108 protein-coding genes and 1 tRNA gene (2 of these 109 cut by a window edge) are annotated in these 111,097 nt (G+C 64.6%); 58 read left to right on the top strand and 51 right to left on the bottom strand.

Features of this window, described 5'->3' with window-relative positions; genetic code table 11:
* The 6 genes from ACK4FK_RS02420 to ACK4FK_RS02395 all read left to right on the top strand — a co-directional run.
* A protein-coding gene (locus ACK4FK_RS02420; RefSeq protein WP_409740571.1) for a helix-turn-helix domain-containing protein crosses the window boundary here: on the top strand, positions 1-432 show its 3' end. 732 nt of this gene lie to the left of the window's left edge; only the last 432 of its 1,164 coding nucleotides appear in the window; its start codon lies beyond the left edge, outside the window; the stop codon is at positions 430-432.
* A gap of 116 nt (positions 433-548) precedes the next feature.
* Complete coding sequence (gene ispG / locus ACK4FK_RS02415) at positions 549-1,688, top strand: flavodoxin-dependent (E)-4-hydroxy-3-methylbut-2-enyl-diphosphate synthase (RefSeq protein WP_409740568.1); 1,140 nt, start codon at positions 549-551, stop codon at positions 1,686-1,688.
* Between the two features lie 29 nt (positions 1,689-1,717).
* Positions 1,718-2,956: a histidine--tRNA ligase gene (gene hisS, locus ACK4FK_RS02410; RefSeq protein ID WP_409740565.1), complete on the top strand. Its 1,239-nt coding sequence runs from the start codon at positions 1,718-1,720 to the stop codon at positions 2,954-2,956.
* Positions 2,957-2,959: 3 nt separating this feature from the next.
* Entirely contained in the window at positions 2,960-4,048 is a 1,089-nt protein-coding gene (gene prfA / locus ACK4FK_RS02405; RefSeq protein ID WP_409740563.1) for a peptide chain release factor 1, read from the top strand.
* The gene (prmC, locus tag ACK4FK_RS02400; RefSeq protein WP_409740561.1) at positions 4,041-4,889 is read left to right on the top strand and encodes a peptide chain release factor N(5)-glutamine methyltransferase; all 849 of its coding nucleotides are present in this window, start codon (positions 4,041-4,043) and stop codon (positions 4,887-4,889) included. Before prfA ends, prmC begins: the two co-directional genes overlap by 8 nt.
* 286 nt (positions 4,890-5,175) lie before the next feature.
* Positions 5,176-5,637, top strand: a complete 462-nt coding sequence (locus ACK4FK_RS02395; RefSeq protein ID WP_409740558.1) for a DUF4167 domain-containing protein — start codon at positions 5,176-5,178, stop codon at positions 5,635-5,637.
* A gap of 118 nt (positions 5,638-5,755) precedes the next feature.
* Here ACK4FK_RS02395 and ACK4FK_RS02390 read toward each other — a convergent pair whose 3' ends face one another.
* The gene (locus ACK4FK_RS02390; protein ID WP_409740556.1) at positions 5,756-6,820 is read right to left on the bottom strand and encodes an alpha/beta hydrolase family protein; all 1,065 of its coding nucleotides are present in this window, start codon (positions 6,818-6,820) and stop codon (positions 5,756-5,758) included.
* Positions 6,821-7,091: 271 nt separating this feature from the next.
* Here ACK4FK_RS02390 and trxA point away from each other — a divergent pair, with 271 nt between their 5' ends.
* Positions 7,092-7,415, top strand: coding sequence for a thioredoxin TrxA (gene trxA / locus ACK4FK_RS02385; RefSeq protein ID WP_409740554.1), 324 nt, complete (start codon positions 7,092-7,094; stop codon positions 7,413-7,415).
* Here trxA and ACK4FK_RS02380 read toward each other — a convergent pair.
* Genes ACK4FK_RS02380 through pyrF form a run of 6 tightly spaced genes read right to left on the bottom strand, consistent with a single transcriptional unit; the run spans position 7,412 to position 13,093 of the window.
* Positions 7,412-8,731 carry a bifunctional folylpolyglutamate synthase/dihydrofolate synthase gene (locus ACK4FK_RS02380; protein ID WP_409740552.1) on the bottom strand — a complete coding sequence of 440 codons (1,320 nt, stop codon included), beginning with the start codon at positions 8,729-8,731 and terminating at the stop codon, positions 7,412-7,414. The two genes, trxA and ACK4FK_RS02380, sit on opposite strands and share 4 nt — an antisense overlap.
* Positions 8,703-9,647 (bottom strand): acetyl-CoA carboxylase, carboxyltransferase subunit beta, encoded by a 945-nt coding sequence (accD, locus tag ACK4FK_RS02375; RefSeq protein ID WP_409740550.1) that lies wholly within the window; start codon positions 9,645-9,647, stop codon positions 8,703-8,705. The genes ACK4FK_RS02380 and accD overlap by 29 nt, the downstream gene beginning before the upstream one ends.
* 19 nt (positions 9,648-9,666) lie before the next feature.
* On the bottom strand, positions 9,667-10,488 hold the full coding sequence (gene trpA, locus ACK4FK_RS02370; RefSeq protein WP_409740548.1) for a tryptophan synthase subunit alpha: 822 nt from the start codon (positions 10,486-10,488) through the stop codon (positions 9,667-9,669).
* A complete protein-coding gene (gene trpB, locus ACK4FK_RS02365; RefSeq protein WP_409740546.1) occupies positions 10,485-11,696 on the bottom strand; it encodes a tryptophan synthase subunit beta in 1,212 nt (403 codons plus the stop codon). Before trpB ends, trpA begins: the two co-directional genes overlap by 4 nt.
* Before the next feature lie 21 nt (positions 11,697-11,717).
* A complete protein-coding gene (locus ACK4FK_RS02360; RefSeq protein ID WP_409740544.1) occupies positions 11,718-12,359 on the bottom strand; it encodes a phosphoribosylanthranilate isomerase in 642 nt (213 codons plus the stop codon).
* Positions 12,360-12,361: 2 nt separating this feature from the next.
* A complete protein-coding gene (pyrF, locus tag ACK4FK_RS02355; RefSeq protein WP_409740542.1) occupies positions 12,362-13,093 on the bottom strand; it encodes an orotidine-5'-phosphate decarboxylase in 732 nt (243 codons plus the stop codon).
* A 71-nt stretch (positions 13,094-13,164) separates the two neighbouring features.
* Between pyrF and ACK4FK_RS02350 the strand changes: the two genes are divergently transcribed.
* The 4 genes from ACK4FK_RS02350 to ybaL all read left to right on the top strand — a co-directional run bounded on the left by ACK4FK_RS02350 (position 13,165) and on the right by ybaL (position 18,695).
* Positions 13,165-14,205, top strand: coding sequence for a polysaccharide deacetylase family protein (locus ACK4FK_RS02350; protein WP_409740540.1), 1,041 nt, complete (start codon positions 13,165-13,167; stop codon positions 14,203-14,205).
* Between the two features lie 297 nt (positions 14,206-14,502).
* Complete coding sequence (locus tag ACK4FK_RS02345) at positions 14,503-15,375, top strand: GyrI-like domain-containing protein (RefSeq protein ID WP_409740538.1); 873 nt, start codon at positions 14,503-14,505, stop codon at positions 15,373-15,375.
* 246 nt (positions 15,376-15,621) lie between these two features.
* A complete protein-coding gene (thrS, locus tag ACK4FK_RS02340) occupies positions 15,622-16,821 on the top strand; it encodes a threonine--tRNA ligase (protein ID WP_409740536.1) in 1,200 nt (399 codons plus the stop codon).
* Positions 16,822-16,934: 113 nt separating this feature from the next.
* A complete protein-coding gene (ybaL, locus tag ACK4FK_RS02335; RefSeq protein ID WP_409740534.1) occupies positions 16,935-18,695 on the top strand; it encodes a YbaL family putative K(+) efflux transporter in 1,761 nt (586 codons plus the stop codon).
* On the opposite strand, the gene ACK4FK_RS02330 is transcribed toward ybaL, so the two are convergent.
* A complete protein-coding gene (locus tag ACK4FK_RS02330; protein ID WP_409740532.1) occupies positions 18,692-20,155 on the bottom strand; it encodes an alginate export family protein in 1,464 nt (487 codons plus the stop codon). The genes ybaL and ACK4FK_RS02330 overlap by 4 nt on opposite strands.
* A gap of 195 nt (positions 20,156-20,350) precedes the next feature.
* Here ACK4FK_RS02330 and rph point away from each other — a divergent pair, with 195 nt between their 5' ends.
* The 3 genes from rph to hemW are packed head-to-tail and all read left to right on the top strand — an operon-like array spanning position 20,351 to position 22,875.
* Entirely contained in the window at positions 20,351-21,067 is a 717-nt protein-coding gene (rph, locus tag ACK4FK_RS02325; RefSeq protein ID WP_409740531.1) for a ribonuclease PH, read from the top strand.
* A gap of 4 nt (positions 21,068-21,071) precedes the next feature.
* Entirely contained in the window at positions 21,072-21,695 is a 624-nt protein-coding gene (gene rdgB / locus ACK4FK_RS02320; protein WP_409740529.1) for an RdgB/HAM1 family non-canonical purine NTP pyrophosphatase, read from the top strand.
* Complete coding sequence (gene hemW, locus ACK4FK_RS02315; protein ID WP_409740527.1) at positions 21,676-22,875, top strand: radical SAM family heme chaperone HemW; 1,200 nt, start codon at positions 21,676-21,678, stop codon at positions 22,873-22,875. The genes rdgB and hemW overlap by 20 nt, the downstream gene beginning before the upstream one ends.
* Positions 22,876-22,883: 8 nt before the next feature.
* Here the strand turns inward: hemW and ACK4FK_RS02310 are convergent, their stop codons facing one another.
* The 5 genes from ACK4FK_RS02310 to ACK4FK_RS02290 all read right to left on the bottom strand — a co-directional run bounded on the left by ACK4FK_RS02310 (position 22,884) and on the right by ACK4FK_RS02290 (position 30,068).
* Positions 22,884-23,513, bottom strand: a complete 630-nt coding sequence (locus tag ACK4FK_RS02310) for a DUF6064 family protein (RefSeq protein ID WP_409740526.1) — start codon at positions 23,511-23,513, stop codon at positions 22,884-22,886.
* The gene (locus tag ACK4FK_RS02305; RefSeq protein ID WP_409740524.1) at positions 23,513-24,445 is read right to left on the bottom strand and encodes an aldo/keto reductase; all 933 of its coding nucleotides are present in this window, start codon (positions 24,443-24,445) and stop codon (positions 23,513-23,515) included. The genes ACK4FK_RS02310 and ACK4FK_RS02305 overlap by 1 nt, the downstream gene beginning before the upstream one ends.
* A gap of 73 nt (positions 24,446-24,518) precedes the next feature.
* Entirely contained in the window at positions 24,519-25,637 is a 1,119-nt protein-coding gene (locus ACK4FK_RS02300; RefSeq protein ID WP_409740522.1) for a DUF2855 family protein, read from the bottom strand.
* 108 nt (positions 25,638-25,745) lie between these two features.
* Entirely contained in the window at positions 25,746-28,907 is a 3,162-nt protein-coding gene (locus ACK4FK_RS02295; RefSeq protein ID WP_409740520.1) for an efflux RND transporter permease subunit, read from the bottom strand.
* 36 nt (positions 28,908-28,943) lie between these two features.
* Entirely contained in the window at positions 28,944-30,068 is a 1,125-nt protein-coding gene (locus ACK4FK_RS02290; RefSeq protein ID WP_409740518.1) for an efflux RND transporter periplasmic adaptor subunit, read from the bottom strand.
* A 148-nt stretch (positions 30,069-30,216) separates the two neighbouring features.
* On the opposite strand from ACK4FK_RS02290, the gene ACK4FK_RS02285 reads away from it, so the two are divergent.
* The 3 genes from ACK4FK_RS02285 (at position 30,217) to ACK4FK_RS02275 (ending at position 33,672) form a co-directional block, all read left to right on the top strand.
* On the top strand, positions 30,217-30,672 hold the full coding sequence (locus ACK4FK_RS02285; protein WP_409740516.1) for a DUF488 family protein: 456 nt from the start codon (positions 30,217-30,219) through the stop codon (positions 30,670-30,672).
* Positions 30,673-30,744: 72 nt separating this feature from the next.
* Complete coding sequence (locus ACK4FK_RS02280; RefSeq protein WP_409740514.1) at positions 30,745-31,710, top strand: TAXI family TRAP transporter solute-binding subunit; 966 nt, start codon at positions 30,745-30,747, stop codon at positions 31,708-31,710.
* Positions 31,711-31,815: 105 nt separating this feature from the next.
* Entirely contained in the window at positions 31,816-33,672 is a 1,857-nt protein-coding gene (locus ACK4FK_RS02275; protein WP_409740512.1) for a TRAP transporter permease, read from the top strand.
* Here the strand turns inward: ACK4FK_RS02275 and ACK4FK_RS02270 are convergent.
* From ACK4FK_RS02270 to ACK4FK_RS02260, 3 genes are read right to left on the bottom strand one after another with little or no spacing between them, the layout of a single operon-like run.
* Positions 33,667-34,194, bottom strand: a complete 528-nt coding sequence (locus tag ACK4FK_RS02270) for a dihydrofolate reductase family protein (RefSeq protein WP_409740510.1) — start codon at positions 34,192-34,194, stop codon at positions 33,667-33,669. The genes ACK4FK_RS02275 and ACK4FK_RS02270 overlap by 6 nt on opposite strands.
* A gap of 1 nt (position 34,195) precedes the next feature.
* Entirely contained in the window at positions 34,196-35,620 is a 1,425-nt protein-coding gene (locus ACK4FK_RS02265) for an FAD-binding oxidoreductase (RefSeq protein WP_409740508.1), read from the bottom strand.
* Between the two features lie 27 nt (positions 35,621-35,647).
* On the bottom strand, positions 35,648-36,583 hold the full coding sequence (locus ACK4FK_RS02260) for an L-threonylcarbamoyladenylate synthase (protein ID WP_409740506.1): 936 nt from the start codon (positions 36,581-36,583) through the stop codon (positions 35,648-35,650).
* A gap of 99 nt (positions 36,584-36,682) precedes the next feature.
* Between ACK4FK_RS02260 and ACK4FK_RS02255 the strand changes: the two genes are divergently transcribed.
* From ACK4FK_RS02255 to ACK4FK_RS02240, 4 genes are all read left to right on the top strand, one after another.
* On the top strand, positions 36,683-38,476 hold the full coding sequence (locus ACK4FK_RS02255) for an acyl-CoA dehydrogenase (protein ID WP_409740504.1): 1,794 nt from the start codon (positions 36,683-36,685) through the stop codon (positions 38,474-38,476).
* 160 nt (positions 38,477-38,636) lie between these two features.
* Positions 38,637-39,761: an MBL fold metallo-hydrolase gene (locus tag ACK4FK_RS02250; RefSeq protein WP_409740502.1), complete on the top strand. Its 1,125-nt coding sequence runs from the start codon at positions 38,637-38,639 to the stop codon at positions 39,759-39,761.
* 20 nt (positions 39,762-39,781) lie between these two features.
* Complete coding sequence (locus ACK4FK_RS02245) at positions 39,782-40,624, top strand: SDR family oxidoreductase (protein ID WP_409740500.1); 843 nt, start codon at positions 39,782-39,784, stop codon at positions 40,622-40,624.
* A gap of 91 nt (positions 40,625-40,715) precedes the next feature.
* Positions 40,716-41,033, top strand: coding sequence for a BON domain-containing protein (locus ACK4FK_RS02240; RefSeq protein ID WP_409740498.1), 318 nt, complete (start codon positions 40,716-40,718; stop codon positions 41,031-41,033).
* A gap of 17 nt (positions 41,034-41,050) precedes the next feature.
* Here the strand turns inward: ACK4FK_RS02240 and ACK4FK_RS02235 are convergent, their stop codons facing one another.
* From ACK4FK_RS02235 to ACK4FK_RS02215, 5 genes are all read right to left on the bottom strand, one after another.
* Positions 41,051-41,359 (bottom strand): chorismate mutase, encoded by a 309-nt coding sequence (locus ACK4FK_RS02235; RefSeq protein WP_409740496.1) that lies wholly within the window; start codon positions 41,357-41,359, stop codon positions 41,051-41,053.
* A 199-nt stretch (positions 41,360-41,558) separates the two neighbouring features.
* The gene (locus tag ACK4FK_RS02230) at positions 41,559-42,215 is read right to left on the bottom strand and encodes an OmpW/AlkL family protein (RefSeq protein WP_409740494.1); all 657 of its coding nucleotides are present in this window, start codon (positions 42,213-42,215) and stop codon (positions 41,559-41,561) included.
* A gap of 182 nt (positions 42,216-42,397) precedes the next feature.
* The gene (locus ACK4FK_RS02225; RefSeq protein WP_409740492.1) at positions 42,398-42,889 is read right to left on the bottom strand and encodes a hypothetical protein; all 492 of its coding nucleotides are present in this window, start codon (positions 42,887-42,889) and stop codon (positions 42,398-42,400) included.
* Between the two features lie 165 nt (positions 42,890-43,054).
* Positions 43,055-44,269, bottom strand: coding sequence for a 5-aminolevulinate synthase (hemA, locus tag ACK4FK_RS02220; protein WP_409740490.1), 1,215 nt, complete (start codon positions 44,267-44,269; stop codon positions 43,055-43,057).
* 213 nt (positions 44,270-44,482) lie between these two features.
* Positions 44,483-45,118 (bottom strand): flavin reductase family protein, encoded by a 636-nt coding sequence (locus tag ACK4FK_RS02215; protein WP_409740488.1) that lies wholly within the window; start codon positions 45,116-45,118, stop codon positions 44,483-44,485.
* A 79-nt stretch (positions 45,119-45,197) separates the two neighbouring features.
* On the opposite strand from ACK4FK_RS02215, the gene ACK4FK_RS02210 reads away from it, so the two are divergent.
* Entirely contained in the window at positions 45,198-45,740 is a 543-nt protein-coding gene (locus ACK4FK_RS02210) for a response regulator (protein WP_409740486.1), read from the top strand.
* A 3-nt stretch (positions 45,741-45,743) separates the two neighbouring features.
* Here ACK4FK_RS02210 and ACK4FK_RS02205 read toward each other — a convergent pair whose 3' ends face one another.
* From ACK4FK_RS02205 to ACK4FK_RS02195, 3 genes are all read right to left on the bottom strand, one after another.
* The gene (locus ACK4FK_RS02205) at positions 45,744-46,184 is read right to left on the bottom strand and encodes an Hpt domain-containing protein (RefSeq protein WP_409740484.1); all 441 of its coding nucleotides are present in this window, start codon (positions 46,182-46,184) and stop codon (positions 45,744-45,746) included.
* A 110-nt stretch (positions 46,185-46,294) separates the two neighbouring features.
* Positions 46,295-49,426, bottom strand: a complete 3,132-nt coding sequence (locus ACK4FK_RS02200; RefSeq protein WP_409740482.1) for an efflux RND transporter permease subunit — start codon at positions 49,424-49,426, stop codon at positions 46,295-46,297.
* Positions 49,427-49,450: 24 nt separating this feature from the next.
* Entirely contained in the window at positions 49,451-50,533 is a 1,083-nt protein-coding gene (locus tag ACK4FK_RS02195) for an efflux RND transporter periplasmic adaptor subunit (protein WP_409740479.1), read from the bottom strand.
* A gap of 298 nt (positions 50,534-50,831) precedes the next feature.
* Here ACK4FK_RS02195 and ACK4FK_RS02190 point away from each other — a divergent pair, with 298 nt between their 5' ends.
* The 3 genes from ACK4FK_RS02190 (at position 50,832) to ACK4FK_RS02180 (ending at position 55,174) form a co-directional block, all read left to right on the top strand.
* The gene (locus tag ACK4FK_RS02190) at positions 50,832-51,761 is read left to right on the top strand and encodes a histone deacetylase family protein (RefSeq protein ID WP_409740477.1); all 930 of its coding nucleotides are present in this window, start codon (positions 50,832-50,834) and stop codon (positions 51,759-51,761) included.
* A gap of 148 nt (positions 51,762-51,909) precedes the next feature.
* On the top strand, positions 51,910-53,592 hold the full coding sequence (gene ettA, locus ACK4FK_RS02185) for an energy-dependent translational throttle protein EttA (RefSeq protein ID WP_409740474.1): 1,683 nt from the start codon (positions 51,910-51,912) through the stop codon (positions 53,590-53,592).
* Between the two features lie 55 nt (positions 53,593-53,647).
* Complete coding sequence (locus tag ACK4FK_RS02180; RefSeq protein WP_409740472.1) at positions 53,648-55,174, top strand: methyltransferase domain-containing protein; 1,527 nt, start codon at positions 53,648-53,650, stop codon at positions 55,172-55,174.
* On the opposite strand, the gene ACK4FK_RS02175 is transcribed toward ACK4FK_RS02180, so the two are convergent.
* The 3 genes from ACK4FK_RS02175 to ACK4FK_RS02165 all read right to left on the bottom strand — a co-directional run bounded on the left by ACK4FK_RS02175 (position 55,175) and on the right by ACK4FK_RS02165 (position 58,395).
* The gene (locus ACK4FK_RS02175; protein WP_409740469.1) at positions 55,175-56,059 is read right to left on the bottom strand and encodes a DMT family transporter; all 885 of its coding nucleotides are present in this window, start codon (positions 56,057-56,059) and stop codon (positions 55,175-55,177) included.
* Complete coding sequence (locus tag ACK4FK_RS02170; RefSeq protein WP_409740466.1) at positions 56,056-57,279, bottom strand: CynX/NimT family MFS transporter; 1,224 nt, start codon at positions 57,277-57,279, stop codon at positions 56,056-56,058. The genes ACK4FK_RS02175 and ACK4FK_RS02170 overlap by 4 nt, the downstream gene beginning before the upstream one ends.
* An 87-nt stretch (positions 57,280-57,366) precedes the next feature.
* A complete protein-coding gene (locus ACK4FK_RS02165; RefSeq protein ID WP_409740463.1) occupies positions 57,367-58,395 on the bottom strand; it encodes an ABC transporter substrate-binding protein in 1,029 nt (342 codons plus the stop codon).
* Between the two features lie 348 nt (positions 58,396-58,743).
* On the opposite strand from ACK4FK_RS02165, the gene ACK4FK_RS02160 reads away from it, so the two are divergent.
* The 4 genes from ACK4FK_RS02160 (at position 58,744) to ACK4FK_RS02145 (ending at position 64,594) form a co-directional block, all read left to right on the top strand.
* A complete protein-coding gene (locus ACK4FK_RS02160; protein ID WP_409740460.1) occupies positions 58,744-59,946 on the top strand; it encodes a pyridoxal phosphate-dependent aminotransferase in 1,203 nt (400 codons plus the stop codon).
* Between the two features lie 107 nt (positions 59,947-60,053).
* A complete protein-coding gene (locus ACK4FK_RS02155; protein WP_409740457.1) occupies positions 60,054-60,326 on the top strand; it encodes a ribbon-helix-helix domain-containing protein in 273 nt (90 codons plus the stop codon).
* A gap of 78 nt (positions 60,327-60,404) precedes the next feature.
* Positions 60,405-61,514: an efflux RND transporter periplasmic adaptor subunit gene (locus ACK4FK_RS02150; RefSeq protein ID WP_409740455.1), complete on the top strand. Its 1,110-nt coding sequence runs from the start codon at positions 60,405-60,407 to the stop codon at positions 61,512-61,514.
* Positions 61,511-64,594, top strand: a complete 3,084-nt coding sequence (locus ACK4FK_RS02145; protein ID WP_409740452.1) for an efflux RND transporter permease subunit — start codon at positions 61,511-61,513, stop codon at positions 64,592-64,594. The genes ACK4FK_RS02150 and ACK4FK_RS02145 overlap by 4 nt, the downstream gene beginning before the upstream one ends.
* On the opposite strand, the gene ACK4FK_RS02140 is transcribed toward ACK4FK_RS02145, so the two are convergent.
* The 6 genes from ACK4FK_RS02140 to ACK4FK_RS02115 all read right to left on the bottom strand — a co-directional run bounded on the left by ACK4FK_RS02140 (position 64,595) and on the right by ACK4FK_RS02115 (position 70,555).
* On the bottom strand, positions 64,595-65,590 hold the full coding sequence (locus tag ACK4FK_RS02140; protein WP_409740449.1) for an ABC transporter ATP-binding protein: 996 nt from the start codon (positions 65,588-65,590) through the stop codon (positions 64,595-64,597). It lies immediately after the preceding gene.
* Positions 65,587-66,582 (bottom strand): ABC transporter ATP-binding protein, encoded by a 996-nt coding sequence (locus ACK4FK_RS02135; protein ID WP_409740447.1) that lies wholly within the window; start codon positions 66,580-66,582, stop codon positions 65,587-65,589. Before ACK4FK_RS02135 ends, ACK4FK_RS02140 begins: the two co-directional genes overlap by 4 nt.
* 7 nt (positions 66,583-66,589) lie before the next feature.
* Positions 66,590-67,501 (bottom strand): ABC transporter permease, encoded by a 912-nt coding sequence (locus tag ACK4FK_RS02130; RefSeq protein WP_409740445.1) that lies wholly within the window; start codon positions 67,499-67,501, stop codon positions 66,590-66,592.
* 14 nt (positions 67,502-67,515) lie between these two features.
* A complete protein-coding gene (locus ACK4FK_RS02125) occupies positions 67,516-68,490 on the bottom strand; it encodes an ABC transporter permease (protein ID WP_409740443.1) in 975 nt (324 codons plus the stop codon).
* A gap of 283 nt (positions 68,491-68,773) precedes the next feature.
* Positions 68,774-69,427, bottom strand: coding sequence for a DUF1013 domain-containing protein (locus ACK4FK_RS02120; RefSeq protein ID WP_409740441.1), 654 nt, complete (start codon positions 69,425-69,427; stop codon positions 68,774-68,776).
* A 132-nt stretch (positions 69,428-69,559) separates the two neighbouring features.
* On the bottom strand, positions 69,560-70,555 hold the full coding sequence (locus ACK4FK_RS02115) for an NAD(P)H-quinone oxidoreductase (RefSeq protein WP_409740438.1): 996 nt from the start codon (positions 70,553-70,555) through the stop codon (positions 69,560-69,562).
* A 132-nt stretch (positions 70,556-70,687) separates the two neighbouring features.
* Between ACK4FK_RS02115 and ACK4FK_RS02110 the strand changes: the two genes are divergently transcribed.
* Entirely contained in the window at positions 70,688-70,864 is a 177-nt protein-coding gene (locus tag ACK4FK_RS02110; RefSeq protein WP_409740435.1) for a DUF1192 family protein, read from the top strand.
* A 3-nt stretch (positions 70,865-70,867) separates the two neighbouring features.
* On the opposite strand, the gene ACK4FK_RS02105 is transcribed toward ACK4FK_RS02110, so the two are convergent.
* Both ACK4FK_RS02105 and ACK4FK_RS02100 read right to left on the bottom strand, forming a co-directional pair.
* Positions 70,868-71,347, bottom strand: a complete 480-nt coding sequence (locus ACK4FK_RS02105) for a hypothetical protein (protein WP_409740432.1) — start codon at positions 71,345-71,347, stop codon at positions 70,868-70,870.
* A 36-nt stretch (positions 71,348-71,383) separates the two neighbouring features.
* Positions 71,384-72,001 carry a TetR/AcrR family transcriptional regulator gene (locus ACK4FK_RS02100; protein ID WP_409740429.1) on the bottom strand — a complete coding sequence of 206 codons (618 nt, stop codon included), beginning with the start codon at positions 71,999-72,001 and terminating at the stop codon, positions 71,384-71,386.
* A 333-nt stretch (positions 72,002-72,334) separates the two neighbouring features.
* On the opposite strand from ACK4FK_RS02100, the gene ACK4FK_RS02095 reads away from it, so the two are divergent.
* The 8 genes from ACK4FK_RS02095 to ACK4FK_RS02060 all read left to right on the top strand — a co-directional run bounded on the left by ACK4FK_RS02095 (position 72,335) and on the right by ACK4FK_RS02060 (position 79,982).
* Entirely contained in the window at positions 72,335-73,651 is a 1,317-nt protein-coding gene (locus ACK4FK_RS02095; RefSeq protein WP_409740426.1) for an O-acetylhomoserine aminocarboxypropyltransferase, read from the top strand.
* A 19-nt stretch (positions 73,652-73,670) separates the two neighbouring features.
* Entirely contained in the window at positions 73,671-74,465 is a 795-nt protein-coding gene (locus ACK4FK_RS02090) for an alpha/beta fold hydrolase (RefSeq protein WP_409740424.1), read from the top strand.
* Positions 74,466-74,468: 3 nt separating this feature from the next.
* On the top strand, positions 74,469-75,125 hold the full coding sequence (gene thiE / locus ACK4FK_RS02085) for a thiamine phosphate synthase (protein ID WP_409740421.1): 657 nt from the start codon (positions 74,469-74,471) through the stop codon (positions 75,123-75,125).
* Between the two features lie 36 nt (positions 75,126-75,161).
* Complete coding sequence (locus ACK4FK_RS02080) at positions 75,162-75,950, top strand: inositol monophosphatase family protein (protein ID WP_409740418.1); 789 nt, start codon at positions 75,162-75,164, stop codon at positions 75,948-75,950.
* A gap of 122 nt (positions 75,951-76,072) precedes the next feature.
* Positions 76,073-77,122 carry an OmpA family protein gene (locus tag ACK4FK_RS02075; protein WP_409740416.1) on the top strand — a complete coding sequence of 350 codons (1,050 nt, stop codon included), beginning with the start codon at positions 76,073-76,075 and terminating at the stop codon, positions 77,120-77,122.
* A gap of 163 nt (positions 77,123-77,285) precedes the next feature.
* The gene (locus ACK4FK_RS02070) at positions 77,286-78,437 is read left to right on the top strand and encodes a flagellar motor protein MotA (RefSeq protein ID WP_409740413.1); all 1,152 of its coding nucleotides are present in this window, start codon (positions 77,286-77,288) and stop codon (positions 78,435-78,437) included.
* Positions 78,438-78,443: 6 nt separating this feature from the next.
* Positions 78,444-79,514 carry a peptidoglycan -binding protein gene (locus ACK4FK_RS02065; RefSeq protein WP_409740410.1) on the top strand — a complete coding sequence of 357 codons (1,071 nt, stop codon included), beginning with the start codon at positions 78,444-78,446 and terminating at the stop codon, positions 79,512-79,514.
* The gene (locus ACK4FK_RS02060) at positions 79,515-79,982 is read left to right on the top strand and encodes a DUF3574 domain-containing protein (protein WP_409740407.1); all 468 of its coding nucleotides are present in this window, start codon (positions 79,515-79,517) and stop codon (positions 79,980-79,982) included.
* A 6-nt stretch (positions 79,983-79,988) separates the two neighbouring features.
* Here the strand turns inward: ACK4FK_RS02060 and ACK4FK_RS02055 are convergent, their stop codons facing one another.
* On the bottom strand, positions 79,989-81,107 hold the full coding sequence (locus tag ACK4FK_RS02055) for an SMP-30/gluconolactonase/LRE family protein (RefSeq protein ID WP_409740406.1): 1,119 nt from the start codon (positions 81,105-81,107) through the stop codon (positions 79,989-79,991).
* Entirely contained in the window at positions 81,094-82,881 is a 1,788-nt protein-coding gene (locus ACK4FK_RS02050; RefSeq protein WP_409740403.1) for an ABC transporter transmembrane domain-containing protein, read from the bottom strand. Before ACK4FK_RS02050 ends, ACK4FK_RS02055 begins: the two co-directional genes overlap by 14 nt.
* Positions 82,882-83,074: 193 nt before the next feature.
* Between ACK4FK_RS02050 and ACK4FK_RS02045 the strand changes: the two genes are divergently transcribed.
* The 4 genes from ACK4FK_RS02045 (at position 83,075) to ACK4FK_RS02030 (ending at position 85,908) form a co-directional block, all read left to right on the top strand.
* The gene (locus tag ACK4FK_RS02045; protein WP_409740401.1) at positions 83,075-84,469 is read left to right on the top strand and encodes a S1C family serine protease; all 1,395 of its coding nucleotides are present in this window, start codon (positions 83,075-83,077) and stop codon (positions 84,467-84,469) included.
* A gap of 150 nt (positions 84,470-84,619) precedes the next feature.
* Entirely contained in the window at positions 84,620-84,847 is a 228-nt protein-coding gene (gene rpmE, locus ACK4FK_RS02040) for a 50S ribosomal protein L31 (protein WP_409740398.1), read from the top strand.
* Between the two features lie 168 nt (positions 84,848-85,015).
* Positions 85,016-85,288 carry a hypothetical protein gene (locus tag ACK4FK_RS02035; protein ID WP_409740396.1) on the top strand — a complete coding sequence of 91 codons (273 nt, stop codon included), beginning with the start codon at positions 85,016-85,018 and terminating at the stop codon, positions 85,286-85,288.
* Between the two features lie 146 nt (positions 85,289-85,434).
* Positions 85,435-85,908: an Hsp20 family protein gene (locus ACK4FK_RS02030; protein ID WP_409740393.1), complete on the top strand. Its 474-nt coding sequence runs from the start codon at positions 85,435-85,437 to the stop codon at positions 85,906-85,908.
* 80 nt (positions 85,909-85,988) lie between these two features.
* Here ACK4FK_RS02030 and ACK4FK_RS02025 read toward each other — a convergent pair whose 3' ends face one another.
* The 4 genes from ACK4FK_RS02025 to ACK4FK_RS02010 form a co-directional block, all read right to left on the bottom strand.
* Positions 85,989-87,026, bottom strand: coding sequence for a class I fructose-bisphosphate aldolase (locus ACK4FK_RS02025; protein ID WP_409740390.1), 1,038 nt, complete (start codon positions 87,024-87,026; stop codon positions 85,989-85,991).
* 60 nt (positions 87,027-87,086) lie between these two features.
* On the bottom strand, positions 87,087-88,283 hold the full coding sequence (locus ACK4FK_RS02020) for a phosphoglycerate kinase (RefSeq protein WP_409740387.1): 1,197 nt from the start codon (positions 88,281-88,283) through the stop codon (positions 87,087-87,089).
* A 22-nt stretch (positions 88,284-88,305) separates the two neighbouring features.
* A complete protein-coding gene (gene gap, locus ACK4FK_RS02015) occupies positions 88,306-89,310 on the bottom strand; it encodes a type I glyceraldehyde-3-phosphate dehydrogenase (protein ID WP_409740384.1) in 1,005 nt (334 codons plus the stop codon).
* 144 nt (positions 89,311-89,454) lie between these two features.
* Positions 89,455-90,171: a DUF2459 domain-containing protein gene (locus ACK4FK_RS02010; RefSeq protein WP_409740381.1), complete on the bottom strand. Its 717-nt coding sequence runs from the start codon at positions 90,169-90,171 to the stop codon at positions 89,455-89,457.
* A gap of 165 nt (positions 90,172-90,336) precedes the next feature.
* Between ACK4FK_RS02010 and ACK4FK_RS02005 the strand changes: the two genes are divergently transcribed.
* Complete coding sequence (locus ACK4FK_RS02005; protein WP_409740378.1) at positions 90,337-90,855, top strand: acyloxyacyl hydrolase; 519 nt, start codon at positions 90,337-90,339, stop codon at positions 90,853-90,855.
* On the opposite strand, the gene gluQRS is transcribed toward ACK4FK_RS02005, so the two are convergent.
* The gene (gluQRS, locus tag ACK4FK_RS02000; RefSeq protein ID WP_409740375.1) at positions 90,817-91,737 is read right to left on the bottom strand and encodes a tRNA glutamyl-Q(34) synthetase GluQRS; all 921 of its coding nucleotides are present in this window, start codon (positions 91,735-91,737) and stop codon (positions 90,817-90,819) included. The two genes, ACK4FK_RS02005 and gluQRS, sit on opposite strands and share 39 nt — an antisense overlap.
* Positions 91,738-91,773: 36 nt before the next feature.
* Between gluQRS and ACK4FK_RS01995 the strand changes: the two genes are divergently transcribed.
* From ACK4FK_RS01995 to ACK4FK_RS01985, 3 genes are all read left to right on the top strand, one after another.
* On the top strand, positions 91,774-92,469 hold the full coding sequence (locus ACK4FK_RS01995; RefSeq protein WP_409740372.1) for a DNA-3-methyladenine glycosylase family protein: 696 nt from the start codon (positions 91,774-91,776) through the stop codon (positions 92,467-92,469).
* Positions 92,466-93,167 carry an alpha/beta hydrolase gene (locus tag ACK4FK_RS01990; protein ID WP_409740369.1) on the top strand — a complete coding sequence of 234 codons (702 nt, stop codon included), beginning with the start codon at positions 92,466-92,468 and terminating at the stop codon, positions 93,165-93,167. The genes ACK4FK_RS01995 and ACK4FK_RS01990 overlap by 4 nt, the downstream gene beginning before the upstream one ends.
* 104 nt (positions 93,168-93,271) lie before the next feature.
* Positions 93,272-93,817 (top strand): HNH endonuclease, encoded by a 546-nt coding sequence (locus ACK4FK_RS01985; protein ID WP_409740366.1) that lies wholly within the window; start codon positions 93,272-93,274, stop codon positions 93,815-93,817.
* A 5-nt stretch (positions 93,818-93,822) separates the two neighbouring features.
* On the opposite strand, the gene ACK4FK_RS01980 is transcribed toward ACK4FK_RS01985, so the two are convergent.
* From ACK4FK_RS01980 to ACK4FK_RS01965, 4 genes are all read right to left on the bottom strand, one after another.
* Positions 93,823-94,383: a demethoxyubiquinone hydroxylase family protein gene (locus ACK4FK_RS01980; protein ID WP_409740363.1), complete on the bottom strand. Its 561-nt coding sequence runs from the start codon at positions 94,381-94,383 to the stop codon at positions 93,823-93,825.
* Positions 94,383-94,886 (bottom strand): disulfide bond formation protein B, encoded by a 504-nt coding sequence (locus tag ACK4FK_RS01975; protein WP_409740361.1) that lies wholly within the window; start codon positions 94,884-94,886, stop codon positions 94,383-94,385. The genes ACK4FK_RS01980 and ACK4FK_RS01975 overlap by 1 nt, the downstream gene beginning before the upstream one ends.
* A 16-nt stretch (positions 94,887-94,902) precedes the next feature.
* Entirely contained in the window at positions 94,903-95,484 is a 582-nt protein-coding gene (locus tag ACK4FK_RS01970; protein ID WP_409740358.1) for a YqaA family protein, read from the bottom strand.
* A gap of 104 nt (positions 95,485-95,588) precedes the next feature.
* Positions 95,589-96,584 (bottom strand): helix-turn-helix domain-containing protein, encoded by a 996-nt coding sequence (locus ACK4FK_RS01965; RefSeq protein WP_409740355.1) that lies wholly within the window; start codon positions 96,582-96,584, stop codon positions 95,589-95,591.
* A gap of 273 nt (positions 96,585-96,857) precedes the next feature.
* Between ACK4FK_RS01965 and ACK4FK_RS01960 the strand changes: the two genes are divergently transcribed.
* From ACK4FK_RS01960 to ACK4FK_RS01950, 3 genes are all read left to right on the top strand, one after another.
* Positions 96,858-96,944 (top strand) — tRNA-Leu (locus tag ACK4FK_RS01960).
* A 136-nt stretch (positions 96,945-97,080) separates the two neighbouring features.
* On the top strand, positions 97,081-97,917 hold the full coding sequence (locus ACK4FK_RS01955; RefSeq protein WP_409740352.1) for a crotonase/enoyl-CoA hydratase family protein: 837 nt from the start codon (positions 97,081-97,083) through the stop codon (positions 97,915-97,917).
* Between the two features lie 34 nt (positions 97,918-97,951).
* Entirely contained in the window at positions 97,952-99,214 is a 1,263-nt protein-coding gene (locus ACK4FK_RS01950; RefSeq protein WP_409740350.1) for a thiolase family protein, read from the top strand.
* A gap of 10 nt (positions 99,215-99,224) precedes the next feature.
* Here the strand turns inward: ACK4FK_RS01950 and ACK4FK_RS01945 are convergent, their stop codons facing one another.
* The gene (locus ACK4FK_RS01945) at positions 99,225-99,707 is read right to left on the bottom strand and encodes a MarR family winged helix-turn-helix transcriptional regulator (protein WP_409740347.1); all 483 of its coding nucleotides are present in this window, start codon (positions 99,705-99,707) and stop codon (positions 99,225-99,227) included.
* A gap of 139 nt (positions 99,708-99,846) precedes the next feature.
* On the opposite strand from ACK4FK_RS01945, the gene ACK4FK_RS01940 reads away from it, so the two are divergent.
* A complete protein-coding gene (locus ACK4FK_RS01940; RefSeq protein WP_409740344.1) occupies positions 99,847-100,260 on the top strand; it encodes an acyl-CoA thioesterase in 414 nt (137 codons plus the stop codon).
* Between the two features lie 6 nt (positions 100,261-100,266).
* On the opposite strand, the gene ACK4FK_RS01935 is transcribed toward ACK4FK_RS01940, so the two are convergent.
* Entirely contained in the window at positions 100,267-101,034 is a 768-nt protein-coding gene (locus tag ACK4FK_RS01935; RefSeq protein WP_409740342.1) for an IclR family transcriptional regulator, read from the bottom strand.
* A gap of 160 nt (positions 101,035-101,194) precedes the next feature.
* On the opposite strand from ACK4FK_RS01935, the gene pcaH reads away from it, so the two are divergent.
* Genes pcaH through pcaC form a run of 8 tightly spaced genes read left to right on the top strand, consistent with a single transcriptional unit; the run spans position 101,195 to position 107,975 of the window.
* Positions 101,195-101,902, top strand: coding sequence for a protocatechuate 3,4-dioxygenase subunit beta (gene pcaH, locus ACK4FK_RS01930; protein WP_409740339.1), 708 nt, complete (start codon positions 101,195-101,197; stop codon positions 101,900-101,902).
* On the top strand, positions 101,868-102,473 hold the full coding sequence (gene pcaG, locus ACK4FK_RS01925; RefSeq protein ID WP_409740337.1) for a protocatechuate 3,4-dioxygenase subunit alpha: 606 nt from the start codon (positions 101,868-101,870) through the stop codon (positions 102,471-102,473). The genes pcaH and pcaG overlap by 35 nt, the downstream gene beginning before the upstream one ends.
* Before the next feature lie 40 nt (positions 102,474-102,513).
* Positions 102,514-103,563: a TRAP transporter substrate-binding protein gene (locus ACK4FK_RS01920; protein WP_409740334.1), complete on the top strand. Its 1,050-nt coding sequence runs from the start codon at positions 102,514-102,516 to the stop codon at positions 103,561-103,563.
* Entirely contained in the window at positions 103,544-104,098 is a 555-nt protein-coding gene (locus ACK4FK_RS01915) for a TRAP transporter small permease (RefSeq protein WP_409740332.1), read from the top strand. The genes ACK4FK_RS01920 and ACK4FK_RS01915 overlap by 20 nt, the downstream gene beginning before the upstream one ends.
* Positions 104,095-105,417: a TRAP transporter large permease gene (locus ACK4FK_RS01910; RefSeq protein WP_409740329.1), complete on the top strand. Its 1,323-nt coding sequence runs from the start codon at positions 104,095-104,097 to the stop codon at positions 105,415-105,417. Before ACK4FK_RS01915 ends, ACK4FK_RS01910 begins: the two co-directional genes overlap by 4 nt.
* A complete protein-coding gene (locus ACK4FK_RS01905; RefSeq protein WP_409740326.1) occupies positions 105,411-106,760 on the top strand; it encodes a 3-carboxy-cis,cis-muconate cycloisomerase in 1,350 nt (449 codons plus the stop codon). The genes ACK4FK_RS01910 and ACK4FK_RS01905 overlap by 7 nt, the downstream gene beginning before the upstream one ends.
* A gap of 20 nt (positions 106,761-106,780) precedes the next feature.
* On the top strand, positions 106,781-107,563 hold the full coding sequence (pcaD, locus tag ACK4FK_RS01900) for a 3-oxoadipate enol-lactonase (protein WP_409740324.1): 783 nt from the start codon (positions 106,781-106,783) through the stop codon (positions 107,561-107,563).
* Between the two features lie 16 nt (positions 107,564-107,579).
* Positions 107,580-107,975 (top strand): 4-carboxymuconolactone decarboxylase, encoded by a 396-nt coding sequence (pcaC, locus tag ACK4FK_RS01895; RefSeq protein ID WP_409740321.1) that lies wholly within the window; start codon positions 107,580-107,582, stop codon positions 107,973-107,975.
* A gap of 55 nt (positions 107,976-108,030) precedes the next feature.
* On the opposite strand, the gene ACK4FK_RS01890 is transcribed toward pcaC, so the two are convergent.
* The 3 genes from ACK4FK_RS01890 to ACK4FK_RS01880 form a co-directional block, all read right to left on the bottom strand.
* Positions 108,031-109,404 (bottom strand): DEAD/DEAH box helicase, encoded by a 1,374-nt coding sequence (locus tag ACK4FK_RS01890; RefSeq protein WP_409740320.1) that lies wholly within the window; start codon positions 109,402-109,404, stop codon positions 108,031-108,033.
* 247 nt (positions 109,405-109,651) lie between these two features.
* Positions 109,652-110,500, bottom strand: a complete 849-nt coding sequence (locus tag ACK4FK_RS01885; protein ID WP_409740317.1) for an amidohydrolase family protein — start codon at positions 110,498-110,500, stop codon at positions 109,652-109,654.
* A gap of 14 nt (positions 110,501-110,514) precedes the next feature.
* Positions 110,515-111,097, bottom strand: partial view of a mandelate racemase/muconate lactonizing enzyme family protein gene (locus ACK4FK_RS01880; RefSeq protein WP_409740314.1) — the 3' portion only. It continues 503 nt past the right edge of the window; only the last 583 of its 1,086 coding nucleotides appear in the window; its start codon lies off the right edge, out of view; it ends in the stop codon at positions 110,515-110,517.

The raw sequence follows: 111,097 nt of genomic DNA, 5'->3' as shown, positions 1-111,097 counted from the left end.
TCGCCCCCCGCCGCCCTGCCTCCCGCCGTCCCGCCTGCCGCCGCAGTCGCCGAACAACCGGCGCCGGCCCCGGTCCAGGCCGCTGCGGCAAACCGGACGGCTGCGCCTGAACCGGCTGCGGCCCCGCCGGCCGCCAGCGCCAGCTACGGCGCGGCCGATACCGAAAAAAGCCGCATCCGCGTCGAGGCCACGGGACCGGCCTGGATCCAGGTTCGCGGGCCGAACAACGAGCAGGTCTTCACCCGGCTGCTGAATGCGGGCGAACGCTATGTGGTGCCTGACCGCGAGGGCCTGACCCTGCTGACCGGCAATGCCGGCGCGGTACGCATCGTGGTGGACGGCCAGCCCCTGCCACCCTTTGGCGGCGAGGGCGAGGTCAAGCGGGGCATTCCTCTCGATCCGGATCGGTTGAAAACCGGCGGCCAGGGCTGACTTTGGCCCTGTTCCGTTTGCCCCGCTGGCTTGTCATGGCGGGGCAAAGGCGCCATGTTACGCCGCATCCGGCTCCGCTTGGGACATGAGCGGCACGGTCGCTTCAGGCAGCAGCAATGAGCATCCGACCCTATCGCGACATCCAGCGCCGCAAATCGCGGCAGATTTTCGTCGGCAAGGTGCCGGTGGGCGGCGACGCGCCGATCACCGTGCAGACCATGACGAATACGCTGACCTCGGATGTCGCGGCCACGATCGAGCAGATCCGGCGCTGCGAAGAGGCGGGTGCCGATATCGTCCGGGTTTCCTGCCCGGATGAGGATTCGACGAAAGCCCTGAAAGAGATCGTCCGCGCTGCCCGCGTGCCGATCGTGGCCGACATCCATTTCCACTACAAGCGGGCCATCGAGGCGGCCGAGGCGGGCGCTGCCTGCCTGCGCATCAATCCCGGCAATATCGGCAGCGCCGAGCGCGTGCGCGAGGTGGTGAAGGCGGCCAAGGATCACGGCTGCTCGATGCGCATTGGCGTCAATGCCGGCTCGCTGGAAAAGCATCTGCTGGAGAAATACGGCGAACCCTGTCCGGAAGCCATGGTGGAAAGCGCGCTGGACCATGCCCGCATCCTGGAAGATCACGATTTCCGCGAATTCAAGATCAGCGTGAAGGCGTCCGATGTCTTCCTCGCGGTTGCCGCCTATCAGGGCCTGGCGGAAGCCTGCGACTACCCGCTGCATATCGGCATCACCGAAGCCGGCGGCCAGCGCATCGGCACGGTGAAATCCTCCATCGGGTTGGGCATGCTGCTGTGGTCGGGTATCGGCGATACGCTGCGCGTATCGCTGTCGGCGCCGCCGGAGGAAGAGGTGCGCGTCGGCTTCGACATCCTGAAGTCGATGAATTTGCGCCATCGCGGCGTGAACGTGATTTCCTGCCCGTCCTGCGCCCGCCAGCAGTTCGATGTGATCAAGACCGTCGAGGTGCTGGAGAAGCGCCTGGCCCATATCACCACGCCGATGACGCTCAGCGTGATCGGCTGCGTGGTGAACGGCCCCGGCGAGGCGCGCGAGACCGATATCGGCTTCACCGGCGGCGGCAAGGGTTCGCATCAGGTCTACCTGGCCGGCCAGCCGGCGCACCGGCTGCAGAACGAGGATATCGTCGCCCATCTGGTCAAACTGGTCGAGGCCAAGGCGCGCGAGATCGAAGCCGCCCGGGTGGCGGATAATCCTTCCGAAGCGGCCGACGCCGCTTCCTAGCTTCCACCTTTCAACGACGGAGACACGCCGTGGCCCAGTTGCAGCCCGTGCGCGGCACGCATGACATTCTGCCCGACGATTTTGCCCGGTTCCGCCACGTGGTGGATGTTGCCCGTCAGGCAGCGCTTCTGTTCGGCTATCGCGAGATGGCGACGCCGATCTTCGAATTCACCGAGGTATTCGCCCGTTCGATGGGCGAAACATCGGATGTGGTGTCCAAGGAGATGTATTCCTTCACCGACAAGGGCGGCGAGGGGTTGACCCTTCGGCCGGAATATACGGCCGGCATCTGCCGCGCCTTCATTTCCAACGGCCTGCAGCAGCATGTTCCCTTCAAGGCCTTCGCGTGGGGCCCGATGTTCCGTTTCGAGCGGCCGCAGAAGGGTCGCCAGCGCCAGTTCCACCAGATCGACGTGGAGGTGATCGGTGCGGCCGAGCCGCAGGCCGATGTGGAAGTGATCTCGGTCGCCGCCGAAATCCTGCGCCGGCTTGGCATCCTCGACAAATGCGTGCTGGAGCTGAACACGCTGGGCGATCCGGAAAGCCGGGTCGGCTACCGGGCGGCACTGGTGAAGTATTTCTCCGGCCATGCCGACAGGCTGTCGGAAGACAGCCGCAAGCGGCTGGAGAAGAACCCGTTGCGCATCCTCGATTCCAAGGATGAAGGCGACCGCAGGCTGGTGGCCGATGCGCCGCTGATCCAGGATTTTCTCACGCCTGCCGCCAGCGATTTCTTCAAGGCGCTGCAGGATGGCCTGGGCGCAGCCGGCGTGCCGTTCAAGGTCAGCCCGCGTCTGGTGCGCGGTCTGGACTACTACACCCACACGGCGTTCGAGTTCACCACCGACATGCTGGGCGCCCAGGGCACTGTGCTGGCCGGCGGCCGCTATGACGGCCTGATCGAGCAGCTTGGCGGCAAGCCGACGCCGGGCATCGGCTGGGCCGGCGGCATCGAGCGTCTGGTGCTGCTGTCCGACCCGCAGCCCACGCCGCCGCGCAGCGTTGCCATCATTCCGATCGGCGCCGCCGCCGAGGCCGAGGCCGCCAAGCTGGCGGCCGAGTTGCGCCGCGCCGACGTGGCGGTGGAACTGGCCTATGGCGGCAATGCCGGCAAACGATTCAAGCGCGCCGACAGGCTGGGCTGCTTTGCCGCCGTGGTGATCGGCGATGACGAGCTGGCGCAGGGCGTGGTGAAGCTGAAGGATCTGCAAAGCGGCCAGGAGGTCACGCTCCGCCGCGCCGAGCTGCTTGCCAAGCTGAAGGCCTGAGTCATGGATGTCGCCGGCCTGCCCGAGGCCAAGCTCGACAAGGTGATCGAGCGTTACGAGATGCTGCAGGCCCAGATGGCGGCCGGCGGACTGGCGGCCGATGCCTTCGTGAAGCTCTCGAAGGAATATGCCGAGATCGAACCGCTGGTGCAGGGCATCAACGACTGGCGCCGGCTGCGCCGGGAAGTGGCCGATCTGGCCGCCATGCGCGACGACCCCGCTTCCGATCCTGAAATGCGCAGCCTGGCCGAGGCGGAATGGAAGCAGGCCCAGGCGGCTTTGCCCGATGCCGAGCGGCGCGTGCTGATCATGCTGCTGCCCAAGGACGAAGCCGACGAGAAGAACGCCATCCTGGAAGTCCGCGCCGGCACCGGCGGCGACGAGGCGGCTTTGTTCGCCCGCGATCTGTTCGAGATGTATCGCGGCTATGCAGGCAAGCATGGCTGGCGTTTCGAGGTGGAGAGTATTTCCGACACCGAACTGGGTGGTTTCCGCGAGGCCATCGCCACCATTTCCGGCCGCAACGTCTTTGCCCGCCTCAAATTCGAATCCGGCGTGCATCGCGTGCAGCGCGTGCCGGATACCGAAACCCAGGGCCGCATCCATACCTCGGCCGCCACGGTGGCGGTGCTGCCCGAAGCCGAGGATGTCGATATCGACATCAACGAGAGCGATCTGCGCATCGACGTGTATCGCTCCTCCGGTGCGGGTGGCCAGCATGTGAACACCACGGACTCGGCGGTGCGCATCACCCATATCCCGAGCGGCATCGTGGTGGCGCAGCAGACCGAGCGGTCGCAGCACAAGAACAAGGCCAAGGCGATGAAGCTGCTGCGAGCCAAGCTGTACGAGGCGGAACGCGAGAAGCTGGCCTCGGCCCGCGCGGCCGACCGCAAGGGACAGGTCGGGTCGGGCGACCGTTCGGAGCGCATCCGCACGTATAATTTTCCCCAGGGGCGCGTCACCGACCATCGTATCAACCTGACGCTCTACAAGATCGATCAGGTGATGACGGGCGAGGCGCTGGATGACGTGATCGAGGCGCTGATCGCCGAGGATCAGGCCAGCCGTCTGGCCGAACTGAATGCCTGAGATCGGCGCGCTGCTGCTTGATGCCACGCGGCGGCTGAAGCAGGCCGGGATCGAGGGACCGCGCCAGGATGCGGTGCTGCTGCTGGCCCATGCGGCCGGACTGAGTCCTGACCGGGTGCGGCTGGATTCCGGTGGGGTGCTGTCGCCGGAGCAGGCCGCACGGTTCGAGGCGCTGGTCCAGCGCCGCATCGACCGCGAGCCGGTATCGCAGATTTTGGGGCACCGCGAATTCTGGGGACTGGACTTTCGCGTCACCGGGGATGTGCTCGATCCGAGGCCGGACTCGGAAGCCCTGGTGGCCGGCGTGCTTGCCGCGGTGGCGGATCGTCATGCCGCCCTGCGGATCGTCGATTTTGGCACCGGATCGGGCTGCCTGCTGCTCAGTCTGCTGCATGAATTGCCGCGCGCCACCGGCCTGGGCGTGGACGCCTCGCCGGCCGCGCTGTCGATTGCGCGCATGAATGCCGAAGCTCTCGGACTTGGCGATCGCGCCGAGTTCCGGCAGGGCGACTGGGGTGCGGGCCTGGACGGGCCGTTCGACATCCTGATCTCCAACCCGCCCTATATCGAAACCGCTGTGGTGCCGGGGCTGGCGCCCGAGGTGGCGCGATACGAACCGCGTCTGGCCCTGGATGGCGGCGCCGACGGATTGGCGGCCTATCGCAGGCTGGTGCCAGACCTGGCGCGGCTGGCGGGTGTGGGCGCTGTCGTCGCCGTTGAGATCGGGATGGGACAGGATGCCGCAGTCTCGGCCCTGCTGGCCGGGGCCGGTTTCGCCGATATCGTCGTTTTGCCCGACCTGGCCGGCATCGGGCGCGTCGTGACCGGGCGGAAATCCTGATAAATTCCCGCCGAAAGGGGGTTGGCAGCCGCCGTCGCCCCCCTTATCTTGGGATTCGGGATGACGCGGTCCCAAGGAAGCACGCCCAAGGCATTGATCTGGCCTTGATCAAAGGGGTGAGTTGGCCGGGGGCGGATAAGGCAGGCAGCGTCATCGCCTCCTCGACTGAAACCGGTTTTGGATCCGATCGAGAGGCCGGCTGTATTGCGCGCAGATGTTTGGGCGACGCGATACGGTGCGCAACCAGCCTGATGCGCGATTTGCTGAAAACAAGCGAGATGAACCTGTGAACAACAAGAATCGTCAACGTGGCGGCCGGCCTCAGGGCCGCAGGCCGCATGGTGGTGGTGGCGGCGGTGGCGGAGGGATGAACAATTCCCACCGCAATTTCGACTCCAACGGCCCCGACGTCAAAATCCGCGGCACCGCCAGCACGATCTTCGAGCGCTACTGCCAGCTCGCCCGTGACGCCAATGCGTCAGGCGACCGCATCGCGGCCGAGAATTACCTGCAGCATGCCGAGCACTATTACCGCATCATGCTGGCCCAGGGCGTGACGCCGCTGCAGCGCCAGCAGCAACAGCAGGCGAGCCAGCAGCAGCCACAGCAGGGCGGCGGCCAGCAGCCGCAGCAGCAGGCAGTCGTTGTCGATGGCGAGCAGCCGAGCCTGGAGATGGAGCTTGAGGCGGCTCTTGATCCCAATGCCGAGACCCAGCCGGCCGAACGCGACGAGGCGACGGCGGCCTGACCGCCGCGCCGGTCTTCCCGTCAACGACCGGTCATTCATGCGAATGAAAAGGGCCGCCGGTATGTCCGGCGGCCCTTTTGCGTGTCCGACTTTTTTACTGATGCAGCCGTATTCGGGATCAGTTGCCCGGCTGGATGGTGCCGTGCTCGGCCATGGCCCACAGCGCTTCGTCGGCAATGGTGAGTTCGCGGATCGGCAGCGTCTCGGTCTCGGGCACCACTGGCGCCAGGGCGATATCGATTTCCAGTTCGCGGTCCAGCAGGCCGCGGTCGCCGCCCAGGTAACGCTCGAAGAAATCCACCGTGCGGGAAATGCTGTCTTCCTTGGCATCGCCGCGGAAGGTATGGCCCTGGCCCTTGTAGATCTTCACCTCGTGTTCGGCGCCGATCTCGCCCAGCAGGCTGGCCAGTTCATAGGCCCGGCGAACCGGCACCGTGGCATCACGGTCGCCGTGCAGCACCAGGGTTGGCGGCATGCGGTGCACGCCGCGGCGCTGCACCTCTGACGGCATCGCGCCCACCACGTTCACCACGGCCTGGATGCGCGCGTCGCGGCTGCCCAGGCTGAGGGCATGGAAACCGCCCAGCGACAGACCAAAAACGCCGATCCGCTCGCCGTCCACATAAGCCTGCTTCTGTACATAGGAGACGGCTTCGGCGATCACCCGCTCGCGCTCGTCATGCAGGGTCGGGGCCGCCTTGCGGGCCTGCGGGATGCCGTCGAAATAATGCACCACGAAGGCATTGATGCCGCGCTCGGCCAGCGCCTTGGCCTGCGGATAGAACAGCGAGCCGTCGCCCAGGCCATGGGCGCCATGCAGGATCAGCACGGCCGGGGCGCGGCCATCGGGGCCAAGCAGGTCGGTTTCGGCCTTCACCACATCGACGCGCACGCGGCGGCCGTCGATGTTGAAGCCATTGGTGTTTTCAGCGTCCGCCGCGCGGCGGGCGGGCTCGGCTGACTTCTGGCGGCGCGGTGCGGCCTTGGCCGGTTTGGCATCGGGTTTGGGCGCGACGGCTGCCTTGGAATGGCCGGCGCGCGGCTGGGCCTGGATGGGCTCGACCGGGACCATGGCGACGCTGACCAGAAGCAAGGCCGGCACGGACAGGCGGCAGATCCCGCGCAGGGCGGCGCCCAGCAGCGTCCTGGCATCCAGCAGTGTCGTGGCTTTGCCCCCGGCCATCGATCCCCCGTTAAGCCTTTGTTGATCCTTTCAGCGGGTGAACCCGCCGATCTGTTACGAGTTGTAACAAGCGCGCGCAGGCGTTGTCTACCCTTGATTCGCCGGCCTGATTCCTGCTTTTTCAGGAAAATCAGTGGGTTGTGTGAATTTTTCCACCCGCTTGACGCTTAGGGGGTGTCTTTCTACCTTAAACCGCCGCACCGGAATCGCCTGTCTGGATCGTCTGACCGGGCCGAAGCCGGCACTCCCCCATCCCAACGAGGATTCCCGCATGTCCGCGCCCACCAAAGTTACCGACGCTTCCTTCGAGAGCGATGTCCTCAAGTCTTCCAATGCCGTGCTGGTCGACTTCTGGGCCGAGTGGTGCGGTCCCTGCAAGCAGATCGCCCCGGCCCTGGACGAGATCGCCGGCGAGATGGCCGGCAAGCTGACCGTGGCCAAGGTGAACATCGACGAGAACCCGATGACCCCCTCGAAATTCGGCGTGCGCGGCATCCCGACCCTGATCCTGTTCAAGGACGGCAAGCCGGTCTCCACCAAGGTCGGCTCGATGCCCAAGAGCCGCATCCTGGAGTGGATCAACTCGGCGATCTAAGAGTTTTCCGAAAGGATCCGGCCCGCCAGATAGAGCGAGCCGGTGATCACGACACGGGCCGGGGCAGAAACAGCCTCGGCCTTTATCGTTTCTGCGATCTGCCGCATCGCGGCTTCCGCACTCTCCGTCGGCATCGCCGGCAGGCCGACGCTGCGTGCCGCCGCCGTCAGATCCTCGGCCGACAGTGAATTGGCCTCGCCCGGGATCGCGATGCACCGCGCCGCCCGCATCAGGGGCTGCAGCGGCCGCAACAGGCCGGCGGCGTCCTTGGTGTTCAGCATCCCGACCAGCAGCCAGGTCGGCATCGGCGGCAGGATTTGCAGCGTTTCCGCCAGCGCTGCGCCGGCCATGGCATTATGGGCACCATCCAGCCACACCTCCGTGCCCGGCGGCAGCATCTCGATCAGCGGACCCCTGGTCAGCCGCTGCATGCGCGCCGGCCAGTCCACATTGCGCAGGCCATGCGCGATGGCCTCCGGCGGAATGTCGAAGCCGGCCAGATTCCGTGCGCAGGTTACAGCCGTGCCGGCATTGACGATCTGGTGTTCGCCCAGCAGGGCCGGGTGGGGCAGGGCCAGTTCCTGATCGTCCTGATGCCAATGCATGCCGTTCGGCGTCGCCTGTACATCCCATTCGTGGCCATGGCGGATCAACGGCGCGCGGCATTCCGCCGCCTGGGCTGCGATCACGGCCATCGCCTCGTCAGGCTGCGGTCCCACCACGCACGGGATTCCGGGCTTGATGATGCCGGCTTTCGCTGCCGCGATCTTGGCGATGGTATCGCCCAGGAAGGCGACATGGTCGATGCCGATGGGTGTGATGGCGGTCAGGCGCGGCTGTGGAATCACGTTGGTGGTGTCGGCAATGCCACCCAGGCCGGTCTCCAGCAGCACGAGGTCGGCCGGCGCTTCGGCGAAGGCGAGATAGGCGGCTGCCGTCGTGATTTCGAAGAAGGTGATCGGCTGGCCGGCATTGACGCGCTCGCAATGCTCCAGCAGGGCGATCAGCCTTTCATCCTGGATCAGCCGGCCCGCCAGACGGATGCGCTCATTGAACCGCACCAGATGCGGCGAGGTATAGACATGGACGCGATAACCGGCCGCCTCGGCAAAAGCGCGCAGGAAGGCGGTGGTCGATCCCTTGCCCTTGCTGCCGGCCACGTGGAAGACCGGCGGCAGGCCCAGATGCGGATCGCCCAGCTTGGACAGCAGGGCGCGGATGCGCTCCAGCGAAAGATCGATCGCCTTGGGATGCAGCGCCATCAGGCGCTGCAGAATGGAATCCAGTTCAGCGGCTGCGGGGCGCGGGGGCGCCATGGGGAATCTCACCGGTCGGCGGGATTTCCAGGCCCGGGCGCGGCAGCGACACAACATCGGCCTTCGGCGCGGGGTCGAGCAGCAGGCTGACGATGCGGCCCAGCGTGTCGCGCAGCTCGCGGCGATGCACCACCATGTCGAGCATGCCATGGTCCAGCAGATACTCGGCGCGCTGGAAACCCTGGGGCAGGGTCTCGCGGATGGTCTGCTCGATCACGCGCGGGCCGGCGAAGCCGATCAGCGCACCCGGCTCGGCGATCTGGATGTCGCCCAGCATGGCATAAGACGCGGTGACGCCACCGGTGGTGGGATCGGTCAGCACCACGATGAAAGGCAGATGTGCCTCGCGCAGGCGCTGCACCGCGATCACGGTGCGCGGCATCTGCATCAGGCTCAGGATACCCTCCTGCATGCGCGCACCACCGGCGGCCGCGAACAGGATCAGGGCGGCGCGCTGGGTGACGGCCAGGTTCGCGGCGGCGATCAGCGCCTCGCCGGTGGCCATGCCCATCGAACCGCCCATGAAGGCGAAATTCTGCACCGCGATCACCACGTCCTGCTCGTGCAGCGTGCCGTGGGCGACGGCGAAGGCATCGCGCTGGCCGGTCTTGGAACGCGCATCCTTCAGGCGGTCGGGATATTTCTTTGAATCGCGGAAATGCAGCGGGTCCTGCAGCACGTCGGGCAGTTCGATGGTCTGGTATTCGCCCTTGTCGAACAGCGCGGCGAAACGCTGCTTCGGCCCGACGCGCATGTGATAGTCGCATTTCGGGCAGACGTGCTGGTTCTCCTCCACTTCCTTGGCATAGATCATCTGCCCGCAATTGGGGCATTTCTTCCAAAGGTTATCCGGCGTGTCCTTCTTGGTCGTGAACTCGCGGATCTTTGGCAGGACGGTGCGGGTCAACCAGTTCATGGCGATACTCCTTAACGCTTCAGGCCGCCGCCTTGGCGACACCACGGATGGCCTTGCTCAGCTCGCGCACCAGCGCCAGCACGTGATCGGCCGGATCGATGCCCTTGATCTGGGCCTCGGCGACGCGATCCACAAGGGCCGAGCCTACCACGGCGGCATCGGCCACGGCAGCGATCTCCGCGGCACGCTTGCCATCACGGATGCCGAAGCCAACCGCCACCGGAAGTTTTGTCTTCTGCTTGATCCGCGCCACCGCCTTGCCCACGGTTGCCGGATCGGCCGCCGCCGCGCCGGTGATGCCGGCAATCGACACATAATACAGGAACCCCGAGGTGTTGTTCAGCACCGCGGGCAGGCGGGCATCGTCGGTGGTGGGGGTGGCGAGACGGATGAAGTGCAGGCCGGCCTTAATGGCGGGAATGCACAGCTCGTCGTCCTCTTCCGGCGGCAGGTCGACGACGATCAGGCCGTCCACGCCAGCCGTCTTGGCATCGGCAAGGAAGGTGTCCACGCCATAGGCGGAGATCGGGTTGAAATAGCCCATCAGCACGATGGGCGTGGCATCGTCGTTTTTGCGGAAGCCGCGCACGAGATCGAGCGTCTTGCGCAAGGAGGCGCCCTTGGCCAGTGCGCGCAGGTTGGCGGCCTCGATGGAGGGGCCATCGGCCATCGGATCGGTGAACGGCACGCCCAGTTCGATCAGGTCGGCGCCGGCGGCCGGCAGGCCGGCCAGAAGCCGGGCGCAGGTGTCGTGATCGGGATCGCCCGAGGTGATGAAGGTGACCAGGCCGGCGCGGCCGGCAGCCTTCAGGTCGGCGAAACGCTTGTCGATGCGGCTCACAGCTTCACTCCCAGGGCGCGGGCAACATTGAACACGTCCTTGTCGCCACGCCCGCACAGATTCATAACCATCAGATGGTCCTTGGGCAGGGTCGGCGCCCATTTGATCACATGCGCCAGCGCATGGCTTGGCTCCAGGGCCGGAATGATGCCTTCGAGGCGCGAGCAGAGCTGGAAGGCATCCAGTGCCTCCTTGTCGGTCGCCGAGACGTATTTCACCCGGCCCACGTCATGCAGCCAGGCATGCTCGGGGCCGATGCCGGGATAGTCCAGACCGGCGGAAATCGAATGCGCCTCGGTGATCTGGCCATCGGCGTCCTGCAGCAGATAGGTACGGTTGCCATGCAGCACGCCGGGCACGCCCTTGGCCAGGGAGGCGGCATGCTTGTCGGTATCCAGGCCCTCGCCGGCCGCTTCGACGGCATGGATTTCCACGCTCTTGTCGTCGAGGAAGGGGTGGAACAGGCCGATGGCGTTGGAGCCGCCGCCGATGCAGGCGACCAGGCTGTCTGGCAGGCGGCCTTCCTTGCGCATGATCTGCTCGCGCGTCTCGCGGCCGATCACCGACTGGAAGTCGCGCACCATTTCGGGATAGGGGTGCGGGCCGGCGGCGGTGCCGATGATGTAGAAGGTATCGTGCACGTTGGTGACCCAGTCGCGCAGAGCCTCGTTCATCGCGTCCTTCAGGGTGCGCGAGCCGGATTTTACCGCGCGCACTTCGGCGCCCAGCAGCTTCATGCGGAAGACGTTTGGCTGCTGCCGCTCGATGTCTATCTCGCCCATATAGACCACGCAGGGCAGACCGAAGCGCGCGGCCACAGTGGCGGTGGCGACGCCATGCTGGCCGGCGCCGGTCTCGGCGATGATGCGCGTCTTGCCCATGCGCTTGGCCAGCAGGATCTGGCCGATGCAGTTGTTGATCTTGTGCGCGCCGGTGTGGTTCAGCTCGTCGCGCTTGAAATAAATCTTGGCTCCGCCGAGATGCTCGGTCATGCGTTCGGCGTAATAGAGCGGGCTGGGCCGGCCGACATAGTCGTTGAGGAAATAGTCCATCTCGGCCTTGAAGGCCGGGTCGCTCTTCGCCGCCTTGTAATGCCGCTCCAGATCGAGGATCAGCGGCATCAGCGTCTCGGCCACGAAACGTCCGCCGAACTTGCCGAAATGGCCCTTTTCATCCGGGCCGGAGCGGTAGGAATTCAGCATGGTCATCGGTTCGATCCTAACTCTGCGTTACAGGCGGCGGGCGGCATCGAGGAAGGCGCGGATCTTTGCCGGATCCTTCTTCCCCGGGGCGCTTTCCACGCCGGAGGACACATCGACGGCGCTGGCGCCGGATTGCTGCACGGCCAAGGAAAGATTCTCCGGCGTCAGCCCGCCCGAGAGCAGCCAAGGCCGGTTGAACTTCGCGCCCTGCATGATGCTCCAGTCGAAGCTGGCGGCATTGCCGCCCGGCCGGGTGGCGTCCTTCGGCGGCGCGGCATCGAACATCAGCCAGTCGACGGCATCCTCATAGGCCTTCGCGGCCTTCAGGTCGGCTTTCGACGACACCTTGATCGCCTTGATGATCGGCAGGCCGAAATAGATGCTGATGGCGCGGCAGCGTTCCGGCGTCTCGTCGCCGTGCAGCTGCAGCAGGTCGAGCCGCGCCTTGGCCAGGATCCTGTCGAGGAAATCGGTTTCCGGATCGACGAAAACGCCGACGCGGTCGATGCCCGAGGGCACGGTGTGCAGCAAGGCCTCGGCCTGTTCGGCCGACAGGTTGCGCGGCGAGGCGGGAAAGAACACGAAGCCCAGCATGTCGGCGCCGTGCTGCACGGCGGCCTCCACGGCGGCTTCGTCGGTCAGGCCGCAGATTTTGGCCAGCACCGGCATGGTTATGCGACTGCCGCTTCGCGCAGTTCCTGCGCGATGGCCCGGGCGCTGGCCTCGGGATTCTCGGCTTCGGTGATCGGCCGGCCGATCACCAGATGGTCGGCCCCGAGCCTTAAGGCCTCGCCTGGCGTCATCACGCGCTTCTGGTCGCCGGCAGCCGAGCCCTTGGGGCGGATGCCGGGCACCACCAGCTTGAAATCGGGGCCGCAGGCCCGGCGCAGCATCTCGATCTCGGTGGCGGCGCAGATCACGCCGTCGGCGCCGTTCTCCTGGGCCAGCTTGGCCAGCCGCACCACATAGGCGCTGACATCCTCATTCACGCCCACGGCGCGCAGGTCGGCGGCATCCAGCGAGGTCAGTGCCGTGACCGCCAGAATCCAGGGTTTCTGCTTGGCCGAACGGGCGGCGTCCACGGCGGCGCGGATCATCGCCGGCCCGCCCGAGGCATGTACGGTGAGCATCATCGGCCCCATGGCGGCTGCGGCCGAGCGCACCGCGCCAGCCACGGTGTTGGGGATGTCGTGGAATTTCAGGTCGAGGAACAGCGGCGTGCCCTGGGGCAGGATGGCGCGGACTTCGGCCGGGCCGTGGGCGGTGAAGAATTCCTTGCCCAGCTTGACCCCGAAACCGGCGGCGGCGGCGGCGCGGGCGCAGCGGCCGGCGAAGGCCAGTTCGATGGTGTCGATGGCGCAGAAGACGGGGGCGATGCGGCCCGGATTGGCGGTCTGAGGCATGGGCCGGGCTTATAGCGGAAAGTGCCGGCCAAGTCTCCCCTTTGGCCGGCCGGCCGGCTATGCTGGCGGCCATGAAAGCCCTGAAATTTACCCTTTCCGCTGGTGTTTTGGCTGCCGGCCTGGCTGCCCTACAGCCTGCCACCGCTGCGGACCACGCCAGCATCTTGATGTACCACCGCTTCGGCGAGAACAGCGTACCCAGCACCAATATCCGGCTTGAGCAGTTCGATGCCCATATCGCCGAGCTGACCTCGGGCCGGTATCACGTGCTGCCGCTGCCCGAGATCGTGGCGAAACTGCAGGCCGGCCAGCCCTTGCCCGACCGCGCCGTCGCGATCACCGCCGACGATGCCTATCTCTCGGTGCTGACCGAGGGCTGGCCGCGCCTGAAGAAAGCCGGCCTGCCCTTCACCCTGTTCGTTGCCACCGAGCCGGTGACATCAAAACTGCGCGGCTACCTGACCTGGGATCAGGTCCGGCAGCTCAAGAAAGAGGGCGTCACCATCGGCGCCCACAGCCATCGCCATCCCTCGCTGCCGGGGCTGTCGCCCGAAAAGGCCCGCGAGGACCTGGAAACCTCGATGAGGCTGTTCGAGCAGGAGCTGGGCGAAAGACCCAAGCTCTTCGCCTATCCCTTCGGCGAATGGGACGCCATGTCGCTGAAGCTGGTGAAGGAGATGGGCTACAGCGTGGCATTCGGCCAGCATTCCGGCATTGCCCATGCGAAACACGACATGTTCTGGCTGCCGCGCTTTCCGATGAACGAAAGCTTCGGCAGCGTGGAACGCGTGCGCCAGGCATTGAATGCCCTGCCGCTGCCAGTGAGCGACGTGGAGCCGGCCGACGTGCTGATCCGGCTGGGCCAGACCCCCAATCCGCCGACGCTGCGCTTCACCGTGGCGCCGGGCATCGAGCGGCTGAACCAGATGGTCTGCTATACCGGCCAGGGCAAGCCGATCCAGCCCAAGGCAGTGAGCGGGGCCGAGCGGCGCTACGAGCTGACCCCGGCCGAGGCCTTCACCCCGCCCCGCGACCGCATCAGTTGCACCGTACCTTCGGCCGAGCAGGGCCGGTTTCGCTGGTTCGGCATCCAGTTCACGGTGACGAAGTGACGGTTTGCAGGTGTTTTGCGTGTGTTTTGATGTGTTAAGTTATTGAATCTGCTTAAGACGACATTTTTTGACTCTGCCAGGAACCCGAGCCAATCCGCAGGCGGATGACTGCCGGACAAGTGACCCATCATGGCAGTGGAGATGAGAACATATAGTAAACAAACCCACTGCGGCAAGGCCTCGTTCCCCGCAAACCGGCCGCGTTCGCGGCAGACCGGCGGGCAAGCGCGACTTCGCAAGATTTATCAAACCGGCCTCTGCTAGCGTCCGCCCCAGTCGATCACCGCTGAGGCCAACATGTCCGTATCCCCGTCATCTGAGTCCGCCGGCCGGGCTGGTTACGTCCGCCGCTTCACCCGCGTGGTGGAATACATCTACGCTCATCTCGACCAGGCGCCCGATCTCAACACCCTGGCCGACGTGGCGGCGCTCTCGCCCTGGCACTGGCACCGCACCTGGCAGGCGGTCTACGGCGAGTCGGTCGTCGGCACGGTGAAGCGCCTGCGGCTGCAGCGTGCCGCCGCCGACCTAGCCCATACCGACATGCCGCTGGAGGCGATCTGGCCACGCGCCGGCTATGGCAGCCTGGCGGCCTTCACCCGCGCCTTCCGCGATGCCTATGGCATGCCGCCGGCGGAATTCCGCAAGGCGGGCAGCCATACCCGGTTTTCCATGCTCAACCCCCCGAAAGGATTTTCCCCCATGCATGATGTCGCCATTCGCAAACTGCCGCCCGCCACGCTGGCCGTGATTCCGCACCGGGGCTCGTATATGGAAATCGGCCGGGCCTTTGAGACGCTGTTCGGCACGCTGGGGGCGCGCAACCTGCTGCGGCCGGGCCTGTGCATGAAAGGCCTGTTCTATTCCGACCCCACCTCGGTGCCGGAAGCCGACCTGCAGTCGGCCGCCGGCATCATGGTGCCCGATGCATCCTTTCCGATTGAAGCGCCGCTGCAGCGCGTCGAATTGCGTGGCGGCGAGTATGCCGTGCTGCGCCACAAGGGGCCGTATTCCGACATGAAGGCGGCCTATGACTGGCTGTATGGCGAATGGCTGGTGCAGTCGGGCCGCGAGGCAGCCGATGCGCCGGTCTTCGAGGATTATCTCAACAATCCGCGCGAAGTGCCGCCCACCGAACTGCTCACCGATATCTGCCTGCCGCTCAAATGAGCGGGCCATAAATTCCTGCTTGACGCATGGCGGCGCGGCGCATACCGTCGCGACCACCATGCGCAACGTCATTCTCACCGTAGCCACCATTAAGGTTACCGCCTCCGGCGGGGAGCCCTGGTGTCGCGCGTGAGCAGATAACGCATCGCATACCACCCAGGGGCCCCGCCGGAAACGGACGGGGCCCCGGTCGTTTCAGGGTCCTGTCCGCTTCCGGCACGCTCCGCAAATGAAGGAGTTATCGCCGTGAACCAGAGTATCGACGCCTACGATCACCGGGTGCTGGGCACGAAGCTCGACCTGTTCCACCAGCAGGAGGAAGGGCCGGGCATGGTGTTCTGGCACCCGCGCGGCTTCGCGCTGTATCGCGTGGTGGAGGATTATATCCGCCGGCGCATGCGCGAGGCCGGCTTCCAGGAAATCCGTACGCCGCAACTGCTCAGCTACTCTTTGTGGGAGCAGAGCGGCCATGCCGAGAAGTTCGCCAACGAAATGTATCGGCTGAATTCCGGGAACCGGCCTTTCGCGCTGAAGCCGATGAGCTGCCCCGGGCATGTGCAGGTGTTCAACAAGAAGCTGCGCTCGGTGCACGAACTGCCACTGCGGTACTGCGAGTTCGGCGCCTGCCATCGCGACGAGCCCTCGGGCGCGCTGCAGGGCCTGATGCGCACGCGCAGCTTCGTGCAGGACGATGCCCACATCTTCTGTACGGAGGCGCAGATCGAGGGCGAGGTGCAGCGGTTCTGTGAATTGTTGCGCAGCATCTATGCCGATTTCGGTTTCGGCGCACCACTGGTGTTTTTTGCGACGCGACCAGCCAAGCGCGCTGGCGATGATGCCACCTGGGACCGCGCCGAGGCCGCGCTGGTGATGGCGGCGCGCCGTGCCGGGCTGGATTTCGCCATCCGCAACGGCGAAGGCGCCTTCTATGGGCCCAAGCTGGAATTCCATCTGCGTGACAGCCATGGCCGAAGCTGGCAATGCGGCACGGTGCAGCTCGATTTCGTGCTGCCGGAACGCATGGGCGTGGACTATGTCGGCAGCGACAGTACGAGAGCGCGGCCGGTGCTGATCCATCACGCCGTGCTGGGCAGCCTGGAACGGTTCATCGGCATGCTGCTGGAGCATTACCGGGGCGCATTGCCGCTATGGCTGGCGCCCGAACAGCTCGTCGTCGCCAATGTGACCGACGCCCATGCCGGCTATGCCCGCAAGGCGGCGGCCGCGCTGGGCCGCGAAGGCTACCGCGTGGCGGTCGACAGCCGGTCCGAGCGGCTGAGCCGCAAGATCGCCGAGGCGCATGACCAGGGCGTGCCGCTGGTGGCCGTGGCCGGCGAGCGCGAGGCGGAACGCGGCTCGCTCAGCCTGCGCTGGCGCAGCGGCCGTCAGTTAGAGTTGCCGGTCGCCGAAGCGGCGCGGCAGCTGCGGCAGGAAGCGTTCCGGTGAGCGCGGGGGGCGGGCTTTTCGCGCCGATCCGAGATTTTTTATTGAAGCGGGAAGGCCGCCCACCTATCTAGGAACAATTCCGACACGTCATCGCCGAGAGGAAATCCCCGCGGATGCCCCATCACACGCCGCTGATTGCGACCATCGTCATGGGCCTTGTGCTCGCGTTTGTTTTTGGCGCGGTTGCCAATCGGTTGCGGGTGTCGCCGCTGGTGGGGTATCTGCTGGCCGGCGTTCTGGTCGGGCCGTTCACGCCCGGCTTCGTCGCCGACCAGGCCCTGGCCAACGAGCTGGCAGAAATCGGCGTCATCCTGCTGATGTTCGGCGTCGGCCTGCATTTTTCGCTGAAAGACCTGCTGTCGGTGAAAGCCATTGCCATTCCCGGCGCGGTTGGGCAGATCGCGGTGGCGACGCTGATGGGGCTGGGCCTGTCATGGGCAATGGGCTGGCCCCTGGGCGGCGGTTTCATTTTCGGCCTCGCCTTATCGGTGGCGTCCACCGTGGTGCTGCTGCGCGCCCTGCAGGAACGTCGCCTGATCGAAACCGAGCGCGGTCGTATCGCGGTCGGCTGGCTGATCGTCGAAGACCTCGCCATGGTGCTGGCGCTGGTGTTGTTGCCGGCGCTGGGCGGCGTGCTCAGCCAGGGTGACGACGTATCGCTGCAGGACGGCTTACCCAGCCGCGAAATCCTGATCACGCTGGGCATCACCCTGGGCAAGGTTGCCGCCTTCGTGGCGCTGATGCTGGTGGTTGGCCGTCGGCTGATCCCCTGGATGTTGCATTACGTGGTGCATACCGGCTCGCGCGAGCTGTTTCGGTTAGCCGTGCTGGCGATCGCGCTGGGCGTGGCCTTCGGCGCGGCCAAGCTGTTTGGCGTATCCTTCGCGCTGGGCGCCTTTTTCGCCGGCATGGTGATGAGCGAATCGCCGCTCAGCCACGAAGCGGCCAATGAATCGCTGCCGCTGCGCGACGCCTTCGCCGTGCTGTTCTTCGTCTCGGTCGGCATGCTGTTCGACCCGGCGATCCTGCTGCGCGATCCACTGCCGGTGCTGGCCACCGTGTTCATCATCGTGATCGGCAAGTCGCTGGCCGCCTTCCTGATCGTGCTGGCCTTCCGGCATCCGCTGAACACCGCGCTGCTGATATCGGCCAGCCTGGCGCAGATCGGCGAATTCTCCTTCATCCTGGCGGCGCTGGGCGTGGAACTCAAATTGCTGCCCGAGGAGGGCCGCGACCTGATCCTGGCCGGCGCGATCCTGTCGATCCTGCTCAACCCGCTGATTTTCGCAGGCATCGAGTGGTTCAGGCCATGGCTGGAACGCCGCATAGCCACCCAGGACGGTGGCGAGCCGATGCCCGAGCAGGGCGGACATGCTTCAGACGGCGCGCCCGACAACGAAACCACTCCGCCGACCACTCTGCTGAGCGATCACGTGGTGCTGATCGGTCATGGCAGGGTCGGCAGTCTGGTGGCGGCGGCCATGCGCGAGCGTGGCATGCCGTTTCTGGTGATCGAGGATGTCGACAAACGGGTGAAGGAACTGCGCGAGCAGGGCATCGAGGTGCTGGCCGGCAACGCCACCCGTGCCGATATACTGGCCGCCGCCAACCTGGCGCAGGCGCGGCAACTGATCCTGGCCATCCCGAACGTGTTCGAGGCCGGCGCCATCGTGCAGATGGCGCGCGGCATCAATCCGGCACTCAGCATCATCGCCCGCGCCCATGCCGATGCCGAGGTCGATCACCTGACCGGCCACGGCGCGACCACGGTGATCATGGGCGAGCGCGAAATCGCCCGCGCCATGATCGAGCTGTTTCCGGCGTCTTCGACCGGGCCGAATGCGGGGCCGAATGCGGGGCCGGCAGCCGCCTAGAAGGAATAGCCGAACACCACCTGGCCCAGATAGGTGGTGCGATCGGTGGCGTCGGTGGTGCCGAGCTGCTGGCGTCGGCCGTCGCCGGCCTTGGCCGCGCCCAGCAGGCCAGTGACGCTCAGGCCCTTCACCGGCGTTTCCCACTGCGCATAGACGTTCAGCTCGGTGAGCAGGTCGTCGGAACGCACGCCGTTTGCGGTGTCGGGTTTGTCGTAGAAATGCCGGTAGACCAGGGCGCCGACGGCCAGTTCTTCCGCCGGCTGCAGGCGCAGATGCACCATGTGGCTGTTCAGGTTGGAATTGCCGCCGGGGGTATAGCGCGTGTAGATCTCGCCCAGGTCCCAGGTGCCGAAACCGCGCGCGCCGCCGCCGGTATAGAGCGAATCCCAGGCGGTGTTGCGGCCATCGCCGGAGTTGTTGTCGCCGCTGAAATGGGCGTAGCGATAGCTCAGGCGCGGCGTCCAGGGCAGGGCCGAGAGCGTATATTGCGGCTCGACATACCAGGCATGGGCGCGGCTCTTGCGGCCGGCATCGCCGTTCCGCTGCTGGCCCAGTTCGGAATACAGCGCGAAATCCTGCCAGCCCTCGCCCAGGCCGCTGAGCAGCGCGCCGCCGGCGCGCAGGGCATAGACATCGAGGCCCTTGCGGTTGGTGGAAACGCCGGTATCGGCCTCGTAGACGGTGAGCGCGGTGGCGCCCACATACCACAGGCGCTCTTCGTATTCGAAGCGGCCGTGATCCTTGTGGCTGGAGGCGAACCATTCGACATTGCCGCCGTACAGCTTGGTGGCGGCGGCATCGCTGCCGCGCATGAAGGTCTGGTCGACGTTGCCTTCGAGATGGAAGATGTCGGCCCGCACCGGTGCGGTGTTGAGCTTGAGGATGGCGGTGCGGTCGAAGCTGGCGCGCGGACCCATCACATAGGCGGCGCGGCGGGAACCCTCGGCCGTACCGTCCACCAGCAGGAAGCCGTCGCCGACGCTGAAGGGCTGGCGGCCGAGCGAGACATCGACGGCATCCTCGCCCAAAGCGGCGAAGACGGTGCCGGATTTCCAGCCGAGAAAGGCCTCTTCGATGCCCAGCGCCTCGGGCCGGTCGCTGGTGGTGGAGTCGCGCTGGGCGTCGCCCTGGCCGCGCGTGGCGCTGCCCAGCAGCTTGAAGCCGCCATAGGCGCTGCTCTCGCCCAGATGCCAGTCGAGGCCCAGGCCCGGCGCGATGAATCCTTCGCTCCAGGCGCGGCCGCCGGCGCGTTCGCTGCTGCCGCGGGCCTGGCTGCCCAGACCGTGGATGGCGTTGCTGACGCTGAACAGGCCGAAGCCGGCATCCAGAGTCAGGGTCAGGTCGAGGTCGCCGGCGGCATAGGTGTAGCCCTTCTTCTCATGCTCGTCGTCGGCGGCAAGAGCGGGCAGGGCGGTCAGGGCCAGCAGGGCGGCGGCGCTGGACAGCAGGCGGTTCTTCACGATGGGGTCTCCGGAAAACGCAAGGCTGGTCTCGGGTTGGGGCGCAATTCGGCCGGGATTTGGGTCGGCGTTTGGCACTGTTATAGTATAACAATATCCTGCGCGGCCGCAACGGCCTCGGGCCGGTTGTTCAGCCCGGCGCTATCGACTAGAACCGCAACACCTCGCAGGAACCGAGATTTCAAGGAGAGACCCATGCGTCCGAGCGGCCGCAAAGCCGACCAGTTGCGCCCGATCCGGCTGGAGCCGGGCTTCGCCAAATATGCCGAGGGCTCCTGCCTGGTGAAATTCGGCGAGACCCATGTGCTGTGTGCCGCCACGGTGGAAGAGAAGGTGCCGCCCTTCCTGCGCAATACCGGCCGCGGCTGGGTGACGGCGGAATACGGCATGCTGCCGCGCTCGACCCATTCGCGCACCGAGCGCGAGGCCTCGCGCGGCAAACAGTCGGGCCGCACGCAGGAAATCCAGCGCCTGGTCGGCCGCTCCCTGCGCGCCGTTACGAATCTCTCCGGCTTCGGCGAGCGGCAGATCCGCCTGGATTGCGACGTGCTGCAGGCCGATGGCGGCACGCGCACGGCGGCGATCACTGGTTCCTGGGTGGCGCTGCATTACGCCTTCGCCAAGCTGGTGAAGGACGGCGCCATCGCGCAGATCCCGCTGGTTGGCCAGGTCGGCGCGGTGAGCTGCGGCCTGTGCGATGGCCAGCCGGTGCTCGATCTGGATTACGCGGAAGATTCCACCGCGCAGGCGGATGCCAATTTCGTGCTGACCGATACCGGCGCCATCGTGGAAGTGCAGGGCACCGCCGAGAAGGACCCGTTCTCGGAAGAGCAGTTCGCGTCCATGCTGAAGCTCGCCAAGGCCGGCATCACCGAGCTGATGGCCCTGCAGCGGCAGGCCATTGGGAAGTAAAGCCGTGGCGCGGCGGCATTTCGACGGCGGCCGGCTGGTGATCGCCAGTCACAATGCCGGCAAGCTGCGCGAGATCGCCGACCTGCTGGCGCCCTTTGCCGTGCAGGCGGTGTCGGCCGGCGAACTGGGCCTGCCCGAACCGGAAGAGACGGGCGAGACCTTCATCGCCAATGCCGAGCTGAAGGCGCTGGCGTCTGCGCGCGGTGCCAACCTGCCGGCGCTGGCCGACGATTCCGGCATGGGCGTCGATGCGCTGGATGGCGCACCGGGGATTTATTCCGCGCGCTGGGCCGGGCCGAAGAAGGATTTCGGCTATGCCATGGACAAGGTGTGGCGCGCGGTGCAGGAGAAGGGCGTCGAGCCGCCTTTCCGCGCCCAGTTCGTCTGCGCGCTGTCGCTTGCCTGGCCCGACGGCCATGTGGAAAGCTTCGAGGGCGTGGTGCATGGCCGGCTGGTCTGGCCGCCGCGCGGCAGCCATGGCTTCGGCTACGACCCGATGTTCCTGCCCGAAAGCGAAGTGGGGTTCGGCAACCGGACCTTCGGCGAGATGCCGCCGCCGGAGAAACATGCCATCAGCCACCGCGCGCTGGCTTTCAAGCAACTGATCGATGCCTGTTTCCGGCGCTAGCCCGGTTCACCAGAGCAAGCTGCCGCCGCGCGGCTTCGGCCTCTATGTGCACTGGCCCTTCTGCGTCTCGAAATGCCCCTATTGCGACTTCAATTCCCATGTGCGCGAGCGCGTGGACGCGGCCCGCTGGCAGCGCGCCTATCTGGCCGAACTGGCGCAGTATGCCGAGGCCGGCTATGGCCGCGGCGAAACCGTCACCTCGGTATTCTTCGGCGGCGGCACGCCGTCGCTGATGCCGCCCGAGACGGCGGCGGCGATCCTGGCGGAAGCGCGCAGGCACTGGCGCTTTGCCGATGACGTGGAGATCACGCTGGAGGCCAATCCGAACTCGGCCGAGGCGGAAAAATTCGCCGCCTTCGCCCAGGCCGGCGTCAACCGGCTGTCGATCGGCGTGCAGAGCTTCAATGAAGGCGTCCTGAAATTCCTCGGCCGCGCGCATGACGCCAATGAGGCGCGGCGCGCCATCGCGGCGGCGCAGAAGGCCGTGCCGCGCTATTCCTTCGACCTGATCTATGCCCGGCCCGGCCAGACGGCGCAGGACTGGCGCGTCGAACTGAATGAAGCGCTGGCTTTGGCCGGCGACCATCTCTCGCTCTACACGCTGACCATCGAACCCAATACCGGCTTTGCCGGCGCGGTGGCGCGCGGCGCGCTGAAACCGATGGACGACGATACGCAGGCGGCACTCTATGACCTGACGCAGGAGATCATGGACGCAGCCGGCCTGCCGGCCTACGAGATTTCCAATCACGCCAAGCTGGGCGGCGAGAGCCGGCACAATCTGGTCTACTGGCGCAGTGGGCAATATCTGGGGCTGGGTCCCGGCGCGCATGCGCGGCTGCGGGGCGATCAGGGCTGGCAGGCGATCCAGAACCGGCGCAAGCCGGAAGTCTGGCTGGAACAGGTGGAGCAGCAGGGCGAGGGCCGCGAAAGCCTGACGCCCGTCGGCGCGCGGGAACGCGCGGAAGAGGCGCTGATGATGGGCCTGCGCCTGAGCGAGGGCGTGTATGCGGAGAATTTCCGGGCTGCCTGCGGCCTCGGTCTGAACGAGGTGGTGCCGCCGCAACGCAGCGCGCCGCTGGAAACCGCCGGGCTGCTGATCCGCACGCCACAGAAGATCGTCGCCACAAGAGAAGGCCGCGCCGTGCTGGACGGCCTGCTGGCGAAACTGCTCGCTTAAAAGCCGGTTTAGGCGCGCCGCAGCGCCGTCATGGCAACAGTCAGCAGACCTGCTGCCGGCAGCAGCCAGGCTTCCGGTGCACCCATGCTCCACAGCGTGGCGCCGTCAATGGCGCACCAGAGCAGCGGCAGGATCAGCAGATGGCGCGGCGCCGGCAACGCCAGCAGCAGACCAAGTGTGGCAATCACCGTCGGCCCCGGCGCCAGCGCGAAGATCTCGGCCTGCTTCCAGGGCCGGCCGAGCAAACGCGGCAGCAGCGGCTGTGCGGCGATGGCGAAGACCATGAAAGCCAGGCCGGCGATCGGGTCGCGCGCGGCTGCCGGCCTGCCGCGCAGGCCATGCCAGAGCAGCAGCAGGGCCTGCAGCGCGAAGCCGATGGCGATCCAGTCGGCGGCCCAGTTGATCGTGGCGTAACGCTGGTGGAACCACAGCCAGGCCACCAGCAGCCAGGCCAGTGCGACAAGGCCCCAGGCGCCGCGCGACCGGCGCATGGTCAGCAGGATCAGGCCGATACCGGCGATCAGCGCCGCGACCTGCGCCGGCCACAGCGCGGCGTTATGCAGCTCGAACAGGCGCTGATAGGTCTGCGGCGAGAACAGCAGGAAATCGGACAGGCCGTAGGTCCACCATTCTGCCATCACAGCGTCTCGATATCGGCGATCATGCGCCGGCGCAGGGCGGCATCCGGCAGCGTACCGTGGCCGGCCCCCATATTCTCGCGCAGGTGCTCAACCCTGCTGGTGGCCGGAATCACGCAGGTGACATCGGGATGGGCGAGGATGAATTTAAGCAATACCTGCGCCCAGTTCGCCGCATTTATCTCGGCGGCCCAGGCGGGCAGCGGGCGGCGTTCGACGGCGCGGATCAGATCGCCCTGGCGGAATGGCCGGTTGACGATCACGGCGATGCCGCGGTCGCGCGCCAGCGGCAGGATGCGCTGTTCCACCTCGCGGTCGAGGATGTTGTAGCTGACCTGGATGAAGTCGAGCGGCACGGCACGCATGACCTGCTCGAACTCGCGATGCCGGCGGCCTTCCGAGGTGGTGATGCCGATATAGCGCAGGCGGCCCTCGGCCTTCATCGCGCGCAAGGTGTCGAGATGCGCCTCCCAGGCCAGCAGGTTGTGCACCTGCAGCAGGTCGAACCGGTCGACGCCCCAGAAGCGGCGGGTCTGCTCGATCTGGCCGGGTCCGCTGCGGCCGGAGGATGTCCACACTTTTTCGGCCGAGAACACCCGATCCCTTGTATTCAGCCGCGCCAGACCCTCGCCGATCACCGCCTGCGACGAACCATACATGGGCGAGCAGTCGATCATGCGGCCGCCCAGACGGAAGAAATCCTCCATCACCGCCAGGCTGGCGGCGCGGCCGACCGGATCGTTGCCGACGTTGAAGGTGATCCAGCTGCCCAGGCCGATGGCCGGCAGCATCTCGCCGCTGGAGGGAATCTTTCGGGAGATGAAGCCGCCGGGCTGGCCACGGGCCGCCGCCGGCAGCAGGGGCGCCGCCATTCCGGTTGCCGCCATGCCGGCCAGCAGGGTGCGGCGGGTGAAATGCCGAGTTTTCCGCATCGGGCCTCCGGTCAGGATGAAGCGATGCGACTGGATGTAGGCCTGATGCCGGACGAAACAACCGGGCGGTCGGTCAATCCCACAGGCTGAGGATATGGCCCTCATGCGGCTTCACGCGGCCTTCCAGCGTGGCGCGATAGACGGCTTCGACATCGCGGCGGCTGCCGCTCTGCACTTTGAGCCAGCCTTTCGCCGTGCGCATGAAATCGCGCCAGGCGGCGACCAGCCGCAGATCGAGGCCGCCGGGACCCCAGTCCTTGTTGCGTTTCACGATACGATCGGGGGCGAAGAAGAAAACCGGCTTCGGCCCGGGCAGTCCCTTGCCTGGCGGATTCATCTCGCGATGCGACAGGCCAACGGCGCAGGAATACTTCAGATCGTCGGCGAAACGCTCGTGGATGGCGCGACGGATATCAGCACTGCCGGCGAAATCGACATACACAGCCGGCTGGCGGGGCAGCTCGGCCATGGCATCATAGGTCATCACCCGATCGTAACACCCCAACCCCTCGACGAAGGCGCGGTTGCCAGCCGAGGTGAGGCCGATCACCGTCACGGCCTTGCGCTTGTGCAGTTCATGCGCCAGCGCAAAGGCGGTTTTCGAGGAGGCGGAGGACAGGATCACCGCTTTGGCCCCGAAGAAGCCTTCGTCGGCCAGGAAATCGTCGATCAGGAATGAGGTGATGAACAGCGGCCGCAGGAGCGACTGCATGGCCTCGAAGTCCGGCGCGTAATCGGGATCGCCGGTGACGCGGCCGTAACGCTGGTAGGCGGCCGGCAGGCCGGTGCGGTGCGGCGATGCATCGGTAAAGGCGTCGTCGCTGACCTTGCCCGGCTGCAGCACCACATGACTCGCCATCGGCAGGAAGCCGAAGATGCGCTCGTCCACCGCGATGGTGGCATGGTGCGAGGCGATCACCTCGGCAAAACCCCAGACCGGAATGATGCCCCAGGCGGGATCGGCGGCGGGATAGAATTTCCAGTAGGCCATCCGCTCGCCCAGTTCGGCATAGGTGATGTTGTTCGCGGTGAAGGCGAAGCTGTCGACCTTGAGCAGAATCTGGCCCGGCTGCAGGCTGTTCTGGTCGAAGGGCGCGTCGATGAACTGGGTCTGGCGCAGGTCGTCCCTGCGCACCAGGAAGCTGCGGATGGCGAGGTCGTTTTTTGCGGCGGCCGTCAGGATCTGCGACATGAGTCCTCCCTGTAACGAGGCATTATGCCTCTAATCTAGGGCAGCGACACAGAGACCGATATGACAAGTTTAGAACTGATGACTGCCTGATTTAGCGGTGTTGCGCTGTTATTCCGCCGGATGTTTTTCGGCTGACGCGACGTCATGCCCATGATCCGGTGCTCCATGATCACCAGCCTTGGGCAGCTTGCGGCTGACCCAGGCGCCCAGATCGTCGAGATAGGTGAAGATCACCGGCGTGACGATCAGGGTGAGCAGGGAGGACGAGATCAGGCCGCCGATCACCGCATGGGCCATGGCCGCGGTCTGCTTGGCGCCCTCGCCGAAAGCCAGCGCGAGCGGCAGCATGCCGAAGATCATCGCCAGCGTTGTCATCATGATCGGGCGCAGGCGGATCTCGCCGGCCTCCAGGATCGCCTCCAGCCGGTCCAGTCCGCTGCGGCGGGCATGGTTGACGAAGTCGATCAGCAGGATGGCGTTCTTCGTCACCAGGCCCATCAGCATGATGAAGCCGATGATCGAGAAGATGTTGAGCGTGGAATTCCAGGCCCACAGACCGACGATGACGCCGATCAGCGACAGCGGCAGCGAAGCCATGATGGCAAAGGGCTGCAGGAAGCTGCCGAACTGCGAAGCCAGGATCAGGTAGATGAAGATCACGGCCAGCAGCAGGGCAGCGGCGGCGAAGCCGGCCGATTCCTTCATGTCCTTGGAGGCGCCGCCGAACCAGAAGCGGTAGCCCGGCGGCAGTTTCATCTGTTCGAGTTTCGCCTGGATCTCGCGGCCGGCCTCGCCCACCGGCCGGCCATAGGTGGCGGCCGTCAGCAGCACCTCGCGTGCCAGGTCGCGGCGGTTGATCTGGGTCGAGCCGGCAGACGGCTGGATCTTCACCACCTGGGCCAGGGCGATCATCTTCGGATTGCCGTCGGCGTTCATCTGGTTGGAGGCCACATAGATGCGCTCCAGATCGGGCAGGCCGGTGCGGTCGTCGCGCGGCAGGCGCACGAAAACGTCGTAGCTTTCATCGTCCGGCGCCTTCCAGGTGCCGGCTTCCTCGCCGGCCAGCAGCGGGCGCAGGGTGGCGGCGATGGAGGCGACGCTGACGCCCAGATCGGCGGCCAGCGCGCGATCGATATCCAGCGCCACGGTAGGCTTGTTGGCCTTGAGGCTGGATTCGAGGTCGACCACCCCGGGCACGGTGCGGATGATTGCCATCGCCTCCTGCGACAGGCGGTCGAGTTCGGCGATGTCCTGGCCCTTGAGCGCGATCATGATCGGCTTGTTGAGGCCGCCGCCCAGATTGGGCAGGCCGATGTTGATGTTGTCGATGCCCGCGATCCGGCTCAGGCGATCGCGGAAGGGCTGGGTCATCTGCTGGGGCGTGCGCTTGCGCTGCTCCAGCGGCACGAAACGGACATACAGCGTGCCGACATTGCGCCGGGCGAAGGCGCCGGCATTGATGGAGGCGAAGGAATACTGCACCTCGGGGAATTCCTTCAGCGCGTCCTGCACCTGGCGGATCTTCGCTTCGGTATAGTCGATGGCCGAGCCGGGCGGGGTGGTGATCTCGACCAGGATTTCCGAAAGATCGGGTTCGGGCACGAATTCGGTGCCCAGCCGCCCGACCAGCATGACGCTGCCGACCAGGCTGAGCACGGCGATCAGCAGCACGGCCCAGCGGCGCCGCAGGCTCCAGCGCAGCACATGGCGATAGAACCGGCCGAGCCGTTCCATGCCCCGGTCGACCACGGCGACGGCGCGGCCGACCGGGCCGCGTTTTGCATTGGGCAGGCTGTCGGGGTCGTGCCACACGCTGGACAGCATCGGATCAAGCGTGAAGCTGACGAACAGCGAGATCAGCACCGCGACCGTAACGGTGATGCCGAACTGCAGGAAGAAGCGCCCGATGATGCCGCCCATGAAGGCGACCGGCAGGAAGACCGCGACGATGGAGAAGGTGGTGGCCAGCACCGCAAGGCCGATCTCGTTGGTGCCGTCCAGCGCTGCCTGCCGGTGGCTTTTGCCCATGGCGACATGGCGGGTGATGTTCTCGCGCACCACGATGGCGTCGTCGATCAGAATGCCGATGGCGAGCGACAAAGCCATCAGAGTGAGCTTGTTCAGGGTGAAGCCGGCGGCATAAACGGCGGCCAGCGTGCCGATCACGGCGATCGGCAGGGTCAGGCCGGTGATGATGGTGCTGCGCCAGGAATTGAGGAACAGGAACACGATCAGCACGGTGAGGATGGCGCCTTCGATCAGGGTGCGTTGCACGCCGTTGACCGAAATCAGGATGGCGCGGCTGTCGTCGCGCATGAATTGCAGGTTGACGTCGGACGGCAGGTCGGCCTGCAGCTCCTTCACGGCTTCCTTCAGCCCGGTGATCACTTCCAGGGTGTTGGAGCCCTGTACCTTGATGAAGTTGATCGCCAGCAGGCGGTCGCCATCGAACAGGGCAACGGCTTCTTTCTCCTCGGTGCCGTCTTCCACCGTGGCGACATCGCCGAGCGTGACCGAGGCGCCGCCGCGCCTGGCCAGCACAAGCTGGGCCAGATTGCGCGGGTCGATCACGCGGCCCTCGATCTGAACGACGAATTCGGTCTGCGGCCGTGTCAGGGTGCCGACGGGAAGCTGCTGGTTTTCGCTTTTCAGAACGCTGATAAGCTGATCCATGCCGATGCCGTAAGCCTGCATCTTCTCGGGGTTCGGCAGGATGTTGATGCGGCGCTTCACGCCGCCGACGATGTAGGCCTGGCCGACGCCGCGCACGGTCTGCAGGCGCTTGAGGATCACCTGGTCTGCCATCGTGGTCAGTTCGCGCAGGTCGCGCCGGTCGGTGCGCACGGCGATGGAGGCGATCGGCTGGCTGTCGGGCGAGAAGCGGGTGATTTCCGGCGTCTTGATCTCGTCGCGGAACCCCGGCGTCACCTGTGCGATCTTCTCGCGCACGTCCTGCACGGCTTCCACGGCGTCGACGGTCAGTTCGAATTCGATAATGACGGTCGAGCGGCCTTCCAGCGAACGCGAGGTGAGCGAGCGTACGCCGCTGATGGTGTTGACGGCATCTTCGATGGGCCGGGTGACTTCGCTTTCCACGCTTTCCGGCGTGGCACCGGGATAGCTGGTGCCGACCACCACGATGGGAAATTCCACATCGGGAAACTGCTCGATGCTGAGCTTGAAATAGGCGAACAGGCCGACCACCAGCAGCGATGCCATCATCATGGTGGCAAAAACGGGGTTATCGACGCTGACGCGGGTGAGCCACATGGCCGGCTCTCTCCTCTGGGGTCCGATACCGGCGGGTCAGCGGCCGGCGATGCGGGCGGCCAGCCCGTCGCTCAGGCGCAGGCCCGGGGTGGCGATGACGGTTTCGCCGGCAGCCACGCCAGCGGCGATGGCGACGCGGCCATCGGGCGTGCCGGATAGGGCCACCTGAACGGCGCGGCGCTCCAGCCGGCTGTCCTTCAGCACATAGACGATATCGGCGCCCTGTTCGCGGCGTACGGCCTCTGCCGGAATGGCGACGGCGGCACGCTGCTCGGCCAGCACGGCCTCGCCGCTGCCGAACATGCCGCCCCGCAGAACCTGTTCGGGATTCTTCAGCAGGATATAGACCGGGATGGAGCGCGAACCGCTTTGCGCGGTGGGATTTATGCGTTCGATATGGCCGTCGAACAGGCGTTCGCCGAAGCCTTCCACACGCAGCAGCACCTTCTGGCCGGTTTTCAGCTGCGGCACGTCGCGCGCCGGTACCAGCGCCTCGACTTCCATCACATCCAGATCGGCGATGACGAACAGCCTGGCATCGACGGCCACGCGCTCGCCCGGATTGACAAAGCGTTCGGCCACCAGGCCATCCAGCGGGGCGTATATGGCGGCGTCGTTCAGCGCCTTGCGCGCCATCGTCACCTGCTGTTCCAGGGCGGCAACATTGGCGCGGGCATTGCGCCAGGCATTTTCAGCCTCGTCCAGTGCGGTCTGGGATTTCACGCCGCGCTGGGTGAGGGTGATGGCCTTGTCGCGATTGGTCTGGGCCAGCGTGAGGGCCGAGCGTGCGCTTTCCAGATTGCTCTGTTTTTCGCGCAGGCGGGCGGCGAGGTCGGCGGTATCCAGCCGGGCCAGCAACTGGCCCTTCTTCACGCTTTCGCCGCGCCGCACGGACACATCCTGCACCACGGCTGCGACCTCGGCGCGGATCTGGCTCTGATTGAGGGGCTGCAGGCTGCCGCTCATACGCACGACCTGGCGCAGATCGGCGATTTTCGCCTGGGTCAGGTCGGCCGGGGAGAATTCGATGCCCTCGAAACGGGCCGGTTCAGCGGTGCTCACAGCCCGCACCGGCTGGCGCCCCTTCGCCAGGTAGAGCCCGCCGCTGACGACGATAGCCAGGGCGAGCAGGGCCAGACCGATCTTGGCAACACGTTTCATGGCACGATATTCCCCCGCCCGGGGATATTTCCCGGGCCGCGCTGTATATATAGATACGCGTAAAACCCGTCCATCCTGTGCAAGTTACCGGTTGGTAACTGTGATCGGGGTCACAAATCCCTTCAGCGGTCCCGGGAGCCTGACGTCCGTGATCTACAGCATCGGCCATTCGAACCATCCGCCGGAGCGCTTCATCGCGTTGCTCCAGGCGCATGGCATCGGCCGGCTGGCCGACCTGCGGTCTCGCCCCGCATCAAGATTCGTGCCGCAATTCAATCAGGCCGCGCTGCGGGACCGCCTCGCAGCCGATGGCATCGACTACCGCTGGTTCGGCGAGACGCTGGGCGGCATGCCTCGCGCGGCGGAGCCTGATTTTCAGGCAGGGATCACGGCGCTGATCGCCTGGGCAGAAGAGAAGCCAACCGCGATGATGTGCGCCGAGGCCGATCCACGGCATTGCCACCGCACGCATCTGGTGACGCCGGCGCTGCTGATGCACGGATCGAGCGTGGTTCACATCCGGTCGGATGGGGCGCTGCTGCCGCATGACGCGCTGCAGCACGAAAAAAATGCCGCGCAACCACAGCTCGATCTATTCAGTTGACTGATCTTTGCTTGACGCGGCGGCGCGGGCTGCGCACACTCGCACGCACAAAAAATCATTCGGGAGGACACCATGCGTCATAACAGCATCAGTCGCGCCGTATTTGTTGCGGCTGTAACCCTCGGTATCGCCGGATTCGCCGGGGCCGACGCGCAGGCACAGACCTACAAGCTGATGACGGGGCCGCAGGGCGGCGTCTGGGTGCCGCTGGGCGGCACCATGAAGGCGATGTTCGAGAAGGCTGTGCCTGGCTTGACCATCCAGACCCTGCCGGGCGCCGGCATCGCCAATGTGAAGGGCGTGCAGGAAGGCAAGGCCGAATTCGGCTTCGGCAACTCGATCTCCACCGTCGATGCGGTCAATGGCCGCGCGCCGTTCAACGAGAAGGCCGCCAATGTCTGCCAGGTCGCCAACCTCTATCCGCAGTATTTCCAGGTGGTGGTGACGGCCGATTCCAAGATCGAGAAGGTCGAGGACCTGAAAGGCAAGGCCATCGCGGTGCAGACCAGGGGCAATACCGCCGAGGCGATTTCGGCCGACATCCTGAAGGCGCATGGCCTGTCGTATGACGCCATGAGCAAGGTCAATTTCATGGCCTCCTACAACGATGCCGCGGCGCTGCTGAAGGATGGGCATGCCCAGGTCTTCACGCTCGGCACCACCATCCCGGCCTCCTCGGTGATGGACCTGGCCACCTCGCGCGACGTCAAGCTGGTGCCGATCACCGACAATGGTCTGGCCGAGATGAAGAAGATCAATGCCGGCTACAACAAGGTGATCGTGCCGGCCGGCACCTATCCGAAGCAGGACAAGGATGTGCCGGTGATCGGTTATTCCACGCACTTCATCACCTCGTGCAAGCTGCCGGAAGACAAGGTCTATGCCGTGACCAGGGCGATGGCCACCCAGGTGGCCGACATGGCCGCGGTGAACAAGGCGATGGCCAAGCTGACCGCCAAGGAGATGGCCGAGGATATCGGCGTGCCACTGCATCCGGGTGCGGCGAAATACTACCGCGAAGTCGGTGCGCTGAAGTAACCGATTGAGGCGTACTGGCCGGCGTCGCTTCTGGACGGGCGACGCCGGTCCTTTTTTTCGCCGCTTCGACAAAGGAAGCGGCGGTCGATCCGGGAGGGGCGGACGATGGATGGCAGAACCCTGGTCAGGCGCGTAGTCGCGCCGATCGGCGTGGCGATGGCGCTGTACCACATGTGGGTCATCGCCATGGGGCCGCCGCAGGCCCTGATCTTTCGTGGCATCCATCTGGCCTTTGCCCTGGCCCTGGTGCTGCTGCTCTACCCCATCGCGCGGGATGCCGTCGGCCGGCGCCGTTTCATCTGGCTCGATGCCCTGCTGTTCGCAGGCGCCGCACTGGCGTTGGGCCATCTGTTCATCAATCTCGACTATTTCATCGACCGCATCATCTACATCGATGACCTTAAGCCACTCGATATCGTTGCCGGCGTATTCCTGGTCGTGATCGTTCTGGATTCCACGCGCCGCGTGATCGGTTGGGCCCTGCCGATCACCGCGCTGGTCTTCATGGGACATGCGCTGTTCGTCACGCAGGTGGATCCGCTCACCCTGCTCGACCAGCTCTACATGACGACCGAGGGCATTTTCGGCTCCACGCTCGGCGTCTCGGCCGCCTATGTGATGATCTTCGTGCTGTTCGGCTCGTTCATGGAGCGCACCGGCACGGGCAAGCTGTTCATGGATTTTGCGCTGGCGCTCACCGGCCGGCAGGCCGGCGGTCCGGGCAAGGTGGCGGTGGTGTCGTCTTCGCTGTTCGGCACCATTTCCGGCTCGGCGGTGGCCAATGTCATGGTCGACGGCCCGATCACCATTCCGCTGATGAAGCGCAGCGGCTTCAAGCCATCGTTCGCCGCGGCAGTCGAATCGGTGGCGTCCACCGGCGGACAAATCATGCCGCCGATCATGGGCGCGGCCGCTTTCGTGATGGCCGAATTCCTGGCCGTGCCCTATGCCACGGTGGTGCTGTGGGCCCTGATTCCGGCCCTGCTGTACTATATCGCCTGCTTCGGGGCGGTGCATTTCGAGGCCAAGCGGCGTGGCCTGCACGGCCTGCCGGCCCATGAGGTGCCGCGACTGCTTGCGGTGCTCAAGGAGCGTGGCCACCTCTTCATTCCGGTGGCGGTGATCCTGGGCGGCATGTTCATGGGCTATTCGGCGCCGCTCTGCGCCCTGGCCGGAACGCTGGCCTGCTTCCCGGTTGCCATGCTGCGCGCCAACACGCGCGAGGGCCTGCGCCTGGAGATGGTGTGGGACGCCCTGCAGGACGGCGCCCGCAACACGCTGGCAGTGGCGCTGGCCTGCGCCTGTGCCGGCCTGGTGATCGGTTCGATCACCCTGACCGGCCTTGGTCTCACCTTCACCAACTGGGTGGTGGGCCTGTCGCAGAACAGCCTGGTGCTGGCGCTGGTGCTGACGGCGGTGGCGGGCATCATCCTCGGCATGGGCATGCCCACCACGCCGGCCTATATCGTCATGGTGTCGCTGATGGTTCCGGCGCTGATGAAGCTGGGCGTGATCGAGCCGGCGGCGCACATGTTCGCCTTCTACTTCGCCATCCTGTCGGCGATCACGCCGCCGGTGGCGCTGGCGGTCTATGCCGCGGCCAGCCTGGCAAAGGCGAACATATGGGAAGCGGGATGGGCGGCCGTGCGCACCGGGGCGGCCGGCTTCATCGTGCCGTTCATGTTCGTCTACGAGCCAGCCCTGCTGGCCATCGGCGACTGGCCAGACATCCTGCATGCCGCCGCCAGCGCAACCATCGGCTGTCTGGCGCTGGCTGCCGGACTGTACGGCTACCTGATCAGGCCTGCGCTGATGTGGGAACGCGCATTGCTGGTCGCCGGAGCGCTCTGCCTGATCAAGCCCGGCCTGGTCACCGATCTGATCGGCATTGGCCTGATCGTGGTGGTGTTCATGACGCAGAAGGCGATTGCCCGCGACCCGAATCTGGGCCGGGCGTCATAGCAGCGGTTTGTAGACCAGCCTGATCACGCCACGGCTGAGCGCCTCGGACTCGAGCAGTTCGAGGCGCAGGTCGCGGCGCTCCGGCGGCAGCAGCGGCAGGCCCTCGCCGATCAGGCGGGGAATGACAAACAGCTCGAAACGGTCGAGCGCGCCGGCCTGCAGGAAGCCTTCCCATAGCCGCGTGCCGCCCAGCAGCCACACGTCGCCCTTCGACACGCGCCGCAGCTCGGCGGCCAGCGCGCCGAAATCGGCGCGGCAGGTTTGCGTATCCGGCGGCAGCTCGCGCAGCGCCTGCGATGTCACCACATAACCCGGCTTGCCGGCATAGGGCCAGTCGCCGCCAAAGCTGCGGCTGATCTCGTAGGTGGCCCGGCCCATGACGATGCTGCCGATGCCGGCCATGAAAGCGTCATGGCCAAAATCGGCAGGATCGTAATCATGCAGCCAGTCGACCGATCCGTCGGGCCGGGCGATGAAGCCGTCGGCGCTGATCGCCAGGTAAGCGCGAAACAGAACGGTCATGTCAGGGCCGCACGACCTTGCCGGGATTGAGGATATTGTTCGGGTCGAAAGCGCGCTTGATCCGGCGCATCATCTCGATCTCGATGGCCGGCTTGTATTGCGTGATCTCGTCGATCTTCATGCGGCCGACGCCATGCTCGGCCGAGATCGAGCCATTCATCTCGTGGGCGATGTCGTGCACGATCTGGTGCACGCGGTCCCAGTAGGACATGAAGTCTTCCGGCTTCCAACCCACCGGCTGGGACGGGTTGAAATGCACGTTGCCGTCGCCGATATGGCCGAAGGCGACGATGCGCACGCCGGGGATCAGGTCCTCCACCGCCTTGCTGGCCCGCTCGATGAACAGCGGCATCTGCGACACCGGCACCGAGATATCGCATTTGATGCTGCCGCCTTCGGGTTTCTGGGCGCTCGACATCGCCTCGCGGATCTTCCAGAAGGCGGCGCGCTGGGCATCTGACTGTGCGATGGCGGCATCCAGCACCAGGCCCTTCTCGAAGCCCTCCGTCAGCACGGCCTCCATGGTCTCGGCAATGGCGCCGTCGTCGCGGCCCGAGGAGAATTCCAGGATCAGATACCAGGGATGGCGCCCGGCGATCGGGTCGCTGGTGGCCGGCGTGTGCCGCAGTACATAATCCAGCCCGATGCGTGGCATGATCTCGCAGCCGGTGACCTGACCGCCGGTGGCCGCCTTGGCCAGGGCCAGCAGTTCAATGGCGGCCTGCGGGCTGGGAATCGCCGTGAAGGCGGTGGCCATCGCCTTGGGCAGCGGATGCAGCTTCAGCACGGCGGCGGTGATGATCCCCAGCGTGCCTTCGCCGCCGATGAACAGGTCGCGCAGGTCGTAGCCGGTATTGTCCTTGCGCAGGCCGCGCAGGCCGTCCCAGACCTGGCCGTCGGCCAGCACCACCTCCAGGCCGAGCGTCAGCTCGCGGGTATTGCCATAGCGCAGCACGGCGTTGCCGCCGGCATTGGTGGAGAGGTTGCCGCCGATCGTGCAACTGCCTTCCGAGCCGATGGACAGCGGAAACAGCCGGCCGGCCTCGCGCGCCGCCTGCTGCACATTCTGCAGGATGCAGCCGGCTTCCACCGTGATCGTGTCGTTCAGCGGATCGATGGCGCGGATCCTGTTCATGCGCTGCAGCGACAGGATGATCTCGTCGCCGCCATCGAAGGGGATGCCGCCGCCGACCAGGCCGGTATTGCCGCCCTGCGGCACCAGTTTGGTCTTGGTCTCGTTCGCCAGCTTCACGATGGCGGCCACCTCCGCCGTGCTGGCCGGTTTGAGGACCAGCGGCGTCGTGCCGGCATAGAGGTCGCGCCATTCGCGTACATGCTGGGCCAGCGCATCGGGCTCGGAGGTCCAGCCCTTGGGGCCGACGATGGCGCGGAAGCGGTCGAGCAGATCGGGAGCGAGAGCGTTCATTCAGTCACCGTCATTGAGGCGGCGATCCTAGCGTCCGCGCGCCGCGCGCGTAAGCCTGTCGTTGATGGCCTGGCCCAGGCCGTGGCCCGGTATCGGCATCACCGCAATGCCGTCCAGGCCGGGCAGGGCATCAAGCGCATGCAGGCCGGCATACAGGTTGGCCGCCGCCTCGGCCAGATCGCCGGCCGCGCTCAGGGGATGCACATGGGCGAAGCCCGGCGCCGCCGGGCCGAAGCTGAGCAGTCCCTCGCGGCGGCCGGACAGCGGCGCGGCCGCATTGAGCCGCACCGGCAGGCGTGGCGCGTAATGCTTCAGCAGCATGCCGGGCGATTCCAGTTTCGCATCCATCGGCCGCGCCAGCGGTGCGCCGAGCACGCGCTCGATCTCCTCCGCCGCCAATCCGCCCGGCCGCAGCAGGGTGGCCTGCGGCCCGGTCAGGCCGACCACGGTGGATTCCAGGCCGACGGGGCAGGGGCCGCCATCCAGCACGGCGATGTCAGGCCCCAAGCTGTCGCGCACGTGGCGTGCGGTGGTGGGCGAGACGTGACCCGAGCGGTTGGCCGAAGGGGCGGCAACGGGCCGGCCAACCTGGCGCAGCAGGGCGCGCGCCTGCGGATGCGCCGGCATGCGCAAGGCCAGCGTGGGCAGGCCGGCGGAGACAGCCGGCGCCACCGGGCAGTCGGGCCGGCGCGGCAGCACCAGCGTGAGGGCGCCGGGCCAGAAAGCCTCGGCCAGCCGGCGGGCACGAGTATCGACCGTTACCAATGCATCGAGCTGAGAGAGGTCGGCGATATGACAAATTAGCGGATTGAAATCCGGCCTGCCCTTGGCCGCAAAAATTTTTGCGACTGCGAAGGGATTGGTGGCATCGGCGCCCAACCCGTAGACCGTCTCGGTGGCGAAAGCGACCACCTCGCCGGCTTTCAACTTCTCGGCGGCCTCTGAAATCGTTACGTCAACCATGGGCCAAGTTTACGCCGGGGGGCATTGGCCTTGCTAGGCGTTCCAGACCATATTATGCAGCGCCTCATTGTACAGTCGCGCGGTTCAAGGGAGACCGAGATGGAATACGCCGCCCCCGTCAAGGATATGCGTTTCACCCTGGAGCAGATCGCTGGCCTGGCCGAACTGGCCACCCTGCCGGGTCTGGAAAATGCTGAGGGCGAAACCGTCGGCGCCGTGCTGGAAGAGGCCGCGAAATTCGCTGCCGGCGTGCTCTCCCCGCTCAACCGCGGCGGCGACAAGGAAGGCGCAAAACTCGATAACGGCGTGGTGCGCACCGCGCCGGGTTTTGCCGATGCCTACAGGAAATTCGTCGATGGCGGCTGGAACGGCATGCCGTTTCCCGAGGAACTCGGCGGTGGTGCCATGCCCTGGGCACTCACCATGGCGGCACAGGAGATGGTGCAGGCCGCCAATCTGTCGTTTTCGCTCTGCCCGCTGCTGACCCAAGGCGCCATCGACGCGATCATGGCGCATGGCACGGATGCGCAGAAGGCGCTGTATCTGCCCAAGATGGTGTCGGGCCAGTGGACCGGCTCGATGAACCTGACCGAGCCGCAGGCCGGTTCGGATGTCGGCGCGCTGAAAGCCAAGGCCGTGCCGGTGGGCGACGGCACTTACAAGATCAAGGGGATGAAGATCTTCATCACCTATGGCGAACACGACATGGCCGAGAATATCGTGCATCTCGTGCTGGCCCGCCTACCCGATGCGCCGGCCGGCACCAAGGGCATCTCGCTGTTCATCGTGCCGAAATTCATCCCAGACGCCAACGGCAACCCGGGCAAGCGCAACGATCTGCGCGTGGTGTCGCTGGAACACAAGCTTGGCATCCATGCCAGCCCGACCTGCGTGATGAGCTACGGCGACAACGACGAGTGCATCGGCTGGCTGCTGGGTGCGGAGAACCAGGGCATGCGCTGCATGTTCACCATGATGAACAACGCTCGCCTGTCCGTGGGCTGCCAGGGCCTGGCGATTGCCGAGCGCGCCTACCAGCAGGCGCTGGATTACGCCGAACAGCGCAAACAGGGCCGCCATCCCGGCATGAATGCCGAGCAGCATGTGGCGATCATTGAGCATCCGGATGTGCGCCGCACCCTGATGCTGATGCGCAGCCTGACCGAGGCCTGCCGCGGCCTGATCTACCTGAACGCTGCCGCCATCGACCGCGCGCACCATCATCCCGACGAAGCGCAGCGCAAGCACTGGAAGGCGATGGTGGAGTTGTTTACGCCGCTGTCGAAGGCCTGGGCCACCGATATCGGCTGCGAGGTGGCGTCCATGGGCGTGCAGCTCCACGGCGGCATGGGCTTCATCGAAGAGACCGGCGCGGCCCAGCATTACCGCGATGCCCGCATCTTGCCGATCTATGAAGGCACCAACGGCATCCAGGCGATCGACCTGGTGACGCGCAAGCTGCCGCTGAATGGCGGCGAGACGGTGAAGGCGCTGTTCGCCGAGATCGGCGGGACCATCGCCGAACTGGCCAGGGCCGGCGAAGGTTTTGGCAGCATCCACGCCAACCTTGACGCGGCGCTGAAATCGCTGGGCAAAGCCTCGGTCTGGATGGGGCAGCAACTGGCCAAGGATCCCAACGCGGCACTGGCTGGCGCCACGCCGTTCCTGCGCGGCTTTGCCACCACGGTGGGCGGCTGGCTGCTCGCGCGGCAGGCGCTGGCGGCGAAAGCCGAGATCGCGGGCGGCTCCACCGATCCGTATTTCACCGCCAAGATCGTGTCGGCGCGGCTGTTTGCCGAGCAGGTACTCTCGACGGTGGATGGCCTATGCCGTTCGGCCACCGAAGGCAGCGCGGCTTTGGCCGAGGTCACGCCGGAATTGCTGCGGGCGTAAGCCGCCTTTTCCGCAACGTCACGAGGGATTAACGGGCCGGGGCGGCAATGCCCCGGCCTTTTTCATGACCGATGTGCTGGACTTCGCCGCATTGACGCTTACGTCAACGGGAAACTACAGTTATCCCACATAACAAAAACTCCAGCCCCGCAGGCCTTTCGTGGCAGACACCGCAGACGATTCCATTCCCATGATCGATGGCACGCCGACGCCGGATGGCGGCGCCAGCCTGAAATATCCCTTTGCCAGGGAGCCGAATGGCGGCAGGCCGGGCGATGGCGCGGTGATGCAGATGCGGCCCGGTGTGCTGTGGCTGCGCATGCCGATTCCAATCCCGGGGCTGGATTACATCAATCTGTGGCTGCTGGAGGATGGCGAGGGCTGGACGCTGGTGGATACCGGCGTGCGGTCGTCCAGGCTGCAGGCGATCTGGGAGCAGGTGATCGCCGCGCATCTGGGCGGCAAGCCGATCACCCGCATCCTATGCACGCATTTCCATCCCGACCATCTGGGGCTGGCCGGCTGGCTGCAGCAGAAATTCAATGCACCGCTGTGGATGACGCTGGGCGAGTGGAGCTTCGGCCGCATGCTGGAACTGGAGCAACTGCCCGAAGTGCCGGTCGATGTGATTGCCTTCTATGGGCGGCTGGGCTTCGACGCGGCGCAACTCGATGCGATCCGGGCGCGCGGCTTCGGCAATTTCGCCAAGGCGGTGACGCCGATCCCGCGTGGTTTCCATCGCATTACGGAAGGCGACATCATCCGCATCGGCGCCCATGACTGGCAGGTGATCGTCGGCCGCGGCCATTCGCCGGAACATGCCTGCCTGTACTGCCCATCGCTGGACGTGCTGATCTCGGGCGACCAGGTGCTGCCGCGCATCTCGCCGCATATCGGCGTCTACCCCGGCGAACCCGAAGCCGGGCCGCTGACGCAGTATCTCGACTCGTTCGCCAAGTTCAGCCATCTGCCGCGCGACATCCTGGTGCTGCCGGCCCATGGCGATCCCTTCATCGGGTTGCACCAGCGCATCGCCATGCTGCAGCGGCACCATGCCACCAGGCTGGATGCCCTGCTGGCCGCGCTGGAGCGTCCGCATACGGTAATCGAGACGCTGCCGCTGCTGTTCAAGCGCGACATCAAGGATCACATGACGCTGGCGGCGGGCGAGGCGCTGGCGCATCTTCATCACCTGATGCGCGAGGGTCTGGTGGAGCGGCGGCTCAACGGGGGCGGCGTCTACGAGTTCCAGCGCTGCGACACCGTCGACGAGGCGGCGCAATAAACAGAAGGCGGGAGGACAACATGACCGAAGTCATCAGGACTGGATCGCTCAAGGGCAAGACCCTGTTCATCACCGGCGCCAGCCGCGGCATCGGCCTCGCCATCGCCCTGCGCGCGGCCAGGGACGGCGCCAATATCGCCATCGCCGCCAAGACCACCGAACCGCATCCCAAGCTGGCCGGCACGATCTATACGGCCGCCGAGGCCATCGAAAAGGCGGGTGGCCGGGCGCTGCCCATCGTGGTGGACGTTCGCGAGGAGGCGGTGGTGGAAGCCGCCGTGCAGAAGACCGTCGAGACCTTCGGCGGCCTCGATATCCTGGTCAACAATGCTTCGGCCATCTCGCTGACCGGCACGCTGGAAACGCCGATGAAGCGTTACGACCTGATGCACCAGATCAATACGCGCGGGACCTATCTGTGCAGCCAGAAATGCCTGCCGCACCTGCTGAAGGCCGAGAATCCGCATATCCTCAACCTGTCGCCGCCATTGAACATGGAAGAGCGCTGGTTCAGCCCGCACGTCGCCTACACGATGGCGAAATTCGGCATGAGCATGTGCGTGCTGGGCATGGCTGGCGAATTCCGCAAGAAGGGCGTGGCGGTGAATGCATTGTGGCCGCGCACCGCCATCGACACCGATGCGATGAACGTGATCACCGGGCCCGAGTTGCGCAAGAAGTGCCGCAAGGTGGAGATCATGGCCGATGCCGCCCATGTGATCCTGACCCGGCCCGCCCGCGACTGCACCGGCAACTTCTTCATCGACGACGAAGTGCTGCGCGGGGCGGGACTGACCGATTTCTCACGCTACCGTCATCCGGGCGCAGCGGAAACCGACCTGATTCCAGATTTCTTCGTATAGACGCACCCGCCGGGAACAAATTCCCGCCGGCGTCGTTCCGGTCCCGACAGCATTCCATCAGGGATGCGCAGACAGAAACGAGGATCGGATCATGCGCAATCTTGCCTTCATCGCCCGCAGCGCCGCAATCGTGCTGATGCTGGGCGGCGCCGTCGCCGCCTGCTCGTCGACGCCGACGCGGGAATCGACGGGCGAATATATCGACTCGGCGGCCATCACGACCAAGGTGAAGGCCGAATTGATCAAGGATCCGGTCACCAAGGCGGGCCAGATCAGCGTCGAAACCTTCAGGGATGTGGTTCAACTGAGCGGGTTCGTCGACGACGCCCAGGCCAAGGCCCGCGCCGAACAGATCGCCCGCAATGTGCAGGGCGTACGCGCGGTCAGGAACGACCTGGTCGTGAAGTAAGGGAAGCTGCCGTCACGTCAGGCTTTCGCCGGGCCGGTCTTCGCCTGCTCGGCGATCGCCTCGTGATGGTGGATCACCTCGCGCACGATGAAGGCGAGGAATTTCTCGGCAAAATCCGGGTCCAGCCTGGCGGTTTCGGCAAGCTGGCGCAGCCGGGCGATCTGGCGCGCCTCGCGGGCCGGGTCAGCCGGCGGCAGGTTCTCGGCGGCCTTCAGCCGGCCTACGGCCTGCGTGCATTTGAAACGCTCGGCCAGCATGTGGATCAGCGCGGCATCGATATTGTCGATGCTGTCGCGCAGGCGTTGCAATTCTGGATGGATGGTCATGGCTGATCCTGCCGGCTGGGCGCGTTCGGGCCGCCCATGATGCGGACCGTGCCGAGGGGGTCAAGCAGGCCAGCAGGCAAAAAAACGCCCCCGCCAGGCGGCGGAGGCGTCGGGCTGCAGTCCGGCGGCGAGGGTGGACGAACCGCCGGACCCGACCCGAGGGCGGACCGGACCCGGCGAACCGAGTCCGGATGCCTGATCAGAACTTGTAGCCGACGCCGATGCCGACCACCCACGGATCGAGGTCGACATCCGCATTGATCACGGTGCCGGCGTTGGTGACCACCTTCACGTCGGTATTCAGGAAGATTTTCTTCACGTCGGCATTGAAGTACCAGTTGCCGGCGATCTTGTAGTCGAAGCCGGCCTGCAGGGCGACGCCCCAGGCATTGTCGTAATCGACGCTGCGCAGGCCGCTGGCCACCTTCTCGTTGTAGAAGACGGCATAGGTGGCGCCGAGGCCGACATAGGGGCTGAAGGCCTGCTTGGGCATGAAATGGTACTGCAGGGTGAGGGTCGGCGGCAGCAGCCACACATTCCCCAGGCCGACATCGCCGCTGCTGCTGCGGTCCACCTGCATCTTGTGCTTGGTGGTGGCGGCGATCAGTTCGGCCGCGATGTTGTCGGTGAAGAAATAGGAGAAGTCGATTTCGCCGGTGAAGGCATTGCTGGCATCGACTTCGCCGCCGATGACCGTAACCGTCGAATCCTCATCGGGCAGCAGGCCAATGATGCGGCCGCGCACCATGATATCGCCGGCTGACTTGCCGTCCTGAGCGAAGGCATCAAAAGGGACCGAGCCAAGCAGCAGAAGGGCCGCGCCCGCCGCGGCCGCGAGAGATTTACCGATACGCATGATGTGCTCCATTGTGATTATCCGCCCCGCCAGACTCTCGGCGGTGCCTGCTCCGCGCGTCCGGGGAGGGACATCGCGCGGGCATGATGGCAAGGCGGGCCCGGCCGGCGTTGATCAAGATCAAACGAAGCCGGCCAAGACTCGGAATGCGCGACAAGATGGCGCAGAGGCGAAGGCGGGGTTCAGGCCGCGAAGAGATCGACGCTGTGGAAGGGATTGTCCGGTTCCTCGTCGTCGCGGCCGACAGCGATCACGGTGACATCATTTCGAGTCGCCAATCCGGGCAGGTAAGCCAGCAGGTAGGCATGGGCCTGGGCAGCGACGGCGGGCCCGTCGAAGGCGATGCCCAAGGCGATCATCCGGCAGTCGAGGCAGTAGCCGGCTTTCATATAATCATGCACCGAGGCCATGTCGTTGAACAGGATGCCGGCATTATGTTCCTTGGCGGCCTGACGGATCTGGTCGGTGCTCATGTCCTGGCCGTCGAAACGGATCGGCCGGTTCAGGGCCTGGAAATAGGTCCAGGCCACCATCAGGGCGGCCCTGGTCTTGCCGCCGCCGGCCGGGCCCGAGAAATAGACGAATTGCGGCACGCTCAGACGCTCCCGCAGTATCTGGAGCTGCGGGATGGAAAATCCGAAATCCGTGAGCGAACGGAAAACCTGCTGGGACATTGCGGCCTGGGAAACACGTAAGGATGGAGTCATGAAACTACTACAGGTAGTTCATTCGACTCCACCGTTCATGCCATACAGGAAGGCCACAAACAGATAAAAATTTGGAAACGGAACGGAAATATTGCCGCCCGCCGCGCGAAGAAGTCCCGGTCAGGGCCGGGGTCAGGCGGCCTGGCGGCTGAGCCCCAGGCGCTGCCAGACATCTAGCAGGGCCGCGGTCAGGGCCTGCATCATCGCGTCGGTATGGACCGGCGTGGGGGTGATGCGCAGCCGCTCGGTGCCGCGTGGCACCGTGGGGTAGTTGATCGGCTGGATGTAGATGCCGTGGTCGGCCAGCAGCATGTCGGACGCGGCCTTGCATAGGGCGGGATCGCCGATCATGACCGGTACGATATGGCTCTGGTTCACCAGCACCGGCAGGCCGGCATTGAGCAACATGCGGCGCAGGGTGGCGGCGCGTTCCTGATGGCGGGTGCGCTCGGCCTGACTCTGCTTGAGATGGCGGATGCTGGCCGTGGCGGCGGCGGCGATGGCCGGCGGCATGGCGGTGGAGAAGATGAAAGCCGGGGCATAGGAGCGCACGGCGTCGACCATCGTCTTCGGGCCGGTGATATAGCCGCCGACCACGCCGAAGGCCTTGCCCAGCGTGCCCTGGATGATGTGCAGACGCTGCATCGCATTGTCGCGGTCGGCGATGCCGCCGCCGCGATTGCCGTAGAGGCCGACCGCATGCACTTCGTCCAGATAGGTCATGGCGCCGTATCTGTCGGCCAGGTCGCAGATGGCATGGATCGGCGCGATATCTCCGTCCATGGAATAGACGCTTTCGAAGGCGATCAGCTTGGGCCGCTCGGCGGGCAGGCCCTCGAGCAGTTCCTCAAGATGGGCCAGATCGTTGTGACGGAATATGTGGCGCTCGCAGCCGGACTGGCGAATGCCCTCGATCATCGAATTGTGGTTGTCGGCATCCGAGAGGATGACGCAGCCGGGCAGCAGCCTGGCCAGGGTGGCAAGCGAGGTCTGATTGGCAATGTAGCCTGACATGAAGACCAGAGCGGCCTCCTTGCCATGCAGGTCGGCCAGTTCGGCTTCCAGTTCGACCACGGCATGGCTGTTGCCGGAAATATTGCGGGTGCCGCCGGCGCCGGCGCCGAATTTGGCCACCGCCTGCTGCATGGCCCCGACCACCGCCGGATGCTGGCCCATGCCGAGATAATCGTTCGAGCACCAGATGGTGATCTTGGCCGGGCCGATGCCGCTGTAATTGTCGGCAACCGGAAAGCTGCCGCAATTCCGGGCCAGTTCGGTGAAAACCCGATAGCGCTTTTCCGCGCGCAATTTGTCGACCGCCTGGCCGAAGAGGGCTTCGTAATCCATGGGGCTGTAACTGCCTGGTCAGGGCCGCTAGGCAATCTGCCTTCGGCGTTAAATTCCTGTGCTGGTGCCGGATATTAGCGCCCCAGGCGCCGGGCTGGCTAGAGGGGCTGGCCGGTTCCGGGCGCGGCGAGGGGTCGCAGGCCGGCCCGTCGCCAGACTGCAACCGCGGCGCGAGGATGCTGCAATGCAGCGTGATGAATCCGGCATCGACGATCAGGCGGTGGGGCGGCGCATGCGGAACTGGGTTTCCGGCGTGGCCTCGAAATAATCGGCCGCGTAGCCACCGCGCATGATCGGCCGCGCCGCCGCGGTGTCGAACAGGCCGTCACGGATGTAGGCCCGGGCGATATGCACGCCCACCACCTGGCCGATCACCATCCAGGCATCCAGCGCCCGGCCCTGCAGATCATGCTGGCGCACGATCTGCAGCAGCCGGCATTCCAGCGCGGTCGGGCTTTCGGCCACACGGGGCGGCCGCACCTGCCGGCAGGGCGCGGGGGTCAGGCCGGCCAGCCTGAATTCATCGATGCCGTGCGCCACCGGCGCAGAGGTGCGGTTCATTGCCTCGGCCAGCGGCCGGGTTGCCAGATTGGCGACGAATTCACCCGTCGCCTCGACATTGGCGACGCTGTCTTTCCAGTCGCTGCTGCCGAAGGCAAGGATCGGCGGCTTGTCGTGAAAGGCGTTGAAGTAGCTGTAGGGCGCAAGATTGACGCGGCCGTCGCGGTCGCAGGAGGAAATCCACCCGATCGGTCGCGGACCCACAATGGCCTTGAACGGATCATGGGCGAGACCGTGTCCCTGCGCCGGATCGTAATAATGGATGTCGTCTGGAGGGGCCGAGGGCATTTTCCTACTCCGCTGATCTGTAGTAACAGAAGGCCATGCCGCTGCGTTGCAAGTAAAGGGCGCGGCGGGGAGAAACGCGATGCCCTACGATCTCAGCCGTCTCGATCTGCTGCTCGTCGAGGCCGAGCCCAGCATGCTGGCGACCTGGCGCAGCCTGTTCGCTGGCCTGGGCATCCGGCGGCCGCTTTGCGTGTCGGGCGTATCGCAGGCATGGACCAGCCTGGCGGACAGGGCCGCGGAAACCGCCGATGGCAGCAAGATCGATGCGGTGATCTGCCGCTGGGAATTGCCTGGCCCGGCAGCCGGCCCCGACGAAGGCGGATTGAGTTTGGTGCGGCGGCTGCGCCGGGACACGGCTTCCCCCAATCCGTTCATGCCATTCATCATCGCCACCACCAGTGTCACCCGCGAGCGCGCGCGGCTCGCGCTCGATACCGGGGTGAATGAAATCCTGGTCTTGCCGCCTTCGGCCAAGGCCGTCGAAGCCCGGCTGCGCGAGATCATCGAGCGGCCGCGCAAATTCGTGCGCGAGCAAAGCTATTTCGGCCCCGACCGCCGGCGCCAGGTGCGCGCGGATTATGCCGGGCCCTTTCGGCGCGGAACCGATGGGCGGAAAACCTGACGATCAGGCGAAGCTTTTCGCTGCTGCGGACCGCAGGGTATCGAGGATTTCAGCACCAAGCTCGCCCGCCTGGCCCTGGATCCGGTTGTCGACCACGGTTCGTAGCGCCGCGACATGGGCGGCAATGATATCGACATCGACCTTTTTGCGCCGGATGGCTTCGTCGACATAGCGGCACAGCAGTTGTCCGATATCGGTCACCAGCAGATAGCCGAAAGTGCTTCCCTGTCCCTTGATGTCATGCGCCACGTCATAGACGGCCCGCAGCTTGTCGGCATCGGTGCCGCCCTGGGCGGCGCTGATGGCGGCATCCAGCCGCTTGAGGTCGGCATTGACCCAGCCGATATACTGGTCCGACAGACCGGCCACGGCCGCCTGGGCATTGGCGACGGCGGTGCCGAAAGCGATGTGGTCGGGATTTTTGAGGTCGTGCTTAGGTGTCATAACGATACGGATGCATCAGGCAGGGGGAGGGCGGGGAGTATTTGAGCCCGCCCGCCATTCCCAGTCTAGGTTATCAACCAGTAACCTAGACGATGCGGCCAGTCACCCAGTCACTCGGCCGCTTCCGGTTTTGCCGTGTCCACGTCCGGGCGCTTTTCCAGTTCGGTCAGCTTGCGGGCGATGAAGCCGGCCGGCTTGGTGTAATGGGCCAGCAGGTTGTAGAGCACCGGCACCACGAACAGGCTGAGCAGGGTGGCGAAGCTCATGCCGCCCACGATCACCCATCCCAGGGCGGAGCGCGACTCGGCGCCGGCGCCGCTGGCGAAGGCCAGCGGCCATGCGCCGAAGATGGTGGCGATCGTGGTCATCAGAATGGGGCGCAACCGGACGACGGAGGCGTCGGTCACGGCCTCCAGGACGGTCTTGCCCTCGTCGCGAAGCTGGTTGGCGAATTCGACGATCAGGATGGCATTCTTGGCGATCAGGCCGATCAACATGATGATGCCAATCTGGCTGTATACGTTCAGCGTGGTTCCGGTGAACAGCAATGCACCCAGTGCGCCGGTGACCGCCAGCGGCACCGAGAAGATGATGATGGTCGGATGAATCCAGCTTTCGAACTGGGCGGCCAGCACCAGAAAGACGATGATCAGCGCCAGGGCGAAGGTCAGATAGATGGCCGCCGAGGTATCCTTGAACTCGCGGCTCTGCCCAGCGTAGCTGACGCGGGCTTCCGGCGGCAGCACTTCTGCCGCCACCTTGTCGAGATAGTCGAGGGCCTCGCCCAAGGTGTAGTCCGGCGCCAGCGATGCAGAGATGGTGACGGCCCGCAGCCGGTCGGTGCGGTTCAGTTCGCGCGCCGCGGCGCCTTCGGTGATGGCCACCAGGCTGGCCAGCGGCACCAGTCGGCCACCATTGGCTCGCACGTAGATGTTGTTCAGGTCGCTGGGCGTGACGCGTTGCTCGGCCTGGGCCTGAACCATCACCTTGTACTGCTTGCCTTCGCGCTGGAACTGCGTCACCTCGCGCGAGCCCAGCATGGTTTCCAGCGTGCGGCCGATCGTCTCGATCGGCACGCCCAGGTCGGCGGCGCGGTTGCGGTCGATGGCGACGCGAACTTCCGGCCGGGTCGGCTTGTAGTCCTTGTCGACACCCAGAAGCTTGGGATTCTCCAGCGCCCGCTCGACAATCCGGTCGGCCCAGCCATCGAGAATGGGATAGGTCGGACCGCCGATCACGAACTGCACCGGTGCCTGCGAACCGCGCTGGCCCAGGCTGGGCGGATTGACGGCGATGGCCCGCACCCCAGTGAGCGACAGCAGCTTCGGGAAGGCCTCGCGCACGATCTGCTGCTGCTTCACCTCGCGTTCGGACCAGTCCTTCAGCCGCACCACCATGAAGGCGGAATTGACCGGCGAGGGCCGGCCGCCCCAGGCCGGCGCGATAAATGACTGCACGGTCGTGACGTTGCCGCTGTCGACGAAAGGCTTCAGGGCGCCTTCGATCTTGATGACGTTGTTGCGTGTGTAGTCGTAGCTGGCACCTTCCGGGCCGGTCACCGGGATGAAGAACACGCCGCGATCCTCCGTCGGCGCGAATTCCCGCGGAATCGCCAGGAACATCAGGTAGGCAACCAGGGAAACGACGCCGCCCAGGGCCAGAACGACCACGGGCGCGCCCAGTGCCTTGCGCAGCAGCCAGCCATAGCCATTCGACATGCCGACGAAGAACTTTTCCGTCACATGATAGAACCAGCCTTCGTCCTTGGCTTCGTGCAGAAGCTTCGAGCACATCATCGGCGTCAGCGTGAGAGCGACAAAGCCGGAGAACAGCACCGAGGCGGCCACGGAGATGCCGAATTCGCGGAACAGACGGCCGGTGTTGCCTTCCATCAGGGAGATCGGCACGAAAACGGCGATCAGGACGATGGTGGTGGCGATGACGGCAAAGCCGATCTGACGCGCGCCACGCAGGGATGCCAGCAGCGGTGGCTCGCCCAGTTCGATGCGGCGATGGATGTTTTCCAGCACCACGATGGCATCGTCGACCACCAGGCCGATAGCCAGGACCAGCGCCAGCAGGGTCAGGACATTGATGGAGTAACCCAGCGCGCCGATGATGATGAAGGAGCCGATGACGGAAACGGGAATGGCAACGGCCGGGATCAGAGTGGCGCGCCACGAGCGCAGGAACAGGAAGATCACGCCGATCACCAGTCCAAGCGCCACCATCAGGGCGTGGAAGACCTCATAGATCGACTGGCTGATGAATTTCGACTGGTCGTAGCCGACCTCCATGGTGACGCCGGCAGGCAACGTGGGCTTCAGGCGCTCGATCGCCGCATTGACGCCAGTCGAGATATCCATGGCGTTGGCCTTGGATTGGCGGATGATGCCGAGACCGACCGCCGTGGTGCCGTTGACCCGCTGTTCGGTGCGTTCATCCTCGGCGCCGAGTTCCACCTTTGCCACTTCGCTCAGTCGCAGCAGGTAGCCATCCTGTTCGCGCAGCACGATATTGGCGAATTGCTGGGCCGAACGCAGGCCGGACTCGGCGCGCACGGTGAATTCGCGCATGCTGCTCTCGACGCGGCCCGATGGCAGTTCCACATTCTGCCGGCGGATGGCTTCCTCGATATCCTGCACGGTCACGTTGCGGGCGGCCATCGCCATGCGGTCGAGATGCACGCGCATGGCATAACGCCGGGCGCCGTAAAGATTCACCGAGGCGACGCCATCGACGATCGACATCTGGTCGACCAGGTAGCGGTCGGCGTAGTCGGTCAGTTCCAGCAGCGAGAGCCGGTCGCTGAACAAGGCGATGTAGATGATGGGGCGGGCATCGGCCTCGGTCTTGGCGATGGTCGGCGGATCGGCTTCGTCCGGAAGGCGCGACATGACGCGGCTGACCTTGTCGCGCACATCATTGGCAGCAGCATCGACATTGCGGGTCAGGTTGAACTCGATGCTGACGGAACTGGATTCCTCGCGGCTGGTCGACGTGATCGCGCGGATGCCCTCGATGCCGGCGACTGCATCCTCGATCACCTGGGTAATCTTGCTTTCGATGATCTCGGCCGAAGCGCCGCGGTAGATGGTGGTGACGCTGACCACGGGAGGGTCGATATCGGGATATTCGCGCACCGACATGGCGCGCAGGGCGAAAAGCCCGAAGATGATCAGCACCAGCGACAGGACGGTGGCAAAGACCGGGCGCTTGATCGAGATATCGGAAAGAACCATGGCGTGCGCTCCGTGCTGCGCGGTTTAGCCGGCGGTCTTCGCGTCCGGCGAGCCCGATACAGGCGGGGTCGCCGGGCGGACGCGGGCTCCGTCGCGCAACTGCTGCAGGCCGGTGACGGCGACCTGCTCATCGCCGTGCAGGCCATTGGTGATCTGGGCCAGGCCGGGCACGCGCTGGCCGATGGTGACGCGGGTGCGGGTGGCGCGACCGTCGCGGATCACGAACACGAACTGCTCGCCGCCCTGGGCCAGCAGCGATTCCTCGGGCACCATCAGTGCATCGGGCACCTTGCCGATGCTGAGTGCCACGGTCATGAACATGCCGGGTTTGATCACGTCGTCGGCATTGGCGATCATCGCGCGCACACGCACGGCCCGGGTGGCCGGATCGATGCGGCTGTCGATGGTGTTCAGCGTGCCTTCGAACTTGCGGTTCGGCAGCGCGCCGGCCATCGCGGTCACCTTATTGCCGACGGCCACGCCGCTCAGCACGGTTTCGGGAATCTCGAATTCCAGTTTGATCAGCGTGGTGTCGTCCAGGGTGGTGATCACGTCGCCGGGCCGCACCAGGGCGCCCAGGCTGACCTTGCGCAAGCCGAGCTTGCCCGAGAATGGCGCGCGGATCACGCTGTCGGAAAACTTGGCCTGTTCGGCGCGCAGACGGCCTTCCGTCGCCTCATAAGCCTTGCCGAGTTCATCCACGCGGGCCTGGGCCACGGCCTTGGTCTCGACAAGCTGCAGCGCGCGGTCATAGGCCAGCTTGGCCGCATCGCGCGCAGCGCGCAGTGCCGAGATGTTGGCCGAGCTTTCGGCGGCGTCGAGTTCCACCAGGATGCTGCCTGCCTTCACATGCTGGCCTTCCTGGAAATTGATGCGCTCGACCAGTCCCGTGGCCTTTGCGGTGATGGTCACGGCTTCATTGGCCTGGGCGGTGCCAACGGCCTCGATCGTGCGGGTGATGTCCATCCGCCGGACCGGAGCATAATCGATCGGCAGCGGGGGCGGACCGGCATTGCGGGTGGCGGTTGCCGTTTCGGGTTTGCCGATGAATGGCAGATTGTCGCGATAAACGAAGGCCAGACCGGCGGCGGCCGCAATCGTACCCACTACAATTACCTGACCCCAAAGCTTCATGACGTTCCGTTACCCTGATCCAATATCTTTCACCGGCCGGCGATGTCCGCCGGCTTCCCCCATCCCCACGATCCCCCATTGGCCGCTGGTATATCCAGCCATCCTATGCCTGGCCCTGCTGGCGCCTCGCGGCGAGGGGCATTGCCGGGATCGTCAGTAACATGATCTATTGTATACGTGCGGTCGAGCAAGGTCCTGCCAAAATTGCGTTATCAAGGCAGGCGGGAGGAGGCCCAAAAATGGTCACTGCGGGAAGAGACGGGCTGGTCGCATGGTAACCGGGTTGTATTCCCATTCCGCCTGCTTTGCGCATGATACGGGAGAAGGGCATCCGGAATGCCCGGAAAGGCTGCGCGCTGTGCTGGCCCGGCTGGAGGCCGAGGAATTCCTGTATCTCGACCGCCGGGAGGCTCCCCGCGCCTCGGCCGAGCAGATTGCCCGGGTGCATCCGGGCGATTTCGTCGACCGGGTGATGCGCGCGATCCCGACCAACGGCCTGCGCTATGTGGATGGCGACACGGTCGTCTCCCCGGGTTCCGGAGAGGCGGCCCTGAGGGCGGCGGGAGCGGTCTGCGCCGCGGTGGATGCCGTAATGCAGGGCGACCTGCGCAATGCCTTTTGTGCCGTGCGGCCGCCGGGCCATCATGCCGAACCCGACCAGGCGATGGGGTTCTGCCTGTTCAACAATGTGGCGATCGGGGCTCAGCATGCCCGGGCGCAATGGGGCCTGCGGCGCGTCGCGGTGATCGATTTCGACGTCCATCACGGCAATGGCACCCAGGCCGCCTTCGCTGCCGATCCGGATCTTTTCTACGCCTCGACCCATCAGTATCCGCTGTATCCCGGCACCGGGGCGGCACATGAGAAAGGCGTTGCGGACAACATTGTAAACCTGCCGCTGCGCGCCTTCGCCGGCTCGGCGGATTTCCGCAATGCCGTCGAAAGAGTGCTGCTGCCCAAGCTGGAGGGATTTGCGCCCGAACTGCTGCTGATCTCGGCCGGCTTCGATGCCCATGCCAGCGATCCGCTGGCGCAGCTTCAACTGCTCGATCAGGATTATTACTGGATCACCGAGCAACTGCTCAAAGTGGCCGACAGCACCGCGGCAGGCCGGGTGGTCTCCGTCTTGGAGGGCGGTTACGACCTGAATGCCCTGGCCAGCGCCTCCGCTGCCCATGTGCGGGCCCTGATGCTGGCCTGAATCGCTAAGCCACTGTAATCGGCCGTCGTTTAAGGACCCCGGTGCGCCGCCGCTGGGACGCCCCGCATTGCGCGCGCGCCATCATTTCTATACAACTCGGCCGACATTTTTGATGACTTTTCGCGGTCTTCCACCGCCGGAGCATGACATGGCGAGTTACCAGTACATCTACGTGATGAAGGGCCTGGGCAAGACCTATCCGGGCGGCAAGCAGGTGCTGAAGGATATCTGGCTCAGCTTCCTGCCAGGCGCCAAGATCGGCGTGCTCGGCCTGAACGGCGCCGGCAAGTCCACCCTGCTGAAGATTATGGCCGGCCTGGACAAGGATTTCACCGGCGAGGCCTGGGCGGCCGATGGCGTGAAGGTGGGCTACCTGCCGCAGGAGCCGCAGCTCGATCCGGCCAAGGACGTGCTGGGCAACGTGATGGAGGGCGTGGCCGAGACCAAGGCCCTGCTCGACCGCTTCGAGGAAGTCTCGAACAAGTTCGCCGAAGTCACTGACGACGACGAGATGAATGCGCTGATCGCCGAGCAGGCGGAGCTGCAGGAAAAGATCGACGCCGCCAATGCCTGGGACCTGCAGCGCAATGTCGAGATCGCCATGGATGCGCTGCGCTGCCCGGCCAGCGACGCCGACGTGACCAAGCTGTCGGGCGGTGAAAAGCGTCGCGTGGCGCTGTGCCGTCTGCTGCTGTCCAAGCCCGACATGCTGCTGCTCGACGAGCCGACCAACCACCTGGATGCGGAATCGGTGGCCTGGCTGGAGCGGTTCCTGCACGAATACGAGGGCACCGTGGTGGCGATTACCCACGATCGCTACTTCCTCGATAACGTGGCCGGCTGGATCCTCGAGCTGGATCGCGGTTCGGGCATTCCGTGGGAAGGCAATTACTCGTCCTGGCTGGAGCAAAAGGAAAAACGCCTGGCCCAGGAAGGCAAGGAAGAGGATTCGCGGCGCAAGTCGCTGGCCCAGGAACTGGAATGGGTGCGCCAGAGCCCGCGCGCGCGCCAGGCCAAGTCCAAGGCCCGTCTCAAGGCCTACGAGGAAATGCTGGCGCAACAGAGCGAGAAGGTGGCTGACCAGGTGTCGATCACCATTTTGCCCGGCCCGCGCCTGGGCAACGTGGTGGTCGAGGCCGAGCATCTGAGCAAGGGCTTCGGCGACCGCCTGCTGATCGACGACCTGTCGTTCAAGCTGCCGCCGGGCGGCATCGTCGGTATCATCGGTCCAAACGGCGCCGGCAAGACCACTCTGTTTCGTATGCTCACTGGCCAGGAACAGCCCGATGGCGGCACGCTGCGCGTGGGCGACAGCGTGAAGATGGGTTACGTGGACCAGAGTCGCGACAGCCTGAACGACAAGAAGACCGTGTGGGAGGAACTCTCCAACGGCGACGACATGATCCTGCTGGGCAAGCGCGAGGTGCCCAGCCGCGCCTATTGCTCGTGGTTCAACTTCAAGGGTGCCGACCAGCAGAAGAAAGTCGGCATGCTCTCGGGCGGTGAGCGCAACCGCCTGCATCTGGCCAAGATGCTGAAATCCGGCGCCAACGTGCTGCTGCTCGACGAACCGACCAACGATCTTGACGTCGATACCATGCGCGCGCTGGAAGAGGCGCTGCTCAACTTCGCCGGCTGTGCCATCGTGATCAGCCACGATCGCTGGTTCCTCGACCGCATCGCCACGCACATCATGGCTTTCGAGGGCGACAGTCACGTCGAGTGGTTCGAGGGCAACTTCCAGGATTACGAGGCCGACAAGAAGCGCCGCCTGGGTGCCGATGCCGACCAGCCGCACCGCATCCGCTACAAGCCGCTGACGCGCGGCTGATCATCGCGCGATGAACCGGCGGGAGCGGCGAGCGCAGAAGAAGCGGGGCGGGGGAATGTCTCCGCGCCGGCCGGTCGCGCCCGCCGCCGGGCCGTCATCGGTTTCCGACATGCTGCTCGGCCTGGGCGGCGTGAAGGCCGCCGTACCGGTGCAGCCGCCGCAACCCGAGCAGATCGATCGCGTCCATTCCGCTTTGGCGCAGTTGCGCGTGGGCGAGACGATGGCGGCCAACCTCGCCAAGCTGCAGCAGGCTCTTGCCGTCAATCCCGATTCGGAAATCCTGCTGCATCAGATGGCCCGGCTGCAGACCCGGCTGGACCGGCGCGCCGATGCCCTGCTGACGTATCGCCGCCTGCTGGCGCTGCGCCCCGACCATGCCGAGGCGCGCCACATGGCCGCCGTTCTGTCCGGCCAGGCGCCGGAAAAAGCCAATGCCGACTATATCGCCGGGCTGTTCGATGCTTTCGCCGACAGCTTCGATGAAAAGCTGGTCGGGTGGCTCGACTACAAGGCGCCGCAGCAGGTGGCCGGAATGGCGGCGCGGCTGCTGGACGGGCGCGTTGCTGAGCGCAGCATCGATCTGGGCTGCGGCACCGGCCTGCTCGGCCCCGAGCTGAAAGGCCTGGTCCGTCGCCTCGATGGCATCGACCTGTCGCCCCGCATGATCGACAAGGCGCGGCAGCGCAATGTGTACGACGAACTCATCGTTGGCGAGATCGTCGTCGGTCTGCTCAGGCGGCCGGCGGCCTATGACCTAGTGCTGGCCGCCGACGTGCTGTCGTATTTCGGCGATCTGCGGGCCCTGTTCATGGCCGTGCATGATTGCCTGAAGCCGGATGGCCTGTTCATCGCCACGGTCGAGAAGGGCGTGGAGGCGCGTTATACGGCATCCAAGACCGGTCGCTATCAGCATGGCGAAACCTATCTGCGCAAGCGAGCTGCCGAGGCTGGTTTCGAGATGGTGGCGCTGGAAGAGGGTGATCTCCGGCAGGAAGAGGGCAGGCCGGTTCGCGGCTACGTCTTCGCCCTGCGGCCGCAGCCACTGGCGCCGGCAGATCCGCTCGCGGCATTGTCGACCGACGAACTGATCCAGGGCCTGGACGCGCCGTCATCGGCGATCCTGCTGGACGCCGCCCGGCGCATGATCGGCAGCGATTTCGCCGTCGGCTGGGCGCTCGATATAGGCGGCTGCATGGGGCGCCACGTCGCCGACCTGCGCAACCTGGCCCAGCATCTGGACATGGTCTCGGCCGATCCCGACCGCAGCCGCCGCGCCTTTGAAGCGGGCCTGTATGACGATTGCGATACCGACGCAACGATCCCGTTCCTGGAAGCGCGACCGGACCATTACGACCTGATGCTGGCCGCCGACCTTCTGGATCGGGAGCAGGACCTGCCGGCCGTATTCTCGGCGGTCAAGATTGCCCTGGCGCTGGCCGGGGTGTTCATCGCTGTCACCACAGCATGCAGCGAGGCCGACCTGCGCGAAATGGCCAAGGCGGAGGGTCTGGTGGTGATCGCCGTCGAGCCGGTCAGCCTGCCCGATGGCGCGCCGGCCCTGTGCCTGATCGCCGAGAGCTGATCAGGCTCTACCGGCACTGATGCGCGTGAGGGCCAGGCCGCCGATCACGATCGCCGCACCGATCAGCTGGATGGCCGAGACGTGTTCGCCAAGGAAACTGACGGCTGAAAGCAGCGCAAAGACCGGTATGAGGTAGGAATAGACCACCGAACGCGCCACACCCAGCCGCGCAATCCCTTCGTACCAGAACAGATAGCCCAGCGCGCCAGCGAAAATCGCGGTGAACAGGAAGCCGGCCCAATGCAGTGCCGTCACGGCGCCCCAGTCGATATCGGCGATGCCGAACAGCATGGCCGGGCTGAGTGCGATCGCGCCGAACAGCATGGACCAGGCCGAGACATACAATGCGCCCAGCCGCGCCAGATATGGCGGCGCGAAAACCGAATAACAGGCCCAGAAGAAGGCAACGCCCAGAAACAGCAGGTCGCCGAGCAGCGAGCCGCCGCCCACGGTGATCGTGGTGATGCTGTTGTTGATAACCAGGAACACGCCGCCGAACGAGATCAGGATGCCGGCCCAGGAAAGGATGGACGGGCGCTGGCCGCGGAAGGTTGAGATCAGCATGGCCCAGATCGGCGACACCGCGACCAGGATCGCGCCTTTCGAGGCGGCAGTCAGCGACAGTGCGTTGGTCCACAACAACTGCATCAGCGTGATGCCGAGCAGGCCGAAACCGATCAGGGGCAGAAGATCCTGCCGGCGCGGCAGGCGCAGCCCCTCGCGCCATGCCAGCACGATCATGAGCGTGACGGCCGCGAGCAGATACCGGGTCGAGGCATAGACATTGGGCGGCAGCACGCCCAGCACGTATTTTGCCGTCGGAAAAGTGTTGCCCCAGATTATGACGGTCAGCAGCAGATAGGCATCGCCACGGTCAAACTTCATGCTGTTCTACTCCGCTGCCGCTCGACGGCGCGCAGGCCCAGCGCCAGCGCCATGCTGGCCAGTCCGGCGGCCAGCAGCAGCCAGCGGCCGTTCTCCCAGCCGCCGAACCAGGTGACCAGGGCGGCCAGTGCCGGTGGGCCGGCAAAGGAACCGATGTTGAGAAGCTGGATGACCACGCCGTTGACGGTGGCGATCTCGGATGGTTCACGCGCCTCGACCGGCACGCTGGCTAGCACGGCGGAGGGCAGCATGCCGCCGAAGCCGCTGGCCGCCATGGCGCAGGCGATTTTTCCTGCCACCGGCATGTCCGGTGCGAAACTGAGAAGACCGAATACCGCCATGACCAGGCCGGCCGCGGCAATCAGCAGCCATCGCGGCAGGCCACGATGCATCAGGCCGGCCGCGGCCGTGGTGCCAACGGCATTGATCAGCACCACGGCGGCGGTGCCGAGCGCGATACCGGTATCGTCCAGGCTGCCGCTCTGATGCAAATAGGTCGGCATCCAGGTGACGATGGAGAACCATTGCGTGGTGTAACAGGCAAAACAGCCCGCCAGCAGCCAGGGGCCGGGGCGGCGCAGCACGGCGGCGTTGAAGCGACGCGCACGGGGCTGGGGAATGCCGCCCGTCATGCGGTGCAGCAGGATCGCGGCAATCAGCAGGAAAACCGCCATGGCCAGCCACAGGCCGCGCCAGTCGAACACGATCCCGACCAGCAGGGCGCCGAGCATCCCGAAGGTCACGCCCAAAGGCATGTAGCTGCTCCAGAAGCCCAGCGCCAGATGACGCTGATCCGTTCGTGCCGCCATGGCGATCAGCCCCGGTCCGGCCACCACCGTGAGGACGAATCCCAGGCCTTCCAGCAGCCGCGCCGCGAGCAGCGGAACGACCGAGTGGCAGAATGCGCCGGCCATGCTGCCGGTGGCGCCGATGATGAGGCCGAATACCAGACTGCGCCGGCCCCCGATGCGGTCGGAAATGAAGCCGGCCGCGATGCCGATGACGCCACCCAGCAGACTGACGGAAGAGGCGAGCAGACCGCCCGACACCAGATCAAGGCCGAATTCCGTGCGCAAGGTGTTGAGCAGCGGCGGCAGCTTGCCGATCTGCATCGATATGATGACGCCGGCGGCCAGCACGGCGACCACGGCCGTCCAATCGGTGCGGGTGGGCCCGGCCCGGCTGTCCGCCAGGTAGGGGGGACTGGAAGAGTCGGTCATTGCGGGAGGCGATACGGCAATCCGGAACAAGAAAAAGGCGGCGGGTTGCCCCGCCGCCTTTCCTGATAGCAGGTTTTACGCCGCCGATCACGGCATCATGCGTTCAGCCTTGGGCGGCAGGAAGCCTTCCTCGAACAGTTCGCTGGCGGCCGGGGCCCTCGGCAGGCCGACGGCGGCGGCCACGGCATCCGACGAACGCTGCAGACGGGCCATGTCGACGCCGCCGAAGCCATTCTCCTTGACCCACTTGGTCAGCACGTTGCGCTCCAGCGACAGCTTCAGCCGCTTCATTTCCAGTGCCTCGTCGGTCAGGCCGTCACGGGTCTTGGTCGCCTTCACGCCGATCTCGGGGTTGGCGGCGATTTCCTTCCAGGCCTTGATGGTGGCTTTCACCACGGCTTTCACGGCAGCCGGGTTTTCCTTGATGAATTTCGGCGAGGCGATGATGGCATTGCCGTAGAAATCCATGCCGAAATCGGCATACGGGAAAGCCACGATCTCATCGGCCTTCACGCCGATCTTTTCCAGATCCAGGATCGACGAGAAATAGTGGCCGCTGATGAAGTCGACGCTGCCATTCTTCAGGCTCGGTTCGCGCAGCGGCGGCTGAAGGTTGATATGGGTGACCTTGCTCTTGTCGATGCCGACCTTGGCGGCGAAGGCAGGAAACAGCTTGAACGAGGCATCGAAGACCGGAGCACCAAGCTTCTTGCCCTCGAGGTCCTTCGGCGTCTTGATACCCGAGGATTTCAGGGCGTAGACGCCGAATGGCGGCGCATCGTAACCCATCATCACAGCCTTCACCTGGCTGTCGGGGTTCTTCACGTTGTATTCGATCAGGGCATTGATATCGGCATAGCCCATCTCATAGGCGCCGGTGGCCACGCGCTGCAGCGCGCCGGCCGAGCCTTGGCCGGCATCGATGGTGATGTCGAGCCCTTCGGCCTTGTAATAGCCCTTCTGCTCGGCCAGCAGGAAGGCCGAGGTCGGCCCCTGGAAGGCCCAGTCGAGGGTGAATTTCAGCTTGGTCTGCGCGGCGACAGGGCCGGCAGCGCCAAGACCGGCGGCCAGCGCCAGGCTGGCGGCGGCATAGGCGATGGAACGAACGAACGTCATGTCAGAGGTCTCCCCGTAAGCGTCATCCTGGCCGATTCTTGGCTCGGTCGGCTCGGCGCAGGCCGGCAAGTCTATGCCGGGGGTCGCATGGCCGCCAAGGGCGAATCGAACACAGGTCCAGGGCAAACTGTATGCAATTCCGGGACCAATCGGCCATCATTGGCCCGGCGGCGGAATCCGGCCCTGACCACAGGCGTAACCTGCCGGCTGCCTGCGGTTTGGCCGCCCTGCCCGCTTTTCCGGCAGGGTGGCCGGAAATGCCGGCATGCCCGGTTGCGCTGCCCTGGCGGCAGACGTATGGTTCGCCCGCATTTTTCCCTATCCTCCGCGCTAGGAGTCGCAGATACCATGCCGTTCCTGTCCGATGCTCTCGGCCGCATCAAGCCTTCCGCCACCATCGCCGCCACCCAGAAGGCCCGCGCCCTGAAGGCTGCCGGCCGCGACGTGATCGGCCTGGGCGCCGGCGAGCCCGATTTCGAGACGCCGGCGAACATCCGCGAGGCGGCGAAAGCCGCCATCGACCGGGGCGAGACACGCTATACCGATGTGGACGGCACGCCGGCGCTGAAGCAGGCGATCGTCGAAAAGTTCAAGCGCGAGAACGGCCTGACCTACAAGCCCGAACAGATTACGGTCGGCACCGGCGGCAAGCAGGTGCTGTTCAACGCCCTGCTGGCCACGGTGAATCCGGGCGACGAGGTGATCATCCCGGCGCCGTATTGGGTCAGCTATCCCGATATCGTCAACTTTGCCGGCGGCACCCCCGTTTTCGTGACCGGCAAGGCCGAGGACGGGTTCAAGCTGCGTGCCGATGCGCTGGAAAAGGCGATCACGGCCAAAACCAAGTGGGTGATCCTGAATTCGCCGTCGAATCCCTCGGGCGCCGCCTATACCCGCGATGAACTGAAGGCGCTGACCGACGTGCTGTTGCGCCATCCGCATGTCTGGATCCTGACCGACGATATGTACGAGCATCTGGTCTACGACAATTTCGTCTTTACCACGCCGGCCCAAGTCGAGCCGGCGTTGTATGAGCGCACGCTGACCATGAACGGCGTATCGAAGGCCTATTGCATGACCGGCTGGCGCATCGGCTATGCCGGCGGCCCGCAGCCGCTGATCAAGGCGATGGCCAACCTGCAGTCGCAGTCGACCTCGAATCCGTCGTCAATCAGCCAAGCCGCCGCCGTCGAGGCCCTCAACGGCCCGCAGGATTTCATCCCGAAGAACAATGCCGTGTTCAAGCAGCGCCGCGACCTGGTCGTCAGCATGCTGAACCAGGCCAAGGGCATCCATTGCCCGAAGCCGGAAGGTGCCTTCTATGTCTATCCCAGCTGTGCCGGCGCGATCGGAAAGACCTCAAGGGGTGGGGTGAAGATCAATACCGACCAGGATTTCTGCAACGCCCTGCTGGAAGAGAAGGGTGTTGCCGTGGTGTTTGGCGAGGCTTTCGGCCTCAGCCCGCATTTCCGCATCTCTTACGCTACGTCAACCGAAGCGCTGAAGGATGCCTGCTCGCGCATCCAGGAATTCTGCGCCGAACTTTCCTGACGGTAACTGGTGACGGCCATCACGCTGCAGAGGGAGGCGGTCTTGGTGCGGAAATCTGCCAATGCTAAGCAGTCCCCGTCGCGGCCGCCCGGCCGGGCAGGGTGACGATGCCGACAACGGTAAAGAAACGTTCCGTTGTGGTTGGTGGCCACCGGACCAGCATTTCCCTGGAGCAAGCCTTCTGGGGAGCGCTGCAGACGCTGGCCACCCAGGAAAACAAGACCATCAACCAGATGGTCAGTGACATCGACGCTGCACGCATGGGCAACCTGTCGAGCGCAATCCGGGTCTGGATCCTGGAGCAGGCGCGGCGGGGCAGGCTGCAGCCGGAGGAAGCCGCCAGCAGAGCGGCCAGCCCGGCCGGAACGCAGGATGAGTAGCGTGCGGCACGTCGGGGGACGTCAGTAACATTCCGTAGCAAGGCGCTCCCGCGCGGCCGTCCGACAGGAGAGACGGCGATGTTTGCGATGCGTGAAACACTCGGCAGGGCGGCCCTGGCGGCAGCTCTCGTGATGCTTGTGGCGGCCTGTGACCGCCCGGCCCCGCCGCCCGAGCCGGTCCGGCCCGTCCGCGTCGCCACCGTGACGCCGCAGGCTTTTGAAAGCCGATCCAGCTATACCGGCGAGGTCCGTGCCCGCTACGAAACCAACCTGGCCTTCCGCATCGGCGGCAAGCTGGTCGCCCGCTATGTCGAGATCGGCTCGGAAGTTAAGAAGGGCGCCCTGCTGGCCCGCCTCGATCCTGACGATACGCGGCTGCAAATCCAGAATGCCCGGGCACAGCTGAGCGCGGCGCAAGCCAATTTCAACCAGGCGCAGACCGAGCTGAACCGCTATCGCAAGCTGTTCGACAGCAAGGTGATCAGCCAGGCCGAGCTGGATCGTCGCCAGAACACCTACAACACTGCCGAGGCCCAGCTGGACAGCGCCCGGTCGCAACTGCGCGTGGCGCAGAACCAGATGGACTATACCGAACTGCATGCCGATGCCGACGGCGTGATCACCGCGATCAGTGCCGAGGCCGGGCAGGTCGTGGCCTCGGGCCAGACCGTGATGAAGCTGGCGCGGCCAGAGGAAAAGGAAGTCGTGTTCAACGTGGCGGAAAACCGCCTCGACGAACTGCGCAGTGCCACCGCCATCGCCATCAGCCTGTGGGCGCAGCCGGACAGGGAATATGCCGGCGTGGTGCGCGAGATCGCACCGGGTGCCGACCCGGCCACCCGTACCTACGCGGTGAAGGTGACCGTGCAGGATGCACCCGCCGCCATGCGCCTGGGCATGACCGCCAGCGTCACCATCCTGCGGCGCAGCGACGCCAACGTGATCGCCCTGCCGCTGGCGGCGCTATACCAGAAGGACGATCAGCCTGCCGTCTGGGTGTTCACCGGCACCGAGGCTGAGGGCAAGGTCGAGCTGCGCCCCGTGCAGGTGGCATCCTATATCGAGAAGGCCGTGCTGATCGCCGCCGGCCTGAAAGAAGGCGAAAAGGTCGTGACGGCCGGCGTGCACAAGCTCATCCCGGGGCAGGTGGTGCGACTGTTGCCGGAAGTGGCCGGAGGCCGGTCGTGAACATTCCGCATTCCGCCGGCGACGGCGCCGATCGCTTCAATCTCTCCGCCTGGGCGCTGCGCCATCCTTCCCTGATCGGGTTCCTGATCGTTCTGCTGCTGGCGGCCGGAGCCTTATCCTACGTGCAGCTCGGTCGTGCCGAGGATCCGGATTTCACCTTCAAGGTCATGATCGTGCGCACCAACTGGCCCGGCGCCACGGCGCGCGAGGTAGAACAGCAGGTCACCGACAAGATTGAGAAGAAGCTGCAGGAAACACCGTATCTGGACAATGTGCGCAGCTATTCCAAGCCGGCCGAATCCACCGTGTATGTCACGTTGCGGGACGATACCCCGCCTAAGCTGGTGTCCGACATCTGGTATGAAGTGCGCAAGAAGGTCGGCGATGTCCGCCATACCCTGCCGCAGGGCGTGCAGGGACCGTTCTTCAACGACGAATTCGGCGATACCTTCGGCACCATCTATGCCTTCACCGCCGATGGCTTCACCCACCGCGAATTGAAGGATTACGTCGAGGATGTGCGCGAGGAGCTGCTGCGCATCAGGTATGTCGGCAAGGCCGACCTGCTCGGAGTCCAGCCCGAGAAAGTCTATATCGAATTCTCGAACAAGAAGCTGGCCAGTCTGGGGTTGAACCCGCAGCAGATCATCCAGGTGATCCAGCAGCAGAATGACCAGACCGCATCCGGCGTGGTCCAGACCGCATCCGACCGCATCGCCACGCGCGTCAGCGGGGATATTGAAACTGCCCGCGCCCTGCAGGAATTGTCGATCGAAGCCAACGGCCGCCTGATCCGCCTGGGCGACATTGCCGACATCCGCCGCGACTATGCCGATCCGCCCAGTCCCCGGCTGCGTTTCAATGGCGAGGATTCCATCGGCCTGGCCATCTCGATGGCCAAGGGCGGCAACATGATCGAGCTGGGCAAGGCACTGGATGCCACCATGGCGCGCCTGAAAGCCGATATGCCGATCGGCATTGAGGTAAAGAAGGTGGCCGACCAGCCGACGGTGGTACAGCGCTCGATCTCGGAATTCATGAAGGTGCTTCTGGAGGCGGTTGTCATCGTCCTAGCGGTCAGTTTTCTCAGCCTTGGCCTGCGCAGCGGCGTGGTGGTGATGCTGTGTATTCCACTGGTCCTGGCGATCACCTTCGTGTGCATGCAGATCTTCGGCATTGATTTCCACCGTATCTCGCTGGGTGCGCTGATCATCTCGCTTGGCCTTCTGGTCGACGACGCCATCATCGCGGTCGAGATGATGCAGGTGAAAATGGAGCAGGGTTTCGACCGCTTCCGCGCCGCCAGTTTCGCCTACACCTCCACCGCCTTTCCGATGTTGACCGGCACGCTGATCACGGCGGCCGGCTTCGTGCCGGTTGGCTTCGCCAAGTCATCGGCCGGTGAATACACCTTCTCGATCTTCGCCGTGGTTACCATATCCCTTCTGGTTTCCTGGATCGTTGCCGTGATCTTCACGCCATTCATCGGATACAAGCTGCTGCCGACGCCCAAGAAGGGGCATGAGCATGGCGACGAAGTGTATCGGCGCGGCATCTATCGCTACGTGCGGCCGGTCGTCGACTGGTGCGTGCGGCGCCGCTGGATCGTGATCGGTTCCACCATCGGCATCTTCGTGCTGAGCGTGCTTGGCTTCGGCCTCGTGCAGCAGCAGTTCTTCCCCGCATCGAATCGCCCGGAACTGATGGTCGACCTGCGCCTGCCGCAGGGCGCTTCGCTCGAGGCGACCGAAGCGGAGGCGCTGAAGCTGGAGGCCATGCTGCGGGACGATCCCGACGTGGTCAGCTACGCCACCTATATCGGCAGCGGTTCACCGCGCTTCTACCTGCCGCTCGACATTCAGCTGCCTAACGACAATTTCGCCCAGGTGGTGGTTCTGACCGGCGGGGATCCAGAACGCGAGCGTGTGCGCGAACGCCTGATCAAGGCGTTCCAGGAGGATTTCATCCTGCTGCGCGGCCGCGTCAATCGCCTGGAGAACGGCCCGCCGGTCGGTTTCCCGGTGCAGTTCCGGGTCAGCGGGCCTGACCCGCTGCAGGTACGGCGGATTGCATTCCAGGTCGCAGACGTGATGCGCGAGAATCCCAGCACGCGGGACGTCAATCTGGACTGGAACGAACTGAACAAGGTGGTGAAACTCGATGTTGACCAGGCCAAGGCCAGGCTGCTCGGCATCTCGTCGCAGGATCTGGCGACAACGCTGAACTCCATCGTCTCGGGCATCACCGTCACGCAATACCGCGAGGGCCGCGAATTGATCGATGTCGTGGCGCGGGCCGAACCCTCGGAGCGCCTCAGCCTGACAGGGTTGAAGGATATCAACGTGGCAGGGGCCGACAGCAGCCGCCCGGTGCCGCTCACCCAGGTGGCCGAGGTCAGCTACGGGCTGGAGGAAGGCATCATCTGGCGGCGCGACCGACAGCCGGTGATCACCGTGCGAGCCGATATCATCGATGGCATCCAGGCCCCCGTGGTGTCGATGCAGATCGAACCCAAGCTGGATGCCCTGCGCAAGCAACTGCCGCCGAACTACCGCATCGTGATGGGCGGCGCCATCGAGGAAAGCGCCAAGGCCAATGCGTCGATCGGCGCCGTGGTGCCGGTGATGATCGGTATCATGGTCACCCTGCTGATGATCCAGTTGCAGTCGGTATCGCGCATGCTGCTGGTGCTGCTGACCGCGCCGCTTGGCCTGATCGGCGTCACGCTTGGCCTGCTGATGTTCAATGTGCCGTTCGGTTTCGTCGCCATGCTGGGCGCCATTGCGCTGGCCGGCATGATCATGCGCAACTCGGTAATCCTGGTCGATCAGATCGAGCAGGATATCGGCGGCGGCGAACAGCCCTGGGACGCGATCGTGAATGCGACGCTGCGCCGTTTCCGCCCGATCATCCTAACCGCTCTGGCGGCCATTCTCGGCATGATCCCGCTTTCCACCAGCAATTTCTGGGGTCCGATGGCATTCACCATCATCGGCGGCCTGCTGGTGGCGACGTTGCTGACCGTATTGTTCCTGCCGGCGCTCTATGCCGCCTGGTTCAGGGTAAAGCCCGCGGCCTGATCAGGCCGCGTCGTTCAGGTGGCAGGCCGAGAGGCGGCCCGGCGCGATTTCCTTCAGCGCCGGCGCCTCGGCCTTGCAGCGCGCGAAAGCTTTCGGGCAGCGCGGGTGGAAATGGCAGCCCGGCGGCGGGTTGAGGGGCGAGGGGATCTCGCCCTGGATCGGGGTGTAGTCACGTCGCTCGGCGACCAGCTTCGGCGCCTCGGCCAGCAGCGCCTGGGTATAGGGATGGTTCGATGCGGCGAAGAGCTGCTCGGTTGGTGCGCTTTCCACCACGCGGCCGAGATACATGATCACCACGCGGTCGGATATATGCTCGACGACCGAGAGGTTGTGGCTGATGAACAGATAGGTCAGGCCAAGCTGCTCGCGCAGGTCCATGAACAGGTTCAGCACCTGCGCCTGGATCGAGACGTCGAGCGCGGCCACCGCCTCGTCGCAGACGATGAAGCGGGGTTTCACGGCCAGCGCGCGGGCGATGCCAATGCGCTGGCGCTGGCCGCCGGAGAACTGGTGCGGATAGCGCCGGCGATAGCGCGGATCGAGGCCGACCTGGGCCATGATCTTCTCGACATAGGCGCCCATCTCGCTGCGCGGGACCAGTCCGTGGGCCACCGGCGCCTCGCCGATGATATCCTCCACCCGCATGCGCGGATTCAGCGAGGCATAGGGGTCCTGAAAGATCATCTGCACGGCCAGCTTGTAGTCGCGCCGTTCGGCCGGGTTCATCTCGGCCAGCGTCTTGCCGCGAAAGCTGATCGTGCCATCGCTGGCATCCATGATGCCGGCGACGATGCGGCCCAGCGTGGATTTTCCGCAGCCCGACTCGCCCACCAGGCCCACCACTTCGCCTTCCTGGATGGCCAGATCGACATGGTTGACCGCGTGGACGGCGCGCTCCTTCAGGCCGGCACCGAACAGGTTGGCGATCTTCGATGCAATGTCCAGGCGCCAGACGAAGCGCTTGGAAATGTCCTTCAGTTCGAGAAAAGCGGTCATGACCGAACCTCGGCGAGAGTCAGCGGCTCGGCGCCGAACGGGTGATGGCAGCGCACGCCATGGCCGGGCTGCAATTCGGCAAGATCGGGCATGGTTTCGCAGGCGGCATCGGCGCGGGCGCAGCGGTTCTTGAAGCGGCATCCCGGCGGCAGGTTGACCAGAGCCGGGGTCATGCCCGGAATCTGGAACAGGCGCTTGCCACGCGGCAAGGCGCCAGGCACCGAGCCGATCAGGCCGCGGGTATAGGGATGCTGCGGCCGGTCTATCACGGTGGCGATCGGTCCGGTTTCCACGATGCGGCCGGCATACATCACCATGATGCGGTCAGCCAGACCGGCCACCACGGAAAGGTCGTGGGTGATCCAGACCAGGGCGGTGCCGGTGTCTCGACACAGCTTGCGCATCTCATAAAGAATCTGGCCCTGGATGGTGACATCGAGCGCCGTGGTGGGTTCGTCGGCGATGATCAGGTCCGGCTTGTGCAGCAGCGCGGTGGCGATGGCGATGCGCTGGCGCATGCCGCCCGAGAATTGGTGCGGATAGGATTTCAGGCGTTCTTCCGGAGCCGCGATGCCGACGGCTTTCAGGGTCTCGATGCAGCGGGCGCGCGCCGCGGCTTCGCTCACCTTCTCATGCGCCTGCACGGTTTCGATCATCTGGGTGTCGATGCGCAGAACCGGGTTCAGCGTCATCATCGGGTCCTGGAAGATCATGGCAATGCGCGCGCCGCGCAACTGGCGCAGGCGTTCGGGGCTCGCCGTAGTCAGTTCCTCGCCCTTGAACTTTATGCTGCCATTGGCGATCCGCCCGGGCGGATCGATCAGGCCAAGGATGGAGAACCCGGTGATCGACTTGCCCGACCCGGACTCGCCGACCAGACCTAGGATTTCGCCCGGCTCGACGCTGAAGCTGACGCCATCGACGGCGCGCACGATGCCGTCGCGGCTGGGGAAATGGGTTTCGAGATTCTCGACCTGGAGCGTCGCGACCATGGGGCTCTTAGCGCTTGAGACGGGGGTTGAGCACGTCGCGCAACTGGTCGCCAACCAGATTGATCGCGATGATGACGAGGGTAAGCAGGATGCCGGGGAACAGCGAGATCCAGTACACGCCGCTGAGCAGATAGTCGAAGCCGTTTGCGATCAGCATGCCAAGCGAAGGCTCGGTGACCGGCACGCCGAGGCCGAGGAAGCTGAGCGTTGCCTCCAGGGTGATGGCGCGGGCGATGTTGATGGTGGCGATCACGATCAGCGGCGGCATGCAGTTGGGCAGCAGGTGGCGCAGCAGCATGCGCGTGCGGCTGAGGCCCAGGCAGCGCGCCGCCTCGACGTATTCCTTGTTGCGTTCGACCAGTGCCGCGCCGTGGGCCGAGCGGGCGAAATAGGCCCATTGTACGGCGATCAGGGCCACTATGACCTTGTCCATGCCGTTGCCCAGCATGGCCAGCAGGATCAGCGCGACCAGGATGGCGGGGAAGGACAACTGGATGTCGACGATGCGCATGATCACGGCATCGACCTTGCCGCCGAAATAGGCGGCCGCTAGACCGGCCACGGCACCGATCGCCAGCGAAGCGACGACCGAGACGACGCCGACCAGCAGGCTGATGCGCAGGCCATAGAGCATGGCACTCAGCATGTCGCGGCCCTGACCGTCGCTGCCGAGCAGGAAGGGGATGCCATCCCCGGACACTTCGCCGGGTGGCATTCGGGCATCGAGGATGTCGAGCCGGGAAAGATCGTAAGGATCCTGCGGCGAGAGCCATGGTGCCAGCAGCGCCGCAGCCAGCAGGATGACCAGGATGATCAGGCCGAGGACGGCCAGCTTGCTCTCGGCAAACTCGGCGGCGATCCGCTTCCACGGAGATTCCGTCTTGGCCAGTTCGGCGACAGGCAAGGTGGCGTCGGTCATGCGCGGCGCTCCTGTCACTTCGCGTCGCCGAGCCGCACGCGCGGGTCGAGCACGGAATAGAGGATGTCGACAATCAGGCTGATCAGCACGAGCAGCAGCACGACGACGATCAGATAGGCGACCACGACGGGGCGATCGAGATGCACGATCGAATCGATCAGCAACTTGCCCATGCCGGGCCAGGAGAAGATCGTTTCGGTGATCACGGCAAAGGCGATCAGGGTGCCGAGTTCAAGTCCGGTGACTGTGGTGATCGGCACCATGATGTTTTTCAGGATGTGCACGCCGATCACGCGCTTTTCGTTCAGGCCCTTGGCGCGGGCGAACTTCACGTAATCCATCAGCATCACTTCGCGCGCGGTGGCGCGGGCCAGGCGCACGATAAGGGCGCATTTCGACAGGCCAAGCGTGAGCGCCGGCAGAGCCAGGTATTTCCAGCCTTCAAGCGTGAGGAAGCTGAGCTGGATGCCAAAGACATCCACGGTGGGGCCGCGGCCGGAAGCCGGCAGCCAGCCAAGCTGGACGGCGAATACCATGATCAGCATGAGGCCGACCCAGAAGTTCGGCAGACTGAAGCCCAGCACCGAGCCGGCCATGATGGCGCGGGCGGCCACCGTTTCGTGCCGCAGGCCGGCATAGAGGCCAAGCGGCACGCCGATCACAACTGACATGAAAGTGGCGATGATCGCCAACTCCAGCGTGGCCGGCATGCGTTCCAGGATCAGGCCGATGGCGGGCTGGCCGAAGACGAAGGATTTGCCGAAATCGCCCTGCATGGCCGAGGAAACGAAGGCCAGATACTGTTCCCACATCGGGCGGTCGAGGCCGAGCGAGCGGGCAATCGCCTCGCGGTCAAGCTCGGTGGCTTCGGGACTGACCAGGATGGCCAGCGGATCGCCGATCATGTAGATGCCGACGAAGACCAGCACGGACATCACGGCGACCACGAGGGCGGCCTGCATCAGTCGTCGGATAATGAAGACAAGCATGAGATGAAAACGCCCCGACCCTGGTTGTGCCGGTGCCAATTTCATGGTCGTTGATCCGGCCTGTTCCGACCAGCCTATAGCGGAAACCGCTTGCAGTGCCTAGGCTTTCTTCTCGGTTCGTCGCCACCGGGGCTGGTATTTGCAGCGCGGCCAGGGCCTCTTGCAATGCAAGAGAATGGAGCGATAACGCGGCGACATGGTTTTCCGATGGCGCGGGCGGCCCGAAACGACAACGCCGCCGGGCATCAATCCGGCGGCGTTGCGAAAGTGGTCGTGGGCGATCTTATTCTTCGGTCGGCCGCGCGGCGTCCATGGCGGCATCCTCGGCCGCGGGCTGGGTTTCGGCGACGGACGCGGCCGCTTCGGCGCGTGCAGCCTTGCGAGCCTCGCGGGCCTCGCGCTTCTCCTTGTTCTCGCGGCGCTTGGCGGCGAGGATCAGGACGCGGTCGAGTTCGGTCTGGCTGCAGATGCCCAGCGAGACGGGATCGCGCGGTTTGATGTTGGCATGATTCCAGTGCGTGCGGTTGCGCACGGAGTCGATGGTGGCTTTGGTGGTGCCGAGCAGCTTCTGCACCTGGGCGTCGGGCACTTCCGGATGGTATTTCAGCAGCCAGGCGATGGCGTCGGGACGATCCTGGCGCTTCGACAGCGGGGTGTATTTCGCACCCTTGGTCTTCTGGCGCTGCACGGGCACGGTGGGTTCGAGCAGCTTGAGGTCGGCGGCCGGGTCCTTTTCGCAGCGCTCGACCTCGCCCGGCGCAAGCTGGCCGTTGGCTACCGGATCGAGGCCTACGATGCCGACCGCCACTTCGCCATCGGCGATGCCCTTCACCTCGAGCACATGCAGGCCGCAGAAGCGGGCGATCTGATCGAAAGTCAGCTTGGTGTTGTCGATCAGCCACACGGCAGTGGCTTTCGGCATCAACGGCAATGCCATGGGCAAAATCCTCTTATTGCGGCCGGCCGGCTTCAGGGGCCGCCCGCGGGGCTCAGACGAAATCGCGCGACAATATAGTGGATAGGCCCCCGGGCGCAACCACCCCGGCTTCAGGCCGTTACCCTTTTTGCTTCAAATAGTTAGCAATATCTTGCCAACATGGTCCGCGTGGTCGATCCGGGCATGGGCGGCGGCGGCCTGCTCCAGCGGAAAACGGGAGTCGATGATGGCTTTCATCTCGCCACGGGCGAAAGCAGGCCATACTTTTTCCTCCAGCGCCCGGGCAATGGCGCCCTTGAAGGCCACCGGGCGCGGGCGCAGGGTGGAACCGGTCACGGTCAGGCGCTTGCGCATCACCACGCTCAGGTCTGTCTCGCCCTTCGGGCCGCCTTGCACGGCAATGATCACCAGCCGGCCGTCCTCGGCCAGGCTTTTCACATTCGGGGTGAAATACTTGCCGCCGACCATGTCGAGGATCACGTCGACGCCCCTGCCGCCGGTCAGGTCCTGGATGCGGGCCGCGAAATCCTCGGTTTTGTAGTTGATGGCCGCAGTGGCGCCGATGCTTTCGCAGAAGCGGCATTTCTCGTCGGTGCCTGCGGTGGCGTAGATCTTGCCCGCACCGAGCAGTCTGGCGAGCTGGATCGCAGCGACGCCGATGCCCGAGGCGCCGCCATGGATCAGGATGCTCTCGCCCGATTTCAGCGCGCCGCGGTCGGCGATGTTGGTCCACACGGTGAACCAGTTCTCCGGCAGGGCGGCGGCTTCGGCCATGTCCAGGCCCGACGGCACCGGCAGGCATTGCTCGGCCGGCGCCACGCAATAGGTGGCATAGCCACCGCCGGCCACCAGGGCGCAAACTTTGTCGCCAATTTTCCAACGCCCGACGTTTTTGCCTAATGCCGCGATTTCGCCGGCCACTTCCAGGCCGGGATAATCCGGCGCGCCGGGCGGCGGCGGATACATGCCGGACCGTTGCAGCACATCGGGCCGGTTCACGCCGGCGGCATGCACCCTGATCAGGACCTCGCCTTCGGCCGGCTGCGGCAGCGGGCGTTCGCCCGCTTTGAGCACCTCGGGCCCGCCAGGCTGGCTGATCTCGATCACGGTCATGGTCTGCGGCAGCATCGGTTTTCCCCCGGACTGAAGACTCTTGTTGATCTAGCCGCCCCACGTCGCATCGGCAAGCACAGGCAAAAGCAAATTGTTCGCCCGGCAGGCTGCGGTTAGGATGCAGCCAAAGCGAGACGGGAGGGCGGCATGGACTGGGACGAGGCGGAATCACGCAAGCCGCAGCCGCTGAAATTCGAGGTGATGTCAATCGAGGATCTCGAGGCTCGCATCGCCCTGCTGGAAGATGAAATCGCCGCCATCCGCGCTGTCATAAAGCAGAAGCAGGCGGCGCGCGGCGCGGCCGATAGTTTCTTCAGGAAATAGCCATCATGGGGTTTCCGGCGCGCGGATATGGGCCGGAACCAGATCGTCGACCTGCGACTGCGCCCTGCGCAGAGCGACGCGGCAGGCGGTGACGTCAGGCTCGGCCTGGCTTTGCAGCACCAGGAACTGTCCACCCGCCGCACGCGCCACGGCGCGGTCGTACTCCATCATTCGCCAGCACGCCGCCGTCGCCCCGCTGCCACGCAAGGGGCAGGGCGTCTCGATCCGCGCATAGACGGTGTCGGCAGAAATGCGTTCGACCGGAACCTGTTTCGACGAGGGGAAGCCGCTCTGCCAGGCACGGGCCAGATCACCCAGATCCGAGGCCGGCCGGATGCCCTTGCGGCGGATGGCAATGCCGGCCAGGGCGTGCGACCAGGCAAAACTCAACCGCCGCAGGGCCGGGCGGCGCGCCAGCAGGGCGGACAGGCCAAGCATGATGGCGATGAAGCGGCGCAGGACGAGTTTTTGAATCGGATGCATGGATATGACATATGACAAAAAATGTCATATGTCAACTCAGCGGCTGCGGATCGACCTTAGGATCGTTTCAGCCGCCGCCACAGCCCTGTCCCGCCAGATGGCTTTATCCAGATCGGCCGCCAGCCGCAAATCGTGGAAACGCGCCATCAGATCGTCGATCGTCTGTGCCATGGCTTCGGCAGGATCGGGCCGGAACACCCCGGCGGCCACCCCTTCGGCCAGGAGACCGGCCAGATGCCGACGCACATGGGCGCGATGCTGCAGGAGTATCGCCTTCAGGTTTTCAACCACTTCGTCGAGTACCTCGACCAGGCAGGGATCGGCCAGATAACGCCATGCGGCTTCGGCATCGGCCAGCAGGAAGGCCTGCAGTCGGCTGGCCGGGCTGCGGCCATGGTCGCGGGCGATGTCAGCCAGCCGGGTTTCATCCTCGGCGAGCCAGCGGGTGGCTAGGGCGGCCACGATGGCACGTTTGTTGGGGTAGTAGCGGTAGACCGCGGTGCGGGCGAGGCCGGCTTCCGCCGCAATATCCTCAATCCTGGTTCGCTTGCCGCCCATGCGCCGGAAGCAGACCAGGGCGGAATCCAGCAGCCGGTCCTGGACAGTGCCGGGCGGCGCTTCAGCGTTTTGTGACACGAGATCGGATTTTGTCATGGCCGGACCTTACAGGATCGGGGCCCCTTCACGAAATCTTAAGTGAGCCTGGCCATACTCAACACGCGATTACAGTTGGTCACGGTCATTGTTTCCTCCCTGTTGGTTTACGACCTCGGCCGCCGGCCCGCCCGGCGGCCGTTTTTTGCGTGGCTGAAACAGTTTGTTACATCTGCTTGACTTGGGTTCGGGCGGCATGGATTAATCCCCGCAGTTTCGAGGTTTGAGGCAGAAATTTTCGGGTCGTCTCCTCCGCAAGGAAGGGGCGGCCCACTTTTTATGGCCGCGGCGGTTCCCTATGCTGGCCGCCGATAACGGTCAGGGAGTGAACCAATGCTGGAGCCGAAATTCTTCCGGTTCGATACCCTCAGTCTGCATGCCGGCCAGCAGCCCGATCCAGCCACAGGCGCCCGCGCCGTGCCGATCTACCAGACGACATCCTACGTTTTCCGCGATACCGATCATGCCGCCGCCCTGTTCAACCTCGAGCGCGGCGGCCACATCTATTCGCGCATTTCCAATCCCACAGTGGCAGTGCTGGAAGAGCGGCTGGCGGCGCTGGAGGGCGGTGTCGGCGCGGTCTGCACCGCCAGCGGCCAGGCGGCCCTGCATCTGGCCATCGTCACGCTGATGGGACAGGGCGGCCATATCGTCGCTTCACGCAATATTTATGGCGGCAGCTACAACATCCTCGTCCACACCCTGCCGCGTTTCGGCATCACCACCAGCTTCGTCGATCCGCGCGACCACAAGGCCTGGGCGGCCGCGATCAGGCCGGAAACGCGGCTGGTCTTCGGCGAGATTCTCGGCAATCCCGGCCTTGAAGTGCTGGACGTTCCGGCAGTGGCGAAGATCGCCCATGATGCCGGCCTGCCGCTGATGCTGGATTGCACTTTCGCCACGCCGTATCTGTTCCGTGGCTTTGAGCATGGCGCCGATCTGGTGATGCATTCGGCCACCAAATTCCTCGGCGGCCACGGCGTCGCCATCGGCGGCGCGCTGGTCGATTCGGGCCGCTTCGACTGGGAAGCCTCGGGCAAATTCCCGACGCTGACCGAGCCCTATGCCGGCTATCACGGCCTCGACTTCGCCGAGGAATTCGGCCCCGCCGCCTTCATCATGCGGGCGCGCGCCGAAGGCCTGCGCGATTTCGGTGCCTGCCTGTCGCCCACCAATGCCTTCCACCTGCTGCAGGGCGTGGAGACGCTGCATCTGCGCATGGCGCGCCATGTCGAGAATGCGCGCAAGGTGGCGGCGTTCCTCAAAACCCATCCGGCGGTGGAGTGGGTCTCGTATCCCGATCTGCCCGAACATCCCGATCACGATCTGGCCAAGCGCCTACTGCCAAAGGGCGCCGGTGCGATCTTCAGCTTCGGCGTGAGGGGCGGGCGCGAGGCCGGTCGTGCCCTGATCGAGACGCTGCAGATTTTTTCGCATCTGGCTAATGTGGGCGATGCCAAGTCGCTGGTGATCCATCCGGCCAGCACCACGCACCAGCAGATGTCTGCTGCCGAACTGAAGGCTGCCGGCATCGGCGAGGAACTGGTGCGTCTCTCCATCGGCCTGGAAGACCCGCAGGATCTGCTCGACGATCTAAACCAGGCCCTGCGTGCCGCGCAGAAGGCGGCCAAACCCGCCGCGGCGGAATAACAAGCAAGGGAATGTCACGATGTGGCTCGATGTAGCGGGCAAGCGCGTTTTCGCGGCTACCGGCGGCAAGCCTTTCGATCCGGCCAAACCGGCCGTGGTCTTCATCCACGGCAATGCCTGCGACCATACGATATGGGCGCTGCAGACGCGCTGGTTCGCCTATCACGGCTTTTCGGTTCTGGCGCTCGACCTGCCGGGCAACGGCCGCTCGGAAGGACCGATGCCGGACAGCGTGGAGGCCTTTGCCGACTGGATGCCCAAGCTGCTGGATGCCGCCGGCGTGCAGCAGGCCGCGCTGGTCGGCCATTCGATGGGCGCGCTGATCGCGCTGGAGACGGCAGCGCGGCATCCTGACCGCATATCGAAAATATCTCTGCTTGGTTTCGCCTTCCCGATGGCGGTGAATCCGGAATTGCAGGCCCTGGCCGATAGCGGCACCTATACGGTCGTCGAACTGATGAACGACTGGATGATTGCCAAAAAGAACCAGATCGGCGGCAACCGCGTGCCGGGCCTGTATCTGCTGGCCGACAGCATCCGGCTGGTCGACCGGGCGCCGCGTGAATGCCTGGCACTGGGTTTCCGGCTGTGCAACGCCTATCAAAACGGCAAAACGGCGGTGGCAGCGGTGAACTGCCCCGTGCAGATTCTGGCCGGCGAACGCGACATCATGACGCCGCTGCGCGCTGCGCGCGGCTGGGCTAAGGAATTCAAGGACGGCCGCATCGATGTGCTGCCGGCTTGCGGCCACATGATGATGGGCGAGCGGCCGGACGAGACGCTTGATGCGCTCAAAAGTTTCATTGCCGGTTGATGCATGACCAAGACGCCAGAGCAAAGACTGTACCTGATCACGCCGCCGGCGATTGACCCCAAGGCATTTGCCGAAGACCTGAAGGCTGCTTTGGGCGGTGGCGATGTCGCCTGCCTGCAACTGCGCCTGAAGGATGGCGAGCAGACGGCGTCAGACAATACGTTCCGTCGCGCAGCCGAGGCATTGCTGCCGGTCTGTCACGCGCATGACGTAGCCCTGCTGATCAACGACCGGCCCGACCTTGCCATCAAGCTGGGTGCCGATGGCGCGCATGTGGGGCAGGAAGACACGCCATATGAGGAGGCGCGCCGCATTCTGGGGCCGGACCGGATCGTCGGCGTCACCTGTCACAATTCCCGCCATCTGGCGATGGAGGCCGCCGAGGCCGGCGCCGATTACGTCGCCTTCGGAGCCTTTTTCCCGACCGACACCAAGCAGCCCAAGACCCGGGCCGAACCGGAAATCCTCGCCTGGTGGTCGGAACTGATGGAAGTGCCCTGTGTGGCCATCGGCGGGATCACGGTGGAAAACTGCCCCCCGCTGATCGAGGCCGGGGCCGATTTCCTGGCGGTTTCGGCCGGGGTCTGGCGGCATCCGGAGGGGCCGGCGGCGGCGGTTGTGGCCTTCAACCGGGCGATTGCCAAGCATGGCCGGCGCTGATAGGGTCCGCCCCCTTTCCAGACGAGCTTAAAATCAATGGCCCTGCGATCCGCCCTGATCAATGCGATGGCGAACGCGGCGCGTAAAGCGCAGCGCAGCCTGATCCGCGATTTCAACGAAGTCGAACATCTCCAGGTCTCGAAGAAAGGCCCGGCAGATTTCGTCTCTGCCGCCGACCGCAAGGCGGAGAAGATCCTGCAGCAGGAACTGGCCAAGCTGCGCCCCGACTTCGGCTTCATCATGGAAGAGGGCGGCCGGGTCGAAGCCAAGGACGGCAAGAGCTACTGGATCATCGATCCGCTGGATGGCACTACCAACTTCCTGCACGGGATTCCGCATTTCGCCATTTCCATCGGCGTGCAGCGTGAAGACGAACTGATCGCTGGGATCGTGCTGGACGTGGTGCGCGACGAACTGTTCTGGGCCGAGAAGGGCATCGGCGCCTATGTGAACGAGCGCCGTCTGCGCGTTTCCGCGCGCCGCAAGCTGACCGAGGCCGTGTTCGGCACCGGCATCCCGTTTCATGGCCGGCCGGGACACGCTGCCTTCGTGAAGGACCTGACCACCATCATGCCGGAAGTCGCGGGTATCCGCCGCATGGGCGCGGCGGCGCTGGACTTGTGCTACGTGGCGGCCGGACGTTTCGACGGATTCTGGGAATCCGGCCTGTCAGCCTGGGACATGGCGGCCGGTATCGTTCTGGTGCGCGAGGCCGGCGGCATGGTCACCGACCTGTCCGGCGGGGACCAGATGCTGGCCAACGGCAGCATCGTTGCCGCCAACGACGTGCTGCACGCCCCGCTGCGCAAGTTGCTGACCAAATAGGCCGCATAGCACAAGTCATTGAAATCCGTCGACCGGCGTCCCTCTGCCGGGTTGTCGGCTACGGCCTCCTCGGCTATCGTCTGCGCCAGATCGGGATAACGCACCGGGCAGGGGGACTATAGATGGCTGCCAGGCCACACATGCTGTCGTTTGCCGTCGCATCGCTGGCACTCGTCATGGCCGCGCCGTCGGTGCAGGCCCAGACGATGATCGGCAGCGGGAATATCCAGATCAACCTGCAGGTGCTCGACCAGCTCGGAAACGAAGGCTCTCCGGCACTGAACGGCACAATGCGCCAGGACGGGCGCCAGCCTCTGCTGGGCGCCACGGGCCGGGCGTCGCCATCCAGGAGCATGCAGGCCCCCGCAGCCGCCGGTCCGGCCCCCTTGCTGGGCGAAACAATCATCGCGCGGCCGTCTGCGACACGCCCCCGTCCGGCCCGCCCTGCCACCGCCGCACCGGCTGTTCCTGCCAGGCCGGCCGTGGCCGCAGCCAATGCCGCGACTGCGCCGGCTGCGCCCGCTCCCGGTCTTCCCGCGCCGGCGGAAACGCCACCTGCGCAGCCCGCGACAGCACCGACGGCCATTCCAGCCCCAGCCGGGCCGGGCGCGCCTCAGCCCGTGGTGCCGGCCGTATCCGCCCCCGCCACGGCCGCAGCCCCGGTCGCAGCCCCTGCGGCAGCTCCCGCCGCAACCCCGGCGCCGAGCCCGGTTCCGCCCCCGGCATCCACCACGCCTGCGCCGGCCGCACCGCAGCAGCTGGCCACCGCTCCTGCGGCGCCGGCGGCGCCTGCGCCCAACCCGGCCACCCAGCAAAGCGCCATCGTGCCGCCCCGGCCTGCACCGGCCCCGGCTGTCGCGGCCGGCGTGGTGACGGTGCCGTTCCCGTCCGGTATGGGGGAACTGCCATCCGGGCAACTCGCGGCCCTGGACGCACTTGCTGCGAAATATGCAGGCAACGAAGAGCGCCTCCAGATCAGGGCTTATGCCGCCAACACCGTCGGCGACGGCGGCAGCGGTGCGCGCCGCCTGTCCCTCACCCGGGCACTGGCCGTACGGCAATACCTGATCGACAAAGGCATCCGTTCGACCCGCATCGACGTCCGCGCGCTGGGCACGCCCAGCGATGGCTCGGAGCCTGATCGCGTGGAAGTGGCGCCGCAAGGGCAGTAGCCATCCGATCTTCGGTTGATCAGACTCCGTTGCCTAAGCGATCATCGGAGCCGGGGGAACCGATTCGCCAGCCTGTTTGCTGCCGCCGGCATTGAGCCGTGAAACACTGTGCCGTGAAAATGCCGTATTCGCTCCGTACGGCAGAGACGGAAGGATGGACCGCATGACCAAGCCTGGCCGTTTTCTGTTTCGCATGATCGCATTCCTCATCGCCGTCGGTGCGGTGATTGCGGTGCTGCATACGGCCCTGCTGCGCGCCTTCATGGCCAATCCGGCGCTGAATGGCCTGATCGGCACCGTACTCGTGATCGGCATCCTATATGCCTTCCGGCAGGTCTGGATCGTCGGCCAGGAGGTGAGCTGGGTGGAAGCCTGGCAGAAGGCGCAGCGCGGTTCCGGTGCCGGCAATGTCGGCGAGCCGTCGACCCTGCTGGGGCCGCTCGCCCGCATGCTGGCCAATCGCGGGCCGCGCGGCTCGCTGTCGGCTGCCGCCACGCGGGCCCTGCTCGATTCCGTGGGCTCGCGCCTGGACGAGGCTCGCGACATCTCGCGATATTTCATCGGCCTGATGGTCTTCCTTGGCCTGCTTGGCACGTTCTGGGGACTACTGGAAACCATCACCGGCGTCAGCGATACGATCAATGGCCTGTCGCTGAACACCAACGATGACATCAACGTGCTGTTCTCCAAGCTCAAGGGCGGCCTGGAAACGCCGCTGGCCGGCATGGGCCTGGCCTTTTCCACCTCGCTGATGGGGTTGGCGGGCTCGCTGATTCTCGGATTCCTCGACCTGCAGGCCGGCCAGGCGCAGAATCGTTTCTACAACGATCTGGAGGAATGGCTTGCCAGCTTCACGCGCGTGGGCGGCGGCGCGGTGGTCGATGGCGACCAATCGGTGCCCGCCTATGTGCAGGCCCTGCTGGAGCAGACCGCCGATAGCCTCGACAATCTGCAGCGCACCATGGCGCGTAGCGAGGATAACCGCAGCCAGAGTGGTGCGGCCCTCATGCAGTTGAACGAGAAGCTAAGTCTGCTGACCGAGCAGATGCGCGCCGAACAGGGATTGCTGCTGAAGCTGACCGAGCATCAGATCGAGATGAAGCCGATCCTGGCCAAACTGGCGCAGAATGCCGAAAGCGGCAGTTTCGATGCCGCCAGCCGCGGCCATCTGCGCAATATCGACATCCTTTTGGCGCGTCTGCTTGATGATGCAGCCCAGGGCCGCGCCAAGCTGGTCGACGACATGCGCGCCGAAATCAAGCTGCTGTCGCGCACAATCGCCGCCATGGCCGACGCGCCGCGGCGGCAGGGCTGATCCGCCATGGCGCTGAGCCGGCGGCGCAACGATCATCAGGGCGCCGGCGCATGGCCGGGCTATGTCGACGTTCTGTCGACCTTGCTGATGGTTATCGTATTCGTGCTGGCAGTTTTCGTGCTGGTGCAGTTTTTCCTGGCGAATGCTATTTCCGGCCGCGACAAGGCCATCGATGCCCTGCGCAGCGAACTGGCGGGACTGGCCGAGCAACTCTCGCTTGAGAAAAGCAACAATGCCCGCCTGCGGCTCGATCTCGGGAACCTGCAGGCGACGCTGAACAGCGTGAATGCCGAGCGCGACCAGCTGGCCGCCGTACTGAGCGAGAGCCAGGCCAGGGCCGACGAGGCCGAGAAGAGGCTGGCCGAGCAGCAGCAGATCGTGATCGACCTGCAGGGCAAGTTGGTATCGAGCAGCGGGCAGCTCGAACAGGAAAGGCGGCTGACGGCAGAGGCGCGCAGCCAGATCGACCTGCTGAACCGGCAGCTTCTGGCGCTGCGCGAGCAGATGGGGCAGATCGAACGCATCCTCAGGGAGAGCGAGGAGAAGGACAAGGCCAACCAGGCGCAGATCAGCGATCTGGGTAAACGACTGAATGCCGCGCTGGCTCGCAAGGTCGACGAACTGGTGAATTACCGCTCCGAATTCTTTGGTCGCTTGCGGCAAGCGCTCGGCAACCGGCGCGACATCCAGATTGTGGGCGACCGTTTCGTGTTCCAGTCGGAGGTGCTGTTCGATTCCGCTTCGGCCGACCTGAAGCCCGAGGGGCGCGAGCAGATCGCCAAACTGGCCAAGACGCTGATCGAGATCAGCGGCAGGATTCCCGGCGACCTGCCATGGATCCTGCGCGTCGATGGCCATACTGACAAGTTGCCGATCAACACGGCGCAATTCCCGTCGAACTGGGAGCTGTCTTCGGCCCGCGCCATTTCGGTGGTCAAGTTCCTGGCCAGCCAGGGTGTGCCGATCGAGCGCCTGGCCGCCACCGGATTCGGCGAATTCCAGCCCCTTGATGCGCGCGACGATCAGATCGCCTATCGCCGCAATCGCCGCATCGAGCTGAAGCTGACCGAACGCTGAATGTTCGAGGAAGCGTTCCTGAGGGTGGGAGAGCGCCTCGGCAGTCTGCAGACGAGGCTGGTCCTCGCACTGATCCTGGCGGCTTCGGTTCCGCTCCTGCTGATTGGGGCGGCAATCTATCTGCGGTTCGAACCTCTGGCGCTTTGTCGGCAGCAGGTCAGCAGCCTGTATTTCGGCACGGCGATGCCAGATCGGCGAGAGGTCGAGGCAGGAGAGTGGGGCCGTTTCATTGACGAGGCGATCGTGCCGCGTTTGCCCGACGGGTTCACCTTGCAGTCGGGTCAGGGCGTGTGGCGTTCACCCAAGACCGGCGATACGATCCGCGAAGATACCCGGATCCTGATGGTTCTGCATGAGAGCGCGCGCACCGTAAACGACGCCCTCGATCTCATTGCGGCCGATTACAAGGCGCGCTTCAGGCAGGAAAGCGTGCTGCGCGTCGATCAATGCGCCGTCTACCGTTTCTGATCCCGCTCAGCCGGCATCTCTGAAACGCTCCGGTTCCAGCTGGCAATCCAGAATGGTGGGTTGGAATACAGCGCCGATCAGCAGCCGGCCCTGGTGGTGAACCGCGACGCTGGCGCCCGAAAGCAGGCTGCCGGGATCGGCGAAAACCTCCTGTACGCGCATCACGCCCCGGCTGTCGCGGCCAGCCCGCAGCACCGTGCTCGGGCTTTCCTTGTCCGCATCCATGGCGTGTCCGATAAAGGCGAAGGCGTTGGGATGGCCGGCGATCCACAGATCGCCATCGCTGTCGCGGCGAACGTTGTCGGGACCAAGTGGCAGCGAAAGACTGCCGGTGCGGACCAGCATGCCGCTCGCCGGGTCGCGTGCATAGGCCAGCAGCATGCGCCACAGCGTCGAGGCGGTCAGCAGCGTGCCGCCATCGGCGGAAACCTCGATGCCATTGGCGAATGCGATGTCCTCGGCGACCAGACGGGCAAAGCGGCCATCGTGGTATACGACCGTCGAGCGGCTGAGTTGCAGCAGATTCTCCACCATATGCATCCAGCGGGGTCCGCTGCCGCGGTCGTTGGTCAGGTAGAAGGATTCCGGCCCGGCCGCTGCGATGCCGTTCGGATGCACGAACAGGTCGCTGCTGACGCTGCCGCGATGGCGCAGCGTGGGCGTGCCATCGGCGGCAAGCTGCAACAGGAAGATTTCCACCGTATGGCGGTCGCTGGCGCGGTGGTTGATCACATGCAGGAATATCTGTCCGTCGGCTGTGGCGAACAGGCTCATGCCATGAGGGTGGAAAGGCAGGCTGGGCGGAAGCGGGATCGGGGTGAAGCGCCCTGGGCGGCTGGTCATATCGTAGAGATACAGGCCGCCCTGGGCCATGCGGTCGCGGCGGTCCTGGCTGGAGACGATGGCGGCATGGCCGCCGGGCAGGATCGCCATATCCTCGGGCCCGGGCGGCGCGGCAACGGCGATGCACTGGCCGGCAACGAAGGGTTCGACATCGCGATAAGCGCCGCCGAGCCAGATCGTGTAGCCGAGATAGGCAATCAGTGCGACGAGGATGAACCGCCACCAGAACCGCATCAGGCGGCGCTGTGCCGGGCGATCGGCGCGGCGGCTACGCGGCGGCATTGGTCGGGCCTGACATGAATTGCAGGCGGGCGAGGCGGGCGTAGAGGCCATCTTCCGCCATAAGGCTGTCGTGCCGGCCGGCGGCGACGATGTGGCCCTGGTCCATGACCACGATACGGTCTGCCTTCTGTACAGTGGCGAGCCGGTGCGCGATCACCAGGGTGGTGCGACCCTGCATCAGGCGCTCCAGCGCGCTCTGCACCTTGCCTTCCGATTCCGCATCCAGCGAGGATGTCGCTTCGTCGAGCAGCAGCACGGGCGGATCGCGCAGCAGGGCCCGGGCAATGGCGATGCGCTGACGCTGGCCGCCCGACAGACGCACCCCGCGTTCGCCCAGGTAGGTATCGTAGCCCTGCGGCAGGGCCTGGATGAAGCCATGGGCGGCGGCGGCCTCGGCGGCGGCGCGGACATCCTGGTCGGATGCGTCCGGACGGCCATAGCGGATATTCTCTGCCACGCTGGCGCCGAAGATCACGGGATCCTGCGCCACAAGACCGATGTGGCGGCGCAATTCGACCGGATCGAGACGCGCGATGTCAATGCCGTCGAACAGGATGCGTCCGGCATCCGGATCGTAGAACCGCAGCAGCAACTGGAACAGGGTGGTCTTGCCGGCCCCGGATGGGCCGACAATGGCGACGGTTTCCCCGGCCGCCACATCAAGGCTTAGGCCGTCGAGGGCGGGCATCTGGGGCCGCGCCGGGTAGTGGAACCGTATGGCATCAAACTGCAGCCTACCCGCAGGCGTGACGGCAAGATGTTCGGGGTTGGCCGGGGCCTGCACGGTCGGTTCGGTGGCCAGCAGCTGCATCATGCGCTCGGCAGCGCCGGCTGCGCGCTGCACATCGCCCCAGATTTCCGACAACGCGCCCACGGAAGAAGCGCCGATCACGGCGTAGAACACGAAGGCCGACAATTCGCCGGCCGACATCTCGCCGGCAAAGACGGCCTTGCCGCCGATCCACATCACGGCATTCACCGCGCCAAACACCAGCAGCATGACAAGCGCCGTGAGCCAGGCGCGCGCACGAATGCGGCGCACGGCGCTGCCAAAGGCAGCTTCGGCATTGGCGCCGAAACGCTCGGTTTCGCGTTGCTCGTAGGTATAGGCCTGCACGGTGGTGATGGCGTTCAGCGTCTCGCCGGCCTGGGCCGACAGGTCTGCGATACGGTCCTGACTTTCGCGTGACAGACGCCGCAGCCGTCGGCCCAGCACGACGATCGGAAGGACGACCAGCGGAATGACGAGGGCGACGAGCAGGGTCAGGCGCGGCGAAGTCACCACCAGCAGGGCGGCGCTGCCAAAGAAGAGCAGCATGTTTCGCAGGGCGACCGAGACCGAGGAACCGATCAGGGCCTGGATCAGTTCGGTATCGGTCGTCAGTCGCGATAGCACTTCGCCGGTGCGGGTGGTCTCGAAGAAGGCAGGGCTGAGTTTCAGGACATGGGCGTAAAGCGTGCGGCGGATATCTGCCACCACACGCTCGCCCAGCCAGGTGACGCAGTAGAACCGCGCGAAGGTGGCCACCGCCAGCAACGCCACGACCCCGAACAGGGCGCCGAAATACAGGTCGAGATAATCGCCGGTGCTGTGGCCGAAGCCGACATCGATCACCCGGCGAATGGCCTGCCCTATGCCCAGCACCGCACCGGCAGCGACCACGAGAGCGAGGGCCGCCGCCGCCACCATCCAACGATAGGGGGCAATGAAGCGTAAGGTTCGACGGAGCGCGCCCAAGGAAAGGCGCTTAGGATTGTGATCGGCTAGCGGCATAATTTCGTCTTGTAAGGAATCTGCGGTGGTTATAGCCGCCGCACCCTTGTGTCACAACGCGACAGGTCGATACAGAAGCCCTCCGGTCTGCATGTTAGCGTATGTACTTTTTATGATCGATTATATTTCGCTTTATGTTCTCAAACTGCGCATGTAGGAATCAAATGGATCGAAAAAGCGGTGCGGGGGTGCCATGTGGCGGCTCGTTGTGATGCTGGGTGCTGCGTTGTTTTGCGCAAACTGTCGCAGCGTAGCGACGGCGCCGCCGGTTATAGAGGCCAGGGCGGTGATCCAGGCCGACGGCACAGTGATCGAGCCTGCAAAGGCCAGTGGCGGCATCAAGCCCGATATGCGTCCAATTGGATTCAGCCGAGTACAGACAACGGTGCCGCGTGGCGCGGTGATCGCCGAGGCGAAGTTCAAGCCTCTGACCTGCTACTACAACAGCAAGCTGCACTATGACAGCGATCGCAAACTGCTGAATGCCGTTGCCTACAACGACATCTTCTATCGGGTATTTGACGGGCATGGCTATCGCGTTGTCGGCAACCCGAACGCGCTGTTCGAAACCGGTCAGCGCGATCAGCCCGATTTCCTCGCTGGCGCCAGCATCAGCAATGTCAGTGGCGATTTCTGCCGGCATGTCGATTCATGGTCCGGCGTGCCTGATGGCAACCTATCGGGTACGCTGCGCGTAACCGTCAATTGGCAGATCTACGATCCGCTGCGCCGTCAGGTCGTGTGGCAGCGGGATGTCGAGGGCGTGTTCGAAAGCAAGACTCCTTTGCCCGGTGACTACGATTTGTTCGTGCAACATGCTTTTGCCGACACTGCCAACAAGGTGGCGGCCGATCCCAGTTTGCGCGCCATGGTGTCGCAGAGCCCACAGCGCGAAACCACGGCAGGCGATACGGGAATTGCTATGCCCCGCCGCCCATTGTTGCGCCAGACATTATCGGCTCAGCCGATCGACAGGCATATCGATCAAGTTCGGGCCGCGACGGTACTGATTGAAGTGGGCGAAGGCGGACATGGCTCCGGATTCTTGATTTCCGAAGACGGTCTGGTGTTGACCAACCAGCATGTGGTGGGTGGCCAGCGGTTTGTAAGGGTTCGGTTGATATCTGGCCGTACTCTTATTGCCGAGGTGCTGCGCCGGCATGAAGCCCGGGATGTTGCCTTGCTCAAGTTGGAGGGCAGTGGCTACCCGATGCTGCCGATCCGTGAAAACCCGGCCCGGGTCGCTGAGGAGGTTTATGCGATCGGGGCGCCGCAGATGACCACCTTGGCCTGGACGGTCACCCGCGGCGTGGTCAGCGCCTGGCGGCCGGCTCGACCGCCGGGACAGCCCTACGAACTGATTCAAGCGGATGTTCCTATCCATGGCGGCAATAGCGGCGGCCCTTTGCTTGACCGGCAGGGGAATGTGGTTGGTATCGCAGTGATCGGCTGGGCTTCAGATAGCACCCAGCGGAATACCAGCCTGAACGGGTTCATTCCGATCCTGGATGGACTCGACAAGCTCGGGCTGGATTTGACGGACTCCGTCCCCTACGAGCGGTGGAGGCGCGGGCTTGTGCGAAATTAGTATATTTTAATCAATGACTTGCAGGTCTGCGGCGCGATCACGGTTTTCACCCTTGCGGCAGGGGGTGGTTGTGGCTATAACGCCGGCCCATTGAGCAAATTTTACGGGCTTCTGGCGGATCAATACCCAGGCTGGCCCAGGAGAGCAGTCATGAAGGCCGATATCCATCCGGACTACCACGAGATCAAGGTCCAGATGACCGACGGGACCGTCTACACCACCCGTTCGACCTGGGGCAAACCCGGCGATACCATGATGCTCGATATCGACTCGAGCTCGCATCCGGCCTGGACCGGCGGCCCGGCCCGTCTGAACGAGTCGGGTGGTCAGGTGGCCAAGTTCAAGAAGAAGTTCGGCAATTTCGGCCTTAAGAAGTAAACCGCAGACGGATTTTCTGCCGGGTGTATGGCCCGGCGCAGGAAGCGGCCCTCCTGGGCCGCTTTTTTGTTGTCTGAAGCCGGAAACCGCCCTCATCCTTCTTTAACGAAGCCGCTGCTATCCCTGAAAAGCTGAACAGCGCGCACAAGGGCAACGAGAGCCGCGCCGATGGCCCAAGTCTATCAATCCGCTTCGATCAAGCTCGGCAACGAGATCATTACCGTCATCTACGTTTCCTATGCGGCCATCGCGACCGACGAGATGGCCGCCCGGTCGCTGGCGGCCATGAAGCCGCTTTTCAAGAATTCCACTGTCGTGCTGGCGGCCCAGGGGATTAACCTCGCCCCCGAATTCGTCGGGCCAAAGCATGTCGTCGATATCCTGCGCGGGCGTGCCCTGACCGAATTCAAGTGGTACCCGATCACCATCGGGCAGCCCTGATTCAGGGGGGCTGCCCCCTCTTGAAGCCTGAACGGGCCCTTCCTACATCCAAGCCAAGCCGGGTGCCCGCTGGGGCCCGGCCTTCACGGCGATCCGGCAGATACGCGGATCGTGAAACGGATTCATCGCTCCAGGAGGATGACACCATGCGTGCTTTTGATTTTGCCCCGCTGCTCCGCTCCAGCGTCGGTTTCGACCATGTAAACCGCCTGTTCGAACTGGCCAGTCGCGTCGACGAGGCGACGGCCAGCTATCCGCCCTACAATATCGAGAAACGCGGCGAAGACGCCTATCGCATCACCATGGCGGTGGCCGGCTTCAAGCCCGAGGAACTCGAGGTCACGGTGAAGGAAAACAGCCTTCTGATCACCGGCAAGGCGGCCGAGCAGCCCGCCGATGGCGAAGTGACCTACCTGCATCGCGGCATTGCCCGCCGTGCCTTTGAGCGCCGCTTTGAGCTGGCCGACACGGTCAAGGTGGTCGGCGCCGAGTTGAATGACGGCCTGCTGCATATCGCGCTGAAGCGCGAGGTGCCCGAAGCCAAGAAGCCGCGCCAGATCCCGATCAACGCCAATGTGGTCGGGGCCACCGTGATTGATGCCCAGCCCAAGGCTGCGTAGTTCCCCAACTCAGACCCCGAAACGAAAACGGCCCCGGCAGTAATGCCGGGGCCGTCTGTTTGGGCTGCTCAGGCGTAGTTTCAGGCCGCCTTGAATTCCTGCTCCAGCTTCGGATCGTACTTACCCACGGCCGCCAGGCCGTTCAGCTTGGCGCGGTGCAAATAGCCCTTCTGGGCGTTCGGTATATTGGCGGCCTTGCCGCCCCACAGCTTCAGCGGCAGGGCCTGCAGGGCGCGGCCATAGGAGAAGGTCAGCTTCCAGGGCAGGTTCGGATGGCGCGCATTCATGGCGCCCAGATGGGCCGAGGCATCCTCGTCGGACTGGCCGCCCGAGAGGAAGGCGATACCGGGCACGGCTGCCGGCACGCAGCGCAGCAGCACCTTCACGGTGGCGTCGGCCACTTCGTCCACGCTGGCGCGTACCTTGGCCTGCTCGCCCTGGATCACCATGTTCGGCTTCAGGATCATGCCCTCGAAGGCAACGTTGTGCAGGGCCAACTGTTCGAACACCGTGTGCAGGGTGCGTTCGGTGGCGGCGAAGCTGGTGGCCAGATCGTGGGCGCCATCCATCAGGATTTCCGGCTCGACGATCGGCACGATGTTGGCGGCCTGGCAGATGCCGGCATAACGGGCCAGCGCCTCGGCATTGGCAACCAGGCACTGGCGGCTCGGCTTGCCGGTGGCGGCATCGATGTTGAGCACGGCGCGCCACTTGGCGAAACGCGCGCCAAGCTGATGGTATTCCGCCATGCGCTTGGCCAAGCCGTCGAGGCCCTCGGTAATCTTTTCGCCATCGCTGCCGGGCAGGGTCTGCACACCCTTGTCGACCTTGATGCCGGGGATGATGCCGCGCTTGTTCAGGATGTCGACCAGCGGAGTGCCGTCCTTGGCCTTCTGCCGCAGGGTCTCGTCGTAGAGGATGACGCCTGAGATGTACTGCTCGGCGCCCGGCGTGGTGAACAGCATTTCGCGGTAATCGCGGCGATTGTCCTCGGTGGAGGCTACGTTGATGCTGGCAAAGCGCTTCTCGATGGTGCCGGTGCTCTCATCGGCGGCCAGGATGCCCTTGCCGGTGGCAACCATGCCCTTGGCGATCTTGTTGAGTTCGGTGAGGTTCATTTTGTCAGCTCCCAAAAGCTTCTTTCGATTTCCCGGATGCCGGGGACTCTAAACATGCAGTCACTTCGCCGTCAGCGCGGCCACGCCCGGCAGTTCCTTGCCTTCCAGCCATTCCAGGAAGGCGCCGCCGGCGGTGGAAACGTAGGAAAACTCCTCCGCCACGCCGGCATGGCGCAGGGCCGCTACGGTATCGCCGCCACCCGCCACGCTAAGCAGGCGGCCTGAGGCCGTCAGCGCCGCCGCCGTGCGCGCCACCGTCACGGTGCCGGCATCGAAGGGCGGGGTTTCGAAGGCGCCGAGCGGGCCGTTCCAAACCAGGGTGTGGCAATCGGCCAGGATGGTGCCCAGGCGGGCGGCTGCGACCGGGCCGATATCCAGGATCATCTGGTCGGCCGGGCAGCGGTCGGATGCCACCACCTTGCTGGGCGCGCCGGCCTTGAATTCGCGGGCGACCACAACGTCGTCGGGCAGGATCACGGCGCAGCCGCGGGCCACCGCATCGCGCAGGATGTCGCGTGCGGTGTCGGCCATGTTCTTCTCGCACAGGCTTTTGCCCACTTCGCGGCCCTGCGCGAACAGGAAGGTGTTCGCCATGCCGCCGCCGATGATGATCTTGTCGACCTTGCCCAGCAGGTTGCCCAGCAGTTCCAGCTTGGTCGACACCTTGGCGCCGCCGATCACGGCCGCCACCGGCTTCTCGGGCGCCACAAGGGCGGCTTCGAGATGCTTGAGCTCCACTTCCATGTTGCGGCCGGCATAGGCCGGCAGAAGATGCGCCAGCGCCTCGGTCGAGACATGGGCGCGATGGGCGCAGGAGAAGGCGTCGTTGACGTAGATCTCGCCCAGCGCCGCCATCGACTTGGCAAACGCGCTGTCGTTCTTCTCTTCCGCCGCGTGGAAGCGGGTGTTTTCCAGCAGTACGACGCCGCCGGGCTTCAGCTTGTCGATTGCGGCCTTGGCGGTGTCGCCAATGCAGTCCTCGGCGAAGCCGACCGGCGCGCCCAATGCGGTGGCCAGGGCGGCGGCCACCGGCTTGAGCGACATATCCGGCACCGGCTTGCCATCCGGCCGGCCGAAATGCGACAGCACCACGACCTTGGCGCCCTTGCGCGACAATTCGTGCAGCGTGGGCAGGATGCGGCTGATGCGCAGATCGTCGGTGATCCGGCCATCCTTCATCGGAACGTTGAGATCAACGCGGGTCAGCACCGTTTTGCCGGCAACATCGACCTCGTCGAGCGTGCGGAAACGATTCATGGTACGGGCTCCGGCCTGGGCCTCAGAGTTTCGCCATCGCCACCGCGGTGTCGGACATGCGATTGGAGAAGCCCCACTCGTTGTCGTACCACGACAGCACACGCACCAGATTGCCTTCCATCACCTGGGTCTGCTTGACGTCGAAGGTCGAGCTGGCCGGGTTATGGTTGAAGTCGCTGGAGACCAGGGGGGCCTCATTGATGCCGAGGATGCCCTTCAGCTTGCCGTTCGCCGCCTTCTTCATCGCTTCGTTGATTTCTTCAACCGTGGTGTTGCGCTTGGCGATGAACTTGAAATCGATCAGCGACACATTCGGGGTCGGCACGCGGATTGCGGTGCCGTCCAGCTTGCCCTTCAGTTCCGGCAGCACCAGACCGACGGCTTTGGCGGCACCGGTGGTGGTCGGGATCATCGACAGCGCCGCGGCGCGGGCGCGATAAAGATCCTTGTGCATGGTGTCCAGCGTCGGCTGGTCGCCGGTATAGGCATGGATCGTCGTCATGTAGCCCTTTTCGATGCCGACGGTCTCGTTCAGCACCCAGGCGACAGGGGCGAGGCAGTTGGTGGTGCAGGAAGCATTCGACACCACGGTGTGCTCGGCCTTCAGCTTGTCGTGGTTCACGCCGTAGACGACGGTCAGGTCGGCATTGGTGGCCGGTGCCGAGACCAGCACCTTCTTTGCGCCAGCCGTCAGGTGCAGGGCAGCCTTCTCCTTGTCGGTGAAGATGCCGGTGCATTCCATGGCAATATCGACGTTCAGTTCCTTCCACGGCAGCTTGGCCGGATCGCGCTCGGCGGTCACCTTGATCCAGCCGCGGCCCACGTCGATGGCATCGGCCTTGGTCTTGACCTCGCCGTTGAAACGGCCATGCACGCTGTCATAGCGGAACAGGTGGGCGTTGGTTTCGACCGGTCCGAGGTCGTTGATGCCCACCACCTCGATGTCCGTGCGGCCGTTTTCGATGATGGCGCGCAGCACGTTGCGGCCGATGCGGCCAAAACCGTTAATCGCAACCCGTACCGTCATGGTCTTGTTCTCCGATGGGATGGCGTGGCGAGCGGGTGGGCGCCGGGCGCCCGGAACCGTTCTTTTTTCGGGGCTGGGTTTAGCCCCTTTGGGCCTGAGTCGCAAGGCGAGCCCGGCCGTTTCCTAGCCGTAAACATGGGCATTTCAGGCCCGATTCATCAGTCCGAAGGGGAAGGGGGTCCACCAGCCTGCCGGCAGGCCGGCAGCCCGCAAGCCGGCGCCGATCCATTCGTTACAGGTGCGGATCGGGCTGTAGCGGCCTACCGCCTCGTAAAAGGCGTCGTTCCCGCTGAAACCGGCCCCGGCTATGCGCCGCGGCCCGTCATCCGGCCCCAGTTCAAAACCGCTGCGGATATATGCGGCCAGGGCATGATACTGCAGCGTGTCGATATCCAGGCGGCGGACCCGGTTGGCGCCTGGCTGGTCCGGGTCGGCGGCGTCGGGCCGGGGGATATGCATCACATGCATCGCGGCCGGCCCGCGCCCCAAAAGAGCGCCGATGGCCAGATCGGGGCGTAGATCGGCCGGCCTCCGGGTGGCGAGGTAGAAGGCCCTGTCGCCCCAACCGAAGGCGACGTAGGCGGCCTGAGGCTCCCCCGAGGCAGCCATGGCAGGATCATTTCCAAGCCATCCCTGCCAGGTCTTTCCCCCAGGCAGGCCGGCTTCATGGTCCAGCGGCAGCGCGAGCCAGACGTGCCAGCCATTAGAGATCAGATACACCGGAATCCGGGCCTGCTCGGGCAACGGGTCGCGGTGCGGTGCGGGGGTCATGCCCAGGACGAGGGCGGCAGTCCCATAAGCAAAAGGCAGGGCCAGAACGGCAAGACACAGACCCAGACAAAGGCGGCGCAGGAATCGCATGAATCTTCATTGCCGGCAAAATGTGGCAAGAATGGAGCCAATGGCGGCCTGACTTTCAAATGCGGGCCCTTGCGCCCAATCTTGGGTCGACTAGTATCAGACTGGAATTTATGGGGAAATCGCCAAAAAGACTCGAAGTCGACGGCGATATGGGGGGTAAGGCAGATGCGGAGCAGCAGGCATTTTTGCGCCGTTGCGGCGATGGTCGCCGTGACGATGCTGGGACAGGCGGCTGTCGCCCAGACGGTCAAGGGCGGAGACGACCCGGCCTTCCTGGCAATCAGCGCCGGCTATCACGACGTTCTGGACGACAAGGAGGCCTTCGAGGGCCGTCTGGAATATCGCCACGATAAGAAAATATGGATATTCAAGCCGTTCGTAGGCGCCATGGCCACCCATGAAGAGGCGGCATACGGCTATGCAGGTGTGCTGGTCGATGTGTATCTCGGCCGGCGCTGGGTTCTGACGCCAAGTTTCGCTCCGGGTGTCTATCGCCGGGGCGACGGTAAGGATCTCGGCGGCGCCATCGAATTCAAGTCCCAGCTTGAACTCAGCTATCGCTTCGACAATCGCGGTCGGCTGGGTGTTGGCTTCAGCCACATATCGAATGCCAGCATCTACGACAGCAATCCGGGCGTCGAAACGCTATTCGTCACCTACGCCATCCCGCTTGGCCGCCGCTGATCGGTCAGTAAGCGGGAAGGGGGCGAGTCCGGCCATGCGCCAGACCTCGGCCGGAGACAGGCCGGCGCCGCGGAGTTCGCGCAGGGGCTTCGCATCCTTGCGCTTGGCCAGGCGCTCGCCGCTCTCGTCGGTCAGCAGGCGATGATGGGCGTAAGCCGGCACCGGCCAGCCGAACAGGGCCTGCAGCAAGCGATGCAGATGCGTGGCGTGAAAAAGATCCCGGCCGCGCGTCACCAGGGTGACGCCCTGGAGCGCGTCATCATGAGTGACGCATAGGTGATAACTGGCCGGCGTTTCCTTCCGCGCCAGCACGACATCGCCAAAACCCTGCAGCAGAAGATCCTGCGTCACGGTCTGATGGCCGGATGTTTCGTCATGCCAGCGGAGCGGCCAGCCGCTGACCAGGCGGCAGGCCGCCGGCAGGTCGAGACGCAATGCATAGGGCTCGCCACTCGCCATGCGATCCAGCCGTTCGCTGCGGCTCAGATGGCGGCAGGTGCCGGGGTAGATGGCGCCTTCGAAGCCATGGGGCGCCTGACCCGACGCGGCAATTTCGGCGGCAATCTGCTTGCGCGTGCAGAAGCAGGGATAGAGCAGCCCCTGGTCCTGCAGCATGTCCAGCGCATGGCGATACTCGGCGAAATGCTCGGATTGGCGCCGCACGGGCTGCTCCCAGGTCAGGCCGAGCCACGCCAGATCATCGAAGATCGCGTCGGTGAATTCCGGACGACAGCGGGTGAGATCGATATCCTCGATGCGCAGCAGGAAACGGCCGCCGGCCTGCTGGGCGCGCATCCAGGCAATCCCGGCGGCATAGGCATGGCCGAGGTGCAGATGTCCGGTCGGACTGGGTGCGCAGCGGGTGACAACGGGGGAGGGCATCGGCCAGAGTATGCAGAAGGATTCGCTGAGACAGTTATGGCAAAGCCGCCGTCAAAGACAAAGCCCGATAACCGCAAGCGCACGCAGAGGGCGCTGGCGGAACTTTGCGTCCGGAATGCGCGGTTTGCCCGGGCGCTTGATCTGGTGGGCTGCATCCCTGACCGGCGCCGGCCGGCGGATTTCCCCAATCTCTGCCGGATCGTGGTCGAACAGCAGATTTCAGTCGCCGCGGCCAATACCATCTGGGGGCGGTTGGAGGCGACCGTTCAGGGGCGCGCCAACGGCGTCTTCAGCCCGGAACGGCTGCTCAGGCTGAGCGAGCCCCGCCTGCGCGCCTGCGGCCTGAGCCGGCCCAAGGCCGCTTATCTGCGTAACATGGCCCGTGCCGTGAAGTCAGGCGCGCTTGATCTGAGCATTCTGCCGAAACTGGATGACCATGCCGCCATTGCGATGTTGACAGAGGTCAAGGGCATCGGTCGCTGGACGGCCGAAATCTTCCTGATGTTCGCGCTTGATCGCGAGGATATCTGGCCGGCACATGACGTGGCCTTGCAGGAAGCCGTGAAACGCCTGTTCGAACTTCCGGCGCGGCCGGATGTGAAGACGATGGATGCCATGGCAGAGGCCTGGCGCCCGCATCGCGGCGTCGCCGCGCGCCTGCTCTGGCGTTATTATGGGGCGACGCAGAATCGCCTGACGACGGATCAGGCGGCGGACGGAACCAAGCCATGATCGATGGACCCAGACTCAAGCCATTGCAGGGCGATGCCCGACATCTCGTCGTGTTGCTGCATGGTTATGGCGCCGATGGCAACGACCTGATCGAACTGGGCGCACAATGGCAGCGCCTGCTGCCGCAGGTAGCCTTTGTCGCGCCCCATGCTCCGGGCCGCATCTTCGGTTTTCCCCCCGGGTTGGGTGGCGGACGGCAGTGGTTTGGCCTCGATAGTTACGATCCCGAGCTGTTGCGCCGCGATCCTCACCATGCCGCGCAGATTTACGCAGCCATGCAGGCCGCCGCAGAGGAGGTGGCGCCACAACTGGATGCGTTTCTCGATGCCGAACTCAAGCATCATGGTCTGGCCGGGGATCGGCTGGCATTGGTCGGTTTCAGCCAGGGCACCATGATGGCGTTGCATGTCGGGCTGCGGCGCGAACCTGCGCCGGCCGCTATCCTTGGCTATTCCGGTGCCCTGCTGGGTGATCGCCTGCGCGAAGATATTCGTGGCCGCCCGCCGATTCTGCTGATCCATGGCGATGCCGACGATATCGTCCCCATCGAGGCGATGTTCTCCGCGCTCCAGGGGCTGGCCGCCGCCGATTGCCCGGCCCGATTCCATGTCAGCCCGGGCCTTGGCCATGGCATCGACCCGGAGGGTTTGCGGCTTGGCGGGACCTTTCTGGCCGAGACGCTGGCGCGCGTTGCATAGTCCCGGCCGGCTGGCGCCGGGATCTTACAAAATAAGGTAGTTGTCATGATGCGGTAACCCCGCATATGGTAATGCAGTGCAACGCAACCGGGCCCGGGGAAGCAATGAACCCTGAGAGTTGTCCAGCGTTAGTGTTGAATGCGGATTACCAGCCGCTGTCCTATTTCCCGCTTTCGGTCTGGCCGTGGCAGGAAGTGGTCAAGGCGGTCTGCATGGATCGTGTCACCATCCTGTCGGAATACGATCAGGAGATCCGTTCGCCCAGCTTCCGCATGCGCCTGCCAAGCGTGGTGGCGCTCAAGCGCTATATCGCACCGGCCCGCCGGCCGGCTTTCACGCGATTCAATCTTTTCCTGCGCGATCGCTTTTCCTGCCAGTATTGCGGCAGCCGGCATGAACTGACCTTCGATCATGTGATCCCGCGGTCGCGTGGCGGGCTCACGCGCTGGGACAATGTGGTGGCGGCCTGCGCGCCCTGCAATCTGGCCAAGGGCGGCCGCATGCCCGACGACTGCCACATGCATCCGCGTATCAGGCCCCATGTACCCAGCGTGCAGGAACTGCAGCGCAATGGCCGGGCTTTCCCGCCCAACTACCTGCATGAAAGCTGGCGCGACTTCCTGTACTGGGATAGCGAGCTGGAGCCGTAAGACGGCTATACCCGTTCGGACAGCCAGATGGCGCCGCGTGTGATCGCCTTGATACCCTTTGAGAGAAAATCGTAGCCCGGAGCCTCCTGCGCGCCCTCGGCGCGGGCGGTGTCGCGGTGCTCGATCTCGTCGGCGCGGAATTTCTCGATCAGCCCGCGCAGTTCAGGCTCTGATTCGCCCAGTGCCTCGATCTGCCGCGTGTAATGGGCGTCGATCACTTCCTCGACGGCTTCGGTGCAGGCCATGGCCGCCTTCTCGCCCATCAGCGCGGTGGCGGCGCCCATGGCGAACCCACCGACATGCCAGAGCGGAGACAGCAGGGTGGGGCGCACCCGGCGCTGCGGCAGCAGGCGCGAGAAGGCATCTAGATGCTCCTGCTCCTGCTTGGCCATGTGGCGTATGGTGGGGGTCGAGGGCGCCGTTTTCAGAACGGCGAGCTGGCCTTCGTAAATGCGCTTGGCGCCATACTCGCCGGCATGGTCGACGCGCAGAATACGTTCCAGAAGCTGGCGCGGATCGGGGTCGCCAGCCAGTCGGGCTTTTTTTGCATGTGAGGGCGACGGCATCACTTGTTCTCCTGCCCGGCGCGCTTCGCCGCCAGGGCACCAAAGATCACGAGGCAGATCGACCATAGCACGTTCCAGCCGGCCATGGAGAGGCCGAGGAAGCGGAAGGACACTTCGTCGCAGCGGGCGACCGGGGCGGTCAGCAACTGGGCCCGCAGGGCGTCGATGCTGTTGGGCGTCGGGCCGCCACCACAACTGGTGAGCCCCTGCCACCATTTCTCCTCGACGCCAACATGGAACACACCGATCCCGCCGCCAATCAGGATGCTGAGGCTGGCCAGGACCAGAAGGGCCATCCGCAGGCGCGGCAGTAGCAGGGCGGCCAGACCAAATACGATGGCCGCCGCGTAGGGCCAGCGCTGCCAAAGGCACAATTCGCATGGCGCCAGGCCAAAGCCGTATTGCGCGACGAAAGCCATGCCAAGCGTTGCCGCACTGGCCACCGCGATCAGCAGTCCCGAGTAGGCAGGCGCGAGCAGTTTGTTGGCGGCGGCGCTGTGCATGCTCTTTCCCGTGGCTTCAGACCATATACTTGATCACGACGAAGCCGCCGATCAAGCCGATGACGAATATCCACATCAGGATCACCAGCCGCCGTTCGATGAAGTCCCGGATCGGCGGACCGAATTTCCACAACAGACCGGCTACCAGGAAAAACCGTGCGCCGCGCGAAACCACGGATGAGATCACGAATACTGCAAAGGAGAAATGCGTTGCGCCGCTGGCAATGGTGGCCACCTTGTAGGGCAGGGGAGAGAAGCCCATCAGCAACACAACCGCAGCGCCGTATTTTTCGTAGGCTGCCTCGAAGGCGTCCCACTTATCGGCATAACCGTAGAAATCGATGATGGCCTGTCCCACGGTTTCGATCAGGAAGTAGCCGATGGCATAGCCGGCAATGCCGCCCAATACGGATGCGATCGTACAGATCATGGCATAACGCCAGGCCTTGTCGCGGTTGGCCAGGCACATCGGGATCAGCATTACGTCCGGAGGAATGGGAAAGAACGAGCTTTCAATGAAGGAAACGACGGCGAGTGTCCGATGGGCTTTCGGGCGGGCCGCCTGGCGCATGGTCCAGTCGTAAAGTTTGCGAAACACGGTTTGACAGAGCTCCAGCCAGTTCCGGCCGAGTGTATGCCGCAGGGCCGGGGACTTGTCCATGCGCGGCGGCATGACAAGGGTGTGTAGGCGGGCCGGGAGTGTTATTCGGCGGCGTCGGCCAGGCGAAGCCAGTAATTGTCGTCACCCAGGGCCATGGCGCGATAGTCGCGAGGGGTTACGCCATAACGCTCGCGGAAGCTGCGGCTGAAGTGGGTCGAGGAATTGAAGCCCCAGGCAAAGGCGATTTCGGTGATCGATTTGCCCCGCAGGCCGGGATGCGCCAAATCCTGCCGGATACGTTCCAGCCGCATCTGCCAGATATAGCTGTTGAGGGTTTCTTCCTCATCAGAAAACAGCTTGTGCAGATAGCGCTTGGAGCATCCAATCGCCGCGGCGATGCGATCCAGCGACAGCATCGGATCATGCAAGTGGGTGGAAATGTATGCCTTCACGCGGTCGCGGGCAGTTTCATGCAGCGCGGCTTCCGTACTGGTGCCCATCTGGTCAAGCGCGGCAAGGCGAACCAGGTGCGACATGGTCTCTGCCAGGTCATCGCCGTTGCTTCTGCTGGTGACGACAGGCATTTCCGCAAAGGCAGAGGCGAGAAGATCGTAGGTCAGACGTCCGACGCCGCTGCGGCCGGAAAACCGCCGGACCACCAGATTGTCGAGATCAAGGCCCATGCGGGTAAGGCGACTGCGCGGCAGCAGTACCGCATGCTGCCTGATCGCCTCGGGGTTGGAGACGATGTAGGAGCGGGTGGTATCGTATATGCTCCATTCGCCGGGGGACAAAACAACCTTGCGGCCATTCTGCTCGAAGCAGGCCGAACCCTCGATCTGGGCTACGATCTTCACGTAACCTCGGTCGTCCTGGCGGATCAGGGTGTTGGTGCGCACCACCCTATGCCGGCTGGCCGTGATGTCGAGCAATTTCAGACCACCGAGATCGCCGATTTCCAGACGGCCATCGAAGCGGCTGTCGCCAAACGTGTCGGATTGAAGGCGGCCAATGTGGCGCCAGACGAAATCGCCCCACAGCGCCAGCCTTTCCGCCGGTGCCACATCCGCGGTCGAGACGACCGAGAGCGCGCCCACATTCCCTCCCAGGGTGTTTATTGGATATCCAACAATATCAATCTAACCCGGCGCCGGGCCCAAGGTAAGCCTTTTTCGCACAGACGTGCGAATATCGTGCAGAAGCTGCGCGCGACATCGGAGGCTGGCCGATTATCGATTTTTTTTTGCGCAAAACTCGAACCGTTGCAGGCACGCGGTATTTGCCAGCCACACAGCCCGCCCATCGGGCCGGCAGTTGCGAAAGCCGGCTGCTTGGGTAATATCCGCGCCGCAAACCGGATCGGTTTGTTGGCCCCAGTGGTGGAATTGGTAGACGCGACAGACTCAAAATCTGTTGTCCGCAAGGGCGTGCTGGTTCAAGTCCGGCCTGGGGCACCATCTCTCTGAAAAATCAGGACTATCTTGCTTTCCGGGCAGAATGGCGGAGCCGGCGCGGCACAATCTGTGCGCTTGCCATGGCCGGGATAATCGTTATATTGCATAACAATTATCCATCCTAACCAAAAAAGCCGTCATGCGCCTTACTTCTGTCGAGAAACCAGCCGGCCCGGACAGCAGCCTGGAAGCCACTCTTGGCCTGCCCATCACGCTCGGCGTGGAGTTGCGGGGCGACATCGCCATTTTGCGTCTGAAGCGTTCGGAAAAGCGCAATGCGCTCGATAACGCCACCGTGCTGGGCCTGCAGCGGTTCTTCTCCCTGGTCCCCGAAGGCGTGAAGGCCGTGGTGCTGGATGGCGAGGGCGAACATTTCTCGGCCGGGCTCGACCTTTCGGCCACGCAGGAACTCTCGGCCAGCGAAGGCGTCGGCCATTCAATGATGTGGCATGAAGCCTTCCGCCACATCCAGTTCGGCCGTGTCCCGGTGATCTCGGTTCTGCATGGCGCAGTGATCGGCGGCGGCCTGGAATTGGCGGCCTCCACCCATATCCGCATTGCCGAACCATCGGCGTTTTATGCCCTGCCCGAGGGGCAACGCGGCATATTTGTGGGCGGCGGCGGCTCGGTGCGTATCCCGAAGCTGATCGGCGTGGCCCGCATGATGGACATGATGCTGACCGGCCGCATCTACAGCGCCGACGAAGGCCACGCCATCGGACTGTCCCAGTATCTGGTTGGAAAAGGCGAGGGCATGACCAGGGCGCTGGAACTGGCCGCCAGGATTGCCGGCAACGCACCAATGACGAATTTTGCCGTGATGCATGCCCTGCCGCGCATCGCCGAAAGCGCCCCCGAAGCCGGCTATATGATGGAGGCGATGATCTCCTCCATCGCCCAGGCCGACGCGGAAGCCAAGACCCGCATCCGCGATTTTATGGAAAAGCGCGCCGGCAAGGTCGGTAAGTCAAAATAACAATATACAGAGCGACGGAGAGGAAGCCGCCCCCATGTCACCCGTGCCGCATGCCTTGACCATTGATTTCGACGATATCTGGCTGGCCGGCGGCGCGCGTACGCCGTTTGCCGACTATATGGGGCCGCTGGCAGACGTTTCACCCATCGACCTGGGCATCAAGGCTGCGCGAGAGGCATTGAAAAAAACCGAGATCTCTGGCGAGGAGATCGACACTGTGGTTGCCGGCAGCATGGCGCAGGCTTCCTACGACGCTTACATGCTGCCCCGTCACATAGGGCTTTATGCGGGCGTGCCTGTGGGCGTGCCGGCACATCTGGTGCAGCGCGTCTGTGGTACCGGCATAGAGGCGATCATCCAGGCGGCCAGCCAGATCCGTCTGGGCCAGGCCGAGACCGGCCTGGTGGTTGGCGCCGAATCCATGAGCCGAAATCCCGTGGCCTCCTACACCCACCGCAACGGCTTCCGCATGGGGCAGGTCGAATTCAAGGACTTTCTGTGGGAAGCGCTGATCGATCCGGCGCCGGGCATCATGATGGGCGACACAGCCGAGAATCTGGCCCGCGAATACCAGATCACGCGCGAGGAAGTGGATGTCTATGCCGCCGAAAGCTTCGACCGCGCGCTGAAGGCGCGTGAGGACGGTTTTTTCACCGACGAGATCGTGCCAGTCGCCAGCGAGGAATTCGCGTTGAAAGGCTATAATCCGCGCGGCGTCAGACTGGGCCGAAAGACGCCACACGTGACGGAGGACACCCATGTACGTCCATCGCCGGTCGAAGCGCTGGCCAAGATCCGGCCGGCATTCGGCGGCGTGCAGACTGGTGGAAATTCATCCGGTGTGGTCGATGGCGCGGCAGCAGCCGTGGTCGCCAGCGGCGCCTATCTGCGCCGTAAAGGCAAGGTACCCCTGGCCCGGATCATTGCCGGTGCCAGCGTCGGAGTGCCGCCCGAGATCATGGGCATCGGACCGGTTCCCGCGATTCGTGCCGTCTGTGCCAAGGCCGGAATCGATGTGAGCCAGGTCGACCGGTTCGAGATCAACGAGGCCTTCGGCGCGCAGGTCATGGCCTGCATGCGGGCGCTAGAGATTCCCCGCGACAGGCTGAACGTGAATGGCGGCGCCATTGCCATTGGCCATCCGCTGGCGGCGACCGGCGTGCGGCTGGCGGTGACGGTTGCGCGCGAATTGCGGCGATCCGGATTGCGGTACGGCGTGGCCTCGGCCTGCATCGGCGGTGGCCAGGGCATCGCATTGCTGGTCGAGAATCCCGAGGCTGCGGCCAGTACGGTCTAGGCCACGCGACTTAAAGCGCGGCAAGCCGATCCAGCAGGTCAATCAGCAGCTGCTTGTCCGCATTGCCAAGGGCGGCTTCGATGCGCCGCTCATGTACCCGCAGAAGATGCTCGCAGGCCTCGTTCAGAAAGCTTTCGCCTTTCGGCGTAAGGTAGAGGGCATTCGATCGGCGGTCGCCGGCGGCTGTGGCCCGGCGCGCCAGCTTGCGCTGTTCCAGTTCATCCAGCAGCGCGACGAAATTGGCGCGATTGATGCCCAATGCCTCGCTGACCCGCGATTGTTTCAGTCCCGGATTGGCGGCGATGATGGCCAGCACGGAAAACTGCGCCGGCCGCAGGTCATAATCCTTCATCGTCGTCATGAAATCCTGGAAAACCGCCAGCTGCGCGCGGCGCAGGCGATAGCCTAGCAGGCCATCCAGGGCGCCAAGATGGATCCGGGCGGCCGATTCCGGCTCAGCCGCGACTGCGGATTTGGGTTTGCGCGTTGCCATCCTGCCGGTCCGATTCAGGGGGTATCCGTCCCGGATTTAAAAGATATCCAGGAGGCTGGCAATCAATATGCGGGATATTTGAAAATCAGCACTTATTATTGTTGTTGTTCAAAACTAAATTCGACGCCAGGGGGCAGTCATGAAGATCAGTGTTCACCGCGTCAGCATCGAATGGGGCGATGCAGATCCGGCGCGGATCGTATTCTATCCCAATTATTTCGCCTGGTTCGATGCCGGCACACGGCACCTGTGGGACAGCGTCGGCCTCGATATGCGCACGGTTTTCGACGATCACGGCGTGGTGGGAATCCCCATCGCGGAGGCCAATGCAAAATTTCTCGCACCGTCGAAATTCGGTGATGTCATCGAAGTGCATAGCGGGATCACCGAATGGGCCGATAAATACTTTATTGTCAGCCACAAGGTGTTCAATGCCGGGATACTGGCCGTTGATGGTTACGAGCGCCGTGTCTGGGCGGCCGAACATCCTGAGAAGCCAGGTCGACTGAAAGCACTGCCGGTACCGGCAGCCATCCGCGATAAATTCGGCTGACCCGCCTCAGGCCAGTGCCATGCGAATGCCCTCGGCGGCATAAAGCAGCGGCGAGAGGAAGCGCTGCTGCATCTCCTCCACGCTGATGCGGCTGGCGTGGCCGCTGACATTCATCGCCGCCAGCACGCGGCCTGACTGGTTGCGGATCGGCACGGCAATCGAGCGCAGTCCGATTTCCAGTTCCTGGTCGACCACCGCGAAACCATTCTGCCGCACGGCGGCGATCCGGTCGCGCAGCAGGGTAGGGTCGGTGATGGTATGGGGCGTCAAAGGTTGGAATTGGGTTTGCGCGAGGAAATTCTCCAGTTCCGCGGGCCGCAAATCGGCCAGCAACACGCGTCCCATCGAGGTGCAGAAGGCGGGAAGCCGCGTACCGATGCCAAGAGCCACCGACATGATGCGCTTGGTCGGTACGCGCGCGACATACACGATGTCGCTGCCCTCCAGCACCGATATTGAACAGGATTCGTTCACCTGTTCGGTCAGGTGTTCCATGAAGGGCTGGGCGCGTTCCCAGATATGCATGGAGGTGAGGAATGCAAAACCCAGTTCCAGTACGCGGGGCGTCAGACGGAAATACTTCCCATCGCCGGTGACATAACCAAGCTCGCACAGCGTGAGCAGATAACGCCGCGCGGCGGCACGGGTCATGTCGGCGCGCCGCGAGACCTCGCTTAACGTCATTTCGTCGTGGTCGCGATCGAAAGCGGTGATGACGCGCAATCCGCGAGCGAGCGAGGTGGAGAAGTCGCGCACATTGATGGCAGTTGACAAGGGAGGGTGATCCAGTAGAAATGTTAAATATACAAATCATTGTGCGCTGTTCGCACATTATGTCAAGTCAGTATCGAAATTTTCAACAACCGTGCTTCTAAAAGGCGCTGTTGACGGCGATCCTCAAGTTCGATTGCCGTAAGCGGGAGGAGAAAACGCAATGTCAGCCCTGATCGGCTACAAGAGGCCGGCGGCCGGGACGCAGCCGAATTACCTGCATCCCCCATACAACTCCTCGATCAAGCGCGCTCCAAGCAAGCCCCTGGTGCTGCTGCCGCAAACGCTGTCCGAAGTCACGGGCCCGCTTTTTGGGCATGAACTGGTCGGTCCGACCGACAACGACCTGACCAGGCAGCATGCCGGCGAACCAATCGGCGAACGGATCATCCTCTCGGGCCGTGTACTTGACGAGAATGGCCGTCCGGTGCCCCGCACCCTGATCGAGTTGTGGCAGGCCAACTCGACCGGCCGTTATCGCCATGCCCTCGATCAGCATGACGCGCCGCTGGATCCGAATTTCACCGGTTACGGCCGCACCGTCACCGACGACGAGGGCCGTTATCGTTTCATCACCATCAAGCCCGGCGCCTATCCCTGGCGCAACCACCACAATGCCTGGCGGCCGCAGCACATTCATCTTTCGCTCTTTGGTCCCAGTTTCATGACGCGACTGGTAACGCAGATGTATTTTCCGGGCGATCCTTTGCTGCCGCTGGATCCGATCTTCAACTGCGTGACCGACCAGCGGGCGCGCGACAGCATGGTGTCGGCTTTCGATCTGGAGACAACGGTGCCGGAATTCGCGCTAGGCTATCGCTGGGATATCGTGCTGCGTGGCCGCGACGCCACGCCGATGGAGAAGCAGTAAGATGTCGCTTGTCCCGACCGCCTCTCAGACCGTCGGCCCTTATCTGCATCTGGGGCTGACAGTCATCACCCGACCGGATATCGCCAAGGATGCCTCCCGGGGCGAAAGGATCGTGATCTCCGGCCGCGTTCTTGATGGAGAGGGCGAGCCTGTACCGGATGCCCTGCTTGAATTCTGGCAGGCGAATGCCGACGGCAAATACGCTCATCCGGACGATGCGCAGGACAAGCCGCTGGATGGCGCGTTTATCGGTTTCGGCCGTGTGCCGACCGACAAGGAAGGTCGATTCAGCTTTGTCACGATCAAGCCGGGTGCCGTGCCGGGACCTGGCAACAGCCTGCAGGCACCGCATATCGTGGTCTGCCTGTTCATGCGCGGCATGCTGCGGCATCTCTACACCCGTATCTACTTCTCCGACGAAGCCGGCAATGCGGACGATCCCGTGCTTGGCCTGATAAACGATGCCGAGCGCCGCCCGACCTTGGTCGCGCAGCGCCAGAACGGCAAGGCCGAGTATCGCTGGGACATCCATATGCAGGGACCGAACGAAACCGTTTTTTTCGATTGTTGACCGAAGGCGCCGGAAGCGCCGTAAACGAGGAGGAAACCCGATGCTTGAACGTCGTCTTGCCCTGGCCACCTGCATGGCGGCAGGCGTACTCCTGATGCCGGCGGCCTTCACGCCCGCCGCCGCGCAGGTCGAGCTGAAAATCCAGCATTTTCTCCCTGCCGGCGCGCCGTCGCAGAAGGTGCTGATCGAACCCTGGGCCAAGGCTGTCGAGGAGCAGTCGCAGGGCAAGATCAAGTCGCGGATTTTCCCGGCCATGCAGCTGGGCGGCAAGCCGCCCGAGCTTTACGACCAGGTCCGAGACGGCATCGTCGACGTCGTATGGACGCTGCCCAGCTACACGCCAGGCCGTTTCCCGATCATGTCGGTCTTCGAACTGCCTTTCATGATCAATGACGCCGAAGCGACCACCAAGGCGGCTTGGGAATTCTACCAGACTTATGCCAAGGCCGAATTCCCCGATGTTCATCCGCTCCTGTTCCATGTCCATGCCCGCGGCGTGATCCATACCAAGGGCAAGGCCGTGCAGAGCGTGGATGATCTGAAGGGCATGAAGCTGCGTGCCCCATCGCGTCCGGTGGGCGATGCGCTGGCGAAGTATGGCGCGACGCCGATTTTCATGCCGGTGCCGCAGACGCCGGAGGCGCTTTCAAAGAACGTTGTCGAGGGTACGGTCGTGCCCTGGGAAGTGACCGTGTCGCTCCGCCTGTACGAACTGACCGATCACCATACCCAGATCGCGGGCCCGCGCGGCCTGTATACATCCGTGTTCCTGTACGCGATGAACAAAAAGAAATATGACGAGTTGCCGGCCGACCTGAAAAAGGTGATCGATGCCAACTCGGGTTCGGCCATGACCAGCCGGATCGGCAGGGCCTGGGAAGATGTCGAGAAGCCCGGTCTCGATGCCGCCAAGGCTCGCGGCAACAAGATCCTCACCATGCCGGATGCTGAAACCGCGAAGCTGCGCAAACTGGCCGAGTCGGTACAAGCGGCCTGGGTGGAAGACATGAACAAACAAGGCAAGGATGGTGCCAAGCTGCTTGCTGCGGCCCAGGCGCTGATCGACAAGCATGGCGCAAAAACCAACTGACGCCTCTGCGCAGGCGAAGGCGGCCGGTATCCGGCCGCCTTCGCTGTTTGACCGCTTCTGCACCCTGCTGGCGGTGACGGGCGGGTTTATCCTGATGGCCGCAGCCACTGTCACGGTGGTCAGCGTGCTGGGGCGGTATTTCCTCAATGCCCCGATTCCCGGCGACATCGAGATCGTCGGGCTGCTGATGGCGGCTGCCATCGCGCTGTTCCTGCCCTATTGCCAGCTGCACAAAGGCAACGTGATCGTCGATGTCTTCACCGAAGCGGCGCCGCCGGCAGTGAAGAAATGGCTCGATATCCTGGCCAGCCTTGGCGTTGGTCTGGTTGCGGCCGTACTGGCTTGGCGCATGGGCATCGGGGGGTTCGAACTGCGAGCGGCCAACGACGAATCAATGGTTCTGCGCCTGCCAACCTGGATCGGCTTCGTGGTGGTGGTGCCGTCCTTTATCCTGCTGGCATTTTCAAGCCTGATTGCAGCCTGGCGCGATGCGACCGACGGTCATGCAGCCGGTGCCGCGAAGGTGATTGAATGACAAGTCTTGCCATTGGCGTCCTGTTCATCGGCGTCATGATCTTCCTGATGGTGATCCGCGTACCGATCGCCATCGCCATGATCCTCTCCGGTGCTGGCGGCTATATCATGCTGTCGGGCTGGCTGCCCTTCCTGAATCGGCTGAAGACCGGGCCGTTCTATACCCTGTCGTCGGAGAGCTTCTCGGTCATCCCGCTCTTTCTGCTGATGGGCTATATAGCCTCGCGGGCCGGAATCAGCCGCGCCCTGTTTGCTGGCGCGAATGCTTTCATCGGTCATGTCCGGGGCGGCCTTTCCATGGCGGCGATCGGCGGCTGCGCCATGTTTGGCGCCATCTGCGGCTCGTCGCTGGCTACGGCAGCCACCATGGGACAGGTCGCGCTTCCGGAAATGAAGCGCTACGGCTATGCGGGCAGCCTGGCGACTGGCACGCTCGCCGCCGGCGGCACGCTGGGCATCCTGATCCCGCCCTCGATCCCACTGATCGTCTATTGCATCCTCGCCGAACAGAATATCGCCAAGCTATTCTTTGCCGCTTTCCTGCCCGGTATTCTGGCCACCATCGGCTACATGATCGCGATTGCGATCTATGTGCGCATCAACCCAAAGGCCGGCCCGGCGGGCCCGAGAACCGACTGGGCCGGACGGCTGAGGGCCATGCGCGATCTGGTGCCGATCGTGCTGTTGTTTGTGGTTGTGCTGGGAGGCATCTATTCCGGCGTGTTCACGCCCACCGAAGCCGCTGCTTTCGGCACGCTTGGTGCCTTGTTGATCGCGGTGATGATGAATGGCCTGCGCCTGGATGGCCTGATCGAATGCCTGCGTGATACGGCGATCAGCACGGGCATGATTTTCATGATCCTGATCGGTGCCGAGATATTCAATTCCTTCATGGCGCTCAGCGGCGTGCCGCAGGAACTGGCCGATGCGATCGGGCGCAGCGGACTGTCGCCGATGATGGTCATGCTGATGATACTGCTGGTCTATCTGGTCCTGGGGTGCTTGATGGATTCGCTCAGCATGATCCTGCTGACCCTGCCGATTTTCCTGCCGGCGGTGTTCGCCCTCGATTTCGGCCTCACACCCGAACAGACCGCGATCTGGTTCGGCATCCTTATCCTGATCGTGGTGGAGGTCGGGCTGATCACACCCCCGGTGGGAATGAATGTTTTTGTCATCAACAAGCTGGCGCGCGACGTGCCGATGCGGCAGACTTTCCGCGGTGTGGTGCCGTTCCTGATCTCGGATGCGGTGCGCGTCGCCCTTCTGCTGGTTTTTCCGGTCCTGACCTACGGGTTGCTGGAGCTTGTTAAATGGTAGCTGACCGGGGCCTCTTCGCCCCTCTCTTTGCCGGTACGGCCATCTCCGCCCTGTTTTCAGACAATGCCCATCTGCAGGGCATGCTGGATTTCGAGGCGGCTCTGGCCCGGGCCGAGGCCAAGACCGGTGTGATCCCCCAAGCCGCCGTGGCCGCCATCGTGGCGGCCTGCGATGCCAAACACTACGACCTCTCGGCCCTGGCCGGATCCGCCGCAAAAGCCGGCAACACCGCAATCCCGATGGTGAAAATGCTGACCGCCCGCGTGGCCGAGGCGGATGGCGAAGCGGCACGCTATGTTCATTGGGGCGCCACCAGCCAGGATGCCATGGATACCGGGCTGGTGCTGCAATTGCGGCAGGCCCTCAACCTGATCGAGGCCGATCTGGGCCGGCTGTCTTCCGCGCTGGCCGCGCTGGCCGCGAATCACCGGCAGACACCGATGGTGGCCCGCACCTGGCTGCAGCATGCCCTGCCGACCACCTTCGGCCTGAAGGCTGCCGGCTGGCTGGATGCCATTGAACGCCATCGCGCCCGATTGGTCGAACTCAAGCCCCGGCTACTGGTGCTGCAGTTCGGTGGAGCTGCCGGCACGTTGGCCGCGCTGGACGACAAGGGCCTGCAGGTGGCGAACGCACTTGCAGAGGATCTCAACCTCGGCCTGCCGGCCATGCCATGGCATGGCGCGCGCGACCGCATCGTGGAACTGGCGATGGCTCTGGCCCTGTTGACCGGCAGCCTAGGCAAGATGGCGCGCGACATCGCGCTACTCATGCAGACCGACGTGGGCGAAGCTTTCGAGCCGGCCGGCGAGGGGCGCGGCGGTTCGTCGACCATGCCGCACAAGCGCAATCCGGTGACGGCAGCGGTTGTGCTGGCTGCTGCGACCCGGGTGCCGCATCTGGCCGGCAGCCTGCTGAGTGGCATGACGCAGGAACATGAGCGCGGCCTGGGCGGCTGGCATGCCGAATGGGAAACGGTGCCCGAACTGGTACTGCTCAGTGCCGGTGCCCTGATGCAAATGGCCGATACCATCGATGGGCTGGAAGTCGATGCTACGCGGATGCGCGCCAATCTCGATGCCACCAACGGCCTGATCATGGCCGAGGCCGTGACCATGGCGCTGGGTGCTAAGATCGGGCGGCTGGCAGCGCATCAGCGCGTCGAGGCCGCTTCGAAGCAGGCGGTCAGCGAAAAGCGCCATCTGCGCGATGTGCTGGCCGAGGATGCGGTGGTGAGCCAGCATCTCGGCGTCGCAGCCCTGGACCAGCTCTTTGAACCGCTCGGTTACACCGGCATTGCCGCGACGCTGGTCGATCGCGTGCTGGCCGCCCGGCGGCAATAACAGGCAACACAGGAGGCTGCATGCCGTTTATTGCCTGCGACGATGGCGTCGAACTGCATTACCGGCTGGATGGACCGGAAAACGCGCCGGTGCTGGTGTTGTCCAATTCTCTTGGCACCGATCTCGGCATGTGGGAGCCACAGATGTCTGCGCTCATCCGGCATTGCCGCGTGCTGCGCTACGATACCCGAGGGCATGGCCAGTCCGGCCTGCCGACTAAACCCTATCAGGTCGACCGGCTCGGCCGTGATGTCCTGACCCTGATGGATGGGCTGGGCATAGAGCGCGCAATGTTCTGCGGCCTGTCGATGGGGGGCATGACCGGCATGTGGCTGGGTATCCATGCCCCGCAGCGGTTCAGCCGTCTCGTGCTATGCAACACGGCCGCCAAGATCGGTACGCCCGAGGTCTGGAATACCCGCATCGCCGCGGTGCGGGAAGGCGGCATGGCATCCATTCTCAATGGCGTGATCCAGCGCTGGTTCACCGAGGATTTCGCCAAACTCTACCCCGGGGCGGTGAAGACAATCTCGGACATGCTGCGGGCTACCGCGCCGGAAGGGTATTGTGCCGCCTGCGCCGCCGTGCGCGACATGGATCAGCGCGACGGAATCGCAGCCATTCGCCTGCCCACGCTGGTCATTTCTGGTGCACATGATCTGGCCACTCCGCCACAGGATGGCCGCTTTGTGGCGGATGCCATCCCCGGTGCGCGGTATGCTGAATTGCCGGCCGCGCATCTTTCCAATGTCGAGCGGGCCGAGGAATTCACCAAGTTGCTGACCGGATTTCTGGCCGGTTGACCGAAAGGATATCGGAATGGACGACAAGGAACGCTATGGCGCGGGCATGACGGTGCGGCGGGCGGTGCTGGGCGATGCCCATGTCGATCGCTCGCTCACCAAGATCAACGACTTCAACGGCGACTTCCAGAATTTCATCACCCGCTATGCCTGGGGCGAGATCTGGACCGATCCGACCCTGGACCGCAAGACGCGAAGCTGCATGGTGCTGTCGATGATGATCGCGCTTAACCGCGTCGATGAGTTCAAGCTGCACGTGAAGGCCGCTTTCAACAATGGTCTGACCAAAAATGACATCCGTGCGGTGATCAAGCAGGCTGCCGTTTATTGCGGCGTGCCGGCGGGCAATAGCGCCACCCACTGGGCCGAAGAGGTGTTTGCCCAGATGGAAAAGGACGGCCATAAATTCTGACAATAAAAAAAAGCGGCGCCGGAAGGCGCCGCTTTTACCCGGGTTCCGGGAACGATTAGTGCGAAGCCTGGCGCTGGCCACGGTTCTGGCCACCGCCCTGCTGCTGCGGTCGGCCGAAGCGCTTGCCGCCGGGCTTGCGATTCTGCTGCGGCTGGCCCTGATCGCCACGACCGCGATGGCCGTCATTACGCTGGCCATCCTTGCGGCCGCCGGCGTGATTGTGGCCGTGCGGGCGTTGCTGATGATGCTGCGGCCGTGCTTCACCTTTGGGTTCGGCAGCAGTGGCGGCCGCCAGCTTGGCATCGCCGCGCCGGTCGGTAAAGGGGATGCGCTGGCGCGTCACCTTCTCGATGTCGCGCAGGTAGGCGCGCTCATCCTGGGCGCAGAGCGAAATTGCCATGCCGTCCTTGCCGGCGCGCGCGGTGCGGCCGATGCGGTGTACATAGCTTTCCGGCACATTCGGCAGTTCGAAGTTCACCACGTGGCTGACGCCGGTGACATCGATCCCGCGGGCGGCGATGTCGGTGGCAACCAGGACGCGGATGCGGCCGGCCTTGAAATCGGCCAAGGCGCGCTCGCGCTGGCTCTGTGACTTGTTGCCATGGATGGCATTGGCCGGCACGCCGCCGCTAGTCAGATGCCGTGCAACACGGTCGGCACCGTGCTTGGTGCGGGTGAAAACCAGCGCGCGGGTGATGGAGGGATCGCCCATGATCTCGGCAAGCAGGGCACGCTTGCGTTCGGCTTCGATGAAGATCACCTGCTGGTCGATACGCTCGACCGTGGTGGCAGCCGGGGTCACTTCTACGCGCACGGGTTCTTTCAGGAAGCCGGCGGCGAGCTGGGCGATGTTCTGCGGCATTGTGGCTGAGAAGAACAGGCTTTGGCGCTGCTTGGGCAGGGCCTGCGCGATACGCTTGATGGCATGCACGAAGCCCAGGTCCAGCATCTGGTCGGCTTCATCCAGCACCACGGTCTCGACGGCGTCGAGGCGCAGGGTGCCCTGCTGCATGTGATCGATCAGGCGGCCCGGGGTGGCAACCAGAACGTCAACGCCGCGCGCCAGCGCCTGGACCTGCGGGTTCATGCCGACGCCGCCGAACACGACGGTGACCGAGAGTTTCATCTCACGGCCATAGGCGCGGAATTTTTCGGCGATCTGGGAAGCCAGTTCGCGCGTCGGGCTGAGTACCAGCGCGCGGCAGGTTTTTGGTGCCGGACGGCGGTTGTTGGCGGCCAGGCGATGCAGGATCGGCAGCGCGAAGGCCGCCGTCTTGCCGGTGCCGGTCTGGGCGATGCCCAGCAGGTCACGGCCCGCCAGCACGGGCGGAATGGCCTGGGTCTGGATCGGCGTCGGCTGGGTGTACTTGCCCGCAATCAGGGCATTGAGCAGGGCCTGGTCGAGGCCGAGTTCGGTAAAGCTGGTCAAAATGGAATCCTTAAGGGTAAGCGCACGACGGCGCCAGGCGGACTCGCCTGCAGCGCAGCGATCGGACGCGGGTCCGGTAAAACGTCCCCGCGTGACCTGGGTCGTGAATGGGAGTGCGAGGCGTTGGGCAGGACGAAAGAGCCAGATTTGCTCTCCGCTCACGCGGCCACAACGCGAATGCCATCGAAACGGCAGGCGGTATATGGGCCTTATACGGCCTAAGGTCAAGCGAAATAAGCGATTACCCTCAAAAGCCGTATAATTCCGCCGGATTACGGGTGAAGATTTTCTGGCGATCGGCGTCGTTCGGCACCCAGTCCAGCATCAGATCAAGCAGGGCGGCCTCATCGGGATACCCGAATTTATGCGCCTGGGCATGGGGGAAGTTGCTGGCCCAGATCATGCGCTCCGGTGCCTGCTTCACCAGGGCTTTCGCCAGCACGCCAACATCCTCGTATTTCGGCTTTCCGGTTTTCGATGTCTCGTAAGCAGCCGCCAGCTTGACCCAGACATTGCCGCTATCGACCAGCCGCTGCAGGCATTGGAAGGAGGGGTGCTCCACCGGCACCGGCTCAAGGAATTTGCCGATATGATCGATCACCACCTTGCAGGGCAGGCGGCGGATCATCGCTTCATGCTGGGGCAGGTCGCGGCCGTCGAGCTGCAGCAGCAGATGCCAGCCATGCGATGTCACGCGGGCGGCCATCTCTTCGGCCACATTCAGACCCAGCGTGCCGCCAAGCAGCGCCATGATGCGCAGGCCGCGCGCGCCCGCCCTGGTCAGGCGTTCCAGTTCCGCATCAGTCACGCCGGGTTTCACCACCACAACGGCGCGGGCGATGGGACCCAGTTCGGCGGTGGCGGCCATGGTCAGACGGTTGTCGTCGCCATAGGCGTTTGGCTGCACCACCACGACGCGTTCGATCCCCAGCCAGTTCATCACCTGCCGGTAATCGGCCACCGAGGCGTCCGGCGGCGTTGGCGTACCTGGCAGGGCGGCATAGCGGCTGTCATAGAAATGAATATGAGTGTCGCAGGCGCCCGCAGGCATCTGCAGTTTTGGCTTCGGGCCGGTGAGGATGCGGGTGTAGCTCATGTTCACTCCGGCGGTCAGGCGACGCGGTATCGGTTTAGAACGCCCTCGTCTGGCTCAAAGCCAATGCCGGGCGTATCGGGAATGGCGATCCGGCCATTGCTTGGCAATGGAATATCCCGGCCACAGAAGGCTGCAGGCTGGACATAGAGGAACTCGAACAAGCCGATATGGTCCAGATGCGCGGCCAGCTGCAAGGTGGCCCAGTAGCCTGGGCCGAAATAGGGCGAATGCGGCATCAGGGGTTTCCCAGCCACATCCGCCAGCTTGGCCACGGCCAGAAATTCACTGATTCCCCCAACCTTGGTGACGCTGGGCTGCGGGTAATCCAGGGCGGCGATCAGACGGCGGAATTCCATCGCGGTGCAGGCATTCTCACCGGCAGAAAGCGGTACGCCGAACCGGCGCCGCAGGGAGGCCAGGGTTTCGTAGTCCTCAGGCGGGAAAACCGGCTCCTCGACCCAGAACAGGTCAAGGTCCTTCATCTTGGGCAGCAGGCATTCGGCTTCTGCCAGGCTCCAGCCGCAATTCACATCGGTGGTGATGCGAATGCGCGGGCCAGTGGCGGTACGTGCCGCGGCGATGGCCTGATAGGCGATT

The organism is Ferrovibrio sp. (assembly GCF_046297895.1).
Taxonomy (GTDB): domain Bacteria; phylum Pseudomonadota; class Alphaproteobacteria; order Ferrovibrionales; family Ferrovibrionaceae; genus Ferrovibrio.
Note: the sequence above shows the minus strand (reverse complement) of the source record. Positions and strands in the feature narration are given on the sequence as shown.

What these genes read in the sequence shown, in the direction of transcription:
- ACK4FK_RS02300 (WP_409740522.1), bottom strand. Translation starts at nt 25,637, where the DNA reads ATGTCGCAGATCCTGACGGCCGCCGCAAAAAACGACCTCGCCATCCGC.
- ispG (WP_409740568.1), top strand. Translation starts at nt 549, where the DNA reads ATGAGCATCCGACCCTATCGCGACATCCAGCGCCGCAAATCGCGGCAG.
- ACK4FK_RS01980 (WP_409740363.1), bottom strand. Translation starts at nt 94,383, where the DNA reads ATGCCGTCGCCCTCACATGCAAAAAAAGCCCGACTGGCTGGCGACCCC.
- ybaL (WP_409740534.1), top strand. Translation starts at nt 16,935, where the DNA reads ATGCCCCATCACACGCCGCTGATTGCGACCATCGTCATGGGCCTTGTG.
- ACK4FK_RS02240 (WP_409740498.1), top strand. Translation starts at nt 40,716, where the DNA reads ATGCGCAATCTTGCCTTCATCGCCCGCAGCGCCGCAATCGTGCTGATG.
- ACK4FK_RS02210 (WP_409740486.1), top strand. Translation starts at nt 45,198, where the DNA reads ATGCCCTACGATCTCAGCCGTCTCGATCTGCTGCTCGTCGAGGCCGAG.
- ACK4FK_RS02135 (WP_409740447.1), bottom strand. Translation starts at nt 66,582, where the DNA reads ATGGTCGCGACGCTCCAGGTCGAGAATCTCGAAACCCATTTCCCCAGC.
- ACK4FK_RS02310 (WP_409740526.1), bottom strand. Translation starts at nt 23,513, where the DNA reads ATGGCAGAATGGTGGACCTACGGCCTGTCCGATTTCCTGCTGTTCTCG.
- ACK4FK_RS02005 (WP_409740378.1), top strand. Translation starts at nt 90,337, where the DNA reads ATGCGGAGCAGCAGGCATTTTTGCGCCGTTGCGGCGATGGTCGCCGTG.
- ACK4FK_RS02175 (WP_409740469.1), bottom strand. Translation starts at nt 56,059, where the DNA reads ATGAAGTTTGACCGTGGCGATGCCTATCTGCTGCTGACCGTCATAATC.
- prmC (WP_409740561.1), top strand. Translation starts at nt 4,041, where the DNA reads ATGCCTGAGATCGGCGCGCTGCTGCTTGATGCCACGCGGCGGCTGAAG.
- ACK4FK_RS02035 (WP_409740396.1), top strand. Translation starts at nt 85,016, where the DNA reads ATGGCCCAAGTCTATCAATCCGCTTCGATCAAGCTCGGCAACGAGATC.
- ACK4FK_RS02010 (WP_409740381.1), bottom strand. Translation starts at nt 90,171, where the DNA reads ATGCGATTCCTGCGCCGCCTTTGTCTGGGTCTGTGTCTTGCCGTTCTG.
- ACK4FK_RS02180 (WP_409740472.1), top strand. Translation starts at nt 53,648, where the DNA reads ATGTCTCCGCGCCGGCCGGTCGCGCCCGCCGCCGGGCCGTCATCGGTT.
- ACK4FK_RS02030 (WP_409740393.1), top strand. Translation starts at nt 85,435, where the DNA reads ATGCGTGCTTTTGATTTTGCCCCGCTGCTCCGCTCCAGCGTCGGTTTC.
- ACK4FK_RS01915 (WP_409740332.1), top strand. Translation starts at nt 103,544, where the DNA reads ATGGCGCAAAAACCAACTGACGCCTCTGCGCAGGCGAAGGCGGCCGGT.
- ACK4FK_RS02025 (WP_409740390.1), bottom strand. Translation starts at nt 87,026, where the DNA reads ATGAACCTCACCGAACTCAACAAGATCGCCAAGGGCATGGTTGCCACC.
- ACK4FK_RS02235 (WP_409740496.1), bottom strand. Translation starts at nt 41,359, where the DNA reads ATGACCATCCATCCAGAATTGCAACGCCTGCGCGACAGCATCGACAAT.
- ACK4FK_RS02020 (WP_409740387.1), bottom strand. Translation starts at nt 88,283, where the DNA reads ATGAATCGTTTCCGCACGCTCGACGAGGTCGATGTTGCCGGCAAAACG.
- ACK4FK_RS02095 (WP_409740426.1), top strand. Translation starts at nt 72,335, where the DNA reads ATGCTGGAGCCGAAATTCTTCCGGTTCGATACCCTCAGTCTGCATGCC.
- ACK4FK_RS02125 (WP_409740443.1), bottom strand. Translation starts at nt 68,490, where the DNA reads ATGCTTGTCTTCATTATCCGACGACTGATGCAGGCCGCCCTCGTGGTC.
- ACK4FK_RS02130 (WP_409740445.1), bottom strand. Translation starts at nt 67,501, where the DNA reads ATGACCGACGCCACCTTGCCTGTCGCCGAACTGGCCAAGACGGAATCT.
- ACK4FK_RS02070 (WP_409740413.1), top strand. Translation starts at nt 77,286, where the DNA reads ATGACCAAGCCTGGCCGTTTTCTGTTTCGCATGATCGCATTCCTCATC.
- ACK4FK_RS02065 (WP_409740410.1), top strand. Translation starts at nt 78,444, where the DNA reads ATGGCGCTGAGCCGGCGGCGCAACGATCATCAGGGCGCCGGCGCATGG.
- ACK4FK_RS01885 (WP_409740317.1), bottom strand. Translation starts at nt 110,500, where the DNA reads ATGAGCTACACCCGCATCCTCACCGGCCCGAAGCCAAAACTGCAGATG.
- hemA (WP_409740490.1), bottom strand. Translation starts at nt 44,269, where the DNA reads ATGGATTACGAAGCCCTCTTCGGCCAGGCGGTCGACAAATTGCGCGCG.
- ACK4FK_RS02270 (WP_409740510.1), bottom strand. Translation starts at nt 34,194, where the DNA reads ATGACCGTTCTGTTTCGCGCTTACCTGGCGATCAGCGCCGACGGCTTC.
- ACK4FK_RS01910 (WP_409740329.1), top strand. Translation starts at nt 104,095, where the DNA reads ATGACAAGTCTTGCCATTGGCGTCCTGTTCATCGGCGTCATGATCTTC.
- gap (WP_409740384.1), bottom strand. Translation starts at nt 89,310, where the DNA reads ATGACGGTACGGGTTGCGATTAACGGTTTTGGCCGCATCGGCCGCAAC.
- ACK4FK_RS02120 (WP_409740441.1), bottom strand. Translation starts at nt 69,427, where the DNA reads ATGGCATTGCCGTTGATGCCGAAAGCCACTGCCGTGTGGCTGATCGAC.
- trpB (WP_409740546.1), bottom strand. Translation starts at nt 11,696, where the DNA reads ATGACCATGCTGAATTCCTACCGCTCCGGCCCGGATGAAAAGGGCCAT.
- ACK4FK_RS02345 (WP_409740538.1), top strand. Translation starts at nt 14,503, where the DNA reads ATGTCCGTATCCCCGTCATCTGAGTCCGCCGGCCGGGCTGGTTACGTC.
- hemW (WP_409740527.1), top strand. Translation starts at nt 21,676, where the DNA reads ATGCCTGTTTCCGGCGCTAGCCCGGTTCACCAGAGCAAGCTGCCGCCG.
- trxA (WP_409740554.1), top strand. Translation starts at nt 7,092, where the DNA reads ATGTCCGCGCCCACCAAAGTTACCGACGCTTCCTTCGAGAGCGATGTC.
- ACK4FK_RS01985 (WP_409740366.1), top strand. Translation starts at nt 93,272, where the DNA reads ATGAACCCTGAGAGTTGTCCAGCGTTAGTGTTGAATGCGGATTACCAG.
- ACK4FK_RS02045 (WP_409740401.1), top strand. Translation starts at nt 83,075, where the DNA reads ATGTGGCGGCTCGTTGTGATGCTGGGTGCTGCGTTGTTTTGCGCAAAC.
- ACK4FK_RS02275 (WP_409740512.1), top strand. Translation starts at nt 31,816, where the DNA reads ATGGATGGCAGAACCCTGGTCAGGCGCGTAGTCGCGCCGATCGGCGTG.
- ACK4FK_RS01995 (WP_409740372.1), top strand. Translation starts at nt 91,774, where the DNA reads ATGGCAAAGCCGCCGTCAAAGACAAAGCCCGATAACCGCAAGCGCACG.
- ACK4FK_RS01945 (WP_409740347.1), bottom strand. Translation starts at nt 99,707, where the DNA reads ATGGCAACGCGCAAACCCAAATCCGCAGTCGCGGCTGAGCCGGAATCG.
- ACK4FK_RS02190 (WP_409740477.1), top strand. Translation starts at nt 50,832, where the DNA reads ATGGTAACCGGGTTGTATTCCCATTCCGCCTGCTTTGCGCATGATACG.
- ACK4FK_RS02080 (WP_409740418.1), top strand. Translation starts at nt 75,162, where the DNA reads ATGGCCCTGCGATCCGCCCTGATCAATGCGATGGCGAACGCGGCGCGT.
- pcaH (WP_409740339.1), top strand. Translation starts at nt 101,195, where the DNA reads ATGTCAGCCCTGATCGGCTACAAGAGGCCGGCGGCCGGGACGCAGCCG.
- ACK4FK_RS02100 (WP_409740429.1), bottom strand. Translation starts at nt 72,001, where the DNA reads ATGACAAAATCCGATCTCGTGTCACAAAACGCTGAAGCGCCGCCCGGC.
- ACK4FK_RS02050 (WP_409740403.1), bottom strand. Translation starts at nt 82,881, where the DNA reads ATGCCGCTAGCCGATCACAATCCTAAGCGCCTTTCCTTGGGCGCGCTC.
- gluQRS (WP_409740375.1), bottom strand. Translation starts at nt 91,737, where the DNA reads ATGCCCTCCCCCGTTGTCACCCGCTGCGCACCCAGTCCGACCGGACAT.
- ACK4FK_RS02200 (WP_409740482.1), bottom strand. Translation starts at nt 49,426, where the DNA reads ATGGTTCTTTCCGATATCTCGATCAAGCGCCCGGTCTTTGCCACCGTC.
- ACK4FK_RS02060 (WP_409740407.1), top strand. Translation starts at nt 79,515, where the DNA reads ATGTTCGAGGAAGCGTTCCTGAGGGTGGGAGAGCGCCTCGGCAGTCTG.
- ACK4FK_RS01950 (WP_409740350.1), top strand. Translation starts at nt 97,952, where the DNA reads ATGTCACCCGTGCCGCATGCCTTGACCATTGATTTCGACGATATCTGG.
- ACK4FK_RS02295 (WP_409740520.1), bottom strand. Translation starts at nt 28,907, where the DNA reads ATGTGGCTCACCCGCGTCAGCGTCGATAACCCCGTTTTTGCCACCATG.
- ACK4FK_RS02140 (WP_409740449.1), bottom strand. Translation starts at nt 65,590, where the DNA reads ATGACCGCTTTTCTCGAACTGAAGGACATTTCCAAGCGCTTCGTCTGG.
- prfA (WP_409740563.1), top strand. Translation starts at nt 2,960, where the DNA reads ATGGATGTCGCCGGCCTGCCCGAGGCCAAGCTCGACAAGGTGATCGAG.
- ACK4FK_RS01920 (WP_409740334.1), top strand. Translation starts at nt 102,514, where the DNA reads ATGCTTGAACGTCGTCTTGCCCTGGCCACCTGCATGGCGGCAGGCGTA.
- ACK4FK_RS02215 (WP_409740488.1), bottom strand. Translation starts at nt 45,118, where the DNA reads ATGCCCTCGGCCCCTCCAGACGACATCCATTATTACGATCCGGCGCAG.
- ACK4FK_RS01905 (WP_409740326.1), top strand. Translation starts at nt 105,411, where the DNA reads ATGGTAGCTGACCGGGGCCTCTTCGCCCCTCTCTTTGCCGGTACGGCC.
- rpmE (WP_409740398.1), top strand. Translation starts at nt 84,620, where the DNA reads ATGAAGGCCGATATCCATCCGGACTACCACGAGATCAAGGTCCAGATG.
- accD (WP_409740550.1), bottom strand. Translation starts at nt 9,647, where the DNA reads ATGAACTGGTTGACCCGCACCGTCCTGCCAAAGATCCGCGAGTTCACG.
- ACK4FK_RS02075 (WP_409740416.1), top strand. Translation starts at nt 76,073, where the DNA reads ATGGCTGCCAGGCCACACATGCTGTCGTTTGCCGTCGCATCGCTGGCA.
- ACK4FK_RS02155 (WP_409740457.1), top strand. Translation starts at nt 60,054, where the DNA reads ATGCCGACAACGGTAAAGAAACGTTCCGTTGTGGTTGGTGGCCACCGG.
- ACK4FK_RS02360 (WP_409740544.1), bottom strand. Translation starts at nt 12,359, where the DNA reads ATGCCGGTGCTGGCCAAAATCTGCGGCCTGACCGACGAAGCCGCCGTG.
- pyrF (WP_409740542.1), bottom strand. Translation starts at nt 13,093, where the DNA reads ATGCCTCAGACCGCCAATCCGGGCCGCATCGCCCCCGTCTTCTGCGCC.
- ACK4FK_RS02260 (WP_409740506.1), bottom strand. Translation starts at nt 36,583, where the DNA reads ATGGTTGACGTAACGATTTCAGAGGCCGCCGAGAAGTTGAAAGCCGGC.
- rph (WP_409740531.1), top strand. Translation starts at nt 20,351, where the DNA reads ATGCGTCCGAGCGGCCGCAAAGCCGACCAGTTGCGCCCGATCCGGCTG.
- ACK4FK_RS02055 (WP_409740406.1), bottom strand. Translation starts at nt 81,107, where the DNA reads ATGCCGCCGCGTAGCCGCCGCGCCGATCGCCCGGCACAGCGCCGCCTG.
- ACK4FK_RS02165 (WP_409740463.1), bottom strand. Translation starts at nt 58,395, where the DNA reads ATGACGTTCGTTCGTTCCATCGCCTATGCCGCCGCCAGCCTGGCGCTG.
- ACK4FK_RS02305 (WP_409740524.1), bottom strand. Translation starts at nt 24,445, where the DNA reads ATGCGGAAAACTCGGCATTTCACCCGCCGCACCCTGCTGGCCGGCATG.
- ACK4FK_RS02205 (WP_409740484.1), bottom strand. Translation starts at nt 46,184, where the DNA reads ATGACACCTAAGCACGACCTCAAAAATCCCGACCACATCGCTTTCGGC.
- ACK4FK_RS02225 (WP_409740492.1), bottom strand. Translation starts at nt 42,889, where the DNA reads ATGTCCCAGCAGGTTTTCCGTTCGCTCACGGATTTCGGATTTTCCATC.
- ACK4FK_RS02170 (WP_409740466.1), bottom strand. Translation starts at nt 57,279, where the DNA reads ATGACCGACTCTTCCAGTCCCCCCTACCTGGCGGACAGCCGGGCCGGG.
- pcaC (WP_409740321.1), top strand. Translation starts at nt 107,580, where the DNA reads ATGGACGACAAGGAACGCTATGGCGCGGGCATGACGGTGCGGCGGGCG.
- ACK4FK_RS02255 (WP_409740504.1), top strand. Translation starts at nt 36,683, where the DNA reads ATGGAATACGCCGCCCCCGTCAAGGATATGCGTTTCACCCTGGAGCAG.
- ACK4FK_RS01990 (WP_409740369.1), top strand. Translation starts at nt 92,466, where the DNA reads ATGATCGATGGACCCAGACTCAAGCCATTGCAGGGCGATGCCCGACAT.
- ACK4FK_RS02110 (WP_409740435.1), top strand. Translation starts at nt 70,688, where the DNA reads ATGGACTGGGACGAGGCGGAATCACGCAAGCCGCAGCCGCTGAAATTC.
- ACK4FK_RS02090 (WP_409740424.1), top strand. Translation starts at nt 73,671, where the DNA reads ATGTGGCTCGATGTAGCGGGCAAGCGCGTTTTCGCGGCTACCGGCGGC.
- ettA (WP_409740474.1), top strand. Translation starts at nt 51,910, where the DNA reads ATGGCGAGTTACCAGTACATCTACGTGATGAAGGGCCTGGGCAAGACC.
- ACK4FK_RS02350 (WP_409740540.1), top strand. Translation starts at nt 13,165, where the DNA reads ATGAAAGCCCTGAAATTTACCCTTTCCGCTGGTGTTTTGGCTGCCGGC.
- ACK4FK_RS02280 (WP_409740514.1), top strand. Translation starts at nt 30,745, where the DNA reads ATGCGTCATAACAGCATCAGTCGCGCCGTATTTGTTGCGGCTGTAACC.
- pcaD (WP_409740324.1), top strand. Translation starts at nt 106,781, where the DNA reads ATGCCGTTTATTGCCTGCGACGATGGCGTCGAACTGCATTACCGGCTG.
- ACK4FK_RS02380 (WP_409740552.1), bottom strand. Translation starts at nt 8,731, where the DNA reads ATGGCGCCCCCGCGCCCCGCAGCCGCTGAACTGGATTCCATTCTGCAG.
- ACK4FK_RS01975 (WP_409740361.1), bottom strand. Translation starts at nt 94,886, where the DNA reads ATGCACAGCGCCGCCGCCAACAAACTGCTCGCGCCTGCCTACTCGGGA.
- ACK4FK_RS02290 (WP_409740518.1), bottom strand. Translation starts at nt 30,068, where the DNA reads ATGAAACGTGTTGCCAAGATCGGTCTGGCCCTGCTCGCCCTGGCTATC.
- ACK4FK_RS02390 (WP_409740556.1), bottom strand. Translation starts at nt 6,820, where the DNA reads ATGGCCGGGGGCAAAGCCACGACACTGCTGGATGCCAGGACGCTGCTG.
- ACK4FK_RS02245 (WP_409740500.1), top strand. Translation starts at nt 39,782, where the DNA reads ATGACCGAAGTCATCAGGACTGGATCGCTCAAGGGCAAGACCCTGTTC.
- ACK4FK_RS02150 (WP_409740455.1), top strand. Translation starts at nt 60,405, where the DNA reads ATGTTTGCGATGCGTGAAACACTCGGCAGGGCGGCCCTGGCGGCAGCT.
- ACK4FK_RS01940 (WP_409740344.1), top strand. Translation starts at nt 99,847, where the DNA reads ATGAAGATCAGTGTTCACCGCGTCAGCATCGAATGGGGCGATGCAGAT.
- ACK4FK_RS01955 (WP_409740352.1), top strand. Translation starts at nt 97,081, where the DNA reads ATGCGCCTTACTTCTGTCGAGAAACCAGCCGGCCCGGACAGCAGCCTG.
- ACK4FK_RS02265 (WP_409740508.1), bottom strand. Translation starts at nt 35,620, where the DNA reads ATGAACGCTCTCGCTCCCGATCTGCTCGACCGCTTCCGCGCCATCGTC.
- ACK4FK_RS02115 (WP_409740438.1), bottom strand. Translation starts at nt 70,555, where the DNA reads ATGCTGCCGCAGACCATGACCGTGATCGAGATCAGCCAGCCTGGCGGG.
- thiE (WP_409740421.1), top strand. Translation starts at nt 74,469, where the DNA reads ATGACCAAGACGCCAGAGCAAAGACTGTACCTGATCACGCCGCCGGCG.
- ACK4FK_RS02160 (WP_409740460.1), top strand. Translation starts at nt 58,744, where the DNA reads ATGCCGTTCCTGTCCGATGCTCTCGGCCGCATCAAGCCTTCCGCCACC.
- ACK4FK_RS02230 (WP_409740494.1), bottom strand. Translation starts at nt 42,215, where the DNA reads ATGCGTATCGGTAAATCTCTCGCGGCCGCGGCGGGCGCGGCCCTTCTG.
- ACK4FK_RS02105 (WP_409740432.1), bottom strand. Translation starts at nt 71,347, where the DNA reads ATGCATCCGATTCAAAAACTCGTCCTGCGCCGCTTCATCGCCATCATG.